This is a genomic window from Exiguobacterium sp. s48, assembly GCF_018617395.1.
Classification (GTDB): Bacteria; Bacillota; Bacilli; order Exiguobacteriales; family Exiguobacteriaceae; genus Exiguobacterium.
Genome location: NZ_JACSKC010000003.1, coordinates 57,672 through 172,644 on the forward strand (window position 1 = coordinate 57,672; position 114,973 = coordinate 172,644).

General features: G+C 46.6%; 120 protein-coding genes, 3 tRNA genes and 1 other annotated feature (2 of these 124 only partly in view). Of the genes, 73 read left to right on the forward strand and 50 right to left on the reverse strand.

Annotated elements, in window-relative coordinates; translation table 11 throughout:
• Positions 1 to 75, forward strand: partial view of a Na+/H+ antiporter NhaC family protein gene (locus KNO66_RS12325; RefSeq protein ID WP_214742756.1) — the 3' portion only. The gene continues 1,518 nt to the left of window position 1, outside the view; the window shows 75 of its 1,593 coding nt (coding positions 1,519-1,593); its start codon lies off the left edge, out of view; the stop codon is at positions 73 to 75.
• Between the two features lie 34 nt (positions 76 to 109).
• On the opposite strand, the gene KNO66_RS12330 is transcribed toward KNO66_RS12325, so the two are convergent.
• The gene (locus KNO66_RS12330) at positions 110 to 376 is read right to left on the reverse strand and encodes a hypothetical protein (protein ID WP_214742757.1); all 267 of its coding nucleotides are present in this window, start codon (positions 374 to 376) and stop codon (positions 110 to 112) included.
• A gap of 73 nt (positions 377 to 449) precedes the next feature.
• The gene (locus KNO66_RS12335; protein WP_214742758.1) at positions 450 to 2,075 is read right to left on the reverse strand and encodes a peptide ABC transporter substrate-binding protein; all 1,626 of its coding nucleotides are present in this window, start codon (positions 2,073 to 2,075) and stop codon (positions 450 to 452) included.
• 222 nt (positions 2,076 to 2,297) lie between these two features.
• Here KNO66_RS12335 and KNO66_RS12340 point away from each other — a divergent pair, with 222 nt between their 5' ends.
• Complete coding sequence (locus KNO66_RS12340; RefSeq protein WP_214742759.1) at positions 2,298 to 3,701, forward strand: basic amino acid/polyamine antiporter; 1,404 nt, start codon at positions 2,298 to 2,300, stop codon at positions 3,699 to 3,701.
• A 16-nt stretch (positions 3,702 to 3,717) separates the two neighbouring features.
• Here KNO66_RS12340 and KNO66_RS12345 read toward each other — a convergent pair whose 3' ends face one another.
• On the reverse strand, positions 3,718 to 5,772 hold the full coding sequence (locus KNO66_RS12345; RefSeq protein WP_214742760.1) for a sensor domain-containing protein: 2,055 nt from the start codon (positions 5,770 to 5,772) through the stop codon (positions 3,718 to 3,720).
• A gap of 155 nt (positions 5,773 to 5,927) precedes the next feature.
• Here KNO66_RS12345 and KNO66_RS12350 point away from each other — a divergent pair, with 155 nt between their 5' ends.
• The 3 genes from KNO66_RS12350 to KNO66_RS12360 all read left to right on the forward strand — a co-directional run bounded on the left by KNO66_RS12350 (position 5,928) and on the right by KNO66_RS12360 (position 7,939).
• Entirely contained in the window at positions 5,928 to 7,130 is a 1,203-nt protein-coding gene (locus KNO66_RS12350) for an ornithine--oxo-acid transaminase (RefSeq protein WP_214742761.1), read from the forward strand.
• A 79-nt stretch (positions 7,131 to 7,209) separates the two neighbouring features.
• Positions 7,210 to 7,596, forward strand: coding sequence for a fluoride efflux transporter CrcB (gene crcB, locus KNO66_RS12355; protein ID WP_214742762.1), 387 nt, complete (start codon positions 7,210 to 7,212; stop codon positions 7,594 to 7,596).
• A gap of 1 nt (position 7,597) precedes the next feature.
• Complete coding sequence (locus KNO66_RS12360; protein WP_251128143.1) at positions 7,598 to 7,939, forward strand: fluoride efflux transporter FluC; 342 nt, start codon at positions 7,598 to 7,600, stop codon at positions 7,937 to 7,939.
• Positions 7,940 to 7,973: 34 nt separating this feature from the next.
• Here the strand turns inward: KNO66_RS12360 and yhfH are convergent, their stop codons facing one another.
• Positions 7,974 to 8,132, reverse strand: coding sequence for a protein YhfH (yhfH, locus tag KNO66_RS12365; RefSeq protein ID WP_214742763.1), 159 nt, complete (start codon positions 8,130 to 8,132; stop codon positions 7,974 to 7,976).
• Positions 8,133 to 8,281: 149 nt separating this feature from the next.
• On the opposite strand from yhfH, the gene KNO66_RS12370 reads away from it, so the two are divergent.
• On the forward strand, positions 8,282 to 8,644 hold the full coding sequence (locus KNO66_RS12370) for an ArsR/SmtB family transcription factor (RefSeq protein ID WP_214742764.1): 363 nt from the start codon (positions 8,282 to 8,284) through the stop codon (positions 8,642 to 8,644).
• Between the two features lie 107 nt (positions 8,645 to 8,751).
• Positions 8,752 to 10,794: a heavy metal translocating P-type ATPase gene (locus KNO66_RS12375; RefSeq protein ID WP_214742765.1), complete on the forward strand. Its 2,043-nt coding sequence runs from the start codon at positions 8,752 to 8,754 to the stop codon at positions 10,792 to 10,794.
• Between the two features lie 38 nt (positions 10,795 to 10,832).
• On the opposite strand, the gene KNO66_RS12380 is transcribed toward KNO66_RS12375, so the two are convergent.
• A complete protein-coding gene (locus KNO66_RS12380) occupies positions 10,833 to 11,456 on the reverse strand; it encodes a hypothetical protein (protein ID WP_214742766.1) in 624 nt (207 codons plus the stop codon).
• A 151-nt stretch (positions 11,457 to 11,607) separates the two neighbouring features.
• Between KNO66_RS12380 and KNO66_RS12385 the strand changes: the two genes are divergently transcribed.
• Positions 11,608 to 13,677, forward strand: a complete 2,070-nt coding sequence (locus KNO66_RS12385) for an alpha-amylase family protein (RefSeq protein ID WP_214742767.1) — start codon at positions 11,608 to 11,610, stop codon at positions 13,675 to 13,677.
• 26 nt (positions 13,678 to 13,703) lie between these two features.
• On the opposite strand, the gene KNO66_RS12390 is transcribed toward KNO66_RS12385, so the two are convergent.
• The 3 genes from KNO66_RS12390 to KNO66_RS12400 form a co-directional block, all read right to left on the reverse strand.
• Positions 13,704 to 16,310, reverse strand: coding sequence for a putative bifunctional diguanylate cyclase/phosphodiesterase (locus KNO66_RS12390; protein ID WP_214742768.1), 2,607 nt, complete (start codon positions 16,308 to 16,310; stop codon positions 13,704 to 13,706).
• A gap of 113 nt (positions 16,311 to 16,423) precedes the next feature.
• Positions 16,424 to 17,290, reverse strand: a complete 867-nt coding sequence (locus KNO66_RS12395) for a YitT family protein (RefSeq protein ID WP_214742769.1) — start codon at positions 17,288 to 17,290, stop codon at positions 16,424 to 16,426.
• Between the two features lie 75 nt (positions 17,291 to 17,365).
• On the reverse strand, positions 17,366 to 17,773 hold the full coding sequence (locus KNO66_RS12400; RefSeq protein WP_214742770.1) for a YkvA family protein: 408 nt from the start codon (positions 17,771 to 17,773) through the stop codon (positions 17,366 to 17,368).
• 112 nt (positions 17,774 to 17,885) lie between these two features.
• Between KNO66_RS12400 and KNO66_RS12405 the strand changes: the two genes are divergently transcribed.
• Positions 17,886 to 19,124: an aminopeptidase gene (locus KNO66_RS12405; RefSeq protein WP_214742771.1), complete on the forward strand. Its 1,239-nt coding sequence runs from the start codon at positions 17,886 to 17,888 to the stop codon at positions 19,122 to 19,124.
• Positions 19,125 to 19,164: 40 nt separating this feature from the next.
• Here KNO66_RS12405 and KNO66_RS12410 read toward each other — a convergent pair whose 3' ends face one another.
• Complete coding sequence (locus KNO66_RS12410; protein ID WP_214742772.1) at positions 19,165 to 19,947, reverse strand: alpha/beta hydrolase; 783 nt, start codon at positions 19,945 to 19,947, stop codon at positions 19,165 to 19,167.
• Positions 19,948 to 20,061: 114 nt separating this feature from the next.
• Here KNO66_RS12410 and KNO66_RS12415 point away from each other — a divergent pair, with 114 nt between their 5' ends.
• From KNO66_RS12415 to KNO66_RS12440, 6 genes are all read left to right on the forward strand, one after another.
• The gene (locus KNO66_RS12415) at positions 20,062 to 20,643 is read left to right on the forward strand and encodes a TetR/AcrR family transcriptional regulator (RefSeq protein WP_214742773.1); all 582 of its coding nucleotides are present in this window, start codon (positions 20,062 to 20,064) and stop codon (positions 20,641 to 20,643) included.
• Positions 20,636 to 20,980, forward strand: coding sequence for a DMT family transporter (locus KNO66_RS12420; RefSeq protein ID WP_214742774.1), 345 nt, complete (start codon positions 20,636 to 20,638; stop codon positions 20,978 to 20,980). The genes KNO66_RS12415 and KNO66_RS12420 overlap by 8 nt, the downstream gene beginning before the upstream one ends.
• Entirely contained in the window at positions 20,977 to 21,291 is a 315-nt protein-coding gene (locus tag KNO66_RS12425) for a DMT family transporter (RefSeq protein WP_214742775.1), read from the forward strand. The genes KNO66_RS12420 and KNO66_RS12425 overlap by 4 nt, the downstream gene beginning before the upstream one ends.
• Before the next feature lie 75 nt (positions 21,292 to 21,366).
• A complete protein-coding gene (locus KNO66_RS12430) occupies positions 21,367 to 21,924 on the forward strand; it encodes a GNAT family N-acetyltransferase (protein WP_214742776.1) in 558 nt (185 codons plus the stop codon).
• A gap of 87 nt (positions 21,925 to 22,011) precedes the next feature.
• A tRNA-Val gene (locus tag KNO66_RS12435) sits at positions 22,012 to 22,084 on the forward strand.
• 149 nt (positions 22,085 to 22,233) lie between these two features.
• Positions 22,234 to 22,929: a DUF554 domain-containing protein gene (locus KNO66_RS12440; protein ID WP_214742777.1), complete on the forward strand. Its 696-nt coding sequence runs from the start codon at positions 22,234 to 22,236 to the stop codon at positions 22,927 to 22,929.
• 21 nt (positions 22,930 to 22,950) lie between these two features.
• On the opposite strand, the gene KNO66_RS12445 is transcribed toward KNO66_RS12440, so the two are convergent.
• The 4 genes from KNO66_RS12445 to KNO66_RS12460 form a co-directional block, all read right to left on the reverse strand.
• Positions 22,951 to 23,169, reverse strand: a complete 219-nt coding sequence (locus KNO66_RS12445; protein WP_214742778.1) for a FeoB-associated Cys-rich membrane protein — start codon at positions 23,167 to 23,169, stop codon at positions 22,951 to 22,953.
• An 11-nt stretch (positions 23,170 to 23,180) separates the two neighbouring features.
• Positions 23,181 to 25,157 (reverse strand): ferrous iron transport protein B, encoded by a 1,977-nt coding sequence (gene feoB, locus KNO66_RS12450; RefSeq protein ID WP_214742779.1) that lies wholly within the window; start codon positions 25,155 to 25,157, stop codon positions 23,181 to 23,183.
• Entirely contained in the window at positions 25,154 to 25,390 is a 237-nt protein-coding gene (locus KNO66_RS12455; RefSeq protein ID WP_214742780.1) for a FeoA family protein, read from the reverse strand. The genes feoB and KNO66_RS12455 overlap by 4 nt, the downstream gene beginning before the upstream one ends.
• Positions 25,391 to 25,533: 143 nt before the next feature.
• Complete coding sequence (locus KNO66_RS12460; protein ID WP_251128144.1) at positions 25,534 to 26,322, reverse strand: pyrroline-5-carboxylate reductase family protein; 789 nt, start codon at positions 26,320 to 26,322, stop codon at positions 25,534 to 25,536.
• 192 nt (positions 26,323 to 26,514) lie between these two features.
• Between KNO66_RS12460 and yidD the strand changes: the two genes are divergently transcribed.
• The gene (yidD, locus tag KNO66_RS12465; RefSeq protein WP_214742782.1) at positions 26,515 to 26,784 is read left to right on the forward strand and encodes a membrane protein insertion efficiency factor YidD; all 270 of its coding nucleotides are present in this window, start codon (positions 26,515 to 26,517) and stop codon (positions 26,782 to 26,784) included.
• Between the two features lie 128 nt (positions 26,785 to 26,912).
• Positions 26,913 to 28,265 (forward strand): alanine/glycine:cation symporter family protein, encoded by a 1,353-nt coding sequence (locus tag KNO66_RS12470; protein WP_214742783.1) that lies wholly within the window; start codon positions 26,913 to 26,915, stop codon positions 28,263 to 28,265.
• A gap of 17 nt (positions 28,266 to 28,282) precedes the next feature.
• Here the strand turns inward: KNO66_RS12470 and KNO66_RS12475 are convergent, their stop codons facing one another.
• On the reverse strand, positions 28,283 to 28,648 hold the full coding sequence (locus KNO66_RS12475; RefSeq protein WP_214742784.1) for a potassium channel family protein: 366 nt from the start codon (positions 28,646 to 28,648) through the stop codon (positions 28,283 to 28,285).
• Between the two features lie 87 nt (positions 28,649 to 28,735).
• On the opposite strand from KNO66_RS12475, the gene KNO66_RS12480 reads away from it, so the two are divergent.
• Entirely contained in the window at positions 28,736 to 29,968 is a 1,233-nt protein-coding gene (locus tag KNO66_RS12480; protein WP_214742785.1) for a cytochrome P450, read from the forward strand.
• Positions 29,969 to 30,024: 56 nt separating this feature from the next.
• Here KNO66_RS12480 and KNO66_RS12485 read toward each other — a convergent pair whose 3' ends face one another.
• Positions 30,025 to 30,774, reverse strand: coding sequence for a sugar nucleotide-binding protein (locus tag KNO66_RS12485; protein ID WP_214742786.1), 750 nt, complete (start codon positions 30,772 to 30,774; stop codon positions 30,025 to 30,027).
• Between the two features lie 100 nt (positions 30,775 to 30,874).
• Here KNO66_RS12485 and KNO66_RS12490 point away from each other — a divergent pair, with 100 nt between their 5' ends.
• The gene (locus KNO66_RS12490; RefSeq protein WP_214742787.1) at positions 30,875 to 31,450 is read left to right on the forward strand and encodes a GNAT family N-acetyltransferase; all 576 of its coding nucleotides are present in this window, start codon (positions 30,875 to 30,877) and stop codon (positions 31,448 to 31,450) included.
• Positions 31,451 to 31,523: 73 nt separating this feature from the next.
• Entirely contained in the window at positions 31,524 to 32,333 is an 810-nt protein-coding gene (locus tag KNO66_RS12495; RefSeq protein ID WP_214742788.1) for a DUF368 domain-containing protein, read from the forward strand.
• Positions 32,334 to 32,369: 36 nt separating this feature from the next.
• Here KNO66_RS12495 and KNO66_RS12500 read toward each other — a convergent pair whose 3' ends face one another.
• A complete protein-coding gene (locus KNO66_RS12500; RefSeq protein ID WP_214742789.1) occupies positions 32,370 to 32,924 on the reverse strand; it encodes a methyltransferase family protein in 555 nt (184 codons plus the stop codon).
• A gap of 167 nt (positions 32,925 to 33,091) precedes the next feature.
• Here KNO66_RS12500 and KNO66_RS12505 point away from each other — a divergent pair, with 167 nt between their 5' ends.
• The gene (locus KNO66_RS12505; protein ID WP_214742790.1) at positions 33,092 to 34,138 is read left to right on the forward strand and encodes an NAD(P)/FAD-dependent oxidoreductase; all 1,047 of its coding nucleotides are present in this window, start codon (positions 33,092 to 33,094) and stop codon (positions 34,136 to 34,138) included.
• Between the two features lie 11 nt (positions 34,139 to 34,149).
• Here KNO66_RS12505 and mce read toward each other — a convergent pair whose 3' ends face one another.
• Entirely contained in the window at positions 34,150 to 34,563 is a 414-nt protein-coding gene (mce, locus tag KNO66_RS12510) for a methylmalonyl-CoA epimerase (protein ID WP_214742791.1), read from the reverse strand.
• A 102-nt stretch (positions 34,564 to 34,665) separates the two neighbouring features.
• On the opposite strand from mce, the gene KNO66_RS12515 reads away from it, so the two are divergent.
• Positions 34,666 to 35,037 (forward strand): hypothetical protein, encoded by a 372-nt coding sequence (locus tag KNO66_RS12515; protein ID WP_214742792.1) that lies wholly within the window; start codon positions 34,666 to 34,668, stop codon positions 35,035 to 35,037.
• Between the two features lie 64 nt (positions 35,038 to 35,101).
• Here KNO66_RS12515 and KNO66_RS12520 read toward each other — a convergent pair whose 3' ends face one another.
• Positions 35,102 to 35,974 carry a carotenoid oxygenase family protein gene (locus KNO66_RS12520; RefSeq protein ID WP_214742793.1) on the reverse strand — a complete coding sequence of 291 codons (873 nt, stop codon included), beginning with the start codon at positions 35,972 to 35,974 and terminating at the stop codon, positions 35,102 to 35,104.
• A gap of 271 nt (positions 35,975 to 36,245) precedes the next feature.
• Here KNO66_RS12520 and KNO66_RS12525 point away from each other — a divergent pair, with 271 nt between their 5' ends.
• Positions 36,246 to 36,473, forward strand: a complete 228-nt coding sequence (locus KNO66_RS12525) for a hypothetical protein (RefSeq protein ID WP_214742794.1) — start codon at positions 36,246 to 36,248, stop codon at positions 36,471 to 36,473.
• 178 nt (positions 36,474 to 36,651) lie between these two features.
• Here the strand turns inward: KNO66_RS12525 and KNO66_RS12530 are convergent, their stop codons facing one another.
• Complete coding sequence (locus tag KNO66_RS12530; RefSeq protein ID WP_214742795.1) at positions 36,652 to 37,566, reverse strand: hypothetical protein; 915 nt, start codon at positions 37,564 to 37,566, stop codon at positions 36,652 to 36,654.
• A 195-nt stretch (positions 37,567 to 37,761) separates the two neighbouring features.
• Here KNO66_RS12530 and KNO66_RS12535 point away from each other — a divergent pair, with 195 nt between their 5' ends.
• The 3 genes from KNO66_RS12535 (at position 37,762) to KNO66_RS12545 (ending at position 39,975) form a co-directional block, all read left to right on the forward strand.
• Positions 37,762 to 38,949 (forward strand): LCP family protein, encoded by a 1,188-nt coding sequence (locus KNO66_RS12535; protein WP_251128145.1) that lies wholly within the window; start codon positions 37,762 to 37,764, stop codon positions 38,947 to 38,949.
• A gap of 79 nt (positions 38,950 to 39,028) precedes the next feature.
• Positions 39,029 to 39,736 (forward strand): SDR family oxidoreductase, encoded by a 708-nt coding sequence (locus tag KNO66_RS12540; RefSeq protein WP_214742797.1) that lies wholly within the window; start codon positions 39,029 to 39,031, stop codon positions 39,734 to 39,736.
• Between the two features lie 20 nt (positions 39,737 to 39,756).
• Positions 39,757 to 39,975 (forward strand): PspC domain-containing protein, encoded by a 219-nt coding sequence (locus KNO66_RS12545; protein ID WP_214742798.1) that lies wholly within the window; start codon positions 39,757 to 39,759, stop codon positions 39,973 to 39,975.
• A 36-nt stretch (positions 39,976 to 40,011) separates the two neighbouring features.
• On the opposite strand, the gene KNO66_RS12550 is transcribed toward KNO66_RS12545, so the two are convergent.
• Positions 40,012 to 40,866, reverse strand: a complete 855-nt coding sequence (locus KNO66_RS12550) for an aldose 1-epimerase family protein (RefSeq protein WP_214742799.1) — start codon at positions 40,864 to 40,866, stop codon at positions 40,012 to 40,014.
• Between the two features lie 74 nt (positions 40,867 to 40,940).
• On the opposite strand from KNO66_RS12550, the gene KNO66_RS12555 reads away from it, so the two are divergent.
• The gene (locus KNO66_RS12555; RefSeq protein WP_251128146.1) at positions 40,941 to 41,504 is read left to right on the forward strand and encodes a TlpA family protein disulfide reductase; all 564 of its coding nucleotides are present in this window, start codon (positions 40,941 to 40,943) and stop codon (positions 41,502 to 41,504) included.
• 48 nt (positions 41,505 to 41,552) lie between these two features.
• Here KNO66_RS12555 and KNO66_RS12560 read toward each other — a convergent pair whose 3' ends face one another.
• The 4 genes from KNO66_RS12560 to KNO66_RS12575 form a co-directional block, all read right to left on the reverse strand.
• Positions 41,553 to 41,759 carry a DUF3006 domain-containing protein gene (locus tag KNO66_RS12560; protein ID WP_015880796.1) on the reverse strand — a complete coding sequence of 69 codons (207 nt, stop codon included), beginning with the start codon at positions 41,757 to 41,759 and terminating at the stop codon, positions 41,553 to 41,555.
• Positions 41,760 to 42,171: 412 nt separating this feature from the next.
• Positions 42,172 to 42,972 (reverse strand): MBL fold metallo-hydrolase, encoded by an 801-nt coding sequence (locus KNO66_RS12565; protein ID WP_214742800.1) that lies wholly within the window; start codon positions 42,970 to 42,972, stop codon positions 42,172 to 42,174.
• A 156-nt stretch (positions 42,973 to 43,128) separates the two neighbouring features.
• Positions 43,129 to 43,202: transfer RNA gene (locus KNO66_RS12570), tRNA-Gly, on the reverse strand.
• Between the two features lie 17 nt (positions 43,203 to 43,219).
• A tRNA-Gly gene (locus tag KNO66_RS12575) sits at positions 43,220 to 43,293 on the reverse strand.
• A gap of 136 nt (positions 43,294 to 43,429) precedes the next feature.
• Between KNO66_RS12575 and KNO66_RS12580 the strand changes: the two genes are divergently transcribed.
• Genes KNO66_RS12580 through KNO66_RS12590 form a run of 3 tightly spaced genes read left to right on the forward strand, consistent with a single transcriptional unit; the run spans position 43,430 to position 44,756 of the window.
• The gene (locus tag KNO66_RS12580; protein ID WP_214742801.1) at positions 43,430 to 43,789 is read left to right on the forward strand and encodes a hypothetical protein; all 360 of its coding nucleotides are present in this window, start codon (positions 43,430 to 43,432) and stop codon (positions 43,787 to 43,789) included.
• Between the two features lie 2 nt (positions 43,790 to 43,791).
• Positions 43,792 to 44,346, forward strand: a complete 555-nt coding sequence (locus tag KNO66_RS12585) for a hypothetical protein (RefSeq protein ID WP_353048572.1) — start codon at positions 43,792 to 43,794, stop codon at positions 44,344 to 44,346.
• Complete coding sequence (locus KNO66_RS12590; RefSeq protein WP_214742802.1) at positions 44,343 to 44,756, forward strand: hypothetical protein; 414 nt, start codon at positions 44,343 to 44,345, stop codon at positions 44,754 to 44,756. Before KNO66_RS12585 ends, KNO66_RS12590 begins: the two co-directional genes overlap by 4 nt.
• Before the next feature lie 39 nt (positions 44,757 to 44,795).
• Here KNO66_RS12590 and KNO66_RS12595 read toward each other — a convergent pair whose 3' ends face one another.
• The 3 genes from KNO66_RS12595 to KNO66_RS12605 all read right to left on the reverse strand — a co-directional run bounded on the left by KNO66_RS12595 (position 44,796) and on the right by KNO66_RS12605 (position 50,553).
• Positions 44,796 to 47,774, reverse strand: coding sequence for an SH3 domain-containing protein (locus KNO66_RS12595; RefSeq protein ID WP_214742803.1), 2,979 nt, complete (start codon positions 47,772 to 47,774; stop codon positions 44,796 to 44,798).
• A 169-nt stretch (positions 47,775 to 47,943) separates the two neighbouring features.
• Positions 47,944 to 48,852: an alpha/beta fold hydrolase gene (locus tag KNO66_RS12600; protein WP_214742804.1), complete on the reverse strand. Its 909-nt coding sequence runs from the start codon at positions 48,850 to 48,852 to the stop codon at positions 47,944 to 47,946.
• Positions 48,853 to 48,867: 15 nt separating this feature from the next.
• Entirely contained in the window at positions 48,868 to 50,553 is a 1,686-nt protein-coding gene (locus tag KNO66_RS12605) for a formate--tetrahydrofolate ligase (protein ID WP_214742805.1), read from the reverse strand.
• Between the two features lie 243 nt (positions 50,554 to 50,796).
• Here KNO66_RS12605 and KNO66_RS12610 point away from each other — a divergent pair, with 243 nt between their 5' ends.
• From KNO66_RS12610 to KNO66_RS12730, 25 genes are all read left to right on the forward strand, one after another.
• Positions 50,797 to 51,702, forward strand: a complete 906-nt coding sequence (locus KNO66_RS12610; RefSeq protein WP_214742806.1) for a carbohydrate ABC transporter permease — start codon at positions 50,797 to 50,799, stop codon at positions 51,700 to 51,702.
• Positions 51,699 to 52,601 (forward strand): carbohydrate ABC transporter permease, encoded by a 903-nt coding sequence (locus tag KNO66_RS12615; protein ID WP_251125924.1) that lies wholly within the window; start codon positions 51,699 to 51,701, stop codon positions 52,599 to 52,601. Before KNO66_RS12610 ends, KNO66_RS12615 begins: the two co-directional genes overlap by 4 nt.
• 104 nt (positions 52,602 to 52,705) lie before the next feature.
• Positions 52,706 to 52,946: a binding site (T-box leader), on the forward strand.
• A 69-nt stretch (positions 52,947 to 53,015) separates the two neighbouring features.
• Positions 53,016 to 53,996, forward strand: coding sequence for an aspartate--ammonia ligase (asnA, locus tag KNO66_RS12620; protein ID WP_214742807.1), 981 nt, complete (start codon positions 53,016 to 53,018; stop codon positions 53,994 to 53,996).
• A 161-nt stretch (positions 53,997 to 54,157) separates the two neighbouring features.
• A complete protein-coding gene (locus tag KNO66_RS12625) occupies positions 54,158 to 55,450 on the forward strand; it encodes an ABC transporter substrate-binding protein (protein WP_214742808.1) in 1,293 nt (430 codons plus the stop codon).
• Between the two features lie 146 nt (positions 55,451 to 55,596).
• A complete protein-coding gene (locus KNO66_RS12630) occupies positions 55,597 to 56,781 on the forward strand; it encodes a NosD domain-containing protein (protein WP_214742809.1) in 1,185 nt (394 codons plus the stop codon).
• Positions 56,768 to 57,328 (forward strand): nitrous oxide reductase accessory protein NosL, encoded by a 561-nt coding sequence (locus KNO66_RS12635; RefSeq protein WP_214742810.1) that lies wholly within the window; start codon positions 56,768 to 56,770, stop codon positions 57,326 to 57,328. Before KNO66_RS12630 ends, KNO66_RS12635 begins: the two co-directional genes overlap by 14 nt.
• A 3-nt stretch (positions 57,329 to 57,331) precedes the next feature.
• Positions 57,332 to 58,129, forward strand: a complete 798-nt coding sequence (locus KNO66_RS12640) for an ABC transporter permease subunit (RefSeq protein ID WP_214742811.1) — start codon at positions 57,332 to 57,334, stop codon at positions 58,127 to 58,129.
• Positions 58,122 to 58,907: an ABC transporter ATP-binding protein gene (locus KNO66_RS12645; RefSeq protein WP_251128147.1), complete on the forward strand. Its 786-nt coding sequence runs from the start codon at positions 58,122 to 58,124 to the stop codon at positions 58,905 to 58,907. The genes KNO66_RS12640 and KNO66_RS12645 overlap by 8 nt, the downstream gene beginning before the upstream one ends.
• Positions 58,904 to 60,364 carry an MDR family MFS transporter gene (locus KNO66_RS12650; RefSeq protein WP_214742812.1) on the forward strand — a complete coding sequence of 487 codons (1,461 nt, stop codon included), beginning with the start codon at positions 58,904 to 58,906 and terminating at the stop codon, positions 60,362 to 60,364. The genes KNO66_RS12645 and KNO66_RS12650 overlap by 4 nt, the downstream gene beginning before the upstream one ends.
• Positions 60,365 to 60,401: 37 nt before the next feature.
• Positions 60,402 to 61,502, forward strand: coding sequence for a PQQ-dependent sugar dehydrogenase (locus tag KNO66_RS12655; RefSeq protein ID WP_214742813.1), 1,101 nt, complete (start codon positions 60,402 to 60,404; stop codon positions 61,500 to 61,502).
• Between the two features lie 97 nt (positions 61,503 to 61,599).
• A complete protein-coding gene (locus tag KNO66_RS12660; protein WP_214742814.1) occupies positions 61,600 to 62,817 on the forward strand; it encodes a M48 family metallopeptidase in 1,218 nt (405 codons plus the stop codon).
• 98 nt (positions 62,818 to 62,915) lie between these two features.
• Positions 62,916 to 64,667 carry a sensor histidine kinase gene (locus KNO66_RS12665; RefSeq protein WP_214742815.1) on the forward strand — a complete coding sequence of 584 codons (1,752 nt, stop codon included), beginning with the start codon at positions 62,916 to 62,918 and terminating at the stop codon, positions 64,665 to 64,667.
• Positions 64,664 to 65,374 carry a response regulator transcription factor gene (locus tag KNO66_RS12670; RefSeq protein WP_214742816.1) on the forward strand — a complete coding sequence of 237 codons (711 nt, stop codon included), beginning with the start codon at positions 64,664 to 64,666 and terminating at the stop codon, positions 65,372 to 65,374. Before KNO66_RS12665 ends, KNO66_RS12670 begins: the two co-directional genes overlap by 4 nt.
• A 15-nt stretch (positions 65,375 to 65,389) precedes the next feature.
• Positions 65,390 to 66,103, forward strand: coding sequence for a purine-nucleoside phosphorylase (deoD, locus tag KNO66_RS12675; protein WP_015880817.1), 714 nt, complete (start codon positions 65,390 to 65,392; stop codon positions 66,101 to 66,103).
• A 121-nt stretch (positions 66,104 to 66,224) separates the two neighbouring features.
• Positions 66,225 to 67,370, forward strand: coding sequence for an MFS transporter (locus KNO66_RS12680; protein ID WP_214742817.1), 1,146 nt, complete (start codon positions 66,225 to 66,227; stop codon positions 67,368 to 67,370).
• A gap of 151 nt (positions 67,371 to 67,521) precedes the next feature.
• Positions 67,522 to 68,907: an aldehyde dehydrogenase gene (locus KNO66_RS12685; RefSeq protein WP_214742818.1), complete on the forward strand. Its 1,386-nt coding sequence runs from the start codon at positions 67,522 to 67,524 to the stop codon at positions 68,905 to 68,907.
• A 153-nt stretch (positions 68,908 to 69,060) separates the two neighbouring features.
• Entirely contained in the window at positions 69,061 to 69,771 is a 711-nt protein-coding gene (locus tag KNO66_RS12690) for a Crp/Fnr family transcriptional regulator (protein WP_214742819.1), read from the forward strand.
• Between the two features lie 177 nt (positions 69,772 to 69,948).
• Entirely contained in the window at positions 69,949 to 70,068 is a 120-nt protein-coding gene (locus KNO66_RS12695; protein ID WP_224863290.1) for a cytochrome c oxidase subunit 2A, read from the forward strand.
• 23 nt (positions 70,069 to 70,091) lie between these two features.
• Positions 70,092 to 70,562, forward strand: a complete 471-nt coding sequence (locus tag KNO66_RS12700; RefSeq protein WP_214742820.1) for a cytochrome c oxidase subunit II — start codon at positions 70,092 to 70,094, stop codon at positions 70,560 to 70,562.
• Positions 70,563 to 72,248: a b(o/a)3-type cytochrome-c oxidase subunit 1 gene (locus KNO66_RS12705; RefSeq protein WP_214742821.1), complete on the forward strand. Its 1,686-nt coding sequence runs from the start codon at positions 70,563 to 70,565 to the stop codon at positions 72,246 to 72,248.
• Between the two features lie 52 nt (positions 72,249 to 72,300).
• A complete protein-coding gene (locus KNO66_RS12710; RefSeq protein WP_214742822.1) occupies positions 72,301 to 72,891 on the forward strand; it encodes a kinase in 591 nt (196 codons plus the stop codon).
• A 140-nt stretch (positions 72,892 to 73,031) separates the two neighbouring features.
• The gene (locus KNO66_RS12715; RefSeq protein ID WP_211781661.1) at positions 73,032 to 73,424 is read left to right on the forward strand and encodes a GntR family transcriptional regulator; all 393 of its coding nucleotides are present in this window, start codon (positions 73,032 to 73,034) and stop codon (positions 73,422 to 73,424) included.
• Positions 73,402 to 74,082 carry an ATP-binding cassette domain-containing protein gene (locus tag KNO66_RS12720; protein ID WP_015880825.1) on the forward strand — a complete coding sequence of 227 codons (681 nt, stop codon included), beginning with the start codon at positions 73,402 to 73,404 and terminating at the stop codon, positions 74,080 to 74,082. Before KNO66_RS12715 ends, KNO66_RS12720 begins: the two co-directional genes overlap by 23 nt.
• A complete protein-coding gene (locus KNO66_RS12725; RefSeq protein WP_214742823.1) occupies positions 74,079 to 74,885 on the forward strand; it encodes a hypothetical protein in 807 nt (268 codons plus the stop codon). Before KNO66_RS12720 ends, KNO66_RS12725 begins: the two co-directional genes overlap by 4 nt.
• A gap of 9 nt (positions 74,886 to 74,894) precedes the next feature.
• Positions 74,895 to 75,995 (forward strand): hypothetical protein, encoded by a 1,101-nt coding sequence (locus KNO66_RS12730; protein WP_214742824.1) that lies wholly within the window; start codon positions 74,895 to 74,897, stop codon positions 75,993 to 75,995.
• A gap of 29 nt (positions 75,996 to 76,024) precedes the next feature.
• Here the strand turns inward: KNO66_RS12730 and KNO66_RS12735 are convergent, their stop codons facing one another.
• From KNO66_RS12735 to KNO66_RS12745, 3 genes are read right to left on the reverse strand one after another with little or no spacing between them, the layout of a single operon-like run.
• Positions 76,025 to 76,669, reverse strand: coding sequence for a hypothetical protein (locus tag KNO66_RS12735; RefSeq protein ID WP_214742825.1), 645 nt, complete (start codon positions 76,667 to 76,669; stop codon positions 76,025 to 76,027).
• Positions 76,666 to 77,832, reverse strand: coding sequence for a DEAD/DEAH box helicase (locus KNO66_RS12740; RefSeq protein WP_214742826.1), 1,167 nt, complete (start codon positions 77,830 to 77,832; stop codon positions 76,666 to 76,668). Before KNO66_RS12740 ends, KNO66_RS12735 begins: the two co-directional genes overlap by 4 nt.
• A 53-nt stretch (positions 77,833 to 77,885) precedes the next feature.
• Complete coding sequence (locus tag KNO66_RS12745; RefSeq protein WP_214742827.1) at positions 77,886 to 78,308, reverse strand: hypothetical protein; 423 nt, start codon at positions 78,306 to 78,308, stop codon at positions 77,886 to 77,888.
• A 361-nt stretch (positions 78,309 to 78,669) separates the two neighbouring features.
• Here KNO66_RS12745 and pflB point away from each other — a divergent pair, with 361 nt between their 5' ends.
• Positions 78,670 to 80,916, forward strand: coding sequence for a formate C-acetyltransferase (gene pflB, locus KNO66_RS12750; RefSeq protein ID WP_214742828.1), 2,247 nt, complete (start codon positions 78,670 to 78,672; stop codon positions 80,914 to 80,916).
• A 56-nt stretch (positions 80,917 to 80,972) separates the two neighbouring features.
• The gene (gene pflA, locus KNO66_RS12755) at positions 80,973 to 81,689 is read left to right on the forward strand and encodes a pyruvate formate-lyase-activating protein (protein WP_214742829.1); all 717 of its coding nucleotides are present in this window, start codon (positions 80,973 to 80,975) and stop codon (positions 81,687 to 81,689) included.
• Between the two features lie 40 nt (positions 81,690 to 81,729).
• Here the strand turns inward: pflA and KNO66_RS12760 are convergent, their stop codons facing one another.
• Both KNO66_RS12760 and rsgA read right to left on the reverse strand, forming a co-directional pair.
• Positions 81,730 to 82,983, reverse strand: a complete 1,254-nt coding sequence (locus KNO66_RS12760) for an Nramp family divalent metal transporter (protein ID WP_078146347.1) — start codon at positions 82,981 to 82,983, stop codon at positions 81,730 to 81,732.
• Between the two features lie 145 nt (positions 82,984 to 83,128).
• Entirely contained in the window at positions 83,129 to 84,094 is a 966-nt protein-coding gene (gene rsgA, locus KNO66_RS12765) for a ribosome small subunit-dependent GTPase A (RefSeq protein ID WP_214742830.1), read from the reverse strand.
• 245 nt (positions 84,095 to 84,339) lie between these two features.
• Between rsgA and KNO66_RS12770 the strand changes: the two genes are divergently transcribed.
• The 7 genes from KNO66_RS12770 (at position 84,340) to KNO66_RS12800 (ending at position 89,384) form a co-directional block, all read left to right on the forward strand.
• Positions 84,340 to 84,729, forward strand: coding sequence for a lmo0954 family membrane protein (locus KNO66_RS12770; RefSeq protein WP_214742831.1), 390 nt, complete (start codon positions 84,340 to 84,342; stop codon positions 84,727 to 84,729).
• A gap of 22 nt (positions 84,730 to 84,751) precedes the next feature.
• Positions 84,752 to 85,396 (forward strand): PspA/IM30 family protein, encoded by a 645-nt coding sequence (locus KNO66_RS12775; protein WP_214742832.1) that lies wholly within the window; start codon positions 84,752 to 84,754, stop codon positions 85,394 to 85,396.
• 80 nt (positions 85,397 to 85,476) lie between these two features.
• On the forward strand, positions 85,477 to 86,166 hold the full coding sequence (gene liaF, locus KNO66_RS12780) for a cell wall-active antibiotics response protein LiaF (protein ID WP_214742833.1): 690 nt from the start codon (positions 85,477 to 85,479) through the stop codon (positions 86,164 to 86,166).
• A complete protein-coding gene (locus tag KNO66_RS12785) occupies positions 86,163 to 87,185 on the forward strand; it encodes a sensor histidine kinase (protein ID WP_214742834.1) in 1,023 nt (340 codons plus the stop codon). Before liaF ends, KNO66_RS12785 begins: the two co-directional genes overlap by 4 nt.
• A gap of 2 nt (positions 87,186 to 87,187) precedes the next feature.
• Positions 87,188 to 87,823, forward strand: coding sequence for a response regulator (locus tag KNO66_RS12790; protein WP_015880838.1), 636 nt, complete (start codon positions 87,188 to 87,190; stop codon positions 87,821 to 87,823).
• Positions 87,820 to 88,353: a GNAT family N-acetyltransferase gene (locus KNO66_RS12795; RefSeq protein ID WP_214742835.1), complete on the forward strand. Its 534-nt coding sequence runs from the start codon at positions 87,820 to 87,822 to the stop codon at positions 88,351 to 88,353. The genes KNO66_RS12790 and KNO66_RS12795 overlap by 4 nt, the downstream gene beginning before the upstream one ends.
• A 101-nt stretch (positions 88,354 to 88,454) precedes the next feature.
• Complete coding sequence (locus KNO66_RS12800; RefSeq protein ID WP_214742836.1) at positions 88,455 to 89,384, forward strand: NADP-dependent oxidoreductase; 930 nt, start codon at positions 88,455 to 88,457, stop codon at positions 89,382 to 89,384.
• 84 nt (positions 89,385 to 89,468) lie between these two features.
• Here KNO66_RS12800 and KNO66_RS12805 read toward each other — a convergent pair whose 3' ends face one another.
• The 5 genes from KNO66_RS12805 to KNO66_RS12825 all read right to left on the reverse strand — a co-directional run bounded on the left by KNO66_RS12805 (position 89,469) and on the right by KNO66_RS12825 (position 93,015).
• Complete coding sequence (locus KNO66_RS12805; RefSeq protein ID WP_214742837.1) at positions 89,469 to 91,367, reverse strand: ABC-F family ATP-binding cassette domain-containing protein; 1,899 nt, start codon at positions 91,365 to 91,367, stop codon at positions 89,469 to 89,471.
• Entirely contained in the window at positions 91,364 to 92,065 is a 702-nt protein-coding gene (locus tag KNO66_RS12810; protein WP_214742838.1) for a lysophospholipid acyltransferase family protein, read from the reverse strand. The genes KNO66_RS12805 and KNO66_RS12810 overlap by 4 nt, the downstream gene beginning before the upstream one ends.
• 78 nt (positions 92,066 to 92,143) lie before the next feature.
• Positions 92,144 to 92,404 carry a hypothetical protein gene (locus tag KNO66_RS12815; protein ID WP_026826759.1) on the reverse strand — a complete coding sequence of 87 codons (261 nt, stop codon included), beginning with the start codon at positions 92,402 to 92,404 and terminating at the stop codon, positions 92,144 to 92,146.
• A gap of 87 nt (positions 92,405 to 92,491) precedes the next feature.
• On the reverse strand, positions 92,492 to 92,734 hold the full coding sequence (locus tag KNO66_RS12820; RefSeq protein WP_214742839.1) for a hypothetical protein: 243 nt from the start codon (positions 92,732 to 92,734) through the stop codon (positions 92,492 to 92,494).
• Positions 92,735 to 92,862: 128 nt separating this feature from the next.
• A complete protein-coding gene (locus KNO66_RS12825; protein ID WP_214742840.1) occupies positions 92,863 to 93,015 on the reverse strand; it encodes a hypothetical protein in 153 nt (50 codons plus the stop codon).
• A 289-nt stretch (positions 93,016 to 93,304) separates the two neighbouring features.
• Here KNO66_RS12825 and KNO66_RS12830 point away from each other — a divergent pair, with 289 nt between their 5' ends.
• From KNO66_RS12830 to map, 5 genes are all read left to right on the forward strand, one after another.
• On the forward strand, positions 93,305 to 94,156 hold the full coding sequence (locus KNO66_RS12830; RefSeq protein WP_214742841.1) for a CvfB family protein: 852 nt from the start codon (positions 93,305 to 93,307) through the stop codon (positions 94,154 to 94,156).
• 170 nt (positions 94,157 to 94,326) lie between these two features.
• A complete protein-coding gene (gene cshA, locus KNO66_RS12835) occupies positions 94,327 to 95,856 on the forward strand; it encodes a degradosome RNA helicase CshA (RefSeq protein WP_214742842.1) in 1,530 nt (509 codons plus the stop codon).
• Between the two features lie 202 nt (positions 95,857 to 96,058).
• Complete coding sequence (locus KNO66_RS14900; RefSeq protein WP_251125926.1) at positions 96,059 to 96,208, forward strand: hypothetical protein; 150 nt, start codon at positions 96,059 to 96,061, stop codon at positions 96,206 to 96,208.
• Between the two features lie 40 nt (positions 96,209 to 96,248).
• Positions 96,249 to 97,433: an EAL-associated domain-containing protein gene (locus KNO66_RS12845; protein ID WP_214742844.1), complete on the forward strand. Its 1,185-nt coding sequence runs from the start codon at positions 96,249 to 96,251 to the stop codon at positions 97,431 to 97,433.
• 14 nt (positions 97,434 to 97,447) lie between these two features.
• Positions 97,448 to 98,197: a type I methionyl aminopeptidase gene (gene map, locus KNO66_RS12850; protein WP_015880849.1), complete on the forward strand. Its 750-nt coding sequence runs from the start codon at positions 97,448 to 97,450 to the stop codon at positions 98,195 to 98,197.
• Positions 98,198 to 98,235: 38 nt separating this feature from the next.
• Here map and menC read toward each other — a convergent pair whose 3' ends face one another.
• The 6 genes from menC to KNO66_RS12880 are packed head-to-tail and all read right to left on the reverse strand — an operon-like array spanning position 98,236 to position 105,345.
• Positions 98,236 to 99,306: an o-succinylbenzoate synthase gene (gene menC, locus KNO66_RS12855; protein WP_214742845.1), complete on the reverse strand. Its 1,071-nt coding sequence runs from the start codon at positions 99,304 to 99,306 to the stop codon at positions 98,236 to 98,238.
• Positions 99,303 to 100,661, reverse strand: coding sequence for an o-succinylbenzoate--CoA ligase (gene menE, locus KNO66_RS12860; RefSeq protein ID WP_214742846.1), 1,359 nt, complete (start codon positions 100,659 to 100,661; stop codon positions 99,303 to 99,305). Before menE ends, menC begins: the two co-directional genes overlap by 4 nt.
• Positions 100,662 to 100,712: 51 nt before the next feature.
• Positions 100,713 to 101,537, reverse strand: a complete 825-nt coding sequence (gene menB / locus KNO66_RS12865) for a 1,4-dihydroxy-2-naphthoyl-CoA synthase (RefSeq protein WP_214696369.1) — start codon at positions 101,535 to 101,537, stop codon at positions 100,713 to 100,715.
• 1 nt (position 101,538) lies between these two features.
• On the reverse strand, positions 101,539 to 102,318 hold the full coding sequence (locus tag KNO66_RS12870; RefSeq protein ID WP_214742847.1) for an alpha/beta fold hydrolase: 780 nt from the start codon (positions 102,316 to 102,318) through the stop codon (positions 101,539 to 101,541).
• Positions 102,315 to 103,964, reverse strand: a complete 1,650-nt coding sequence (gene menD, locus KNO66_RS12875) for a 2-succinyl-5-enolpyruvyl-6-hydroxy-3-cyclohexene-1-carboxylic-acid synthase (RefSeq protein ID WP_214742848.1) — start codon at positions 103,962 to 103,964, stop codon at positions 102,315 to 102,317. The genes KNO66_RS12870 and menD overlap by 4 nt, the downstream gene beginning before the upstream one ends.
• A complete protein-coding gene (locus KNO66_RS12880) occupies positions 103,957 to 105,345 on the reverse strand; it encodes an isochorismate synthase (protein ID WP_214742849.1) in 1,389 nt (462 codons plus the stop codon). The genes menD and KNO66_RS12880 overlap by 8 nt, the downstream gene beginning before the upstream one ends.
• Positions 105,346 to 105,513: 168 nt before the next feature.
• On the opposite strand from KNO66_RS12880, the gene KNO66_RS12885 reads away from it, so the two are divergent.
• Together KNO66_RS12885 and KNO66_RS12890 are read left to right on the forward strand one after the other, a co-directional pair.
• On the forward strand, positions 105,514 to 106,413 hold the full coding sequence (locus KNO66_RS12885) for a 1,4-dihydroxy-2-naphthoate polyprenyltransferase (RefSeq protein WP_214742850.1): 900 nt from the start codon (positions 105,514 to 105,516) through the stop codon (positions 106,411 to 106,413).
• A 35-nt stretch (positions 106,414 to 106,448) separates the two neighbouring features.
• Positions 106,449 to 106,982 carry a beta-class carbonic anhydrase gene (locus tag KNO66_RS12890; protein WP_251127479.1) on the forward strand — a complete coding sequence of 178 codons (534 nt, stop codon included), beginning with the start codon at positions 106,449 to 106,451 and terminating at the stop codon, positions 106,980 to 106,982.
• A gap of 36 nt (positions 106,983 to 107,018) precedes the next feature.
• Here the strand turns inward: KNO66_RS12890 and KNO66_RS12895 are convergent, their stop codons facing one another.
• The 4 genes from KNO66_RS12895 to KNO66_RS12910 all read right to left on the reverse strand — a co-directional run bounded on the left by KNO66_RS12895 (position 107,019) and on the right by KNO66_RS12910 (position 111,486).
• A complete protein-coding gene (locus KNO66_RS12895) occupies positions 107,019 to 107,972 on the reverse strand; it encodes a YihY/virulence factor BrkB family protein (RefSeq protein ID WP_214742852.1) in 954 nt (317 codons plus the stop codon).
• Between the two features lie 64 nt (positions 107,973 to 108,036).
• Positions 108,037 to 108,510 carry an NUDIX domain-containing protein gene (locus KNO66_RS12900; protein ID WP_251127468.1) on the reverse strand — a complete coding sequence of 158 codons (474 nt, stop codon included), beginning with the start codon at positions 108,508 to 108,510 and terminating at the stop codon, positions 108,037 to 108,039.
• Between the two features lie 31 nt (positions 108,511 to 108,541).
• Positions 108,542 to 109,468 (reverse strand): carbohydrate kinase family protein, encoded by a 927-nt coding sequence (locus tag KNO66_RS12905; RefSeq protein WP_214742853.1) that lies wholly within the window; start codon positions 109,466 to 109,468, stop codon positions 108,542 to 108,544.
• 110 nt (positions 109,469 to 109,578) lie between these two features.
• Positions 109,579 to 111,486: a heavy metal translocating P-type ATPase gene (locus tag KNO66_RS12910; RefSeq protein ID WP_214742854.1), complete on the reverse strand. Its 1,908-nt coding sequence runs from the start codon at positions 111,484 to 111,486 to the stop codon at positions 109,579 to 109,581.
• A gap of 199 nt (positions 111,487 to 111,685) precedes the next feature.
• Between KNO66_RS12910 and KNO66_RS12915 the strand changes: the two genes are divergently transcribed.
• Positions 111,686 to 112,630: a DMT family transporter gene (locus KNO66_RS12915; protein WP_214742855.1), complete on the forward strand. Its 945-nt coding sequence runs from the start codon at positions 111,686 to 111,688 to the stop codon at positions 112,628 to 112,630.
• Between the two features lie 132 nt (positions 112,631 to 112,762).
• Positions 112,763 to 113,065, forward strand: a complete 303-nt coding sequence (locus KNO66_RS12920) for a hypothetical protein (protein WP_214742856.1) — start codon at positions 112,763 to 112,765, stop codon at positions 113,063 to 113,065.
• A gap of 38 nt (positions 113,066 to 113,103) precedes the next feature.
• Here KNO66_RS12920 and KNO66_RS12925 read toward each other — a convergent pair whose 3' ends face one another.
• The 3 genes in view from KNO66_RS12925 to yfkAB are tightly spaced (at most 53 nt apart) and all read right to left on the reverse strand, a layout consistent with a single transcriptional unit that may run on beyond the window.
• Positions 113,104 to 114,246: an MFS transporter gene (locus tag KNO66_RS12925; RefSeq protein WP_214742857.1), complete on the reverse strand. Its 1,143-nt coding sequence runs from the start codon at positions 114,244 to 114,246 to the stop codon at positions 113,104 to 113,106.
• Between the two features lie 42 nt (positions 114,247 to 114,288).
• Positions 114,289 to 114,483 carry a hypothetical protein gene (locus tag KNO66_RS12930; RefSeq protein ID WP_214696348.1) on the reverse strand — a complete coding sequence of 65 codons (195 nt, stop codon included), beginning with the start codon at positions 114,481 to 114,483 and terminating at the stop codon, positions 114,289 to 114,291.
• Between the two features lie 53 nt (positions 114,484 to 114,536).
• A protein-coding gene (gene yfkAB, locus KNO66_RS12935; protein ID WP_214742858.1) for a radical SAM/CxCxxxxC motif protein YfkAB crosses the window boundary here: on the reverse strand, positions 114,537 to 114,973 show its final stretch. The gene runs 670 nt beyond the window's last position; 437 of the gene's 1,107 nt are visible here — the last part of the coding sequence; its start codon lies beyond the right edge, outside the window; the stop codon is at positions 114,537 to 114,539.

Genomic DNA, 114,973 nt, shown 5'->3' on the forward strand with positions numbered 1-114,973 from the left:
TTTGTTGGCATTGCACAAGTGATTTCAAAACGTGGGAAAGTACCTGCTGAACTTCGCGCGAAGCGTGAGGCGTGATAGATGAAAATGACTTCCATCGATTTGATGGAAGTCATTTTTTGTATATGGCTTTCTGTGAACGTACAAGATAATCGAGTAGCATCCCAAATATGAACCAGAAAGCGATTGTCAGGGCATAAAGCGTCCATTTCGGTAGTACGGTCGGATGAATGACGTGCGAAGAAAACCAAGGTGTCTCGAGCAACCAAAATGGAGGTGAAGTCAAAAACAATAAGATGTTCTTGTCATCGAATCTGGAAACATTCATGATACAGATGGTGACAGCTAATAGGGTGAACCACAGTGTCCAACTCTTCATTAGATAGAAGCTCCTTTCACTACAGAGAAACCTCCTTGATCCATGGTGGAATCAAGGAGGTTGGTTACACACATTATTTCACGTCAAGCCACTTGAAGCTTGCATCGGCACCGAACGGGTGACGGTACATGTTTTCGATATTCGAACGCTCTAAGTATGCTTCACCTTTTTGGTAAATCGGAGCAATCGCGAAGTCTTCTTCGAGAAGGATGCGTTCAGCTTCTTGCATGGATTCCCAACGCTTCATCTGATCTGCTTCTTTCTTCGCTGATTGAATCAACTGATCATACTCGTCATTTGAGTAAGCCATACGGTTAAATGGTCCGTCTGTGATCCACATGTCGAGGTATGTCATTGGATCTTGGTAGTCAGGGCCCCAACCGGCTGCAGAAACATCGTATTCACCTTTACTTTCAAGGTCAAGGAAGTTTTTGAACGGTTGTTGCTTAATGTTGAGTGTCAAACCAGGTAAGTTCTTCTCAAGTTCGCCTTTGATGAACTCGTTTACTTTCTTGAACGCTTCCTCATCACGTGAGAGGAACTCAAGTTCGACCGTCTCAACGCCAAGTTCTTGAAGTCCTTTTTCCCAAGCGGCTTTTGCTTCATCTACGTTGTAGCTGAGGAGATCCGGGTATTTCTCGCGGAAGTCAGCCCCGTCTTCTGTGAATGTGAAATCTTTCGCTACGATAAAGTTCGCTGGTTCTGAACCGTCCGTTAGAATGATGTCTGTCACACTCTGCTTATCAAAGCCTTTTGCAAGTGCTTCACGGATATTGACGTTTTGAAGAGCTTCATTCTTTTGGTTGAAACGAAGGAAGTTGATTCGAGCGTCGGCACGTGTTTTGAACTCATCGCTGTCTTCAAATTGTGGAACGAACTCAGATGAAAGGAGTGTGTAATCCGCTTCTCCTGATTCGAACAAGTTGACTCCCGTCGAGACGTCTTTTACGACTTTGACGTTGATCGTGTCCATCTTGACGTTTTCAGCGTCCCAATACTCAGGGTTTTTCTTATAAACCCAACCAGCGTTGTCTTGCCACTCACTCAAGACGTAAGGACCATTATAGAGTGTTTTGTCGACTGTCGTCGCGAACTCTTCGCCCTGTTCTTCAACGAACTCTTGTTTTTGTGGCATATACGTTGGGAAACCAGTCAATCCTAAGAAGTATGGCGCTGGCGCTTCCAATTGAACTTCAAGTGTCTTCTCATCGACTGCTTTCGCACCGAGATCGTCGAGTGACATTTCGCCTGCAAGGATTTTATTCGCATTTTTCAAATCTTGGAGAATATACGCATACTCGGCACCCGTTTCAGGGTTAAGTGCACGTTTCCAAGAATACACAAAGTCCTCAGCTGTGATTGGTGAACCATCTGACCAGTTTGCGTCACGTAATTTGAACGTGTATGTAAGACCGTCTTCAGACACTTCGACATCTTCGGCAATCCCCGGTGTCGGTTGGTTATTTTCGTCTAAACGATATAACCCTTCGAACACGTTGTTCGTGACGATAATAGATGTCGAGTCCGTTGTGAGTGTTGGATCAAGCTGAGGTAAGTCCGTCGCTGATACCATCGTGATTTCTTTTTTTGCATCGCTCGAAGATGAGCCGTCCGAGCTAGATGAGTCATCCCCTGTACTACAAGCTGCCGTCGCCAATAATGCGACCCCCGATAAAGCTAGCCATTTTTTGTTACGCATCATACAACCTCCCGAAAATTCTGATAATTTAGAATATGTTGTAATTAAACTACATCTGACATGAATATGCAATGGAATTTTTCAAATTATTCGAAAATATAAACTTATTTAGAATGACTATTCATCAATCCTTTCAGGAAGTAGAATAGAAAAATCAACGAATGATTATACAATATCTTTGTATAGTTATTCGGAAAGATTGAGTATGGTGGAGGCGTTAATTTGAAACAACATTCAGCCGGAATCGGCTTTTTCGGTCTTGCGGCGATGGTCGTCGGGACAATGATTGGTGGAGGGGCCTTTAATCTACCCGGTGCGATGGCGCAGGGAGCAGGGGTTGGTCCTGTTTTAATTGGATGGGGGATTACGGGTGTCGGCATGATCATGCTTGCCTTTGTCTTTCAATTTTTAGCGAACACGCGCCCGGAGCTAGAGGGTGGAATTTATGCCTATGCCCGGGAAGGGTTCGGGAAGTTTGTCGGATTCAACAGCGGATGGGGATACTGGATGTCAGCTTGGATTGGCACAGTGGCGAACATCACGTTGATTTTTAGCACATTGGCATATTTTTTCCCTGTTTTTTCTGCGGAACATCGACTGTTCCGTTTGCTCATGAGTGTCGTCCTGATTTGGGGCTTGTTTTGGCTCATCTCACGTGGGATGCGTGAGGCGGCACTTTTAAATATCGTCACAACGATTGCGAAACTCGTTCCGATTTTCTTGTTCATCGTGTTTATTTTATTCGCGTTTCAAATCGATACGTTCCAAGTCGACTTTTGGGGTGAAACAGGATTTGTCTGGGCGAATGTGTTTCCACAAGTGAAGTCGACGATGCTCGTCACACTCTGGGCGTTCGTCGGGATTGAAGGCGCGGTCGTCTTATCCTCGCGCGCACGTCATAAAAAAGATGTCGGTCGAGCGACGGTGATTGGTCTGATCGGTACGTTATTGATTTACATGATGATTTCTATCTTCTCGTTTGGTGTCATGACTCAGGAGCAACTCGCGGCGTTACCTGAACCGTCGATGGCGTATGTGTTAGAAGCGGTTGTCGGTCCGTTTGGGGCAACGTTGATTAACATCGGACTACTTGTCTCGTTGACAGGTGCATTACTCGGATGGACGATTTTAGCGACTGAAATTTCTTATGTGGCGAGTCGAGACGGGGTGTTTCCGAAAGTGTTCAATCGTTTGAATACAAACAGTACACCAGTGAACGCCTTGTTCATTACTCAAGGGTTCACTCAAGTCGTCACGGCTATTGCATTGTTTTCGGAACAAACATATCTCGTCCTTTCAAGCATTGCAGGGATCGCGGCGCTCGTCCCTTATTTATTCTCGGCACTCTACGGTTGGATGGAGGCGAAACGGAAGACGTCGTTACAGATGATGACCGTTTCCGGCATTGCGTCGTTATACGCCGCCTGGTTACTTTATGCTTCTGGGTTAGAGTACGTCTTGATTGCGATGATTCTATACGCACCGGGCATCTTTGTCTTTCTTTTGGCAGAACGGGAACAAGGACGACCATTCTTGACCCGTACCCAGTCGATGATTGCTTTGATTATTTTATTGTGTGCGACCTATGGTATTTATGGGCTTTGGACCGCTACGATCGCCCTATAAAAAACTCACCGACGCCTCAAGCGTTCGGTGAGTTTTTTGATGACCGGAGTAATTGTTCGATCGCACTTGGCGAGGCAGGTCTTGCATAAAGATAGCCCTGGAAGGAATCGCAATCCGTCGACTTTAAGTGTGCCAACATTTCTTCATCTTCGACTCCCTCCGCGACGACGTGGAGATTTAAGCTCTTCCCGAGATGCACGATGACATCGAGGAGATGCGATTTGGACGTCATCCAATCGTCGAGAAAGACTTTATCGATTTTAAGCTCGTCGACAGGGAAGGACTTCAAATACTGTAAGGACGAGAAGCCAGTTCCGAAATCATCAATCGACAGTCGATAGTTCAAGCGCTTGATTTGTTCCATACGTTCGATAATCTCATCGGTCTGTTGCATGACGAGACTCTCTGTAATCTCTAAAATGACGTCGGACGGGTCAAGTTGAAGTTGCTGTTTGATGTTTCGCAACGTATTCAAGAAACTGTCGCTTCGGAACTGGTTTGGTGAAATGTTGATTGCCATGGAGAGAGGTTGGTCGAATTCGGCTTTCCAAGCTTTCAGCTGTTTCGTCGCTTCTAAGATGACCCAGTTGTTTATCGGAACAATCAGCGCCATCTCTTCAGCGAGCGGGATGAACTCAGAGGGCGGGATTTGTCCGAGTTCTTCATGATGCCAACGAAGAAGTGCCTCAAACCCGATGAGGCGATCGGTGGCGAGTTCGTATTTTGGCTGATACTCAAGATAAAAATGCTTTTCTTCAAGGGCTCGGTACATCGCCTTTTCAATATGGATTTGTCTCGAGAAGGCGGCATCCATATCCTTTGTCACGAACTGAATCGTTCCAACCCCAATCTGTTTTCCTTTGAAAAGGGCACTTTCAGCACGCGTGTACAGTTCCTCGAGCGAACTTGTGGAGGACGGATAAAATACGCATCCGACGGAAATCGATACCATAATCGAATGGTGGTAAATTCGAAACGGTCGCTGCAGCTCGTGTTGCAAATGACGTAGCACTTGAAACACTTCTTCTTTTGATTGCTCGAAGAACATGACTCCGAACAGTCCGCCCATTGGATGGAACAAGAGAGAAGATTCTGGAATGAGATGCAGGGCGCGTTCTTTGATTTGAATGAGGAGTTCGTTCCCGACACGAGATCCGAACGACTCGTTGATGATTTTGAAACGGTCGATATCAAACAAGGCGATATGAAGGAGACCTTCTCGCTCATCGATTTGTTGAAGAATCGAGTCATAGCGACGTAAAAAACCTTTTTTATTGTAAAGTCCGGTCAATTCATTTTGGTAGGCGAGAAGCTCAACTTCTTTTTCAAGACGCTTCTTTTCAGATACATCAAAACCAAATGCCGTATACTGAATGACTTCATTTTTTTCACTGACAATCGGTACGACGGTCAAGTTGAGCCAACACGCATCTTGCTCATGCTGTTTACAGGAAATCGGCATCTCACCATTCCAAATTCGATTGGTCGCCAATGATTTTAAGACGTTACGCGAAATGCCGTCTTGGTCGCTTGGATCATGGATGAGCTCGAACCATTCACGTCCAATCAGCTGTTGTTCGGTTATATCAAGCAATCGGCACAACGATGGATTGATATCGACGATCTCCCCTTTTGCATTCGTCGCTAAGTAATGTGTGGACTGTTTAATCATTTCTTGAAAATGATGCAATAAGTTGAATTGCTCTGTACTAATGAGGGGACCAAATCCTTTCGGAAGAAAGGCTAAGAAATAGCCGTACACGTCTTCGAGCGAAAAGGACTGCAAGTATGCGGTCGCATAGATGACGGAGCCGTCCTTATGTTGGAACGGCGTCATTGCCGTTGTTGAAAATGGATATTGCAAGAGGAGTGGTGTCCACGTCTCAAGTGCTTGATCAAGCTGCTGGACGACCGGCAACGGTTGATGGAGGACTTCTTGACGTTCCCAGCCGAACAACACTTCGGCATGACTATTCCACAATAGGACCGTACCATCTTGAGAAATATAACAACATGGAACAGATAAAGCATCGATGAACTGATCTACCGACAAATCACGCAATGAAGCCACATCATTTCCTCCAATCTGTCATGCTAAATGCATATTCTAATGTCAGTGTACCTGATTTTGCCAATTCAAGGAATGCTTAAGTTCGTCATTGTCAAAAGAAAGAGGGACATCATATACTGAAAGGGTAAGATAGTTTTGAATAAGGGGGAAGTAATATGTCAAAAACACATGATGTTATTGAGATGACAGAGAAGTTCGGGGCACACAACTATCATCCACTACCGATTGTCATTTCGGAAGCGAAAGGGATTTGGGTAACGGATCCTGAGGGGAATCGCTACATGGATATGTTGAGTGCATACTCTGCTGTCAACCAGGGACACTGCCATCCGAAAATCATCCAAGCATTGAAAGATCAGGCGGATAAGATCACGTTGACGTCACGCGCCTTTTACAACGATCAACTCGGACGTTTTTACGACAAAGTGGTAACGCTTACAAAAAAAGAGATGGTGTTACCGATGAACACTGGTGCGGAAGCAGTCGAGACGGCTGTGAAAACGGCACGTCGGTGGGCATACGATGTGAAAGGTATTCCGGGGGAAGCTGAAATTATCGTCTGTACGGGGAACTTCCACGGACGCACGATGGCCGCTGTGTCGATGTCGACAGAAGCGGAATATCAGCGTGGATTCGGGCCGCTCTTACCAGGCTTCAAAGTCGTCCCGTATGGTGACATCGATGCGTTCGAAGCGGCAATCACAGAGAATACGGCAGCGTTTATCGTAGAGCCGATTCAAGGTGAGGCAGGAATCATCATTCCACCGGCTGGCTATTTGAAGCGCGCATCTGAACTCTGTAAAGAGCATAACGTCCTCTTCGTCGCAGATGAGATTCAATCGGGACTTGGACGTTCTGGTAAATGGTTTGCCATCGATTGGGAAGAGGTCACACCGGATATGTATATCCTCGGAAAAGCACTCGGAGGCGGTGTCTTCCCGATTTCGTGTGTTGCGGCTGATAAGGAGATTCTCTCGGTCTTTAACCCGGGATCACACGGTTCAACGTTTGGTGGAAACCCACTCGCTTCCGCTGTTTCTGTCGCGGCACTTGAAGTATTGGAAGAAGAGAATCTTCCAGAGCGTTCGCTTGAACTCGGGACGTACTTCATGGATCGCTTGAAATCGATTGATAATCCAATGATTCGAGACGTTCGCGGACGTGGATTATTTATTGGCATCGAATTGACAGAGTCAGCACGTCCTTACTGCGAAGCACTTAAAGAGCGGGGCCTTCTCTGTAAAGAAACACATGAAACCGTGATTCGATTGGCACCACCTCTCGTCATCACAAAAGAAGAATTAGATCAAGCGTTTGAAGCGATTGAAGCCGTTTTGGCTCCTGCAGCTATTTCGTAAATGAAGACAGCTTGATATAATCGTCTTAGCTCAATCGACACCTGCGTTGCAGGTGTCTTTTTCGTGGAGGAGGAATTCAATGCTGTACGTATACGTCGGACTAGCAGGGGCGATTGGTGCGACGGCGCGCTATGGACTTGGTTTGATGGTTGGTTCATTTGGATCGAGCATGTTTCCCATCGCAACGTTTCTGACCAATCTCATCGGTAGTTTTCTATTGGGATGGTTGACGCACACATTTCTTCAAAAAGGCAATGCCTCACCTCAACTCGTTACAATCATCGGCACCGGTATGATCGGCTCCTTTACCACGTTCTCGACGTTTAGTGTCGAAACGATACGACTGCTAGAAGAAGGTCATGTATGGATTGCCATGACGTACGTCTTCTTGAGTATCATACTCGGCCTATGGAGCTCATGGCTCGGTTACCGCGTTGGTTCGAGACGGAAAGAAGGGGTGAACTAATATGACATTCATATGGATTGTGGCTGGCGCTTTCTTAGGTGCGATTACGCGTTTTGCCATTGGACAATTCATGAAACGGTGGTCGGATTCATCATTCCCGTGGGCGACTCTGTTCGTCAATGTTTCAGGTTCGTTTGGTCTCGGTTATTTATATGCCCATACCCATCATCCGTCGCTTATTCTTTTTTTAGGAGTCGGATTCTTCGGTTCGTTCACAACATTCTCGACGCTAAAACTTGAACTGATGCGTTTTGCGACGAAAGATTGGATTCGATTTGGCCTCTATCTGCTTGCGACTTATATGTTCGGATTAGTGGCTGCATATGTCGGATGGTCACTCTAAAACAACACCCCTTCGATTGAGAAGGGGTGTTGTTTTATTCTGCGAGTTGAAGTTTTTCAGTGCATGAAGCGCAAGTCGTTTCGTATGACTCACACTGTTCGTCCATATGCTGTCCGCATTCCTGACATGTTTTGTCCGGTAATTTTTGATAAAACTCGACAGATGATTCGAGACGGCTTGCCCATTCGTTCATAATAAAATGTCCTCCTTTAGAGAGTTTCACAGTATTGGTTGTTGAGTTGATTGTATTATAACAGTGTGTAATTAGTCAACCATAATATATAACAGATATATTCAGTATTTTTTGTTACACTATACACATCAAAAGACGAGGTGAAGAAAATGAAAGTGCCACAGTGTGAAACAATCGGGATTCAATCTGAGGACGTCCCTACGCTACAATCGGCCTTGGCGCAACTAGACGCACCGCGTGTCAGTCGATTGTTTAAGGCATTCGCTGACCCGACCCGTCTAAAGGTGCTATACGTCTTGACGCTTGAACATGAACTGTGTGTTTGTGATGTGGCAGCCATCATTGGTCATTCGAATGCGACTGCATCCCATCATTTGCGGACGTTACTTGAACAAGGGCTAGTGAAATACCGTAAACAAGGAAAAGTCGTCTATTATTCATTAGACGATGACCATGTCAGACAGCTTGTTGAAATTGCCTTGGCACATAGTGAAGAACAAAAAGACGTTTGAGTCTAATGACCGATCCTTTTAAGGGTCGGTCATTTTTGCCTATTGTCACGTCTGTCGTTTCGCGATACGATATATTCAAATGAACGTTTGAATGTCAGGGGGATATGATGAAAAATCGAGAGGTACTACCTGTATCCGGGATCACTTGTACAAACTGTGCGGCTAAAATTGAACGTGATGTAGCAAAACGTGAAGAAGTCGCCTCTTGCCAAATTGATTTTGCGACAAGTCGAATGGTGATTGAATGGATTGACGCTTCAGAGCGAGATCGGATGCTCAAATCAATCGAACAGACGATGATGCGGATTGAGCCGGGGGCGAAGTTTGTCAAACAAGAAGACGATCAAACCGAAGGACGAGATTGGACGCTTTGGAGGTTTATCGCGGCCGCCATTATTTTTTCGATTGCCGCTTGGACAGATTCGATTCCAGGATTTATTGTAGCTTACGGACTTGCCGGCTACGATGTCGTATATGGCGCAATTCGAAACGTATGGCATCGGGAATGGTTCGATGAGAAATTCTTGATGACCATTGCGACCGTTGGGGCCTTTGCGATTTCAGAATATCCGGAAGCTGTAGCGGTTATGTTGTTTTATCAGCTTGGAGAATACGTGCAAGGACGTGCGGTACGAGCTTCCCGGAAATCCATTCAGTCCTTGTTAAGTATGAAGCCGACACGAGCACGTGTACTTGAGGCGGACCGGGAAATTGAACAATCGCCAGAAGACGTTTCAATCGGGTCGCATCTCGTTATTCGTTCAGGAGAATTGGTTCCGATGGACGGATTTGTCGTGAGTGGGGCGAGCTCTCTTGATACGGCATCATTGACAGGTGAATCGGTTCCACGACAAGTGAGTGTGGGAGAGGAAGTCTTGGCAGGAATGGTCAATATAGAAGGACGACTCATCGTAGAAACGACAAAGATCGCGTCTGAGTCGAGTCTTCAAAAAATGATTGCGCTCGTCGAAGAGGCGAATGGAAAGAAAGCCAAAACGGAGCAGATGATCACGCGTCTGGCAAAGATTTATACGCCTTTCGTCGTGGTCATGGCCGCACTTGTCGCATTTATTCCTCCGCTATTTGTAGGGAATTTAGACGAATGGATTTATCGCGCCTTGATTTTCCTTGTCATTAGTTGCCCATGTGCACTAGTGATTTCGATTCCGTTAGGCTATTTCGGTGGAATCGGTTCGGGTTCGAAACAAGGAATTCTTGTGAAAGGTGGAGAGTACCTCGATACATTGACCGAAGTGGATACCGTCGTCTTCGACAAGACAGGGACGTTGACGACAGGACGATTTGAGGTGACGGACGTTGTGACGGCAGCAGGTGTCGACGTTGATGAGCTGTTACATCTTGCTGCCCGTGTCGAACGAGCGTCTAATCATCCGCTTGCGCAAGCGATCGTCCAACGCGCTGGAGAGGTTCAAGCGTTTGAATCGATTCAAGAGGAACCTGGATACGGACTCTATGCGCGTGACGGTGAGAATCATGTGTACGTCGGAAGTGCTCGTTACATGGAACGACTGGGTCAGACGATTGACGATTCATCCTATGGTACGAGTGTTCACGTGATGAAGAATAATCGGTGGTTGGGCCGGATTGAGTTGATGGATACGGTGAAATCAGATGCGTTCAGTACCATTGAAAACCTGAAGAAAGCAGGACTCCGGACGGTCATGTTATCTGGAGATCGCCGCGATGTTGCGACAAGGATCGGTGAACAGCTTGGGATGACTGAAGTGCGAGGTGAATTGCTTCCACATGAAAAAGTAGAAGCGATTGAGCAATTGACCCTCTCCCACAAGGTCGCGTTCGTCGGGGATGGAATGAATGATGCGGCTGCTTTGGCCCGGGCAGATGTCGGGCTCGTCATGGGTGGGGTCGGAAGTGATACCGCGGTCACAGCGGCAGACGTCGTCTTGATGCATGATGCGCCGACGGATGTCATTCGAGCCATCGAACTAGGGAAGCGAACGAAACGAGTCGTCTGGCAAAATATCTTCTTTGCTTTCGGAGTAAAGGCACTTGTTATGCTGTTCGGACTATTCGGAATCGCTACAATGTGGGAAGCCGTGTTCGCAGATGTCGGAGTGGCGTTATTAGCCATTGCGAATGCGACACGATTACTTCGCACGACTACATGAAAGAAGTGTCTCAAGTGGAATCTTGAGACACTTCTTTTTTATTCGATCGTTTCATGTTGCGGTTTGATTCGCAACAATAAAAACGTGAGGATGACAACGACAGTAAAGAGTAAAAAAATGATGGTAAAGAGTATTTGTGTTAAGAAGGATACTTGATTCTCTGCCGCAATCAATTCTTTATGGACGTCTTTGTATTGCATTTGTTTGAGGGATCGTAAGTCTTCTAAAATCGTTTGACGTTGCTCCGTCATCGTTTCCGCAACAGCCGTTGCTTTTACTAAGTCGCCTTCTTCATAGATGACGAGCACGCGATCGGCTTCTTTTTCCCAAATGGCATCTCGATCAAGCAAATCGAGAACCGAACTCGGGGTATCCGGATCAGTGATGACAGACTGTTTTAATTCTCGGGCTTGTTGAGACATGCTGTAGTACATCTCTAAAAAGTGGCGGTCTTCATAAGCAAGTAGACCACGGATGGCATTGGCGCGCTCGACATTATAATACATAATATCTTCAATCGCTTCATAAGAGTCGAGTTGTTCACCTTGTATGATTTCTAAGCGTTCGTTTGTTTCTTTCAATTGAAAAATGAATATCCCGATAATTGAAATCGATAAAATGGACAGACTGATCCAAAGTAAAATCCACTTTCGTTGCGACATCATATCCCTCCTTCCTTCTACATCGTACATGATTTTGTGTGAAACAGCAGAAAATATTTTTTTGAAAAAGGAAAAATCGGGGAAATGTATAATCAAGTAATGTAGTGTCTCTTTACCGAAGGGAACAATTAGATGCATAAGGAGAGTCAATATGTCAGAGAACTCATCGTTACACAAGCTGTATCAGGTGTTAGAAGACAAGCGTACAGATCTTACTTATGAGATTCCAAGCCTTTGGAATCGCATGCGTTTCACTTCCGAACCGGTCCGTAACGGGGTCGAACGAGTCAATCCGTATGACTTTTTAAAAGAAACGATTGAAAAAACGATTTTCCCGTATGCGACAGAGAATCGGGATTATCGTACGTCCATCGCGCTTGCGGATAGGCATTTACAAACTGGTGGCGATTGGATTAAACGAGCTTCAGTCTATTCCATGCAAGTACGGACCTCGACTTCTTGGGATCATGACGGATCGGGTTACGTGGAGATGGAGAACACGTTTGGAATGAAAGACACAGGTACTTTTGTGAAAACGCTTGCGCTCATTCCGCATCTTCTCTACATGGGAATCGACACCTTATTCCTTTTACCCATTTCGCAACATAGTCATAAAAATAAGAAAGGAGAATTTGGCTCTCCTTATGCCGTTCAAGATTTCTTTGCCATCGATGAAGAGTTGAAAGAGACGTTGACGGGTGACGCGATGACTGTCGAAGAAGAGTTTGCCGCCTTCGTGGAAGCTTGCCATATGGTAGGGATTCGTGTCGTCATCGATGTCATTCCTCGAACATGTGCCCGTGATAACCGATTGATCCTTGAAAATCCAGAATGGTTTTATTGGATTCCATTGACGGAGGTCGATTATTATCATCCGCCATACGTGCCTGGTATCGGAGAAAATGTAAAGCCGGAATTTGCTTTCTTGCCGATGGTGTATAACTCGGAGGACGTTTGGCAGCATTTACGTCGATTCTCCATGGCGCCGAACTTGGTTGACGGTGAAAAGTGGAATCGGGTCCGGGAGTTTTTACTTGAACATCCAGAAGAGAACGTATTGGCGATGATTGAGCAGGAGTTCGGGCTGACGACAGCGCCGGCTTTCTCAGATTGTATCAACGACCCACAACCCCCGTGGTCAGACGTGACGTATTTCCGTCTCTTCCTTGACCATCCACTTGCATCAGCACCATATGTCAATGATGCAGGAGTGGCGCCGTATATTCTATTTGATTCAATCAAGTCCAATCAATTCCGGGGAAATGAAGTGAACGAGCCGCTCTGGGAGATGCTTGCTGACATCATCCCACACTACCAGCGGGAATATGGGATCGACGGAGCTCGAATCGATATGGGACATGCCCTTCCAGTCGATTTAGCGCAACGGATTTTAGAACAACCTCGTGCCATTGATTCCAATTTCAGCTTTATTGCGGAAGAGTTGATTGAGTCTGGGGCTTGGGCGGCTAAGGACGCAGGCTATAATATGATCATCGGATATGGATTCTATAAAGAACCACGATTCCAAACGCATGAAACCCATCAATTTTTATATGATTCACGTTTTTTGCCTCTTCCAGTGTTCGCCTCAGGTGAAACAGCTGATACAAGGCGTCTTGCTACACGCGATGGAGGTCGACAGGCGAGCCGATTGTTGACGGTATTGAACGGATTTATGCCAAACGGGGTTCCGATGACGAACTCTGGGCTAGAGTTATATGAGACGCAACCGATGAACACCGGGCTAGACTGTCGTCCTGAAGAAGCCTATCAGCTCTTCCCGACGGACCCTTATTTCGGCAAACTTGCATTTTTTGATGCGTATCAATTCCATTGGGATCATCCGGAACGGGATGAGATGATTGAAGTGATGCATCAAGTGGCTGAAATTCGTCGTCGATGGTTAGACGTACTCGTTGACCCGAATCACTTTGAGCCGCTGATCTTAAACGAGCCGTTCGCACCGTTCATTGGATTCGCTTGGTTACGTCCAGAGACGAATGATACGCTACTTGTCGTGGCGAATACGAACATGGTTGACTCGTTGCGAGGAGTCGTCGCGCTTGATGGGGTACGACGTCGAAATTGGAATGCGAGTCGTTTTGCGGAAATGATTTATTCACCATATACATGGCCATATGCCGAGCATTCGTTTGATGAAAATTGGAATCTCCTCGTCGATTTGAAGCCGGGAGAAGTGAAAGTGTATGAGATGAGATGAAAAAACGCCTTGGACCGAAATGCGGTTCAAGGCGTTGTATTTTTCATGTAGTAAATAATAAACTCGTCAAGCGGCATCGGTTTCGCATAACGATAACCTTGCATCGAATCGCATCCGATTTTACGGAGGAAGTTTTCCTGATATTCGGTTTCGACACCTTCGGCAACGAGCGCCATTCCGAGTTGTCGTGCCATGGCGACGATGGTCGTCGTGACCATTTGATATTCACGGTTCTCTTCGAGTTGCATCGTGAACTCTCGAGGAATTTTCAATTCATCGATCGGATATCGTACGAGATAAGCGAGCGAACTGTAACCTGTCCCGAAATCATCAATGGAAAGCTTAATACCGAGTGCTTTTAACTCTAAGATGCGATTTAATACGCGATCCGAGTGATGTGCGGCAACAGTTTCCGTCAATTCAAAATTGAGTCGTGACGGCTCAATCGGGAACCTTTCGAATAGCGTTTTTAGATAGTCAATCAAGTGTTCGTCAAACAGCTGTCGGACGGATAAATTGACCGAAAGTTTCGGTAAGTGAATGTCCCCTTGTTCAAATATGTGGATTAACTGGAATGTCTCATGAATCATCCAGCGGCCTAAATCCTGAATGTGACCCGTTTCTTCGGCAATCGGGATAAATTGGCTAGGTGGTATGAACGTTCCGTTATGTTGCCAACGCATCAATGCTTCCGCACCGATGACGGCTTTCGTCGAGGCGTCGACTTGAGGTTGAAGAAAAAGGGAGATCTCTCCTTTTTCAAGAGCGGTTTCAAGACCTTCCATCAATACTTTCCGTTCCTCTTTGTCCTCGCGTAACTCCGGTTCAAACATGACCGTTTCGTCACGTCCTTTATCCTTCGCACGGTACATGGCCAAGTCGGCATTGGATAGTAAATGTTTTAATTTCTTCCCGTGCTCCGGAAAACGTACGATTCCGATCGAAGCGTGCACTTCGACGAGCGTCCCCGCCATGTAGTATGGTGGGCGATAGACGAGCCGTCGCAATCGTTCCGTCAACATTTCGTCGTCTCCATGTTCCGCGACGACGATAAATTCATCACCACCGAGTCGTCCTGCATATTCGTTCGGTAAGAGTGCGGTACGGAGTCGTTTTCCGATGTGTTGAAGAAGTTCGTCTCCCATATGATGTCCGAATTGGTCGTTAATCTCTTTGAATCCGTCCAAATCGGAGAACATGAGCGTGAACGTACGACCTTCTTCCATTAATCGCTCGATCTGTTCTTGAAGTGCATAGCGATTATGAAGACCGGTCAGACTGTCGAATTTTGCTTGATACAGGATTTGCTCTTGTTGCTCAATCATCTGAGTGATGTCTTTCGCAATCGCATAAATACCCTCAACTTCTCCATCGATAATCATTGGTACGTTGACGAGTTGCCAGACACGTGTCTCGCCTTCGTCCGTCATCACGCGTACGTCGATCGTTCGCGGTCGACCGTTCGTCAATTCTTGAAGAATGATGGTGTAAGGAGCACGGTCTTTCGTTTCGATGATATCGAGAATGTTTGAGCCGAGTAATGTCTCTGTCGTCAGTCCTAGAATCGAACTGCCAGCCTCATTGACCGATAATACTTCACCGTGTAAATCGAATAAGAAAATCGGCTCTGAGTGGTAGGCGAACAGCGAGCGATACTGTTGCTCACGAATCTCCAGTTCATGAGCTTTCGTTGACACGGCAACCTCTAAATCTGTATTCACCGTATGAAGACGATGGCTGATGAGTGCATTCTGCTTCGACACGACAAACTGACGAATGAGTAACAACAGTACGGCATTCGCAATCATCGAGTCGAGCACGGATGAACCGAGCAAGCGATCAGAGGCCAGAATGAACATCATCACGACCACGCTATACAAGACATAATCCATGATCGAATCGTAGGCGAGTGCGTCTTCTGACAAATCATCGACCCAGTAGCTGATGGAGATCGTTAAAATACTACTGATTTGGACGATGTGTATCAAGTCGTGGGTAATGCCCGAAAATACAAATAATGTGTTGGTAATCGAAGCGACTGTGAAACCGAGTATACCGACGAGTAACAAAATCCGGAATTGTTGACCGGTCGAGACGACCCGATTTAAATAAAGGAATCCAAGCATCATGTACAGACTGATGAGTAGCATTTGTTCTTCAAACCCACTCAAATGGGAAACAAGGGTAACGTCTTGCGTGGTATAAAACCAAATATGTAGACCACCAATCACAATAAAACTAAACAAGGCGAACAAATCAAACGTGCGTAGTTTTAATGTACGAATCTCAATCGATTGCGTGATCACAATAAGAGCCATGATTAAATAAAAGAAATTTTGTAGGAAAAGTAACGATTGCGTATAATCATCATTCGTATGATAATGCATCAGCAAATAGAGCGTGAAACATACGTTTCCTAAACTGATCAACGTGTGGATGAAACGCCGCATTCCTTTATATTTAAAGATTGCTGATCCACTAAACAAAATTGCCGTACTTGAGATGACGAGGTAATAAATAAGTAACGTCATATTTCGTAAATCATGTGGAGTTAAAAATAAAAATAAAAGTCCGGTAGAAAAAGTTCCGATCAAAATTGCCGGAACGTATTGGCGCAACGAGTAAACAGACAACTCATGCACCTCCTTCTGTATATGTATGGGGCTCTTATTTATTATCGGAACAGGTGAGCGAAGATTACACAAAAAATCGACAACAATCTATATTGTTGTCGAAAATTTTAGATTTACAGTGTATACGAGTGTTCTTTAAAGTTCCCGACGACCGAATCGATTTCAGATACAGTGACAAATGCCTCAGAATCAATGTCAGATACGATTTGTCGAAGTTTAGGAATTTCATTGTTTTGAACAACAACGTACAGCATTTTTTTCGAGTCGTTCGAATATCCGCCTGTCGCATCCATGATGGTGACACCACGTTTTAAGTTCTGCTTGATGACCAAATTGATTTCATCTGCTTTTTTGCAAATGATGAAACATTGCTTTTGAGCGGAGAAGAACTTATGAATTGTGAGCAACGTGCGTGACCGGACAAAACTTAACACAAGAGCATACATAACGGCTTTAATATCAAAGACGATGAACACCAACACATAGACAATGATGTCCTGTGTCAAAAATATTTTTGGTAACGATAAGTTTCGATTATTCATATAGATCACTTTTCCTAAAATATCGAGTCCGCCAGTAGAGGCTCCTGCGAATAGGAGAAGGGCGAGTCCAAGTCCTGAAACAATCCCGCTAAATACCGAAGCGACAAGCGGATCGTCGAGTGGGGTCGGTGGAATCAGGATGGGCAAGCTATCAATGAGAATCGAGGACAGCACGACGACAATCCCCGTCATCATAATGAAGCGGCGCCCTAAATATTTTAACCCTAAGATGAAAAGCGGGATGTTGAGGACGAGTTGGGTCATCCCGATCGGTGTACCGAAGAGTTCATTCGAAATCAAGGTGATCCCGACAATTCCACCTGAGCCGATTTCATTAGGTTTTAGCAGTAAGCTGACAAAGACAGACTGAAGGATTGTCCCGGCAATGATGAATAGTACCGTTTCGAGGGCAACCCGTTTTCGAGTTTTTGCATACATAGGTAATGGCTAGGCCTTACGCCTCCTTTAAGAAAGTCTTCTGCTAGCGTACTGCTACTCGTGAATCATTTCAAGTCATAATTCGTTATGAAAGCGGTCGATGTCACTTGCTAATTGCTCATGTACATAATCGATGACTTGGGCATCGTCAAATAGACCAAGTGGGACATCGTCAGGAATCGCATCGAACGGTGAAACAAAATACAAAATCGCTGCCACAAGTTCTTCTTGCTTGTCGGGTTGCATGTCGAATTGGTTGTTATATAATGCGCGCAACATGTTCAACATTTGTTTCATCTGAAAGTAGAGAGTAAGTTCTTCCTCACGTTCGATATTGCTGATTTCGTTGGACGCCACATCCACCGTGACTTTTGCGAGCGCACGCTCACCTTGAACGAGCAAGTCACCGAGTTGTTCACGGTCGTGGACGTCTTCTTTCGCCTGTTTTAAAAAATGTGTGTATGTTGTTTTCCAATCTGCCATGTGTATTCCTCCTTCATTCTTCAATTACTAATATGCCCGTTTTTGCGCATTGGTTGCAACTTTTCCTGAAATTTAAGAAAATAAAGATAACTGAAAAGGAGGAACGATACATATGTCTATGATTTCTATGCCGACAGAGGCAGATTTTGCACGCTATGCAGAACTAGCGGTGAAAAAAGGGGTAAACATTCAACCGGGTCAACAGTTAGAAGTACGTGCTGATATCAGTCAGGCGCCACTTGTCCGTCACGTGGTGAAAGCTGCGTATGCGGCAGGAGCGAAACAAGTATTCGTCAACTGGAGTGATGAAGAAACGTCAAAAATTCGCTTTTTCGATGCGCCGGCAGATTCGTTTAAAGAGTTCCCGGATTGGCTCAAGGCACGCTTTGAGCAATTGGCTGAAGAAAAAACAGCATTTTTGTCTATCGTGAGTGATGACCCGGATGCCTTGAATGGTGTCGAGTCGTCACGAATCTCAGATGCGAACCGTTCTGCAGGACAAGCGCTTGCGAAATGGCGTCAATACGTGATGAGTGACAATGTCAGTTGGTCAATCGTTGCAGGCGCTTCAGATGCATGGGCACAAAAAGTATTTCCAGATCGGGAAGATGCGGTTGCAGCGCTTTGGCAGGCCATCTTTGCGGCAACGCGTATGGATCAAGAAGATGTCGTCGCGGCATGGGACGAACACGATCATTCACTCCGTAGTCGCGCGAAACTGTTAACAGAGAAAAAGTATGCGAAATTACATTACAGCGCGCCAGGAACAGAGCTCACAATCGGCCTTCCGAAAAAGCATGTATTCCTCGGTGGTGGCGGTCCGAACGCGGACGGAATCGACTTCATTGCAAACATGCCGACTGAAGAAGTGTTCACACTTGCAGATAAAGATTCTGTCGAGGGGCACGTGTCGAGCACAAAACCACTCAGCTATAGCGGAAACTTGATTGATGAGTTTACCCTTTGGTTTGAGGGCGGCAAAGTCGTCAAAGCAGAAGCGAAAAAAGGGCAAGCGGCTCTTGATGAATTGTTGAACATGGATGAAGGGGCACGCCGCATCGGTGAAGTGGCACTCGTTCCAGATGATTCTCCAATCTCGAATTCAGGTCTTCTCTTCTACAACACATTGTTTGACGAAAATGCATCATGCCATTTGGCATTAGGTCGTGCTTACTCGACATGTCTTGAAGGTGGCCCTTCGATGTCACAAGAGGAACTTGCGGCAAATGGGGCGAACGACTCAATGACGCACGTTGACTTTATGATCGGGTCAGCCGAAATGAATATCGATGGGGAACGGGAAGACGGCACGCGCGAAGCGATCATGCGTGACGGAAACTGGGTTATCTAAACGAAAGAGCGAATTCCGATTTCTTCGGAATTCGCTCTTTTCATGTGATGTCGTATAAATAGCGAAGAGCGTGAGGCAAGCGGCGACGCCATGCTGATTCGTGATGAATCGCATCCGGTTCCACTTCATATCGGAAGGCGACGCCTTTTTTTGCGATTGCTTCAATCAGTTTTGCATTCGTGAACAAGTAATCGCTCGCTGTGATTGGTCCGCTCTCTTCGTTTGTGCCGATATCCATATACAGTTTTCCTCTAAGTTCCCCTTGTTGCAACGCTTGGATTAACGGCTCAAGGTTCGCCCAAGCTGCGGTGGAAAGAGCACCAATCTTTTTGACGGAAGGATAAGTCGCCATCATATATAAAGCGATGACGCCACCCATCGAACTCCCCATGACACCGACATCCTCTGGGTATGTCGCATACTCTTTGTCGATTCGTGGTTTCAACTCTTGCATGATCCAGTCCGTGTATATGCGTCCTCGACCACCCAGTGTCGGACGTGTTTTCGCAAGATCGGGTCCGATACGACGATATAACATCTCATCTTCTTCATATGAATATTCGTCATATCGGTCGAGCCAGTTCGATGCGCTCGCGATGGCGACGACCATGAGGGGGAGTCGGAGTGTATCGATGCAACGGTCGATTTCCCATCCTTCTCCATATGTAGCCGTGCTTCCTGAGAATACATTTTGCCCATCATGCATATAAAGGACGGGTAAACGGGTGTCGACATCGACCCAGTCGGGCCGAAACACGCGGACAATCCGTTTTTGACCACGCACCTTCTCCGTCGGAATCGTCACGTTCAATTGTTCAATCATCTTTTTTCACCTCTTTCACCTTGTATTGTGGAGAATCATCATTCAAAATACAACTAGATTCCTTGACTACCTACCGTTCGTTAGGTAAAGTGTGAGGCAAGGAGAGTGAATGACGTGAATACAAAAGAAAAAATCATGCAATCTGCACGCACTCGATTCGCACGTGAAGGATATGAAGGAGTATCACTCGCAGCCGTTGCGGAGGATGTCGGAATCCGTAAGGCCTCTTTATATGCCCATATCGATGGGAAAGAGCAATTGTTTAAGCAAGTTGTGACGGATATGGCGAATCGTTACGAAGAAGCATGGCGGGAAACATGTGAGGGTACCGAAGACCGACCACCTTTAGAACGGATCGAGTCGATCGTTCGTACACTCACGTCATTTTTTAGTGATCATGAGACGTGGATGTTGACGAAGCGAATGCTACTCGTGCCACCACCGGAATTTCGAGAGTATATTGAGGAAGTGATTGGAGAAGTAGAGGCGGAATTAAAACAGTTTGAACAAGAACAGTTTCGTCTCGCGATGGAGCGTGGAGATTTGCCATTGCAACCACTCGACGAACTCTATGCGGCGTACTATTGCTTTTTAGATGGGGCTCTTTTGTCTCTATTCACATTTGAAGATGATCGGGAGATGCGACAACTCGCAGCGTTCCGCGTTTTTAAGAAAGGGGTGGGCTGGCGTGAGTAAAGAAAAAGGTGCATGGGTCTCCCTCCTGTTTGCAGGACTACTCGAAATCGTGTGGGCGACGACGATGAAGTTGTCAGAAGGATTCACGGTTCTCGGTCCGACATTGTGGACGATTGGCCTCTTAATCATTAGTTTTGGATTATTGGCGAAGGCATTTCGCGTTTTACCGGCAGGGACGGGGTATGCCGTGTTCACGGGAATTGGAGCAGTCGGGACGGTGATTGTCGGAGCCTTCTTATTTGATGAAGGGATCAGCGGTTGGAAATTTTTACTTGTGACGACGTTGATCATCGGAATCATCGGATTGAAACAAGTGACAGGAGGCGAAGAAGCATGAGTTGGGTTTACTTGATTGGCGCCGGAATCGCTGAAATGACAGCCGTATTTTTTATGGGGAAATCAAAAGGATATCAAATCATAAGATGGTCGATTGCATCCGTCCTATCCTTTTCGCTCAGCTTTTATTGGTTATCAAAGTCGCTTGAAGGTATCCCACTCAGTCTAGCTTATTCCATTTGGGTCGGGATTGGAGCGGCAGGCGGTGTCATATTAGGCATGCTTTATTTGAACGAATCGAAAAGTCGCTGGCGGATCTTTTATTTAATCTTGATTATCGGAAGTGTGATCGGATTAAAAGTTGTAGCGTGAAGGGTTGAAACAATCTGAAAAAGGGAATTAATTAGTTCAGATTACGAGATGGATGAATGAAAGGGGCGGAAAACGATGCATCTTGTCGAGTTGCAATCCGAACGTTTGCGGTTTGAACCGTATACGATTTCTGATTTCTATTTTGTTAAATCGCTTCTCCAAGATCCTCGGGTGATGCGTTTCATCAGTCCGGACGGGAGACCATATACGGATGAACAGACAATCGAATGGTTCGAACGGCAATTAGCACGTTACGAGACTGGGCGTCAAACGGGGCTATTGAAACTGATGACGTTTGACAGTGATGAACCGATTGGTCATGCCGGTACACTGTTGCATGAATTGGACGGGAAAATTGAATTAGAAGTGGGATATTGGTTGACACCGAAGCATTGGCATATGGGATATGGACGAGAAGCTGCCGCACGATTGATGCAGCATGCTTTTACCGAGGGAGAGAAGGAAATTATCTCGCTCATTCATCCGGAAAACGTTCCGTCTCAGCGTGTCGCCAAAGCGAACGGTCTTCATTGGGACCGCGACACGTTATATCAAAACATGCTCGTATCCGTTTATGCTGGTGATCTGGAACGATTATGCCGACATATCGATCGCCAACAAATGACGCGATAAAATAGTTTTAAAAAAGATGAAAAAAATTGTTGCCAACTCAATAGTTTCTTGATATATTAATAGTGTCCTTAAGAGAGGACACGACCTGATTCTGTAGCTCAGCTGGGAGAGCGCTACCTTGACAGGGTAGAGGTCGCTGGTTCGAGCCCAGTCAGAATCACTTGGGTGCCAAACCCTCGAGAAACCCACCGGAACATGGGTTTCCGCGAAGCCACTTCTTGCGAGAAGTGGCTCTTTTTTTGTATGTTGACATCAAACGAAAGCAATTGGTATATTCCTTAACATACATAACGAAACGGGGAATGTTGCATGGTGCTAACGGGAACGCTCGTCAATGCCGGATTAATCGTCATCGGGGCATTGTTAGGTCTTTTATTTCATCGTATTCCAGAGCGGATGAAAGAGACGGTGACAGCCGCAATCGGACTTGCAGTTATCTTGCTTGGCATTCAGATGGGAATGAAAAGTGAAAACTTCTTGATTGTCATCGGAAGTCTTGTCGTCGGGTCTGCGCTCGGGGAGTGGTGGAAGTTAGATGAATTGTTGAATGAAGTTGGTTATCGCCTGGAGCGGCGTCTTGGGAGTCAATCGAGTGTAGCGGAAGGGTTTGTGACGGCCACGCTCATCTTTGTGATTGGAGCGATGGCGATTATTGGCGCACTTGACAGTGGGTTACGGGGCGACCACGATGTATTGTATACAAAAGGCTTGATTGATGGTTTTACAGCCCTCGTGTTAAGTTCGACACTTGGAATCGGTGTGATGTTTTCAGCTGTACCTGTACTCATCTATCAAGGCGGAATCGCACTACTTGCCATTCAAATCATGAAATTCATTCCAGAGTCGCTTATGGACAGCTTTATTTTAGAGATGACCGCGACCGGTGGGGTAATGATTGTGGCGATTGGCTTGAACTTGGTTGGTATTACAAAAATACGAGTGGCTAACTTATTGCCTGGCATTCTTGTGGTCGCGATGATTGTCACGACGATCCATATGCTATAAAGAAAAAAGACTGAATTCGATTCAGTCTTTTTTCGTGGTTGAATGCAAAGTTGAAGGTTCTTTTTGTAGAGCTTCCGCAATGATTTTATCCCAATCGGCTGCGTCGCATGCCGTTGTACAGGTCGGTTCAATTTCACATGTTGCACATTTCCCGCCTTTTGCTTTACGTGTGTAGCGGTAAAGTGAAAATGCGGCATATCCAAATACAATGAATCCGATGAGTAAGTCAAAGAATGACATGATCTTCCTCCTTACGCAAATCCGAATAAGCGACCAACTTGATAAATGATCAGCGACACGACATAGGCAACGCCAAGACCATATAAACTGGCGAACCACGTCAACTTGGCACTACCAACTTCTCGCCGGATGACAGCGACTGTCGCCAGACAAGGGACATACAGCAAAACGAATGCCATGAAGCTATAGGCGCTGAGCGGGGTAAAGATGGGCAATAGCGACTCCGATAAATCTGATTCGCCGACCGCATAGATGATTGCCATCGTAGACACGACAACTTCTTTTGCCAAGAATCCGGTAATGAGCGAGGCGCCTGCTTGCCAAGTCCCAAATCCGAGAGGGATGAGTACTGTCGCAATCAATCCACCGATCAGGGCCAAGAAGCTCTCGTTCATCGGTACATCAAAGCCATTTGGACCTGAATAGGCAAGTAGCCAGATGAACACAGAACCACCAAAAATAAATGTACCCGCTTTTCGAACGAAACCTTTGGCTTTTTGCCAAGTGCTACGCCACAACGTTAGTCCTTGAGGGACACGATATGGGGGTTGTTCGACGATGAATAAGCTTGTCTGATCTTCAGCGGCTAGTGCCTTCGTAAAGATTTTAGCGGCAATCAAGGCAAGAAGAATTCCGAGCATGTAAAGCGAGAGAACGACGAGCGCTTGATGAGTGGCAAAGAAACTTGCCGCAAACACAGCGTAAATCGGAAGTCGGGCCGAACAAGACATGAACGGTGAGATGAAGATGGTAACAAGACGTTCTCGTTCCTCTTCCACCGTTCGGGCAGCCATGATTCCAGGGACGTTACATCCGAACCCGATAATCATCGGGATGAAGCTTTTTCCGTTCAGCCCTACGAGTTGCATGAAACGGTCCATCACGATGGCGACCCGAGCCATATATCCCGAGTCTTCCAAAAATGAAATGAAGAAAAAGAGTACAAAGATTTGCGGGACGAAAACCAATACGCCCCCGACACCTGCAATGACGCCGTCTACGAGAAGGGCTTGAATGAATGGAGAAGCGCCTACAGCCTCTAACATCCAAACCGTTCCTGATGTGATCGGACCAGACAAAAGTCCATCTAACGCATCGGAGAGCGGTGCACCAACCCAGTTGAATGTCACATGAAACAGTGCATACAGGACCCCGAAGAAGATGGGCAAACCTAAAATGGGATGTGTCACGATGGCATCAATACGATCGGTCATCGTCACGTGCTGTGCATTTTGATTTTCAATGACTTGGTGTCGAATCTGTTTCGCCCAATCGCGACGACGCTCAGTGATATGTGCGTGTGCAAAGCGTCCGAGAGTGGCTTCGAGATGCTTACGAACGGTGACGACATCCGGGAAGGACGTCTCTAAATGGTTAACGATGATTCGATTCCCAGCCAAGTATTGAATCGCAATCCAACGATCTGTTCTCGAAAGGCCGGTTAAACGAAGGATCTGTGTAATCGCTTCTTCTGTTTCAAGACCATAGTTCAACTCGAACGGTTGACGTTTTTCCATTTGGATCGATGAGAGCAAGACATCACATCCATCTCCCGTTCGTGCCGTAATAGGGAAGACATCTACTTGAAGGAGTGTTTTTAATTTGTCGAGATCAACATGCATCCCACGGTTTTCTGCTACGTCAACCATGTTCAAGCCGATTTGAAGCGGACGCCCCATCTCTAAAAGTTGCAGGGTGAGTTGTAAGTTCCGTTCTAGCTGCGAGGCATCGACGATGTTAATCATCCCGTCAAACGGTTCGTGAAGTAGGAAGCGAGAAACAATAGCCTCATCTGCTGAGAGCGGGTCTAGGTCGTATACACCGGGCAAATCGATGAGCTGTCCAACTTTCCCGTGCAACTGACCAACTTTTTGTTCGATTGTGACGCCTGCCCAGTTCCCAACGTGGGCGAACGAGCCTGTCAATCGATTAAATAATGAGGTTTTTCCTGTATTTGGGTTGCCAATCAATGCGATTCGTTGATTCATGGCACAATCACTCCGATTTTTTCGGCATCTGATCTTCGGATGGCGATAATTTGTTGATGATCTACTTGTTCAATTGTGAGCGGTCCTGAAAAAATAGCTTTTCGTTTTACTCGTACCGAACACCCCTCATAAAACCCAAGTGAAATCATTCGGCGACGCAAGCGATCATCAACTTTAGTCAAATCAGATAGAATGACGGTTTGATTCAACGTGATATGACGTAATCGATTCATAATACCCTTCCTATCTTTTGATAACGATTCTCATTCGCTATCGTATCACGTTCACTGAAAAAGTGAAATATTGTTCATGTAAAAAGTTATATTTGATAATGAATAAGGTCGAGTGAACATAAAAAAGCGTAAACGAATATCGTTTACGCCTCTTCGATCGTTTCATGCTCTTCTTTAGCGCTCTCACGTAAGGCTGAAGCCATCACGTCGGCAAGGTTACGTTCACGCAGTACGCCGACGCCTCGGTCTGTCGGTCCACCTGGAGCAGCCACGTCAGCAATCAGGTCCTTCGTTGCGCGTGTCTCGTGTGAAAGTAACTCAGCTGAGCCTTTCATCGCTTGAGCGACAATTTGACGAGCCGTCGCCTCATCATATCCCACATCGGTCAAGACCGGTGTCATCGCACCGACAATCTCATAAAAGAAGGCCGGGCTACAACCTGCTGCTGCCATGAAGGCAGACATCGTTTTCGCATCGGTGACGGCCGTTCGACCAACTCGTTCAAAGAGAGCAGTCGCTTTCTCTCGATCCGCCTCGTCCGTCTCGGGTCCAAACCATAATCCTGTCATTCCGCTACGATAGGCGACAGGAGTATTCGGCATCGCACATACGGCAGGGAGACCAGAAATTTCTTCTAACTGACTTGGTTCGATGTGGGCCGCAACAGACAGGAGTAATGGGGTCGTCCATTCTTTCGATTCCACGTACGGAATGACGCCATCCGGTTGCATGGCAAGTACAACGATGTCATAGTCGTTGACGTCTTCTTCTTCGACGATTTGAACACCGAGTTCACTTTGCAATGCGAGTAACCGTTCCCGGTCACTACGGTTCGTCATTGTGATCTGTGTTGGTTCGATTCCAGAGTCGATCCACCCTCGAACGAGTGCCTCACTCATCGATCCTGCACCGACCATTAATAATTGATTCATCATTCGTCACCTCTTCTTTTCGATTCGGTCAATAGTTATGTTGACTATCATAACAAACCTGCTCTCGAATATCGCCCATCTTGCTCATATGTAAGGAGATGGAAAAGGATTTGTCACATGAATCGATGAACATGACAAACATTTCAAATCGCGTTATGATGGCTCTAATTCAAAAGAGTGAGGCGAATTTGAGTGAAACGTGTACTCGTAAAAGGAATTCAAGGTTATCAACGTTTTATTTCACCGTTAAAACCACCAACATGCCGATTTTATCCGAGCTGTTCACATTACGGGATTGAAGCGATTGAAAAGCATGGAGCCATCAAAGGGAGCTATTTAACCGCACGTCGGCTTATTCGGTGTCAACCGTTCCATCCAGGTGGCCTAGATTATGTACCGGATACATTCGATTGGAAAGCGCCTTTGCAACGAGAAAAACCAGAGTCGCAGCGAGACGATTAAGTTCGTCTCGCTGTTTTTATACAGAAGATTTATTTGATTATTGTTTTAGTACAATACTTTTGCATTGTTCTAAGTATTCTGAAAAAATAGAAGCGTACACTATTCTTCGGGGAAGGGGATACTTTATTATGGGGCAATCATTTAGTGAATGGGTGAGTACGGCATCCAACTTTGTATGGGGACCACCGCTCTTGATTTTGCTTGTGGGGACAGGCATTTACTTGACGGTGCGTCTAGGTGGGATTCAAGTTACTAAATTACCGTATGCGTTGAAATTGGCGTTCTCAAAAAACCAAGATCAATCTTCGAGAGGGGACATCAGTCACTTCCAAGCCCTCATGACCGCCCTTGCGGCAACCGTCGGTACGGGGAACATCGTCGGGGTGTCGACAGCGGTTGTATTAGGAGGTCCGGGTGCGATCGTCTGGATGTGGGTCTCTGGATTCTTTGGGATGGCGACAAAGTATGCGGAAGCGGTCCTTGCCGTCAAATATCGGGTGACCGATGAACGAGGTCAGATGGCCGGTGGGCCGATGTACTATCTAGAACGAGGATTGAATCAGCGCTGGTTAGCGGTCGCTTTTGCGGCATTCGCATCCATTGCGGCGTTTGGTATCGGAAACGGGGTTCAGACAAACTCCGTCGCATTGGCGCTTAAAACGACATTCGACGTACCATTATACATATCAGGGATCCTCATTATGATTTTTACGGGTGCCGTCATCTTAGGAGGCGTTCGATCTATAGGGAAAGTGGTCAGTTACTTTGTACCTGTTATGATCGCCTTCTACTTAGGTAGCGGTTTAGTCATCATGATTATGAACTACTCATTGATTCCGGATGCGTTCTCACTCATCTTTAGCAGTACGTTCAGTGCAGAGGCTATCGGTGGGGGGGCAATTGGGGCTGCAATCCGTTATGGCGTCGCACGCGGTGTCTTTTCGAACGAAGCGGGTCTCGGCTCTGCCCCAATCGCTGCAGCAGCAGCGAAAACGGACATGCCAGGTCGTCAGGCACTCGTCTCGATGACACAAGTCTTCTTAGATACGCTTGTCGTCTGTTCGGTGACAGGATTGACACTCGTCATGGGTGGCCAAATCGGTACGGGATTAGAAGGGGTTGAATTGACTTCGGCTACATTCGAATTATTCCTCGGTCCTGCGGGGGGATATATTGTCACCATTGGCCTTGTTTTATTCGCCTATTCGACAGTGCTCGGTTGGTCTTATTACGGGGAACGCTCGATTCATTACTTATTTGGGCAGAAGTCAATCATTCCATATCGGATTGCCTTTGTCCTTGTGGCGGGGCTAGGTGCCATGACGACCAATCTGAACTTAGTTTGGGCACTGTCCGATGTCTTTAACGGTCTGATGGCCATCCCGAACTTGATTGGTCTTCTCTTCTTGTCGGGTGTCGTCATCGCGGAAACGAAACGCTTCAACCAACAGCTTGAAATTGAAAATCGGAAAGTTTCCTAAACGGAAGGACGCCATCCTCATGAATCAGAGGGTGGCGTCTTTTGTTTTGCTTCTAATTCATCGAGCCGTGCTTTTTGTAAGTGGTCGAATACCTTTGTGATAAAGCCGACCATGATACCGACACCTGTGATGACATAGCCGATTGTGAAGATTTTCCCGATGTCGGTCTGCGGTGCAAAATCACCATACCCGATCGTCGTTAACGTGATGACACTAAAATAAAGTGCATCTAACCATCGCATCGCCTCGAATCGTGTATAAAAAAGTGTACCGGACAGAATGGTGAGAAAGGCGAGGCTGAATAACACTTGGAACTCAGGGTCACGCAGTCCGCGCCAAATACCTCGTACGATTCGACGTAAAGTTAGTAAGAACGGTAGCATATCACTCGCTCCTTTCGATATTAGGTTTGTTCGCTAACAACAGGGGAACATCCTTTGTAGTTCGAAAAAAGAGAAAGGGTGAGGTAGATGGCAAAAGTCATACCGAAGCAAGAAGGACTCGACCATAGTGTCGATTTTTTACGAGAGGGATATTTATTCGTCGCCAATCGACGGAAGAGTTTTCAATCCGACATCTTTGAGACGCGCCTGCTTGGGGAGCGTGTGATTTGTCTTGGAGGAGAGGAGGCAGCTGCCTTGTTTTATGATGCGGACAAATTTACACGTCAGGATGCCGCGCCGAAACGTCTTCTCAAAACACTATTCGGGGAAGATGGGGTGCAAACATTGAATGGGGCGGCACATACGCTCAGGAAACGTATGTTCATGTCCTTGATGACAAAAGAGAACATCGATCGTCTGCTTCGGCTGACGGACCGTGAATGGAGACGAATCCGACATGCTGAAGAAGAAATCGTTTTGTATGACGAGGCGCAACAGGTATTGATGAAAGCTGTCTGTGAGTGGGCTGGAGTTCCACTTGAGCGAGACGAAGTAGCGAAGCGGACCGATGAAATGAGATTGTTATTTGAATCGGGTACCTCTCTAGGTCCGACGTATGTGCAAGGTCGGAAAGCACGAAGTTCCGCTGAAGCGTGGATTCGACAAATGGTCAAAGAAGTACGGTCAAATCGATTGTTACCGAATAAACAGACGGCACTTTATGAATTTTCGTGGCATCGTGATGAATCTGGTGAGCTGTTGCCTGAAGAAGTAGTGGCTGTTGAAGTGTTAAACATTTTGCGACCGACTGTTGCCATCTCGGTCTATGTCCTCTTTACGGTCCTAGCGCTTCATCAATTCCCTAAAGAAAGAGAACAAGTAAAGCAAGGGCAGGTTTCGAAAACGGCCTTTGTCCAAGAAGTGAGACGTTTCTATCCATTCTTTCCAGTTGCGGCAGCTCGGGTCGACACCGATTTTGAATGGGACGGATACGCGTTTACTGAAGGAACGCTGACGCTCCTTGATCTCTATGGAACAAACCACGACTCCTCGATTTGGACAGAACCCGATCAATTTGATCCTGCTCGTTTTATGGACTGGAAGGAGAGTCCGTTCAATTTTATCCCGCAAGGAGGGGGAGATGTAGATTTTGGACATCGTTGTGCAGGGGAGCACGTGACGATTGCAATCCTCGAACAAGTCATTGAATTGTTTACCGAAGAGTTCTCGTATACTGTTCCTCCTCAAGACTTGAGTTATAGCTTCGTTGATATGCCGAGTCTACCAAAAAGTAAACTGCGATTGACTGATGTAAAATAATTCGAATATGCAAACGCCTACTCTTGATTGAGTAGGCGTTTTGTATGGGGTACGGTTTATTTCGTTTGCAAATTTAGACGCTTTGATATCGGACGGATGGGGACGGATGGGTCAATCATTCGGTTATCCCGTTTCGGTTCATCCGTGCATTCAATCTGCCAATCGGCGTCATGAAGCTCTTTTAGCCCGACAGCAATGTCGTATAACGAATAGTTGGCATTTCCGTTTAGCTGATAGATGCCGGGCCCGCGTTTCGTCAAGATTTCGAATAGAGCTTCTGCTGTATCCGGTAAAAATGAGCAAGATGGATACCAATGCTCACTCGCTTGAATGACACCTCGTTGTTTCATCTCGTTTGTAAAATAGTCCATCATATTGTTCGATCCGGCTTCATCCCCAATTTGCCACCCGAGACGAACAATCTGAGCACCCGGGTTGACGCGAACGATGGCTCGTTCGCAGTCACGTTTATATTTTCCATAGTCATCTTCAGCATCTGGTGCCGTGTCCGATGAGATGGGTCCGGTCACATCATCTGAAAAAATCGACACTGTACTCGTGAACAAGAACGGAATCTTCATCTCCCCGCATAAACGAGCGAGCGTCTCAGCCCATTCAACCGGTCCCATACCGATATGTAAAAAATAATCCGGACGGACGCTTTCAATGAATTGTCGCATCTCCTGTTCGTCTGTCGTAGACACTTGCTCACGATTCCATGCAATCCCTTCAATGCCATGGCGCTGTAAAGTTTCGGCAACAACCGGTGCTACCGTGCCGTTCATTCCAGTAATAATTGCTCTCATTTCGTTTCGCCCCTTTCTCTTTATATGATGCCACAAAACGAGTGCAGACAAACTACCGTTGTGGGCAGCTATGCTAGACTAAATGATGGAGGGATCAATCATGAAGATACGACAAGCGACAAAACAAGATAGTAAACAAATTGCACCCCTCATGTATCAGGCGATACATGAGATTGCGTACACGTTGACGGGATCGACGTATACCGATGAAGTATTAGAGCGATTGGCGATGTGGGTGGAGAAACCGAAGAATCGTTTAAGCCACGAAAACATATGGGTCGCCGATATAGAAGGGGAAGTAGCTGGCATGATCATTTCGTATCGAGGGGACGAGGCGGAAGCATTAGATCGTCCGATTCGGGAATGGTTGACGGCACATGGGAGCGCGACGGAATTAGATGTCGAGACGGAAGGGTTCGTTCAATATATCGATTCGCTGGCTGTCGCGGAGGCATTCGGAGGTCGTGGAATCGGAACGAAGTTAATCGAACATATTGTGACGGTCGCAAAGGAACGGGGTGTACCCGTCGTCACATTGAATGTAGACCAAGAAAATCCTGCGGCGCATCGCTTATATACTCGTCTCGGATTTCAAAAGGAAAAGGAAATCGACATTTCGGGAGCGCGATTTGACTATATGAAAAAAGAAGTCGATTCGACTCCATTCTCGGTCTAAAAGCGGATGCGCAAATAATTGTTCTCGACTATACTAAATGCTTGAAGAAAGATACACGCAAAGGAGAAATGTTATGGAGTGGAAGAATATTTGGCGAGGGATGGCCATGGGAACGAGTGACTTGATTCCCGGTGTGAGTGGCGGGACAATCGCTGTCATCTTAGGAATCTATGATCAACTCATCGAAGCGATTAGCGGCGTGTTTAGCCGATATTGGAAGAAATATATTGGCTTTTTAATTCCGCTAGCAGTCGGGATGGGAACCGCGATCATCGCATTAAGTCACCTCATTGAATACTTATTGCTGGAATATCATGAACCGACACAATTTTTCTTCATCGGGTTGATCTTAGGAATCATTCCTTTATTGTTCGTGGAATTCCAATCTCGGACGTCGATTCGCCCGATTCATGTCATCGCGATGATTGTCGCAACTTTACTCATCGCAAGCATGGCATTTTTGAATCCTGTTGACTCATCTATCATTACAGACGTGACGTTTGGAACCGCGCTCTTGTTGTTCTTTTCGGGATGGCTTGGTAGTATGGCGATGTTACTCCCTGGAATCAGCGGGTCGTTCGTCTTACTATTGATTGGCGTTTATCCAACGGTCATCAGTGCGATTTCCAATTTCAACCTGATGATTATCGGGATTGTCGGTGCGGGTGTTGCGGTCGGATTTATTGTGAGCAGTAAAGTCATTCGCTACTTATTGGCGAATTTCCCGGGAATGACGTTCTCCGTCATTATCGGATTAGTCATTGGTTCGCTCGCTGTCGTGTTTCCTGGCCTCCCGAATTCAGGAATCATGTGGGTACTCAGTATCTTCGCATTCATCGCAGGAGCCGTCGTCGTCCGATTACTCAGTAAATATGCTGTCTAAACAACGAAGGAGTCTGGCGATGAGCCGGACTCCTTTTTAATAGATAAAGGGAAAAAGACGTTTGCGCGTTTTCGACCAAGATTGGTAAGACTGACCGAAATGACGGACAAGCATGCCTTCTTCGATTCGAATTCGATACAATAACGCGAGTGAGGTAAGACCTGCACCGATAAAGGCAATGCCCCAATGAATAAAATATAGCGAAAACCCGAACGAGATCAATAATAACCCCGTGTATAGGGGATGACGTAAAAAACGGTAAGGGCCTGAACTGACAAGCTTGTCTTCCGGTCGAACAACGACGTGTCGTGTAAATTGATGACGCAAATGAAAAATTCCCCAATAGCGTAACGACACACCGGCTATGTAAAAAGTAAGTCCAATCATGCGCTGAAGCGTTGAGGGTTGTGATTCGAAAATGATAGAGGAGACAATCGACAAGGTGAACACACCAATCATCGCCGCTGCTACGAAGTAGAAGCTCTTTCGCTCGACATTATCATCTGTTGCCTCGTTCCGGTTACGAAATCGCCACGTCTCAATTAGCCAAAAAAATGACACGACAATTAATAGGAGATTCATCCAATCCATCACATACATCCTCCCTTTTGATTCATGTTTCATTACCCGACCTTCGCCTAGGAAAAACCAAATGCACAACGACTATCTTCGAAAAAAAATTGTCAAAGCGATTGAAACAGGTTATCATCTAATGAGAATGATTATCATTTTTATATACAGAGAGGAAGGGTGCGACGATGAACGAGGAAGTATTCGACGTGACGATTATCGGTGGGGGACCTGCTGGATTGTATGCCGCTTTTTACAGCGGTTTACGAGGCATGAAGACAAAAATAATCGAATTTCAACCTTTTTTAGGTGGGAAAGTACACGTCTATCCAGAGAAAATGGTCTGGGATGTAGGTGGACTCCTTCCAACGACTGGGGCGAAACTGATTGACCAACTCGTCGAGCAGGGTCTCACCTTCTCTCCGACGGTCCTTCTTGGCGAGAAGGTAGAGTCGATTTCCAAACGCTCAGACGATTTATTCGGAATTGACACGACGAACGGTCATCACATTTCCAAAACTGTCATCGTTGCGACCGGGAGCGGAATCCTCAAACCTCATAAGGTTGAAGTGAGCGGAGCGGAGCGGTTCGAATTGTCGAACCTCCATTACACGGTTAAATCACTTGAACGCTTTAAAGGCAAGCGTGTCTTGATATCGGGTGGCGGCAATAGTGCTGTGGATTGGGCCAATGCGCTCGAGCCCATTGCAGAGCAGGTCGTGTTGACGTATCGAAAAGAAGAACTCAGTGGACATGAGGCGCAAGTGGAAAAAATTAAAGAGAGTAGAGTCGACTGTTGCCCTCAATCTACAGTAACAGATTTGATTTCTCACGATGGGAAATCGATTCAACAAGTTCTTTTGACTCATGTCGAATCAGGAGAGACGAACGTAATCGACGTCGATGAAGTGGTCATCAATCACGGATATGAGCAAGACGCGGAGTTGCTTCGGAACAGCGAACTACAGGTCGACATGAAGGATGGGTTTTATGTGAAAGGGAATTCAGGTAGCGAGTCATCCGTACCGGGATTGTATGCTGCCGGTGATATCCTCACGCATGAAGGGAAAGTACATCTGATCGCGGGAGCGTTCCAAGATGCGGCGAATGCGGTGAATCGGGCCAAAACCTACATTGATCCAAATGCGACCGCTACCGCAATGGTGTCCTCGCACAACGAACGGTTGAAAGAGAAAAATCGTCAAATGATAGAAGGAACCATGTTAAAGCAGTGAGAGAGATCCTCTCACTGCTTTTCTTTAGGATAATCACAAAGTTCAGTAATTACACCGCCTGAATGACGGGGATCCATATAAATCAGTCGTCTTCCTTTTGCCGTGGTACGCAGTGTGTCTTCTAAAAAGGTGATGCCATTCTGTTTATGGGTGGCGATTGCTTCGTCTAAGTCGTCTACACGATATGCGATATGGTGAACCCCTTTTCCTCGAGCTTTCATGAATCGAGCGATCGGGCTCGTCTTGCTTGTCGGGAGTAATAATTCGATGACGTCCTCTCCGATGTGGATGACGGCAAGCTCGGTCTCAACCCCAATTGCCGTGTTCGTATAGCGATCCACGAGTTTTCCTCCTAAGACGGTCGTATAGAATTCAATCGCCTCGTCTAAATCTCGGACGGCGATTCCAGTATGATCAATATGCATAAACATCCCTCCTCACTTCACAGTGTGCCTAAAGTTGAACAAAATGTCACTTCACAACGTTTCAAGCGTATCCGATATAATAGAAGAGGGAGGGACCGCGAAATGAACGGAAAAATCACGATGGGTTTGGTGGGCGCATTCGCCCTAGTATCATTTGTGTTTGGACTCTCGCTTGCGACATTTGTCGATTATCGCATCAACGAAGAACAGGTCGTACTTGAAAAGTTGACCACCCATAAACAGATTGGTCCGACGGAGTTGCTGTCTACCGAGGTCGATTTTCATTTGAATGGATCGAATTATGCGATTCGTTTCAAGGATGAACCGAACATCACGTATTGGTTTAATGTCGTCGATCGCAAAATCAAATTTGATCGAATTGAATCGCTCGATTTGAGAGACACGGGACTCCGGACAGAACTGTTTAAGGAAATGCCGCCTTTGGCGATGGATGCGACAACTGCTGCAGAATAAAAGACGTCGAATGAACCACTTTTTCCAATGAGAAAGAGTTGGCTGACTCGACGTCTTTTGTCATTTATGAATAAATCGGAGTCGGTGGAACTTCCTGAGTGAAGACATAGCTACTGGCGTTTGAGACTTGAGCGCCATGTTGTCGAAGGGCGTACGTCAAATCAGGTTGCAGACTTGTTGCGGAGATTTGAGCTTCATCGATGTAGCGAAACCCATAGAAAAATTTATGTTGAAGGAAAGAGATGGCTTCTCGTATCTGTGGAGCCTCGCACTCTAGATGCATCTCTTGTATAGAGAGATGATACATATGTAATCGTACTTTCATGAAGCCGATTGGTTGTTGACACCACTTTAATGTGTAGAAAAGCGTTTGTTGGCGAGATTCTTGTGCGAATCGTTCATCAGTCATCGGAACGGCTTCCGGAAGAGTATGACTGTAGGTATTTCGAGATACGAGCCATTCCGCTCTTTTTGCGTAATTCATCAACTCGAGTGTCCAGTATTTATGGGTATTCTTCTCGCATGGAATGAGAGGCAGTCGATAGGTATTCGTTTGATGGAAGTATTGAAAACCGGCCGCTTCATAAACTCGAAATTTATCTTGATTCTGTGTATCGTGCTCTTGAAGATAGTAGGTGATTGGATGTTTTGTTTCTCGACTTCGCTCATAGGTGATTCGATTGAGAAGTCCGCGAAAGACATGGCGATCGTTATATGTCGCTTGAGAGAGTTGAATCGAGTGAAACGCTTCAAGTTGTTCATCGTTCGCGACGATGGATGCTAGCGGAGTCTTCTTGTTTAATGCAACGTATACATGATGATGATGAGGAGGCGAAAGGAGAATGGGGGATTTGGTAAAAGAGTATAACGTTTGAATGGAAATACGTTCTTGTAATGGTAATTGCCTGCATTCTACAAAACGTAGTGCTCGTTTCACAGAGAATCCTTCTTTCTTCATTGGATGATGAATCTATATAGATTGTAAGCGTTATCTAGTCGATTCGTGTATGGCGTTATTATGACACCTGATTAAAGAAAAAGTAATGAACTCCATGAAAAGAAAATAGAAAAATAGATTGTAATCATTGAATATAGGAAAACCGATCCATCTCGATTCTTGAAGTGTGAGTTTCATCAAATGTCGCGGCATCGGATGACACAGACGTGCTATACTTATTCACAATGAAACCAAAGAGTAGGAGTTTATCATGAAATATATCTATCAGTTGATATTGGCCACTGTATGTTGGATGACCGTGATCCCGTCTACTGTGATAGCCGAGACAGAACCGGTGGTCATCCATGAGAATATCATTGTAGAAGAAGACGTTGAGATCCAGGAAGGGTTTCAATCGCCGAATGAGATGGTTTATGTATTCGTATTAATCGTCCTGTTATCTGTTATCGGGTTGGGAATCATGAATACGATTGAATAACGTGAAATCGTTCACAAAAATGCAATAAGTGATTTGGTAACGGTTACAATTGTTCATTTATACTACTAGATGTAGGGAGAAAGTTCTGCACCAACTTTCTGTCCTCCTTTTCAAATGAACACCCCTCGTTCATATCATGTATTGGAGTCAATCGATCCCATCGATTGACTCCCTTTTTTTAAAAGCGAATTCGTTTTTCTTTGGCAATGCGCTTTAAACGTTTCGTTTCATTGGTGTGTCCGTGGCTCTCTAAAAAGTCGACATAGACCCGAAATGGTTCGGAGCGATGGGAAAAGAATGGTATATATTCGGAGAACAGTTTTTGTTCCGCCTCTTTTAAGTTGCCTTCCGCCACAAGCAGGCGAAGTTCTAGCATTTTCAGTGCTTGATAATTTTCGAGCGCTGTATCTTCTGTTTGAGATTTTTCTAACATGCGATCGCAAAGCTTTAAAAGTCGGGAGTGAAGAATTTTTCTTGTGTTGGCAGGACTGTGTTCGATGGGTAACGTTGAGAGTAATTCGATTCGTGTAGAATCAACATCTTTTGGCACGTGGAGTGCGGTGTATAAAGCGCGGTCAATCCAAACGGTATCAATCGGGGCGTCAAGCTGATAAAAGTGGATCAGTTTTTGGAGCATGGTGACTTGTGAAATTTTTAAGAGTCGGAACGGATCACTCGTTGAAAAGAGAGGTTCTTCTCCGGCCGATGTAGATAACAAGTAAAATATTTCTTCATACATCGTTCGCGCTTCTGCGTGTTCTTCTGCATAATGACCGAGGTCACGGATAATTTTTTTAGCATGAATGTACCAATTTTTTTGGTCGCGTTCAGACATGACCTGATTTTGGCGAATGTATAAATGTTCGTACGCGGAATCGACGAATCGTTCAGCCAATGTAAGAGTTTGTGAGAGCGAATGTCGCTCTTCAGAATGTTTTTTTTCTTTATAACGCGTGAACTGACTAATCATAAAGTCGAACTCTTGGTCGTCAATCACATCTTTAGGAGTATGACGGTACATTTCAACAAGTAAATCGCGTAATGTGGCCTCACCGTATTGTTCTAACAACACGCGTAATTTCCCGATGCGCATCAGCTCTCCTCCTTTCGTATATATGTGAGAATCGTACATTCGATTTGGGCAGACACCAATTATTATTCCTTTCCCGGTTTTCATCTGAAACAATCCTTTCCTCTCATGCTTAAGACGGATTTTAACAAGAACCGTTGTCAGACGAAGGTGGGTTCGGGATAATAGAGAAAAATTGATAAAGTTGAGGACTAAATGATGAAAGATGATAAACGTTTATCACGAGTAGAACGCAGAAAGCGTGAACTCGAACAACAAGAGCAAGAAAAGTCGATTCAACCGGACGAGCAGTGGATGGGCGAACCGTCGCAACAGGAACATCGGGAGCAGATGTCTGATCAGTCCGAACATCCATTTTTAAATGAATCGTCTCGAGAACCAGCACAATCGGGGAGCAAGAAATCGAAAGCGCGCCGAAAACAGATGCCACGAATCCCGTCGCTTTCGAAACGAAAGACGACTCGACGAAAATCGAACCAAGCGACGCAACCATCCAAACCCTCGAATCCACAAAAGCGAGAAGTGGATTCAGCGTCAAAATCACCAAGCAAACGAAAGCGAAAGTGGAAAGGGAAAGTCGCTCTACTTCTCCTAATCGCCTTGCTTGTCGCCGGATACGTGGCGACCTCCCCGTTCACGTTCCTGATCATGGGAAGTGATGCACGTGTAGGGGAATCGCTGTCGGGATCTCGTACAGACTCCTTGCAGTTGATGGAGTTCGTCCCCCGATCACGTACGGTTCAAAATGTATCGATTCCACGGGATACGTATACGCCCATCCCGTGTGAACCTGACCGAGAAGGAGATAAAATTACGCACGCCTTTGCCTATGGCGGAGCGGAATGTACAATCGGTGCTGTCGAAGAATTGACGGATGCCTCGGTCGATGGACAAGTCGTCATCACATTCGAATCGTTTATGGAATTGATTGATTTGATTGGCGGAGTCAACGTCACGGCGACGCATTCGTTCAGTGAGAAAGGGTTTAACCAGACGTATGAATATACGGAAGGTGTTTCTTATGCGATGGATGGAGACATGGCGCTTGCCTATGCGAGACACCGTAAAACGGATACGGACGGTGCCCGCTCTAATCGTCAGACAGAAGTCATGACGGCTGTTGCAGAAAAATTGGCAAGTCCATCAGGATGGACAAAAATTCCGGAGACATATCGCTTCATGAAAGAAGAGATGGGGTTAGAGATGAACGTCTTACAAATGGCCTCTGTCGGATTGACGATGATCTCGAATCCTGAGGTGAACAAGATGCAAGTCGAGGGTCAAGATGCCTACATCAATGACATCTATTATTATGAGCCGCTAGAAGAAAGTGTGCAGGCGATTCGTGATGCCCTTGATTTATCCATTTGGGGCACTGTCAGATAATTTAAAGAAAAGGGTTTGATTCTGACTTGAAAGAGGAATTTTAAACAAATGAACTACTCTTTTGAGGAGGGAAATTTGAATGAAAGTTTTAGTCATTGGAGCAACAGGAAAGATCGGGAAACGTGTACTGAAGAGTCTGGCGAAAACCCATCAAGTGACCGCTTTAATTCGTTATCCTGAACTACAAGCAGAGTATGAAAAAATGGGTGCGCATGTATTGACGGTTGACGTCGAGAACGAACTTGAGAAGAAAGTTCATGAGGCGACGAGTGGACAAGACGCTGTGATTATCGCAGCAACTGCCGGTGCGGACGGTTCGAGCGCTGAAATCGAACTGCTTGACCGAAACGTCGCGATGAATGCCATCGATGCTGCGAAGAAAGAGCGGGTGCGTCATGTCGTCTTGCTGAGTGCATACGGCGCAGACCAACCGAACGCAGCTCCAAAAGAGCTCTTTAACTTTTTGTCAGCTAACAATGCCGCCGATGAATATATTGAACACAGCGGTTTGAATTATACGATCATTTGCCCAGTGGCGATTGTCGATGAACCGAGTAAAGGTTCAATCGAAGCATCTGAAGACTTGAGTGATGCGGATGGAGCGACGATTTCTGAAACGGATGTCGCAACGGTCATCGCAGCATCTCTCGACAACCGAGGTTTGTATGGTCGTCGAATTGAAATCAAATCTGGCAGTACGCCGATTAACGAAGCGCTTGATTTTGAAGGACGTGGAGAAGTGGCGAACGGAGGAAGAACGACGTTACGTCGCCCACAACGATCATAACGAACTGAGGAGAAGATGACATGGAACGAAAGTTATATAAAGACCCGAGTAATCAAATGATTGCGGGAGTGTGTTCCGGACTCGGAAACTATTTAAAAGTTGATGTCACCATCATGCGCGTTCTGTTCGTAGCGATGGCACTTCTAGGAGGTCCGGGACTCCTCATCTATATCATTCTAGCAATCATTATGAAAAAACCACCATCAGAATATGAAGTGGAACAGGAAGATCGTTTCTAACAAAAAAGCAAACCGACGTCTCGTCGGATTGCTTTTTTATTTCTCTACATATAAGGTGTAACTCGCTTCAAACGTCTCGTTTGGCGAAAGGAGTTGAATTCCTTCTTTGTGAAGGAAGTCTTTTCGGTGCCCTTTATAATCTGCATGTCCGAACCAAGGTTCTAAACAGACGAAAGGAGCTTCTTTATGCGGTGGGGACCAAATACCAAAATGAGTGAAGGACGGGCTTTCCATCACAATAGCCGTTCCTGTTGGTTGATGTCGGAGTGCGGCATACTCGATCTTCTCAAAGATCAGCGCATCGTCATCGAACAATGATCGGGTGAGGGGAATGTACTGACGCTCTCCGAGTGGTTGATACGCGCCTGTCAAATAAGGACCTTCTAACAGATAGCGATCGAGTGAGCGGACTTCCCCGAAATCAATCGTATAGTCCTCGAATGTCCCGCCATTGAACGGGACATTAAACGCAGGATGACCGCCAAGGCTAAACGGTAACACCATATCGCCTGGGTTATGCACACGATACGTCACGAGCACTTCTTCACCGACTAGTTGATACGAGACGGTTAATGTAAATGGGAATGGATAGTGTTGACGCGATTCCGATGTATCATTCAAAGTGAATCGAACCGACGTGGCAGATGATGATTCGATGTCAAACGTGGCGTCGCGGGCGAAACCGTGTTGGCTCATCGTATAGGTGTTTCCGTCGTATACATACTGATCATCAAGCAACCGACCGACAATTGGAAAGAGAATTGGAGCTTGTCTCCCCCAATAGGTCGGATCACCTTGCCATAAATATTCATGTCCGGATACTTTCCAACTCGTCATCTCAGCACCTTGTGCCTTTAGGGTAATCTGTATTTTTTCGTTTTGAAGTTGCACGATCTACACGCTCCTTTACGGTTTATGATAAGTTAAGTGTAGAAATCTTACGTAAAACAAACAAGGGGTAAATCATGCGCTTACAAAGAATTGTAGTGGGAACGCTAATCCTTCTATTGATTGCAGGACTTGCTTATAAGGGATATGACGAATATATGACGTCGTTAGAGAAAGACCAGACAGCCCCCATCGTCCAAGATGAATCGGTGTTAGGGGGGCTTGAAGTGGGACAACAAGCGCCTAACTTCACACTGAAAACATTGGAAGGGGAGCCACTTACCCTCTCTCAATATCAAGGGAAGCCGGTCGTGATTAATTTCTGGGCATCTTGGTGTCCGCCTTGTAGAGATGAATTTCCGGAGCTTGTATCTTTTGAAGAGACCACAGCGATTCCCGTTCTCGGAATAAATGTGACGAAGAATGAACGTCGTGGAAAAAAAGACGTTGAAGCCTTCTTAGAAGAGTACCCGGTTAAGTTTCCCATTTTGTTAGATGAAGAAGCAACTGTCGAACAGCAATATCGTGTCGTAGCATTACCGACAACGTACGTGCTCGATGAAAATGGTATCATCGTCGCGAAGAAAACAGGTCCTGTCGACGAGGCATGGCTTCGAGAACAAATTGATGCAGAAAGGTAATCTCTAAAAAAAGCTGAACGATTTGCCCGATAGATTTGGGCAAATCGTTCAGCTTTTATAATGTTGCTTGATCAATGCATCAAAGTTGGGAGTCATATCTTCTTCTAGATAGTAATGATGATTGTCTCGGATGATTGTATCACCAACACGTGCTTCGGACGGTAGGAATCGTCTAGGGATGAAACTTGAGCCGTTATTCCATCTCAATACGGCATATTTTCCCTCGATTCGTACCAATGTACCGTACTTAATCATACCTCTTCCTCCTCGACGAGCAGCTTCTGTCTCTTTTTTATCCTTACACCTCTATTCCCAAATTACACAAAAGCTACACATCTTTACAAACGTCTGTACAGTCAGAGTAGATGTATTGTGGTAAATAACGGAAAGGATACGTTATGGTAAATGTGAAAGAAGTTTGAAGAAAACGCTTTCTTTTTTGGGTTCTGTCTTCTATAATAAAACCACGGGGTGATTATGACGAAACTGTGAACAATGGGGGGATGGTCATGTTTTCTTCTGCAATGATTGGGTTACTTGCTTTGACGGGAGTAACTGTCTATGGGGTTGACCGTATGTTCACGGTCCGCTCAGAACGCGTCACAAAGAAATAAATAGGTCTACATAGGGGGAAATCGCAACGTCTTGGGGAGACGTTGCGATTTTTTTAATAGTCTTGCTGACGAGACCGGCGATCGGTCTCTTTTTGTTCTACCATTTTTCGATTCCGTTCATGAACACGGTCGAAAAAAGAATGTTCTGGCCATGAAGAGGACCAATGGCGGTCTTCAGGAAGTGCTAATATATACTCTTCGGCCGCACTCAATCGTTCAATCATCTGACTTCGATTATCGCACAGGTCGCCGTGACCGGGTACGAACCAACGAATCTCATGTTCGTAGATGAGTGATTGTAGCGTCTGTAACGTATCGAGGTATGCCGTGGAATCGTGCTCGATAAAAGGGGGTTCGATGTTTGAACCATAATCCCCACAGACGAGTAGATTCATAGACTCGATGAGAACGGACATATGTGTCGCATCATGACCAGGTGTAGAAAGGAATGTAACCGGTACAGAACCGATTAACAAAGTCTGATCAGGTTCAACGACGAAATCAATATCGGGTTTTTTGATGGGACGATCGATGTAATGCTGCTCATAAAACTTCCTAATCTCATCAAGTTGATCGGACGAGTCTGCCTCAACAAAAGCTTGTGAGGCAATTGTGGTTGCATCCGTAAACCCATAAGCGCCGATGATATGATCGAAATGATGATGCGTAAAGATCACATAGAGCGGACGGTTGCGACGCTGTAACTCGATGTCACGGCGAATCGTCGCAATTTCTTCAGGAAGCCACGTCGGATCAATCAATAAAATGGCATCGGGAGTATCAATGAGGGTTGATGTTGTTCGCATCAACGCACTTTCGTATACGGTGAAAGATTGCAGCTTTGCTTGAATCAATGGGGTTCCTCCTCATTTGATTAGAGTCACTCATTCTTTTCCCAAATTATTTAGAAGAACAACAAAAAAAGCAGAAAGTCTGATGACTTTCTGCTTTTGCAAGGTCTCAACCGTGCAGTGTATGTGTGCGAGAAGTTCTCGCGTATATGTCGATATTGGAGCGGGTGAAGAGAATCGAACTCTCGTCATCAGCTTGGAAGGCTGAGGTTTTACCATTAAACTACACCCGCATTCAAAGAGAAAAATATGGAGCGGGTGAAGGGAATCGAACCCTCGTCATCAGCTTGGAAGGCTGAGGTTTTACCATTAAACTACACCCGCAAAACGTATTTGCTCTTAACGTTACTTTGATATAATAGCATATCGAATTGAATTTGCAAACCCTTTTTTAAAAAACTTTTTAGGTTGCAGAATCCTGTCCACAACGAAGATAATAGAAAAAAGGGGAGAAACAGATATGAGTGAGCGAAAATCCTATTTACGACTGATGGGTGAAGGATTTCGGATGTTGAAGCAATCAAAACAGACGGACACATCGGTGTCTCTCCGTAGCTGGACGTTTTCAATCCATCGCGATCAAGAATGGCACGTTGTGTTGCGCTCGAATCGAATCAAATGGATAGGACTACCGAGTAGAACGTTTGATATCCGTCCGGATGCCATACGCATAGGAGATCTTCAAATCATCCGTCATCATGAATCGAACGAAGTACGTTTGACAATCAATGAAGAATGGGGATTGGAAAATAAGGTTGTTTGTGACAACCTGGAATGGGAAACGTTCGTCGATGCGCTCAAACAAGTGAAGGGGGAGTAAGTGTGAAGGGAGAGAGGTTGTATCGGATGGAAGCCGAGGCTCGAGGGAGTGCTTGGCGTGCCCGAGTTTTAACAGGGATTCAGCGATTTCGATTTTATAAAGGGGAATTACTCGCGCCGACAAACCGACCGTACGTGGTGTTGAGTATCTCGCAAGACGAAGGAGCCTTGCCTGATTTGATTGAAACCGATATGGGCATCCTCTTGATTCATGAGCGAGTGGGACCGATCTTTATGAATGTCTGTCCGTATGACGTTCAGCTCGTTCGGGTCGAGCTTCATACGAGTACTGGGAAAACCGACCGTTACTGCGCGCTCAACATCCTCCGCCGCTTTGAAATCGAATACTTGGAACATTCGAACGAATATCGTCCGCTAAGTGCGGACCGACTCTATTTCCTATCCAATCAAACTGTCCGTATGAACTTATTTGGACATATGATTGCCCAAGACGTAAATAGCCAACGTCTTTATGTGACAGAACGATTGAAGTTTGCACTTCAAACGAAAATGGTCACTGGGCTGGCATTTAAGCAAGTAAAGGAGAAAACAGCATGAAAGAGTACGAAATTGATGGGTGGTTCCGCCTGACATATCCGGAACATTATGAATACAGCGAAGAAGAAGATTACGTGAGTTTCTATTCGACAGAGGCGGATGCGCAAGGGACGCTTCAAATCTCAATCTATGAATCAGAAGATTCGCAAGAGCCAACGCAATCTGCCTTGAGCGAGTTAAATACGTTCTTAGGGGAGTTTCCGATTGATGTGAAAGTCGCACCGAGTGTGACTGGTGAGACGTCGAATATGACGACGGCCTACGCGAGTGGGATTGAAGACGGCATGCATTTAGACGTCTGGTCCTTGACCGATGGGAAGCGGCTCTTATTTTTAACTTACGTAGCCGATCAAGTGACCGATGAAAAAATGGAAATCGAGTCCATCATCGATTCAATCGAGTGGACATAAAAGGAGACACGACGCCAACGAGGCGTGTGTCTCTTTTTGTTACTGATATTTTGGTACATCGAAATTGAGTGTGTAAGCATCAAGTGATTGATAGATATTATAGATGCTTGTCGTTTGTTTCGCAGCCCAACCGATATCGGTTGCGTACTGATGTGTTCCTGGTGAAGAAGGATTGAAGCGCATCTTGTACAATGTATTTTGTTTATACGTCGGATGATTGATATAGCTAGCTCCGATCCAGTAAGCCCCACCGATAATCGCTTCCTCCGGAGAGAACCATTTTTGTTCGAAGGCGTATTTAGCACCGTTTCCGAGTGGATTGCTATCGGTTGCTTGAATACCGTACATATTATAGACGGTTGCCGCAACAGGACGTTCTGGATAAATCCGAGTACCACTCGAGTTGATCAATGCATTACCATCTTTATCGACAGGAACTCCTTTTGCGAGAAGGGAAGTGCCATGGCCTGTTTCAAGAAGGGCATGCGAGAGAAGATATACTTCGTTCACGCCGTACATACTAGCCGCATCCACGAATGCTTGACCTTGTCCGCTGAGCGTTCCTTTTGATGTGAGGACTTTGTTCAGTGTAGTAGCAGTTGTCCCGGCGCTCTTCGACAAATCTAAGAATTGATAGAATGATCGAGAGTTCGCATCAATCTGACTAGGGTCGACATATGGGAGAAGATCGTCAACTGATGCGCGACGCCATGTATTATCAAACACTCGGATGTTGTGTCCAGCCGGTCGTTTATATGAAATCATGTAGTATGTGCCAGATTGCCCTGTAATCGTAACGGTTTCGCCTGTATTGATTTGACCGTACGCATGAGATGTTAAAATTGGACGGCTCAAAATGTTGGCGGTTCCGACGACTGAACTCGGTGTTACATATCCGGTCATCGTGCCGTATTTTACTTTATACCAAACAGTTGAACCGGAAGTATAACGGTCAACATATTGAATGGACGCACCATATGGGATAGTGATGAGTGAGGACGAGCTTGAAGAAGCCGTCATCTTTAAAGCAGTACCTAAGCCTGAAATGACAGTCATCTCAGATTTCACAATCTTTCCTGTCGAACCGTTGACACTCACCCAAGCGCGAGGTAAGTATGCTTCATCGTATCGATGTGCATCCGTTTGGGCGAATTGAGCTACTTGACGGTCTGCCATCTGTCGAACTGTCATCGGATAACTCGTATACGAGACTTTCTTCGTGATGCCTGTCGCAGGCGGGGTCGTTGTGACAGGGACGACGTAATCCGTATGAATATAGTTGCCGCTATACGTCCCGCTCGTAAGGAGTGCCCATTTCGAACCGACAATCGGTTTAATGTTGACGAGTGTTCCCGTACTTAGCGTTCCGACTTTGTTTGCTGACGTTACTTCAGGTGTAGACCGAACGTTGAGTGGCTCGTTCCCATCTACATAGATACGAACTTGACGTTCTTCTTCGTATTGTTCGTCTGACGGTGGTGTTTTCGAGAAATAGTCCGCCGTCGCATAACCTGTGATTGGACCGTATTCGATTTTAAAGAATCGTTCCGTGAGACCAGATTCCGACACTTGTTGAACTTTCGTACCGAACGGGATGATTGCAATCTTCACTTTTTCCGCATCCGAACGGTTATATAAGACGACATCACGCGTTGTGTAATAATCTGTTTTCACAATGACCTCTGGATTTTTCAATGAGAAGTGACTAGAACCTGCATAACCGGTTTTTCCGTCGTAGCGAATCTTGAACCAAGAGCTAGAGAGGCCGCTTTGCGAGAGTTGCTCCACTTGTGCACCAAACGGAATCGTCGCAATCTTCGTCGCACCGGCTGCAGACGAGCTATACATCGCTACATTTCGAATGGCGAAGTATGGTGTGATTGTCACTTCTTCAGGTGCCTTCGTTGAAAAATGGCGAGCGGCAGCGAAGCCGGTGACTCCATCATATTCAATTTTGAACCAAGAGTCCGATAAGTTGGCGTCCGACACTTGGACGACTTTTGTTCCTTCTTGGATCGTGCGAAGACGGGCCGCTCCGGAAGCAGATGATTCGTATAATACGAGGTCTCGCACCGCATAATAGGTTGTTTTGACAACGGCTTCAGGTTTTGATGTCGAGAAGTTACGTGCGGCCGCATAGCCGACCGTGTCCCCGTACTGAACCTTATACCAAGATGAACTCAAACCGTTTACGTATACACGCTTCACTTCTGCTCCGAGTGGAATGGTCGCAATTTTTGATGCGCCTGTTCCTGATCCGTTGTAAAGCGCAACGTTTTTCACAGCGTAATATGTCGTGACCGCATCGGCTGTGAGTGGTGTTGCTGTAAAATTGCGTGCCGGTGCATAACCGACGAGTGAACCATATTCGATTTTGTACCAAGACCCCGTCGCCCCTAAAGAGTCCAAGTATGTGACTTTTGCGCCTTCTGGAATCGTCGCAATTTTTGATGCGCCAGTGCCGGTCTTATCATACAGAACGGCTGTCGTGGACGCGTAAAATGTAGGGCTCGTTTCGCTAAAGTATCGTGCCGCCACATATCCTGTATATGTACCGAATTGTACTTTATACCAAGATCCTGTAGCACCATGCGTCGAGAGATGCGTCACGAGCGATCCTTTTGGGATGACCGTTTCGATGGAAGCAGACGTCGACATCGAAGAACGAAGATTAACGTTCATTTCAGCGATATATAATGAAGCGGATGTAGCAGACGTGGTAGACGTTTTTGCGAGGGATGATCCCATCGTCAAATATGTAGATGAGACGTATCGTTTTTGACCCTCAAAGTTGATTTGTGCCCATTCATCGTTAACGGCATACACATCTACCGTTGTTCCTTCCGTTAACTTGCCGACGATTGAAGATGTCGTCGACGAATCAGACCGAACATTTAAGATGGGTGTGTTGACTGTTCCTTCAGATGTTGCTGCGTATGATTGGAGTGGTGCGAGAGTGCTCAAAATCGTTCCTGAGACAATCGTAGCTACTCCTAATCGTGAGAGTGTCGATTTCAATATGTTACCCCTTTCGAATGAGAGAGCATGATTTAAATGATTGCGGTCTAAGTATAACGCACTTAAAAAATGGAAAGAAGAAGCAGAATTACAAAAAAGGTAAATGATTAAAATTTCATTTCTAAAATAAGGTAAATAAAAAATCCCCTGATAAAGGGGATTAAGTAAATTAATGGGTCTTACTTTGCTTCATCCATGTGAGGATATCGGACCACACCTGTTCACGATGGATTTCACGGAGGATTTCATGACGGGCGTGATCGTACGTGGCCACAGCGAGATCGATATCTGCATCGCGATACTTTCGAATTATGCCGGTTAACCCTTCACCGTCATGCGTGACGGGATCATCCATTCCAGCTACGAATAGCACAGGTAGTGACTTCGGGTGCTCATGTATACGTGCAGACGTCGTGACATCTAATGAGGCACGTGTCACTTCGTGTAAAAATCCGAGAGAAGGTAGTCCGCCACAATTCGGATCGGCGAGATAGGAATCGACTTCGTCAGGAACGCTTGAGAGCCAGTCGCTATCTGTTCTTGCAGGTAAAAACTTTAAGTTGTAGCGGCCGAACAATAGTCGTTCAAAAAATCTAGACTGGTGTGTTTCATCTTTCCGTTTCATCGCAGTGGCGATGAAACGATGCCCGAGTTCCCCTGCAACTCCGGGATGGGGTGGCGGAGCGACGGCGACAATACCGGCGAGGGCGTGTCCCATGACTTGTCCGAGTCGTCTGACGAGAAGGGACCCAAAACTATGGCCTAGCAAATATGTCGGGCGCTCGTCCTCATATTGATTGATGAGGTATTGGGCATCATCGACGAGTTGTTGAAATCCCGTTCCTGGCTTGAGATGACCGTAAGTTCGTTGGTCATGAGCGCTCGTACCCGCACCACGCAGGTCGCATACATAGACGTCGTATCCATTGTTTGCCATAAAGTGTGCAAACTCAATATATCTTTCGTGATGTTCGAGCATCCCATGAAACATGAATATTTTTCCAATTGCTTGTTCTGCTCGAACATGCATCACTTCCGTTTGATACCCGTCAGAATACGTCAACTCTGATACCATCATGTGCCTTCCTCCTATTTAGAAAAGTCCAATCGCTTTTCCAGATTCGTCAATTCCCATATTGAGAGCTGCCGGATGTTTTGGTAAACCTGGCATCGTCAGCACGTTGCCTGTCAAGGCGACGAGGAATCCAGCTCCCACTGATGGTTTCAATTCGCGAACGGTGATCGTGAATCCTTGTTGATAGCCGAATTTCGAAGGGTCGTCTGAGAGAGAGAATGGTGTCTTCGCCATACAAATCGGAAGATTTGCCCAGCCATTCGCCTGAACTTCTTTCATTTGTTTTTGGGCTTTGGCTGTAAACATGACGTCTGCAGCACCATATACTTCTCGGGCAATGGTTTTGATCTTTTGTTCAATCGAATCGTTCAATTCATACAATGGCGTCAGCTTACTTTCGTTCGACTCGACGGCTTCAATGACCGCTTCGGCCAACTGTCGACCACCAACCCCGCCGTTGGCCCACACTTCGCTGAGGGAAGCACGAATGCCGTGCGCCGCACACCAGTCAAGAACGGTTGCTAGTTCCTCTTCCGTATCTGAATTGAAACGATTCAATGCGACGACCGTCGGCAGTCCGAGTTTTTTCATCGTATCGATGTGTTTCGCAAGCAATTTCAATCCTTCTCCGACTGCACCGACATTCTCGATGTGAAGTTGATCTTTCGGAACGCCGCCGTGCATCTTTAAGGCGCGAACGGTTGCAACGAGGACGACCGCATCCGGATTCAACTCACCGACTCGAGATTTGATATGACAGAACTTTTCGGCCCCGAGGTCGGCCCCGAATCCAGCCTCTGTCACGACATATTCACCGAGTTTTAATGCAGTCTTCGTTGCAATCAATGAGTTGCATCCATGTGCGATATTTGCGAACGGACCTCCGTGGACGAGTGCAGGTGTTTGTTCGAGCGTTTGGACGAGGTTCGGTTTAAAGGCTTCCTTCAACAATAACGTCGCAGCACCGGCAGCACCGATTTGTTCAGCGGTAATGGGTTCTTTTTGATGGTCATAGGCGACGACGATTCGTTTAATACGTTCCTCAAGGTCGCTCAAGGAGTCTGCCAGACAGAGAATCGCCATGATTTCCGAAGCGACGGTAATATCAAATCCATCCTCACGAGGAACTCCATGAGCCGGACCGCCAAGGCCGACCGTGACATGACGAAGGGCGCGGTCGTTCAAATCGAGGACGCGCTTCCAGACGATATGTCGGACATCGATGCCGAGGTCGTTTCCTTGATGCAGGTGATTGTCGATCATGGCACTGATCGTATTGTGGGCAGATGTGATGGCATGCATGTCCCCGGTGAAATGGAGGTTGATGTCTTCCATCGGGAGAACTTGACTAAAGCCACCACCTGCGGCGCCACCTTTTAAGCCCATCGTCGGGCCGAGCGAAGGTTCACGGAGACAAACGATCGCTTGTTTATCTAATTGGTTTAATGCTTGTCCTAATCCGACCGTCACCGTTGACTTCCCTTCACCAGCTGGTGTCGGATTGATCGCTGTGACGAGAACGAGTTTTCCATCTTCTTGTGTTTTTACACGTTCGAGGACATCGTAAGATAGTTTGGCTTTATATTTTCCGTAGAGATCCAGGTCATCTTCGTGTAATCCGAGTTTTGCTGCGATGTCTTTAATCGGCAAGGTTTTGGCTTGTTGGGCAATTGTAAGGTCAGATAGTGGTTTCGTCGTTGTCATTCAAAAAGTCCCTCCATTTATCGAACAATATATCTTTTTATATAAAAAACATTCGGTATTACTGGGTTAAAAAGTGAATTGAGACAGTATAAATTCAACCCGTTCGTATTATCATTGATTTTATCATAACTCATGATGGGTTCAAATTCATTCATTTCGTTCAATATTTTCCACCCTTTCTGTCAAATGTATCCGTTTTCATAAAAGGGTAGGCACGATACAGTGATAGTGGAGGCGATACACATGACTGAGCGTGCAAAACGAACGAAACGAAGACGAAATTGGAAAAAACCTGCGAGCTTTTTAGCATTTGTCGGACCTGCTTTTCTGGCATTTGTCGCCATCGTGCTCATCCCGTTTTTCAATGGAATTTACTACAGTTTCACAGATTGGAACGGTGTGACAGGAGAATTAAATTTTGTAGGATTGGAAAACTATCACCGCTTGTTCTTCGAAGATGAACAGTTTCGGGCATCTTTTTGGATCACGACGAAATATACGATCGTATCCGTCTTATTGACAAACATCGTCGGTTTTTCGTTGGCACTTCTGTTGACGATGAACATTAAGACACGGAACTTTTTACGCACGATTTTCTTCATGCCGAACTTGATTGGTGGATTGATTCTCGGATTCATCTGGCAGTTCATTTATGTAAAAGGATTTGCCTCGATCGGTGCGTTGACGGGGTGGAGTCTATTCGAATTACCGTGGCTCGGAGATGCGCAAACAGCCTTTTGGGGCATCGTGATTGTTGCCATCTGGCAAGGCGGTGGATATGTCATGGTCATCTATATCGCGGCGTTACAAAACGTGCCGACTGATTTGATGGAGGCGGCACGAATTGATGGGGCGAACCGTTTCAAGATGCTTCGACATATCACGTTGCCGATGATCATGCCATCGATCACCATCTGTTTGTTCTTGACCATCTCTTGGTCGTTCAAAGTGTTCGATACGAACTTGTCGCTCACGAATGGGGGGCCGTTTAAATCGACCGAGATGTTAGCCTTAAATATTTACACGGAATCTTTTGTGAATAACAACTATGGTCTCGGGTCGGCCAAGGCGGTCATCTTCTTCTTGGTCGTGGCTGCGATTACGGTGACACAAGTGTATGTGACGAAAAAACGGGAGGTGGAAGCATGACGACGGAAAAACTAGATCAAGTCGAGAATCAACCGACTTTGAAATCACAACGTATTCCGCAGCGACCGCTTCGTCCAGGAACCTACTCTTGGAATCTTGGAGTCATTGAACTCGTTGCCATTCTACTCGGATTGCTTTATTTGGTACCGTTCTATTATGTTGTCGCCAACTCGTTCAAATCGATGGCTGAAATCTTTACGAACACGTCTGCTTTACCGAACGAATGGTTGACGTCGAACTATACAGAAGCGTGGGAAGCGATGAATTATGGACGTGTCTTTTTGAACTCGCTCCTCATCACGGTTGGGGCGAATGCGGTCATTGTCATCTTCACCTCGATGGCGGCGTGGAAACTCGTTCGGACGAAACATTGGATTTCCACAATGATCTTCTTCTTGTTCGTGGCTGCGATGGTCATTCCGTTCCAGTCCATCATGATTCCGCTCGTGAAGGTGTCTAGTATCCTCGGTCTGTTGAATAGTCATTGGGGACTGATCGTCATGTATCTAGGTTTTGGGTCTGGTATCTCGGTGTTCCTTTATCACGGATTCATGAAGTCGATTCCTGAGGAAATTGAAGAAGCCGCCATCATCGACGGTTGTTCGACGTGGGGTGTCTTCTGGCGCATCGTCTTTCCACTTCTCAAGCCCATCACGGTGACAATCGTCATCTTGAACAGCCTATGGATTTGGAATGACTTCTTATTGCCATCACTTGTTCTCCGTGATGTCGAGTTACGGACCATCCCGCTCGCGACATTCTATTTCTTTGGACAGTACACGAAACAATGGGATTTGGCGTTAGCTGGTTTAGTGTTAGGAATCGTTCCCCTTCTGGTCTTTTTCTTCGGCATGCAAAAGCATATCATCAAAGGGATCACAAGCGGTTCGATTAAATAACCCTCCCAAGGGAATCCTCCGTTCGCTACACGGAGGATTATTTTTTTTGAAAAAAACCGTTGACATTAGTCAGAATATTTATAATAATGAACTCAATTCAATTGTGAACGACGTCGAAAGGACGAGTACACGAAGGTAGTGAGTCAAGCGATCCGGGGGTGGTGTGAGCCCGGTCTTAACCCTTCGTCGAAAAACTTCCTGGAGTCGCTACCCGAACGCTTTGCCAGTAGACGTAGCCGGACCGCTCCCCGTTATCGGAGTTACGAGATGATTGTCTCGAAAAAGTGAGTAGATTCGTCTACTAATTTGGGTGGCACCGCGGAACCGAAGTCTTCCGTCCCATGTTCGATGGGAATGGAGGGCTTTTTTTCATGGCTTCATTTTCAAATATTCCACAATTGGAGGAAACGGAAAATGACAACAGCAACAAGCACGATGAAGGAAAGACAGCAGACGATCGCAGCAGTAAAGGCACTCTTTGAGGAGAAAGTCTCACGTGAACTCGGACTGATTCAAGTACAGGCTCCGTTATTCGTCGAATCAGCGAGTGGGGTAAACGATCACTTGAACGGCGTGGAGCGTATCATTCAGTTTGATACGATGTATCCGGGACATGAACTTGAAATCGTTCAGTCACTTGCGAAATGGAAACGCGAAGCGCTCGGTCGTTACGGATTCGGTGTCGGTGAAGGGTTATATACTCAGATGCGCGCCATTCGACGCGACGAAGAACTAGACGCCACACATTCTCTGTTCGTCGATCAATGGGACTGGGAACGAGTGATTGCTCGAGAAGAACGGACGATGGAATATTTGAAAGCGACGGTTGAGTCAATTTACGCAGCGCTCCGCGAAACAGAAGCGGAAGTAGAGAAAGCGTACGGCATTGAAGCGATTCTTCCGGAGATGATTCATTTCATCACGAGTCAGGAGTTGGAGGATGCGTATCCGACGATGACGCCAAAAGAACGTGAAACGGCAATCTGTAAAGAGTACGGTGCCGTCTTCATTTCACAAATCGGAGATCTTCTCGCTTCAGGCATGAAACATGATGGGCGAGCGGCGGACTATGATGATTGGTCACTCAACGGAGACATTCTCGTATGGCATCCTGAACTCGAATCAGCTTTTGAACTGTCGTCGATGGGTATTCGTGTCGACGAAGTGGCACTCGATGCGCAACTGAAGAAAGCGGATGCGGAAGAGAAACGTGCGTACCCGTTCCATCAAGGGGTACTTGAAGGAACGCTCCCACTCACAATCGGAGGTGGAATCGGGCAATCGCGTATTGCGATGTATCTCTTACGCGCTCGTCATATCGGCGAAGTGCAAACATCGGTCTGGCCTCAAGAAGTCATTCAGTCGTGCAAAGAAGCCGGCATCAGCTTGTTGTAATATAATAAGAAGAAACACGGAACAGGACTCGGTAAAAGAGTCCTGTTTTTTCTGTGCAACATTTTCCACCCTATTCGTCAATTTTGACACCTACATAGTGGAAGCGTTTTCATTTAAAGTTGAATTTGTAAAGAATGGATGAGATTAAGGGAGGAAATGAGATGAAACGGAAGTGGAAATTGTCGACAGCGGTCATGACGGCAGGGATGGTCTTATCACTCGCGGCTTGTGGTGGCGGATCGCTCACGGATGAGGGTTCTTCTGAAGGAAATAACGACAGCGGTGACAAAAAAGACGTCACGTTAAACGTTTTCCAATTCAAAGCGGAGATCGCGAAAGACCTCGAAGCGATGGCGAAAGAGTACGAAGAAGAAACAGGTGTGAAAGTCACGGTTCAAACGGTCGGCGGCGGTGCAGACTATGGGGCAGCCCTCAAATCACAGTTTGCTTCAGGCAACGAACCGGATATCTTCAACAATGGTGGATTCACAGAAGCACAGACATGGAAAGACAAATTGGAGGACCTATCAAGTGAGAAGTGGGTCGGAGATTTGACAGAAGTCGCCAAAGAACCGATGACGATGGACGGTAAACTTTACGGTATGCCGATGAACCTAGAAGGATACGGATTCATTTATAATAAAGAACTATTTGAAAAAGCGGGAATCAAAGAGTTACCTAAAACACTTTCTGAATTGACTGCTGCCGCTGAAAAGTTAGATCAAGCAGGAATCACACCATTCTCTGTCGGTTATGCAGAGTTTTGGATTTTAGGCATTCATTTATTAAACATTCCAATGGCACAACAGGATGACCCGGATGCGTTCATTCAAGCATTGAACGAGAATAAAGCGAAGTTTGAAGACAATGAACAGTTCCAAGAGTTTTTAAAACTGTTTGATTTGACGATTAAATACGGAAACAAAAACCCGTTGACGACGGACTATAATACACAAGTCACACAGTTCGCCCAAGGAGAGACAGCGATGCTCCAACAAGGGAACTGGGCGCAACAGATGATCCTTGATGTGAATCCGGACATGGAAATGGGCTTCGTTCCGATCCCGATCAATGACGATGCAGAGAAGATGGATCGACTTCCGGTCGGTGTCCCGAACAACTGGGTTGTCAATAAAAACTCGAAGTATAAAGAAGAAGCGAAAGACTTCTTAGAGTGGATGGCGACGTCGGATACTGGAAAAGACTACATGGTCAATAAATTCAAGTTCATCCCGGCCTTCAAATCGATTGAAGCCAATGATCTTGGACCACTCGCTGATGACATTTTGGCGTATTCGAATGAAGGGAAGACCATCTCTTGGAACTGGTTCAAGTATCCGGATGGAGCTGTAAACGAATATGGTGCCCTCATGCAGGCATATGTCGGTGGACAAAAAACAGGTGAAGAAATGCTTCAGGACTTCACGAAAGTATGGCAAGACAAAGTGAAATAAGGATGGCGCAGACGGTGAAATGACCCCTTCATCGTCTGTGTTTTTTTTATGAAGAAATTGTCACAGTAATCCCATACAAACCACACACATACCTGTGGGGGTTTCAGTAGAATGATTGTTGTAAGCGCTTTTGAGAAGGAGGGGACATGAAACGATTACTGATTTGTATCCTATTTTTGTGTTGGGCACCACATGTTGACGCGAAAGAACATTCAATTTCGTTGACTGAACCCATCATCATCGAGTCGAATGAACATTTTGATGGAAATGGGAAAGTCTATACGAGTTGTGGACAACCTGCGTTTATCATTCGTGGAACGGGAGCGATGCTCGAACGTGTATCAATTCATCAGTGTGAGGAAGATGGGGTGCCGGCCATCCAAGTATCTGGCCTCGGACATCAACTTCTCGATGTCTCCATTGAATCTTCTGGAACTGGACTATGGATTGAGGATAGTTACGGAGTTCGTGTCACTCGAACCGTTGTGGTTGGGAATGGAAAGTCAGATGGGCTCGTTCTTATGAATAGTGAAGCGGCTGAATTAAATGGAGTTGTCGTGAAGACGGTACGAGATGGGATATACATAGAGAACGGGTCCAATCACACGATTGTCCGACCCACAGTCTCGCATTCGCGCTACGGCATTCATTTGATGTTTCCGACAGATGTTGTGATTTCGGTACCCGAACTTCATCATAATTTGACCGGTGCGATGATTATGGGAACGAATCGAGTCGTTTTAAAAAACGGGAACGTGCATGACCAATTCGGAGGAACGGCAACGGGACTGATGTTATATGAGGCCGTTGACACAACGATTGAGATGACAAATATTTTTGGGAATCATATTGGCTTACTCGCAGAGCAGTCGGCAGGAACGACACTTGAGCGGAATGCAATCAATGGGAACGATATTGGGTTCCAATTAAAACAAGCAACAGGGATGATGGTTCTTCAGAACAATCTGTTGGGGAATCGTGAAACCGTGACGACGGTCGACTCACATGACAACGTCGTACAAGGAAATGTCTGGGGTGGTGCGACACTAGACCTGACTCATGACGGGTATAGCGAGATTCCATATCGAACCGATCCGTATTTGTTCTTACTGACGGAATCCTATGAAGCGTTCGAACTGTTGTATGGGTCGCCAGGTCTTCTTATGCTAGAAAACATATTAAGAAGTCCAGAAGAAGAATCTTTAACCGATCTATCGCCGAAAACCTATTCGGCGACATGGAAGTGGAATGGCTCGATTTGGAGCTTGAGCAGTATTGGATTGATTATCATGATTTGGATATTTGGGAGGAAACGACATGAAATCGTATAAACAAGTAGCGGGACTTTTATCTGTTGCAGGACTATCTTTGGCACTCGGAGCATGTTCAAGTGCATCGGCAGAACCGTTTGACATCAAATGGGGTGAAACCGAGTGCGAAGTATGTAAAATGAAAATTATGGATCAGCAGTTCGCAGCGGAAGCCATCATGGAAAATGAAAAGGGATATGCGTTCGATGACATCGGTTGTCTCATGCGTGATTGGTATCCTGAACAAAAAGAAGAAGATATTGCTGCGATGTACGTAAAAGACTTCAATACAAAAGATTGGGTCGAGTTAGATGAAGCGATGTTTGTTTACGACAAAGAGTCGAAAACACCGATGGCGTATAACATACTCTCGTTTGCGAAAGAGGCAGATGCTGAAGCATATGTCGATGAAAATGGCGGCGAGATGATGGACTTTGATCAATTAAAAGATCATACATGGGAACGTGGCGAGATGAATATGAAGATGGACGACGATGGTTCAATGGACGGAATGAATCAAGATGGTGAGATGGACATGGAGATGGACTCAGAAGAAGAAGGACAGTAAATCATGTCTCTATGGAAGATGGAGTGGGCACGTAGTCTACGTCAACGAGAGAATTATGCTTTTCTCCTGACTTGGGTCCTCACGCTCGTCCTTCTCGGTGGACTTGGCCAAGCATTACCTGTAGCCGCAGAGTATACGAATGTCAGTGCAACGCTCATCACGGTGCTTGGTCTATTGCTTCCTTTATTGATTTTGCTGACGACAGCACTTCATTGGGGGCAGGAAGGGGAGTCGAAAAGACTGACCCTTCTTTCAACATTTACTTATCCGAAGTGGAAATTGATCTTCATCCGATTCAGCTCGTTTTTCGTTACACAAGTCCTGATTTTGTTATTAGCTTTCTTCATTGCCTCACTCGTGGTCGCACAGTCGTTTGCAACATGGATGATTCTGTTGTTTTATGCGATTGGATTGACGATGTATGCGACAGCGCTTGGGACCTTGCTCGGACTACTCGCGCGCAAACGGATTCGAGCAATACTACTGGCCTTTCTCATATGGGTTGTCTTCATTTTACTTTGGCCGACGATTCTTGTGACCATCATTTCTGAACTTCCTTATGGGATGCAAGTGAACGGGATGACAGTGGCACTATTTCTAAACGGATTTGACTTGATGCGAGTGTGGGCAAGTACGAGCGTGTCATCAACCGACGTGTTCGGGGATGTCTATCTCGATTTGTTGCATTGGATGAATCAACCGATCGGGCATGTCGTAGTCTGGTCTAGCTTGCTCATGACAAGTAGTTTCATGCTATGGCTAGCCTCGACAGCCATGTACGGAGGGAAGAAACATGATTAACTGTATGGACGTTGGGAAAAAATATGGCGATTCATGGTCACTCCATCCCGTTCGTGAAGAAATCGCCCCAGGTAAAATCGTTGCACTTACCGGAAGCAACGGTGCGGGGAAGTCGACACTTTTGAATCTAATGAACGGTACGATCAAACCGAGCACCGGAACCATACAGTTGAATGGTTACACGATGAAACAGCGGATGAAATACAATGATAGTTTTGGTTATATGCCAGATGACTTCTCATTTGATGAAGCATGGACCGTCGAAGAGACCTATGCCTACTATGCTCTTTTACAAGGAGCACGTCCGAATTCTGAAGTACTAAGACGAGTCGGTTTGTATGAACATAAACGGAAGCGCGTTGCCGAACTTTCAAAAGGGATGCGACAACGCCTCTTGTTATCTCAGGCTCTGGTGAGCAAACCCGACATCTTGTTGTTGGATGAGCCGACGAACGGACTCGATCCGCTGTGGATGCAGATGCTTCAAAACTTACTACGCGAAGAGGCGGAGCGAGGAGCAGTCATCGTATTTTCAACACATCAACTAGATGTCGCGGCAATGTTGTCAGATGAAGTCTGGATGATGAAGGCTGGTGCTATTTGTGGGAAGGTACATGTCCACGATGAACGAGCGGCATACGAACGCCTAAAAGAATTCTATTTGAATCGAGAGATGACACTTGTCAAATCGACGCGGCTCGCACAAAATAATAGACAGTTGAAGTGGTGTTCGGAACCTTCCGACGCCACTATTTTTTTGGGGAGATGGAATGAATGAGAAAAAACGTAACCGTTGCCCTCTTACTGGCAACTTTTTTAGCGGCGATTGAAGGGACGGTCGTGTCGGTTGCGACGCCTGTCATCGCCAGTGAGTTGAACGGGGCAACACTTGTCAGCTGGGTGTTTGCCGCCTTCTTACTTTTTACGGCGGTCTCAACACCGATTTACGGGAAAGTGGCAGACTTGTTCGGGCGTAAGCGCGTCTTGTTGTTTGGAATCGGATTGTTCACGGTGTCGTCCTTGTTATGTGGGTTAGCGACATCCATGGAACAACTCATCGTCTTTCGGGCGTTGCAAGGTCTAGGGGCTGGTGCCGTCCTCCCGATTTCGATGACGATTATTGGAGATTTGTATAAATATGAAGAGCGTGGAAAAATTCAAGGGATCTTAAGTGCCGTGTGGGGTGTATCAGGTGTGCTCGGTCCTGTCATCGGTGGATTTTTGGTCGAAACGTTGTCTTGGCGTTACGTATTCTTATTAAACGTGCCATTTGCGTTACTCTCGTTCATCATGATTATTCTTTTTTATAAAGAAACCGTCGCTGAAACGAGCGAGCGGATTGATTTGAAAGGTGCTCTCTTGTTCGCTGGGGGAACGACCGCGTTTTTATACGCTCTGATCACGTTCAGTGAAACGAATGAATGGACGACGACCATCGTCGGGAGCGGTGTACTAAGTCTCGCATTGTTAGGTGGATTTTTCTTGTCAGAACGAAGAGCAAAATCACCGTTATTGCCGTTTGATTTGCTCAAGCAACCGACGATTGCGGCCATTAACGGTTCTGTCTTTTTCGCGGCCTGGGTGCTCGTTTCCATGTCTGCCTACATCCCGATTTGGGCGCAAGCCGTATTAGGAAAGACAGCGACCGAGGCTGGATTCATGTTGATGCCGTTGTCTGTTGCATGGACATTCACTTCGATTATCGGGGGACGGACACTCGGTGTGGCCTCTCCAAGACGCCGCGCGTTAGTTGGGATGGGGCTACTCGTCATCGGAACGTTCACGTTGACACTCTTATCTCAATCAAGCTCAGATTTGTGGGTATATGGTGCGGTGGCACTGATTGGGGTAGGATTCGGATTGTCGCAACCGATGTTCATCGTCGTGTTGCAAACCGTCGTTTCCTATCATCAGCGGGGAACGGCAACCGCGACCAATTCCTTCTTAAGTACGGTCGGTCAAACACTCGGTGTCGCCGTGTTTGGAGCTGTCTTTAACTTTGTCGTGCTCAACGACTTTAAAGAAAGCATTGCGTTATCCCAAGTATCTTTAGAAGACTTCTTCAATCAAAGTATCACGAAAACGCTGGATGCTTCTGTCCGTCTGCAAGGTGAACAGATTATTGCGACCGGACTAAACAGTATCTTCATCGGGGCGATGATTGCAGCCGTGATTGCCTTCATCATCGCAACCCGTTTGCCAGCCCGCCCACCGGAACCTTCACAGCGCCCGTAAAACAAGGGTATGATGAGGAAAAGGGAGGCGAGCCAACATGAAACGTCAAATCGGGATTGTGACACTATTGTTTCTTATGGGATGTGCGCCAGAATCGACGAACGAAGGTACGGAATCACCACCTGCGGAAGAACCACCACGTGAGGAGACGACCACCACGCAGGAATCAAACACTGGTGAAGAGACGGAGCTAAACGTTGGAGATGTGACCGCCATCGCTGAAAATTTGGAGATTCCGTGGTCACTCGCTCGAACTTCGGACGGATGGCTCGTATCGGAACGTGGTGGCACTATCACGGTAATCGATGATTCGGGTCGCGCGACACAACAGGAAGTGACCTTGAACGAGGACGTGTTCGAAATTGGTGAGGGCGGGTTGCTTGGGATCGCGCTAAGCGAAGATTTTGAGTCGAGCGGAATCCTTTATGCGTACCACACGTATGGCTCGTCCGGAAGGAATATTCAGAATCGGGTAGTCGAATTGACGTGGGACGGGGAACGATTTGAAGAGACCGGGGTTCTGCTAGACCAAATTCCGGGGGCGCGCTTCCATAACGGGGGACGTCTGCTAATCGATGGAGCATACCTTTGGGTGACGACAGGTGATGCACTTGTGCCTGAACTCGCTCAAGACGAATCGTCTCTAGCAGGGAAGATTTTACGAATTCCATTGTCGGGTGACGGCGAACCGACCGACTGGATCTACTCATTGGGTCATCGGAATCCACAAGGACTGAGTCGGATTGACGACGTTCTCTATGCGAGCGAACATGGGGCGAGCGGACATGACGAGGTCAACGTGATTGAAGAAGGGAACAATTATGGATGGCCACTCATTGAGGCAAACGAGGAACGAGACGGTCTCGTCACGCCATGGTTTGAAGTCGGGGACACGTCTTGGGCGCCATCCGGGATTGCGACCGATGCGCAGTATGTCTATATGGCGACACTACGGAACGAACGACTTGTCGCCATCGACCGGGAAACGAAGCAAGTCACGACGATTGTCGAAGGCGTAGGGCGAATTCGTGACGTGTGGTTGGATGACGATACGTTATATTTTATTTCGAACAATACGGACGGACGTGGCAATCCACAATCGCAAGACGACAAACTCTATCAAATGACCATCCGCTAGAAACTGACACATCCGTCAGTTTCTATTTTTTTCGTTGTTTCTTCTGGAAGGAACGGTATAATTAAACATGTATTTTGGAAAAAGAAGGAGAAAATAGATGGAACATTCAAACTTGGTACATAAACGAGAAAAGTTATACTTCTCATTATTAGTCGCTGCAAGCGTACTCGTCTTGATTTTAGGAATCGCTCTGACAATCGTATCATTCGGACTTTTCTTATGGATTATCGGGACAATTGTAGCACTCTCGCTGTTTACGCACTGGATTCAAATCGGATATATTCGAACGAATGGTGTCAAGGTGACGCCTCGTCAGTTCACAGAGCTTCATGAGTTGGTTCAACGCGTGGGGACTGAGATGGGCATTCGATTGTTGCCGGATGTCTATATCTTACAAGCGGGCGGCCTGTTAAATGCTTTCGCCACACGATTCTTTCAAAAGAATATGGTCATCTTATATTCTGACGTCGTGGAATTGACACGGACTGGTCAGACAAAAGAAGTCGAGTTTGTCATCGCGCACGAATTGGCACATATTCGTCGCAACCATGTTCAAAAGCAATGGGTCGTCTTGCTTGGTAGTATCATCCCGTTTTTAGGGTCCGCTTATTCCCGTGCTTGTGAATATACGTGTGACCGGATGGCTGCGCATTACCTTCAAGATTTCGGAGCGGCGAAACGAGCGTTAACTGTCCTAGCCATCGGTGGACCACTTGCCAAAGAAGTGAATGAATTTGACTATCTGTATGAAGCGAGTCGGGAGAACGGATTCATTGCGAAGTTTAGTGAATTATTGTCAACACATCCAACGTTACCGAAACGCATCGCGGCGATTGCGACACATGCCGGGGAAGAAAATGTTCCGGTCTTTAAAACAGCAGAATATGTAAGAGCCTCTGTCATTTCAATGATTCTATTGACGGTCATCGGATACGGGGCGATCATCACTTATTTCGTCATGAATGATGATTTATCTGACATCATTGCATCGGCAATGAGCGAGGATTTCGAAGAGGATTGGGAAACGGAATTAGGTGAACCGATTCAAGAGCTGACGTACATGAATGCGAACTACGAAGATATTGAAGCGGAACTGGCAAACGGCGCAGATGTGAACATACAAGACGAATATGGGGAAACACCACTTCATAACTTGTTCTATAATGACGACATCGATCCTGAAACGGTACGCCTCTTACTTGATAACGGTGCGGACGTCACGATTGAAAATGAAGAAGGCATGACACCGATTGATTTAGCGCGAGACATGGGACAAGGTCCGGCAATCATTGAATTAATGAAATCATATGAGTAACAGATTGAATCTCGTTTCGAAAGGAACGGGATTTTTTTAGAATTCTTTGCAAACGTTTGCATAACGCGTGATATACTCGTGAGGTAGGGGGGATATCGGTGAATAGCATTCGGACAAAGTTAACGGGAATGATTGCATTGACCATCATCGTGCCGGTCATAATCGCGACAATCATTTCGTTTTGGTATGTACAAGACCGTGAACGTGAACGCGGACTCGAAATGACCGAATGGTCGCTCGAACGGGGAACGCGTCAGATGGAACGTTATATCTCTGACTTGAGTCGACTGCCGACAAGTCTATACGCTGATCGTGACGTATTGGACATATTGGAGTATGGACCGGGGTTGTCATTAAGAGAGACGGAGATTGAAGTAAGACGTGCGCTCCTCGCGATGTATTTGTCCCGGGAAGATGTAGCGCAAATTCAACTGTTGATGCTTGAAGATATGGACTCATTTGCTGCTTATAAAATGAAGGTGTCACCACGTTCGAAGCGAGAACCGAGTGCTGTCCAACAACAGTTGTTGAACAATCCGAAAAGTCGCGTCCTGCTTGAAGCGTCACATCCGCTCATCCCGTATCATGATTTTGGACCGATTGTGACACAAGAAGATGTCGTCACCCTTCATTTCAGACTCGATAAAATTGAAACGGATGAACCGTTAGCCATTCTATCACTCGATATCCCAGAAGATTTATTCATCGGACAGTTGGCTTCTCTTCAAAATAGTCCGGATGAAAGTCTATGGTTCGTCGGTGAGGACAATCGTGTGTTCGCCCATCTTGGGGATGGCGAGATTCCTTCTTCGATTCAACCGAGATCGCTTTCGACTGATGGGAAACACCATCAAATCACAAAAACATTTGAGTTTGATCATCAACAATTCTACGTTGGAAAGTCAATCCCAGATCAGCTCTTGACGGAACCAGCCTCACGAACATCGTTCATTATTTTATTAGTTGGAATCATCTCTCTCATATTGGCACTGATCGGCGCGACCTATGCCTCGATGAAACTGACGACTCCCATCAAGACATTGACTTCAAATATATGGCGAATCGAGCAAGGGGATATGACCGTGTCGTTCGATTCCCTCGGAAATGATGAGTTCGGTGTGCTCGGGAGACAGTTCAAGCGAATGATTGAACGGATTGATGATTTAATTCAACGGGAGTATAAACTGGCATTAGAAAATCGGACAAACGAACTTCGGGCGTTGCAGGCGCAAACGAATCCGCATTTCTTATTCAATGCGTTACAGTCGATTGGCACATTGGCATTGAAGGGAGACGGCAAGACGGTCTATCGATTGATCACACAACTCTCTTCGATGATGCGATATACGATGCATCCAGAAGAGTCGATGGTGACGCTGAAACGAGAGATTGAACATTTGAACTCATACATTCGGCTGCAAGACGTGCGTTTTCCGAATCAGTTTCAAGTGAGCGTCTCAGTCCCTGAAGACCTTCAAGAACGGATTGTTCCCAAAATGATTTTACAGCCGCTCGCAGAGAACTTTTTCAAACATGGGTTCGAGCGGGATGGATCAGCTTTAGCAAATCGATTTGATGTGAAGGTATGGAATGAGGGGGCAACACTCGTAATTCGTTGCGAGAATAGCGGTCGTTCTTTGACGACGGGAGAGTGGGAACGAGTCATGTCACGAATCGAACAAAATGATTCGACATTTTATGACACAGAGGGCACAGGATTACGAAACATTCGTGATCGACTCATGTTAAACTATAATCGGGAGGCAGAATTTATGTTGGCTACACCTGAAACAGGCGGTTTTCGAATCATGATGCGTTTCCCGGCAACGGATAAAGAGGTGGCATCATGACGAAAGTGTTGATTGTAGATGATGAATCTCCAGTAAGGGAAGCGGTAAAATTACTCGGCGAATGGGAACGGTTCGGTGTGAAGGCCGTACTCGAGGCAAAGAACGGACTTGAGGCGAAGGCGCTCATCGAGCAGGAACGACCGGCTTTAATTCTATCCGATATTCAAATGCCCCATTGTGATGGCATCGAGCTGATGGAGTGGGTACACGACCACGCTTCATATTCTAAGCTCGTTGTGTTGACAGGATACGATGAATATTCGTACATGCGGCGTGCCATTCAATACGGGAGCTTTGATTATTTGTTGAAGCCGATCGACCCGGATGTATTAAACGATACGTTGGCACGTGCGTTGGCGGACGTAGTACATGAATCGAGTGAAGATCCGATTGCCCAGATTGGAACTTATATTGAACAACACTTTGCGGAAGAACTGAGTTTGCAAGGAATGAGTGAACGGTTTTACTTAAGTCGGGAGTATATCTCACGACGATTTAAACAACAATATGGCGTGAATTTATCTGAGTACGTATTGACGATTCGGATGAACGAAGCAAAGCGCCTGTTAGAAACGAGTAGACAGCGTATCTATGAAGTCGCCCAAGCAGTCGGCTTTTCGGACGACAAATATTTCCGAAAAGTCTTTAAAAAACAAGTCGGTGTTACTCCGAACGAATTTCGGGAACAAGTTCAACGACAAGCTTAAAGGAGGAATTCAAACATGAGTGTACACATTGGAGCTCAAGAAGGACAAATTGCAGAAACGGTATTACTTCCAGGGGATCCGCTTCGCGCCAAATACATCGCGGAAACGTTTTTAGAAGACGTCGAATTATATAACGAAGTTCGTGGCATGTACGGCTTCACAGGAACATACAAAGGCAAACGGATCTCGGTTCAAGGTACAGGGATGGGTGTCCCATCGATGTCGATTTATGTGAACGAACTCATCATGTCGTACGGTGCTAAAAACTTGATTCGTGTCGGAACAGCGGGCGGCATTCAAGAAGACGTCAAAGTACGTGACGTCGTCATTGCGATGAGCGCATCAAGTGAAATGGGACAAAACCGTGTTCGTTTCAACGGAATGGACTATGCGCCAACAGCGACGTTCGACCTCCTACATCGTGCGTATATGAACGCAGAGAAAGCAGGGATTCCGGTCAAAGTCGGACAAATCTTCACGGCTGACCAATTCTATCAAGATGATTTCCATCACTTCAAGAAATGGGCGGACTTCGGTTGCCTCGCGATCGAGATGGAAGCAGCAGGTCTTTACACGCTTGCAGCAAAACACAAAGTGAATGCGTTGACGATCCTCACGATCTCTGACCACTTGTTGACTGGTGAAGAGACGACTTCAGAAGAGCGTCAGTCGACGTTTGATGAAATGATTCGTGTCGCTCTCGACACAGCCGTCGAAGTGACAAACTAAGCGACTTTCCCTATAGCCTCTGGCTGTAGGGATTTTTTGTGTCTAAACCCATTCATCCCTATGAAACGATTGGAGCTCCAGCTAGACTAAGAATAAGATCACGGGAAAGAGGAATAGTCCGATGAAAACGCCATCACGTTTTATATTATATACAATCGTATTTTTTGCCTTTTTTGATTTATTCGTCCAACTTCCAATCATGAGTACGTTTGCGGTATCCGTTGGGGCATCTTCGTTTCTCGCTGGCTTTTCCATTGCAATCTATTCGTTGACGAACACGTTTGGAAATGTGCTTTCCGGTATATGGACCGACAAAAGTGGCCCATATCGTGTGTTGATTCTCGGTTTATTTTTGACGAGCCTCAGTTTATTGGCCTATCAATTCGTCGAGTCGCCATTCATGTTACTGCTTGTCCGATGTGTCCACGGCTTTATGGCAGGACTCATCGTGCCGGCTGCCTTTACGCTGTCTGCGAACATCACCTCGATGAACCGTCAAGGAAAGAAAGTTGCCATCACCGGTAGCTTTGTCGGATTGGCGGCCATCATCGGTCCTGCGTTCAGTGGAATTGTCGCCAGTGTCACATCACCACCGACCGTTTTTTTATTCGTCTCTTTATTCGGTTGGGTGATTCTCGTCGTGACGATTGTGACGATGCGACGAAGTCAAACGGGCGAGACAATAAGAGAAAAAGAGAAGACACGGGAAAAGCCGGATCCGAAAGTGATTCGGGCCTATTGGGGTGCGTTCTTCCTCATGTTTTCCCAAGGGGCACTCGCCTTTTTATTACCGCTCCATGTACAGGAACTTGGATATGATTCAAGGTTGAGCGGGACGCTACTTAGTCTGTTCGGCGTGGTCGCCGTTTCATTCTTTTTATTACCGACGAATCGATTGTTCGATCGGTTCTCGCCGACCAAATTGACCGCGCTTGGGGTGGCAATCATTGGGGCAAGCCAGGTGTTCATTGGACAATCGAGTGTACAAATGAGCCTATATGGGGTACTTGCCTTATATGGTGTCGGGTTTGCCATTTTATTCCCGGCCATCAATACGTTGTTGATTCAAGCAACTTCTCCACAAAATCGAGGGAGGGCATACGGTGCGTTCTATGCCTTTTTCTCTCTTGGAACGGTAGTGGGGTCATCGTTCTTAAGTGTTCTTCCGCTCTCAATCGCCCAGCAATTCACACTGACCGGCTTGATTTTAGGGAGCGCGAGCCTCATCTTTCTTGTCAGTGCACGAAAGAAGGGACAGATGTTTTGACACGACCGAGGCAATCGATTACTCTATGATTAAACGTTTAAACATTTAAACGCTTTGTGTGCGTTAAATCGATGAAAGCGTTTTTTTTCGATTCGCTTTTCACACGATGTTACAATGAAATCAATGTGATGAATCATAAGGAGGAAATTTCATGCTGGCACCGATTGAACAGTTGACGATTGACGAACTAGTCCAGAAACAGCGCCGCTTCTTTAAAACCCAGGCGACAAAATCAATGGCATTTCGTTTGAGCATGCTGACGTTTTTAAAGGAGTCCATTAAGCATCACGAGGCGGATTTGTTAGAGGCCCTTCGCGAAGATTTGAACAAGTCCGAAATGGATGCATACACGACGGAAATCGGATTTATTTACGACGAGATTTCACGAACGACGCGTGAATTGAAAAGATGGATGCGTCCGAAGCGTGTCCGAGGAACGGCCATCCATCTTGGGATGAAGAGTGAGGTTCAGTACGAGCCATATGGTACGGTATTGATTATCGCTCCATGGAATTATCCATTCCAATTGGCTGTTGCGCCGCTCATCGGTGCGATTGCCGCAGGGAACACGGCCGTCGTCAAACCTTCAGAATTAACGCCGAATGTGGCGCGCGTCCTGACGCAAGTGTTAGAGCGTGCCTTCACTGACCGATATGTGGCGAGTGTCGAAGGAGATAAAGACACAGCGCAAGAGCTGTTGGACCAAAAATGGGATTATATTTTCTTCACGGGATCGACGCAAGTTGGCCGAATCGTCAACCAGGCGGCAGCGAAACACCTGACGCCAGTCACGCTCGAACTTGGTGGAAAATCACCTGTGATCGTTCACGGAGATGCGAACGTCTCCATTGCGGCAAAACGTATCGCGTGGGGAAAATGGATGAACGCCGGGCAAACGTGTGTCGCACCAGACTATGTGCTCGTTCATGAATCACAACAAGAAGCATTATTAGAAGCGATCAAACAAGAGGCGTTTGCGATGTTTGGGAACGGTGTCGGTACGAAACGATACACGCGCATCGTCAATGGATCACACTTCGACCGTTTGTCTCACTATTTGACAGAAGGTGATCTTGTGTTCGGTGGAGAGACGGATCGGGATGAACTGAAAATCGCACCGACCGTCATGACGAACCTCCATGAAGATGCTGACGTGATGAAAGATGAGATTTTCGGTCCGATTTTACCGGTCATTCCATATCGTCAACTAGATGAAGTGATCGAGTTCATCTCGGACCGACCTCACCCATTGGCGCTCTATCTCTTTACCGAGTCGAAGGATGTGGAAAGAACCGTCATGAAGCACCTTTCCTTTGGTGGCGGATGTGTGAATGATGTTATCATGCACTTGACCAACCCGAATCTACCGTTTGGTGGAGTGGGTGAGAGCGGAATGGGAGCCTATCATGGACGTACGAGTTTTGAGACGTTCAGTCATGCGAAGTCCATTTTGAAAAATACGACGAAATTTGATTTACCGGTCCGATATCCGAACTTCAAACCGGCCGAACAATTGATTCGTTTTATTCAACGATAAGGGAATAAAGAGATTCGGGTGCTATACCGAATCTTTTTATTTTGAAAAGATTGTTTGAAATGTCACATACTTTTCTGATACTCGCTGTCACACTCCTGTATAATAAAGTCATAAATGGAACGGACGAATGAAACATGGAGGGAGCACCGAGCTATGTCAATGCAATGTGGAACGACCCAACCGAACAGTTTTGTATTCTCAGATGAAACGAAGCAATTGTTACTCGAAATGATGACGATCCAACATCATCCGAAAGCGAGTATCGTATGTTGGGAAGGCGAGAAGTGTGAAAAGTTCTTTTACTTAAAGAGTGGTTCTGTCAAATTCACAAAAATCACGAAAAAGGGAAATCCGCTTGTCATGTTCATGTATGGGGCAGATGATTTCTTTGGTGAATTCGATATTGTGGAGACTTTCCCTAGTTCATATAGCATCGAGACGACCGAAGAGAGTACAATCGGGACGATTTCAAAACGTGAATTGGAATCGCTCATGCAACGTGATATTCGATTTGCTGGAGAAATCTTACGATGGACCTCGATGATGCGTAAACATTCCGAGATGAAAGTACGTGACTTATTGCTATACGGTAAACCAGGGGCGTTAGCCTCGACGTTGCTTCGGATGGCTGCGATGCAAGGTGTGGAGGAAGAAGGTACAATCGTGATTCCTCGTCATCCTTCCGATGGTGAGCTCGGACAATTGATCGGAGCCCCGCGAGAGACGGTGAACCGCTTGATTAGTCAGTGGCGAAAGGATGGGGTCATCAGCACGACCGGTAAATCGATCGTCATCCACGATGTCGATTTTTTAAAGGAACTATGCCATTGCGAGGGTTGTCCAGCAGGAATATGTCGTTTGTAAACCGCCTCTACATCAGGCGGTTTTTTTGTGGACTGTTTTGAATAAATGTGAACTTTATGTGTTGAAACTACGCAAAATTGATGTGATTGTCACTTTTGAAGTGATAAATATCACATATTAACGCCTTGGCGATTGCATACAATAAAGGTGGAAAAACAACCGAAAGGGGTCTTACACGTGGAACATAAAGATGGGCAAGAGCCGAACTTAAAGGGAACGTTTACATCGGTCATGATCGTGGCGGGTGTCATCATCGCCATGTGGTCATCAGTCTTTTACTTATTCGTCACACGATAAACATGTAGGGAGGAGGTCTCGTCGTGCATATTCATAAACTAGAAAAATATTGGCTAACATTTGGTATCATTCTTCTCGCAGTCTTCTTGACTGTTCTTGGGGTATCCGCATTCGCGGCAGGCAATCAACCCGCATCGGATGCGGATTTGATTGACCCGGCAAAAGTAAATCAGACAGCTCCATTTGACAAACCAGGACTTCATCAAATTGGTGAAAATGAATACGAACTGGTCATGATCGCACAAGCGTTTACGTTCACACCAGGAAATGTTGAAATTCCAAAAGGGGCAAAAGTGACATTCCTCGTCACGTCACCTGACGTCGTTCATGGATTTCAGTTGACGGGTACACCGGTCAACATGATGGTCGTCCCTGGACATATCAACTCATTGACGTATACGTTCGAAGATGCGGGTGAGTTCTTAATTCTTTGTAACGAATATTGCGGATCAGGACATCACATGATGTCGACTAAAATCAAGGTGGTGGAGTAAATGAATGACGTATCATCTAAACTAAAGCAATGGGAGATGGAACGTGGGGTCCCGGTTCCGAGCATCGGAGCGAAGGAAGCACGCCTAGCTTATGGTCACGTTTTTGTATCGGTACTCGCCATCTTGATTGGGGCGCTAGCCGGATTGACTCAAACGTTGATTCGGACGGGTGTCATTCCTGAAATCTTTGGATATTATCAATTGCTAACGGCTCACGGTATTATGCTCGGGATTGTTTTCACGACCATGTTCATCATCGGTCTCTTATATGCACTCCTTGCGAAATCGTTCGGACGCTTTGAATCATTCCCGACACGCGTCGCGTGGCTCGGTTTTTGGACGATGATCATCGGTGCTGTCATGGTAACCGTCATGATTTTGGCCAATAAAGGGACGGTCTTATATACATTTTATGCACCGCTTATGGCAGACCCGCTCTTCTATGTCGGGCTCGTCTTATTCGTAGTCGGGACATGGATGGCATCGTTTGCGATGTTCCGCATGTATGCGGACTACAAACGTGACAATCCTGGGATTCATCCACCACTCCCTGCATATATGAGTATTATGACGATGCTTCTTTGGGACATTGCTACACTCGGTGTCGCAGCAACGATTCTTTTCCAACTCCTTCCGCTCTCGTTAGGATGGACAGATACAGTCGGAATCGAGTTGTCTCGTACATTGTTCTGGTACTTCGGACACCCACTCGTTTATTTCTGGCTCATGCCGGCATATATTGTATGGTATACGGTCGTGCCGAAAGTCATCGGTGGAAAAATCTTCTCGGATGCGTTGGCACGGATGGCGTTCCTGTTGTTCTTGCTCTTCTCGTTCCCGGTCGGTTTCCACCATCAGTTGACAGAACCAGGGATCGAACCGTTTTGGAAGTTCGTTCAAGTCATCTTGACGTTCTTGGTCGTTATCCCATCGTTTATGACAGCATTCTCGCTCTTTGCGACGTTTGAACTTCGTGGACGCGCGCTCGGCGCGAAAGGGTTGTTCGGTTGGGTGAAGAAAATGCCGTATGGCGACGTTCGTTTCCTCGCACCATTCATCGGGATGTTATTCTTCATCCCAGCTGGTGCAGGTGGGATCATCAACGCTTCGCACCAATTGAATGCGATGGTCCACAATACACTTTGGGTCACGGGTCACTTCCATATCACAGTCGGAACTGCCGTTGCCTTAACCTTCTTCGGAACGGCATACTGGCTTGTCCCAGTCCTTCGTGGTCGTACGTTGACGAAGGCGATGAACAAATTTGGATTGATTCAAGCAGGGACGTGGGCAGTCGGTATGAGCATCATGTCGTATGCGATGCATATTTCAGGATTAAACGGGAACCCACGTCGTACGGGTCCGGCAACTTATTTCTCGGATGCGTTGACGCGTGAGTGGATCCCATATCACGTCATGATGGCAATCGGGGGAACGATTTTGTTCATCTCTGTTCTCATCTTCGTCTACTCGATGTTCAACTTGTCATTCCTCGCTCCTAAAGGAGAAGAAGAATTCCCGCTCGCTGAGACAGAAGAGGCGGCGATGGATACACCTCGTTATTTCGAGAACTGGAAACTATGGATCACGGTGACATTCGTCTTGATCGCCTTTGCATACACGGTTCCAATCTGGCACTTGATTGAGAGTGCACCTCCTGGAGCACGAGGTTGGGTACTCTGGTAAACTAAAGTCAGCTCATTCGTGAGCTGACTTCTTTTGTGTGAGGAGGAACGACATGAACGTATCGGACGTCATTCGTGCAGCGCATTCGATGCACTCAGGGAATCGACCGTTTGTCGTAGCGATTGATGGATTGAGTGGAGCGGGCAAGACGACACTCGTCTCGCATTTGAGCAATGAACCGAATGTTTACGTTCTTCACATCGATGACTATATCGTCGAACGTGACAGACGCTATCAGACCGGAAAGCCTGAACCGACCGAGTATTACGCACTTCAATGGGACGTGTCGCGCTTAGAACGTGAACTGTTTCGTCCATTGAGGAATGGGAAGACGGAATTGACGTTACCTCGTTACGTGTATGAACGAGATGTCATCGCAGAGGAGGTCGTGGACGTATCATCTGCGCATACAGTCGTCGTCGAAGGAATTTTTCTACAACGACCGGAATGGCGACCTTATTATGATTATGTGATTTATCTCGATTGTCCCCGAAAAGTTCGGTACGAGCGGGTATTAAACCGGGATACATACCTCGGTGATCCGATAGCACGGCTTGAGAAATACAAGCGCAGGTACTGGCCAGGGGAAGAATTCTATCTACAACATGTCGACCCGAAAAGAGGAGCAGACATCGTGCTCTGACTGAACGTTTCAACATCTGACGTACGTGTCAGATGTTTTTTGTTTGGAGAAAATTTGAAAAAAATGATTGACGTCAAAGTGTATTACGCTAATAATACAGTTAGAAAGTGTATTAACCATGTCATACACTTAGAAAGGTGATGAACATGCAATTCAATACGAGGGCACCGGTTTACCTGCAAGTCGTCGACTACTTCAAGAAGAAGATGGCGCTCGGTGAACTGAGAGCCGGGGATGAGATGCCATCCCGACGAGAACTAGCAAACGATTTAAAAATTAATCCGAACACCGTTCAAAAAGCGTTCAAGGAAATGGAGGACCAACAATTGATTACGACCGAACGAAATCGACCGAGTCGCGTGACGACAGATGACGTCATCCTCAAACACATTCGCTCTGAGATTGTAGATGATGCGGTCGCGGTATTTGTGGAAGCGATTCAAGAACTCGACGTCTCGGTGGACGAGCTGGTCGAGAAAATCAAACGACAGTACAAGGAGGGGATGTACGATGATCGAAGTGTTGGGAGTTAAGAAACGCTATCGCCGGAAACAAGTCATTGAAGACGTTTCGTTCACAGCAAACAAAGGGGAGATCACGTGCCTCATCGGACTAAACGGAACGGGGAAATCGACGTTATTGAAAGGCATCATGGGATTGACACCTTTCGATAAAGGTTCGGTATTGATTGATGGAAAACCAATTGATTTGAATCGTGTCGCCTTTGTCGCCGACCATGCGATGTTCCCAATTCATTTCACGATTGAACAATGTGAGGCGTTTATGAAAGATTTTTATCCGACATTTGATTCGGCATTATTTGCTCGTCTCGTCGAAGATTTTAAATTGTTCCCGGAGGACAAGTTGAGCGAGTTATCGAAAGGGACGCTCGCCAAAGCGAACCTTGCGCTCGGGATTGCCCAAGATCCGGATTATCTATTGCTCGATGAGCCGTTCTCAGGAATCGATGTCTTTTCGAAAGAACAGATTGTTGAACTGTTCTCTAGTGAAATCATGGAGAACCGGGGCGTCCTCATCACGACACATGAAATTGAGGATATCGAGTACTTGATCGACAAGGCGGTCATGTTGAATAACGGACGCATTGTTCGTGAGTTTGATGTCGAGGATGTCCGTTTCATTCACGGGAAATCCATCGTCGATGTGATGAGAGAGGAGTACGGGGCATGAATTTATTGAAACTATTGAGTTGGGAAGTCGAGCGTGTCACGAAACCGTTCTTAATATTCGTCGCAGGTCTCCTCGTCGTCCAGTTTGGATGGCTCGGTTACTTTTTATGGAATGAGACGGATAAGTATGAACAGTTGCGACGAGAGGGAGCAGCTGACTACAAATTAATGTTTGTCAGTTACTTAAACGGGACTCCATATCTTTTATCCCTCGGGATTGCCGTCGCTACCGTGTTACTATACAGCATATGGATTTGGTATCGCGATTTTCAAGGACGAGGGACGTTCATGCTACGACTTCTGACGATGCCACAAAAACGGATGACAATCTTTTCCGCCAAACTTGCTACGATTTTGATGATGACTTTAGGATTGTTCGCCGTCGAATGGATTGCCCTCAAGTTACAATACATAGCATTTATAAGTTGGTTCGAGGACAAGATGATTCCGACTCAAGGATCATTTGAACAAGCACTATCGTACCAACCAATGCTATCTATGATGTATCCTTCTTCGCTCATCAACTTTGTCATTCATCAATTGATGATCACGATTGTTGTGCTCTTCATCTTCACATTCGTATTGATTGAACGAAGTTTCTGGCAACGGACGATGTGGTCACCGGTACTTAGCTTGTCGATCCTAGTTGTCATCTTTACTATTCCCATTTTAGGCTACGCGTTCTTGTCGAATCGACTAATTTATGACGAGACGATCGTGTATGTCGGTGTGGTGTTGATGGTATGGGTGAGTGTGACGATTTGGCTAGGCAGACACTTTTTACAGACGAAATTGAATGTGTGAGGTGAAAAGATGAAACGAATGTGGAATGTGGCCGCGCTCGGTGCGGTCATCGTGATTGGACTTGGGACGTTTGCTGTAGATGCGACAGAACCGAAAGCAGAATGGGCGTTAGACATCAGTTCGAATCCATCTGTGTGGGAAGATGCAGTGGTAGAGGTCAGTTATAGCACAGAGAACGATATTGAACAGCGGTTTGAAGTGACGACTGAAAAGAGTCACATCACGTCAAATTTGAACTATATAGCTGAGGGAATGCGGTATCGTGAACGTTTGAATGGAGATGCGCGTTCCATCCATAGAATCATGAATGGATGGACGTATGCCCAATCGATTCGAACGGAAGACGGATATATTGGGGTTGGTCAGGATGGGATGAAAGAGCTCATCGTGTTTACACAAGAAGATGGAGAAAAGTTATCGACATTTTCATTCGATGCCAATGATTCAAAAATATACGACATCGTGAACGGGGTGTGGGCAGGCGCATTTCTAAATGATGGCCAGTTAAACTTAATCTATCGAGATGGATATGACGAAAACGTAAAAACAATGATTGCCACGTTCAATGAAGTGATGAATGAGGTGACGGTCAAAGAGTTGAGTATGGACAAAGGATTTATCACCCATGTCATCAATACGAATCGACTTTACAATACCGATGTATCCTCTCAAATGACAGAAACACGATACATCCCAGTCGGCGTCAGCTCGTACGAAGTGATCCGAGAAGGGGAAGAAGAAATCAATGTTGAGAATCCGAATCCAGGACTCTTCGCTTACGACACAAAAACGGGTAAAGTTGTTCAATTAGCAGAAGACCAAGGCTTTTGGGATTATACAGTGTCGAACCACAATCTTTTCGCATTAAATGAGGACGGCGAGGAAGTCGTCATTGATTTGAACACTGGGAAGCAGATGACTCGTAAAGTTCTCGATTCGGTGGATGATGCCTTCTATGCGAATGGTCGCCTGTACCAAACGCGCCAGGCGAAAGACGGTGTCGTCATCGATGTGTACGAGGATGGGAAACAAATCTCAAGTGCGGCGATCACGCCGGAAAATGAAGACGCACGTGATATGCTCAAAGAAATTAACGTATATGTCAGATAAAAAATAAGCAAAGGGCCGCGGCCCTTTGCTTATTTTGGTGGTTTCGGTATGATGACGCCATCTTCTAAATCCAGCAACAAGTCGATCAGTTCCGCGCAGAACTCTGGGAACTGCTCCAAAAAGGCACCGGGACCGACTTCATCTGTAAAGTCGATATATAAATCGGCAACATTCCCAGACATCTTCGCAGGTAAGGCGAGAAACGCCGAACCGAAACGCCAACTGCCTCGGATATCGAGTAACTTCCCGAGAACGAGGTCGCCGGTCTCACGTTCTTCTGGTAACTGAACAGCGTATGTCTCTTTGGACTCCCAGTCTTTCAACTGACCGTCTTCTGTGACTTCAAAAATGCTACAACGCGGGACAGCTAGTCCACGGAGTGCGTGATAAAGGGCAGGGGACATGTCGTTCTTATGGTCGGCCAAATAGCGACCATGTGGCGTCATTCCATCCTCATCCGTTTCAAAGAAGACGGCCCAATCGATAAAGAGGTCGCGGAAGAGTTCGGCATCTTTTAAATGCCATGTCCCTTCCGAGGCAATCTCTTGAATATAGTTCGTCCACTGTGTGCTTCGCGCTAGAGCCGCTTGCTCATACAACTTTTTCAGTTCGGCAAGCAATTCGGACTCTTCGACGAGCAAAGGGAAGGGAATTACTTTCCGGTCTTTTTTCATCGGCGCGGTCCTCGCTTGTTCGCAGGGCGTTTGACGACAGGAGGCTTCTCCTCAATCCGTTTCTCAATCACGTCACCGCGATAGATTTCGAGCTCTTTCAACTCGACACCGAGTTGACGCGCGAATGATTTTAAGTGTGGCAAATCGTCCGTCGTCACGAGAGAAAGGACGGTTCCGCCTGCATTCCCACGAGCGGTACGGCCAGAACGGTGGATGAAGTCATCGATTGATTCCGGTAAGTCGAAATGGACGACGTGCGTCACGTCTTCAATATCGAGACCGCGTGCAGCAAGTCCTGTCGTGATGAGGAGCGGATATTCGCCTTTTCGGAATTCGCGGAGCGTCTCGACGCGTTCACGTTTTCCTTTTAAGCTGTCGAGCATCCGATAGTCCACTTTCAACTTTTCTAGTTCTCCACGAAGTGGAGGCAAGAATGAGCGGTTATTGATGAAGGCGAGTGCCTTTACGCCATCGACGTGCGAAAGGCGACGAAGAAGTTCCGGTTTATAACGGCGCGTCGTCAACAAGTAACCGTATGTCACTTGATCGCTGACAGCACGTTCGATTTTGATATGAGCCGGTTCATTCATGAACGGTGCCGACCACTCTTTAAGTGAATCGGTAAGTGTTGCCGAGACGAGTGCAAGTTGACGTTCGTGCGCAGTATGCTTGATGATCCGTTCTGCGGCCTCTGTCAAACCGCTGTCGATGATTTGATCGGCTTCATCTAAGATGACGGTATGCGTTTCGTGAAGCTTCAGCTTTTTCTTGTCGATCAACTCGACGAGACGACCCGGTGTCCCAACGATCAACTGAGGTTTTTTCTTGATTCGGTCGATTTGGCGTTTCAATTCGACGCCGCCGATGAACGAGCCGATGCGGACATCTCCCTTTTCGGTGAAACGTTGTGCGACTTGTTGAATCTGCATAACAAGTTCACGAGTCGGAGCGACGATGACGACTTGGATACGGTCGTTCGATGGATCGATCTTTTCAATGGCTGGGAGCAGGTAGGCGAGTGTCTTACCCGTTCCGGTTGGTGCCTCGATTGTCACGTCTTTTCCATCTAATAGTAGGGGAAACGCTTCTTTTTGGACCGGCATCGGCTCACTGAAGCCCATCCGTTCCCACGTTTCGTTAATAAAAGGTTTTGTAAAATTCATATTCGGTCTCCTTATCTTTAGGCAAAAACAAAGGAAGCGAAAGCGCTCCCTCCTCAAATATAGCGAACATGCTCCTGACCATCTTCCATGGAAGAACGTAACGTCTGTGTGTACGTCTGACCGTCTTCAATGAGTTGGATGTGGGCGTCTGCACCTTCTGCTGTCAATTCAACTTTCTCGATTGTGAAGCCCTGATAGACGCGATACTGCAATTCGGCCGTCATTTGCTCGAACGGTTTCAGTTCCGGATGTGTCGTAATGACATGGATTGGACGCGACAAAAGGGCGGCGAGTAACTGGTCGCGATAGTCGATAAAATCTTCATTCTCGATGTCATCGTCAAAGCGGATCCAAAACCCTCCGTCTTCAAACTCTGTGATAAATCCGTCACGCTTTTCACCGGTCTCATCGACCTTCAATGAGATACGATCGCCAACTTGAAAGGCGTGATTTGCTGTTAATGGTTCATACGTCATGAGTAGAACCCCTTCCTCTTATACAATGTTCTGCCTTCATTGTGTCTGATACGACACAAAAATTCAAGTTCTAACCGAGTGATGTGAGATTAATCACCTTAAAAACTGTATAGTTCGTCACAGAACAATCAAAGTAGTACAGATAATCGATAAACCTGATTCAATTGGGATTCAGCTGTTTCATAGTATATATACTAACAGATATAACAGTTTATAAAACGCTTTCAAAAATGGCTATATCATCCCGTTCATAAGATTGTTACAAGTTTCACAAGAATGTAAAACATATTGTTCACGTTTTCACGTACACTCACAGTATAGATAACACGCAGTTACTTTCGAGAATGAGGAGTGAATCAACATGGCAACCGAAATCAAATCCGCATGGTCAGGTTTTGTTCCTGGTCAGTGGACGAATGAAGTGAATGTCAGTGAGTTTATCCGTTTGAACCGTCATGAATACACAGGAAACGATACGTTTTTAGCAGGTCCGACAGAAGCGACAAACGTTCTTTGGAATCGTGTGATGGAACTGACAAAAGAAGAGCGTGAACGTGGAGGCGTCTGGGACGTTGATCAACACACACCATCGACAATCGTGTCGCATGGACCAGGTTACTTAAACAAAGAGTTAGAGAAAGTCGTTGGCGTTCAGACGGATGAGCCGTTCAAACGTTCGATTCACCCGAATGGCGGGATTCGCATGGTGGATGCCGCACTCGAATCATATGGTTTCGAGCCAGACGAAGAAATCACAAAAATTTACTCGGAAATTCGTAAAACACATAACCAAGGTGTCTTCGACGCCTATACGCCTGAGATGCGTGCCGCGCGTAAATCAGGAATCATTACAGGACTTCCAGATGCATATGGTCGCGGACGCATCATCGGTGACTACCGTCGCGTCGCCCTCTACGGAATCGACTTCTTAATGGCAGAACGCAAAAAAGACTTGGCGAAACGTGGTGGATTCTTATCTGAATCGGATATCCGGGACCGGGAAGAACTATCGGAACAACTTCGTGCCCTCCAAGAATTGAAACAACTTGGGGCCGCTTATGGATTTGACCTCGGTCGTCCTGCAGAAAACACGCAAGAAGCGTATCAATGGGTCTACTTGGCGTATCTTGCTGCCATCAAAGAACAAAACGGTGCAGCGATGTCACTCGGTCGTGTCTCGACATTCCTCGATGTGTACGCTGAACGTGACCTTGAAGCGGGTCGTTTAACAGAATCGGATGTTCAGGAAATCGTCGATCACTTCATCATGAAGCTTCGAATCGTCAAATTCTTACGGACACCGGACTATAACGAATTATTCTCAGGTGACCCGACTTGGGTAACGGAGTCGATCGGTGGGATGAGTGAAGATGGTCGTTCGAACGTCACGAAGAGCTCGTTCCGGTTCTTGCATTCACTCACGAACCTCGGACCAGCGCCAGAACCAAACTTGACCGTTCTTTGGTCGACGAAACTTCCAGAAGGGTTCAAACAATACTGTGCGAAAATGTCGATTGAAACGTCAGCGATTCAATATGAGAACGATGACTTGATGATGCCACAATTCGGTGATGACTATGGGATCGCATGTTGTGTGTCACCGATGAAGATCGGGAAACAAATGCAGTTCTTCGGTGCGCGTGCCAACATGGCGAAAGCCCTTCTCTATAGCATGAACGGTGGACGCGATGAGAAGAGCGGAGCACAAATCGCTCCGGTTTGGGAAATGAACACAGAAGACGTGCTCACGTACGAAAAAGTGTATGCCGACTTTGACCGGACGCTCGACTGGTTGGCGGAATTATACGTCAACACGCTCAACGTCATTCACTTCATGCACGATAAATATGCGTACGAACGCATCGAAATGGCGCTTCATGACCCTGAAATCTTACGGACGATGGCTTGTGGAATCGCGGGTCTCTCGGTAACGGCGGATAGTCTCTCAGCAATCAAATACGCAAACGTCAAACCTGTCCGTAACGAAGAAGGAGTCATCGTCGACTTCGAAACAGAAGGAGACTTCCCGAAATTCGGAAACAATGACGACCGTGTCGATGCCATCGCGGTCGAACTCGTCGAATCATTCATGGAGAAAGTGCGGAAGCATAAAACATATCGGGATGCGCTTCATACGCAATCGGTCCTCACGATTACATCGAACGTCGTGTACGGTAAGAAAACAGGGAATACGCCAGACGGACGCCGTGCCGGTGAACCATTCGCTCCAGGAGCGAACCCGATGCATGGACGAGATACAAAAGGCGCGGCTGCCTCGCTCTCATCTGTTGCGAAACTTCCATTTGAACATGCACAAGATGGAATCTCATACACGTTCTCGATCGTACCGAAAGCACTCGGGAAAGAAGAGATCGCACGTGAACTCAACTTGGCGGCACTCCTTGATGGATACATGAGTGGAGAGCATAAAGGACATCACTTGAACGTCAACGTCTTCAACCGTGAGACACTCCTTGACGCAATGGAACATCCAGAAGAATATCCGCAACTCACGATTCGCGTATCAGGATATGCGGTCAACTTCATCAAGTTGACACGTGAGCAACAGATCGACGTCATCAACCGTACGTTCCACGGTTCGTTGTAAGTAAAGGCTTAGCGGCCTTCCACGGAGGACCGCTCATTCGTTAGGAGGTCATTTCGATGACAATGGGATATGTACATTCGGTCGAATCATTCGGAACAGTTGACGGCCCAGGGATTCGCTTCATCGTCTTTTTACAAGGTTGTGCCTTGCGTTGTTTATACTGCCATAATGCGGACACGTGGGATTTCAAAAAGAATAACCACCGCTCGGCTGAAGACGTCATTCAAGAGGCGCTCAGTTACCGTCCGTTCATGGAAGCATCGAAGGGGGGCATCACCATTTCTGGTGGTGACCCACTCGCGCAACCTGAATTTTTAGAGGCGCTGCTGCGTGAAGCGAAAAAGCATGGGCTTCATACGACACTTGATACGTCCGGTGCGCTCCGACCTCCTAATTTGGATGCGATTTTAGATCACACCGACCTTGTCTTGCTCGATATCAAGCATATCGACGACGACATGTGTAAGAAGTTGACGGGACGTAGCAATGCCAACACGCTCGCGCTTGCCGAACATCTTTCCGAGCGCGGAACGAAAATGTGGATTCGCCACGTCCTCGTCCCTGGATGGACGCTTGAGGAAGGTGCGCTTCGTCGCACCGCCGCGTTCATTCAAAAGTTAGACCATGTCGAGAAAGTCGAGATTTTGCCGTACCATGAGATGGGTGTCTACAAATGGGAGGCGCTCGGTCTCGATTATCCGCTCAAAGGTACGAAACCCCCGACGTCCGAGGAAGTCGAATGGGCGGAAGGGATTTTGCAGGGAACTGTATAAAACAAGCGCAGACCGGCTCGGTCTGCGCTTGTTTTTTAAATCAGAAAATAAAGGTTTGGATGATTAAGAAAAGATTTAATGCGATGACGATTGTCGTAATTCCCCAACCGATCCATGTCGTCATCCGATGATTCACGAGTTCGCCCATCAAGGATTTGTTGCTCGTGAAGAGAAGCAGAGGAACGAGGGCGAATGCGATACCGAACGACAGGATGACTTGGCTCCACACGAGAGCATTCGTCAAGTTCACACCGGAAAGGATGAGTAAGAGTGGCGGAGCCATCGTAATCACACGACGTACATAAATCGGGATATGTTTTTGAATATAACCTTGCATGACGACGTCTCCAGCCAAAGTCCCGACGGATGCGCTCGACAATCCGGCAACCATTAGTCCAATTCCAAACAGCATGGCGATCGGTGAACCTAAAAAGGAGTCAAATTGCTGGTGTGCAATCTCTAAGTCGCTCACGACGAATCCATTCTTATAGAAGACAGCGGCTGCGATTATTAGCATACTCGCATTGATTGCACCAGCGAGCACCATGGCAATCGTTACATCGATTCGTTCGAATTTCATGATACGTTTACGTGCGACGGCATCTTTACCCGTGATGCGTCGTTGTGTCAACGCAGAGTGTAAATAGATGGCATGAGGCATAACGGTAGCGCCTAATATTCCGGCAGCCAATAATATACTCTCCGTCCCATCGAACCGAGGAATGAGAAGACCGGATAAGAGTGGTTTTACTTCTGGTTGAGCACTGAACGTTTGAATGGCAAAAGCGAGCGCGACGACGAGTAGCATCCCGGTCACAATCGTTTCAAGTGGTCGATATCCCCGACGTTGTACTTCCAAAATAGCAAAAGAACCGACGGCGGCCAGAAGTGCCGCTTGAATGAGTGTTACATCAAACACGAGATAAATTCCGAGTGCCGCCCCTACAAACTCTGCTAAATCTGTCGCCATGATCATGAGTTCGGCTTGAATCCATAAAAAGATAGCAGTCTTCTTAGAAAAACGGTCACGACAAATCTCAGGCAAGTTTTTCCCGGTCGCGATTCCAATTTTAGCAGACAATGTTTGAATCAATCCGGCCATCAAGTTAGCCACTAAGATGACCCATAAAAGCAAGTAACCGAATTGAGATCCAGCGGCAATATTCGTTGCATAATTTCCGGGATCGATATAAGCGACCGAAGCGACGAACGCTGGTCCTAAAAAAGGAAGAAGTGTCTTTATTTTTTGAGACATTGATTTGTGAGTGAGAGCCGAATCCACTTCATTCAGCATGCCGAATCCTTCTTTCTTTTGCGTAATGGTTAATTTGTTTCCCTAGGTAAACTTTTTAAGTATACGGCAATTTTACGCCTGTGATGAGAACCTGTCAAATTTCAAATAAAAAACTGTGAGTCGTTTGACTCACAGTGCAACGGATCTAAGGTCGACGTTTTTTCTTTTCTAATACACGAGCGTGTTCCGCCTGTTTCTTTTCCATATAAAGAAGTTCACGTTCTAGCTTGACATAACTTGCATAGCGCTTCGCGTCTAGCGTGCCGTTCGTGAGCGCCTGTTGGACGGCACAACCCGGTTCTTTTTGATGAGAACAGTCGCGGAAACGACACGTCTCGGCAAGAGCTTCGATATCGCGGAACGTCTCATCGAGATGCTCGCTTCCTTCCCACAGACCGAACTCGCGCATTCCCGGTGTGTCGATGACGTATAAATCATCGATTCGGAACAGTTCGCGATGGGTCGTCGTATGCTTCCCACGCTCATCCTGCACTCGGACGGCTTGTGTAATGGCCACTGTTTCGTGGGCGAGAGCGTTCGTCAGCGTAGATTTTCCGACTCCGGATGAACCGACGAAGGCAATCGTACTTTCACTCGGTAACGCCTGACGAAGTTCAGCAACTCCTTCTCCCGTCACAGCACTGACAGGAAATACTTGAATTCCAGGTGCGTTTAGCTCAATGTCTTCGAGCAGTGTGTCGACGGATTCGACTTGATCGGTCTTCGTCAAGACGATGATGGGGATGGCCCCGGTGTCCCACGCAGCTAGCGTATAGCGCTCAAGGCGGCGGATGTTGAAGTCGTGTCCGCATGCCATCGTGATCAAGACGTAGTCGACGTTCGCGCAGATCAGTTGTTCACGCGTCTCGTTGCCGGCGGCCGCTCGTGAAAGAACGGTCCGACGCTCAAGGAGATGGTGAATCGTCCCTTGACCATGCTCGCGAACTTGAATCGTGACATAATCGCCGATGACCGGGTAATCCCGCTCGCTCGTCGCTTCATGTCGAAATTTTCCGGAGACCCCGCACGTATAAACGTTGTCTCCGACAGATACCGTATAAAGATGTTGGAACTGTGCCGTGACACGTCCCGTTTCAGTTTGTTGAAACAAAATAGAATCCTCCCTTTAATGATGGAGGACGACAGCCCTCCGATTCGCTGACATTTGGTGGCGTGCATGCATCATGTTGCTCATAAAACATCATCCTTTCATTGTTCGATAAATTGAGTGTACCACAGTTATTGGAAACGGTAACATCTCGGTCTAAAGACCGAGGCGAAACAAGCCTTCCGGTCGTCGACCGATTCAAAATAACGTATTATGATAAGAGTGTACTTAACAAGGAGGGATGACAGATGAATCACCAAGTGAAAAAGGTGTTGTTCATCGTAGCCGCAATCGCTCTAGTGCTTGTGTTGATCGGTTCTTTACCGAATATGATTTTATTCGGGTTAGGAGCGCTCTTGACGCTTTGGGCTGGAGTCCGTTTTAAGGCTGTGACACACATCGGTGCTAAAGTTGGTTTCGGGATCCTTGCCGTCATTGGGATTGGGACGATGCTCTCAAACATTTGGGCGCTCGTCGGAATCATCGTCGCGTGGTTGTTGTTTAAAGGGTATATGATGTATACAGGTGAAAAGCGCGACCCGGAAGTCGAGATTTTAAATGCAGATGGAACGCGTGCTAGCCGGAGCAGCTTCCAACAGTTCAATCAAGTGTGGCAAAAATTTGTTAATCGTCGTTGAGATTTCATAAGGAGGATTCACCATGAAGACACCGTTTGATCAGTTTCGTGAGTTAGCGAATGAATTGACGAAAGAGATTTCAAAAGAAGTGAAGAAGTATCAGGACAAAGAGATGCCACGTTCAAGCGGAGAAGCGGAATTGAACCGTCATATTCGTGGAGCGGAGAAGGAAGCGTTATCGGTTGAGCGCCTCGTCGAACGTCAACGTACATTGCTCGCAGAACTTGCCGAAAAACGTGATGATGCCAAAAAGATGGCGGATAAACGATATGAACAGACGGAACTGGCGAAACAAGCCGGGGAAGAGAAATTGGCAGAACGTGCAGCACTCGAATCCAAGCACTACGGGGAACAGTACCGTTACTTTGAAGGGTTGATTGATGAAGGTGAACGTGAGTTGGATACATTGGAGCGTCGTGCGCTCGAGATGAAACTCAAACTCGATGAAATGCAAAATAAACGTTATGAATTTGCGATGCGTGAAAACCTAGATCTGTTAAAAGGGGCACTCGACCAAATCTTTGGTCAAAACACGTCGCAGTCTCATCCGTTTACTGAAGAAGAAAAGAAAGAACAGCCTGCTGAAGAAAAGCAAGACACACAGGCAGACGAAGACGACTTTGAAGCAAAACTAAAAGAACTGGAGCGTCGCTTTAAACAAGAGTGAGGTGACGGTTCGGCGATGACCTAAATCAGGTCATCGCTTTCTTTGCTTCATACATATATGAAATGAAAGGGGGAATGGACATGGAACGTTGGAACACGCGTCAAATCATTGGATTCATGATTATTTTATTTTCGGTTGGACTCTTCATTGATATCGTGACGGGTGGAAATAGCGTCTTATTCAGCATGATCCTCCCATTGCTGCTCCTCTACATCGGGCGACGGTTCAGTCGACGAGGAAAGCAGTCAACCAGCTACATTTTTTACGCCATCGGGGGTATTTTGTTAATCGGCTTGATCTTCTCGTCAGCCGCCTTCGGATTTGTACTCTCCGGACTTCTGCTATTATTCGGCTATCGACTTTATAAGAATCGACCGGTCGAATCGAAAATCCGGACACCTCTTCGTCAGGAACAGGCCTTCTCGTTTGGAATGAAAGAATCGGGACACTACGTGTTACGTGATACAAATGAGTTCTTTTTACTACGGGATGTCGAGATGGATTTGTCACAAGCCATCATTCCGGAAGGAGAGACGTTCCTACTCCTCAATGGGCTTGCCGGAGACATTCGGATTCTCATTCCTGCGGGGTATGACTATTCAATCGATGCATCGATTGGATTTGGAAAAGTGCAAGTCGATGACTCGAATTATTCACCGGTGTTCAACCGCCGTTTCTATACGGCGTCAGACGATTATGTTCAAGCGACACGGAAAGTTCGAATCCACATCGTGCTTATGAGCGGAAGTGTGGAGGTGATGACGGTTTGAAAAAAGACTCCTATCCCCGTACGGTCGTCTGGCATCAATTATTCAGTAGCCTGTTAACGGCTTTCTTGATTACAGTGGCGTTTCTCATAGGTGACTCGATTTCACTGAGCGATTTATTTTCACGTGAAGAAGGGTTGCCTTTCGGTGTGTCTATTTTAGTAATCGCCGTTTTGGTCGGGAGTATCTTTGGTGTCGGATCGTATTTTTATTTGCGCCGAGACTTCCGTGAGGTTGCGAATGCCCTTTGGAAACTAGAAAATCAAAAAGAGATTACCTTCCGTCCATTGTCTCCTTACCGAGATACGCTCGAACGAATTGTTCGTGTGTCAAAACAACGCCAAGAAATGATTGAGATGGCGAAACGAGTTGGCGAACGTCCTGTCAGTGTCGAAGAAGCAAGGAGTGAAGCCGTCGTCGAAGAAAGACGACGGGTCGCACGAGAACTTCATGACTCGGTGAGTCAGCAGCTTTACGCCATCTCGATGATGACGACAGCAATTAAACAAACGATGCAGACAAAACCGGAACTAGCAAATAAACAAATGGAACAAGTCGAGCTCATGGCTCAGACCGCACAGGCGGAGATGCGTTCGTTACTCCTACAACTTCGACCGGTAGAGTTAGAAGGTATGACGTTGAAGACCGGAATCGAACGTCTACTAGAAGAACTGTCTCGTAAACAATCGACAGAGCTTGTCTGGCGTTTAGAAGAAGTAAAATTATCTCGGCACACTGAGAATGAACTGTTCCGAATTGTTCAGGAAGCGATCAGTAACACGTTACGACATGCCAAAGCGACGCGTTTAGAAATCGAGATGCGGACCGTGCAACAGACGGTTATTTTAAAGATTAACGATGACGGAATCGGATTTAATGTGGACGATACACAAGTCGCCTCATATGGATTACAATCGATACGAGAGCGTACGGCGGAAGTCGGTGGAACGCTGCGATTGGTCAGTGTACCGAATGTCGGGACACAAATTGAAGTACGTGTGAAACAACAAGTGGAGGGGTAATGATGATTCGAGTTGTATTAATTGATGATCATGAAATGGTTCGGGCGGGCGTGTCTGCCTTTTTATCGACGCAACCGGACATCGAAGTCGTCGGTGAAGCATCCGACGGAGCAACGGGAGCGGAACTTGCGATTGCGGAGAAGCCGGACGTTGTCCTCATGGACTTAGTGATGGAGCCCGTTGATGGCGTCGAATCGACGAAACGAATTAAAGCAAGTTGGAAAGAAGCGAAGATTTTGGTCGTCACGAGTTTCTTAGATGATGAGAAAGTGTATCCGGTCATCGAGGCAGGTGCGATGAGTTATGTCCTAAAGACAGCGAATGCGAACGAGATTGCAGACGCGATTCGTCAAACCGCCGCCGGCAATCCCGTCATGGCCGCCCAAGTGACAGGAAAGATGCTCGAACGGCTGCGCCATCCAGAGATGACCCTCCACGAGAGTTTGACTGCCCGGGAACGTGAAATTTTGCAGCTTATGGCAGAAGGGAAGTCGAATCAAGTGATTGCGGATGAATTGTTCATCTCACTTAAAACGGTGAAGACACACGTGTCGAACATCTTGACGAAGCTTGATGTGTATGACCGGACACAGGCGGTCGTCTATGCGTTCCAACATAACTTGGTGAGTAAAGGATGACTCAACTTCCTGTGATTGAGACGGATCGTCTCCGATTACGTCCTCTTCAAATGGAGGACGGCCCACACGTATTCGCCATCTTTTCAAATGAACGAGTGTTACGTCACTACGGAATGGAGCCACATCAGACGTTAGAAGAAACGGAGCAGATGCTTACCCATATGCTCGCTCAAATCGAAACGGGAGCGATTATTCGTTTTGCCATCGAACTTCGTGAATCGAACACGTTAATCGGAACGATTGGGTTTCACAATCGTGCGCCATCACACCGCCGTGCCGAAATTGGGTATGAGCTCAGCCCGGAATACTGGCGTACGGGTTATGCGACTGAAGCGCTTCAGGCTGCCCTTCAGTTTGCCGCAACATGTGAAATTGAACGTGTCGGTGCCATCGTCTATATCGACAATATTGCTTCCCAACGTATGTTAGAAAAGAATGGATTCATTCAAGAAGGACGTCTACATAACTACATGCGTCAACATGGGCAATCGCATGACGTCTACCTATATAGTTGCATGACAAGAAGCTGACTGTTCAAAGCGCACCGCTCGCAAGGCGGTGTGCTTTTCGTTTGTCATAGAAATAAAATGGGAACGAAGTAAGGGTGAGCCAACAAAAGGAGGACGATGAGATGAAAGCAGCTTATATCGAACAGTACGGTGGGTCAGATGAATTCAAGGTAGGGGAGTTGGAGCAACCGACGATTGGTGCAGATGACGTATTGATTGAAGTGTATGCCGCGAGCGTCAACCCAGTTGATTGGAAGCTACGTGAAGGATACTTGAAAGAAATGCTCCATTACGAGATGCCGCTCGTCATCGGATGGGATGTATCGGGTGTCATCAAAGAAGTCGGGACGAATGTGACCGAGCTTGAGGTCGGAGATGAAGTGTTTAGCCGCCCTGATATTGCGCGGCAAGGCACATACGCCGAGTACGTCGCGGTCGATGCCCATCTCGTCGTCAAAAAACCAGCCTCGTTGAGTTTTGAGGAGGCCGCTTCACTGCCGCTCGTGGCCCATACGGCATGGCAAGTCATGTTCGAAGTGATGGATGCCAAACCGGGTGATCGCATCTTTATCGGTGCTGGTTCAGGTGGTGTCGGGACAGTAGCCATTCAACTCGCGAAAGCACACGGCTTGTATGTTGTCACGTCGACGAGTACGCCGAACGTGGACTGGGTCAAACAACTTGGAGCCGACGAGGTCATCGACTATAAACAACAAGACCCGGCAGAGGCCGTCCGTGATCTTGATTTTGTATTCGATACGATGGGGGGCGACGGGCAGAGCAAATTGTATCAAATGCTTAAAGAGAATGGGATACTCGTCTCCATCTCGACCCCACCGAATGAAGAGGAGGCAAAACAGGCAAAAGCTCGCGCCGAATATGTTTTTATGCAACCGACAGGGGAACGGTTGAAAAAAATTGCGGAAGCCGTCGAATCAGGTGAACTGAAACCAGTGATTGACCGAGTCTTTGATTTAGAAGAAACGAAACTCGCGCACGACTATGGTGAAGAAGGTCATGCGAAAGGAAAAATCGTCATCAAAGTAAAATGATGCAGAAAAAGAGGTGGATTCCCGGAGCATACGCCGGAGATCCACCTCTTTTTATTGAATATGATAGGCTACCTCAAGTGGAGGTCAGCCTTTTTTCTGTGCTTGCATTTGTTCATCGATTTCAGAAAGGTACGTCCAACGTTCCATCTTCGCATCGAGTGTTTCTTTCAGTTCGGCGATTGTTGCATACAATTCATTGACTTTACCAAGGTCGCTTCCCGCTGTCGCGAGTGTCGCTTCTTGCGCTTCAATCTGTTCTTCAAGCGCGGCGATGTCTTCTTCGATCGTGTCCCATTCCTTCTGTTCTTTGAAGGTGAATTTCACGACTTCCGACTTCACGCGTTCTTTTTTCTCTTTTGGTTCTTTTTCTTTCTTTACTTGACGGACCTCTTCTTGGCGCATGTCCAGATAATCGCTGTATTCTGCATGATATACCTGGATTGTCCCATCTTCAAAGGCAATCAACTGCCCAGCGACACGGTCTAAGAAATAGCGGTCGTGACTGACGGCGATGACTGTACCTGGGAACGATTCTAAATAGTCTTCTAAAACAGATAATGTTTCTGTGTCCAAATCGTTCGTCGGCTCGTCAAGGAATAAGACGTTCGGTTCATCCATGAGAATCCGAAGGAGGACAAGACGTCGTTTTTCACCACCCGATAACTTCGCAATCGGTTTGTATTGCGCGTCCGGTGAGAAAAGGAAACGTTCGAGCATTTGACCGGCCGTGATGACCTCGCCATCTGGCGTATGGATGACTTTGGCGATGCGTTCGATCTCATCGATGACACGTCTTGACTCGTCTTCAAATTCGACTTGTTGTCCGTAATAACCTAGGTGAACGGTCTCCCCATGCACGATCGTACCGCTTGTCGGTTCTAAGCGTTTTGCAAGTAAGTTCATCAGTGTCGATTTCCCACTCCCGTTTGGTCCGACGATCCCGTAGCGTTCACGACGACCAAAAATCCAATTAAATTGCTGAATCAGGAGAGAGTCGTCATAACCGAATGACAAATCTTCGACTTCGATGACCTTTTTACCGAGGCGACGTGAGCCGACCGAGACGTCGAGCGTCTCGTCTTCCGCTAAGCTCTCTTGATGCTTCAAGTCTTCAACACGTTGAATGCGTGCCTTTTGTTTCGTGGTCCGGGCTTTGGCGCCTCGACGTAACCAGGCGAGTTCGCGACGTAATATATTTTGTCGTTTCTGTTCCATCGATTGGGCCCGCGCTTTGCGCTCGGCACGCTTCTCGAGAAAGAGCTCATAGTTTCCGTTATAGAAGTAACTCGTTCCATCCGCAATCTCTAAAATGTGATTCGTGACACGATTCAGGAAGTAGCGGTCATGGGTGATGAGAAGGATTGCTCCACGATAATCGGCAAGCATCGTCTCGAGCCACGCAATCGTATCGGCATCGAGTTCGTTCGTCGGCTCGTCTAAAAGAAGTAAATCCGCTTCGTCAAGTAGCGCGGCGGCCAGTGCCACCCGTTTTTGCTGTCCTCCGGAAAGGGAGTTTACATCGACTGATACATCAGGAAGACCGAGACGGTTCAGAATCGATTTCAGTTTTGCTTCTGTTTCCCAAGCATCTGCGGCATCGACAGCCTGTTGAGCCTTCATGAAGCGTTCGAGTAAATTTTCACTCGTAGGCTCGGCTTCGAGAGCCTGACGGGCGCGTTCAAATTGTTTCAATGCTTGAACGGACGGAGTATCACTCGTGAACAACGCATCTAGAATCGTCTGTCCTTCATCGAATTGAACACTTTGCGTCAGATAACGAATCCGATAATCGTTCGGATGTTGCATGTTGCCTCGGTCTGCCGTCTCGGTACCGGCGATGATTTTCATGAACGTCGATTTCCCAGAACCATTCACCCCGATAATTCCGATACGGTCTCCAGGGTGGATGGTCATCGTCACATCATCAAATAAGACTTTGTCGGCAAACTCTTTATGAATGCCTTCAATCATTAATAAACTCATGCGTTCTCTCCTTCAAGCTGTTGACGAATGGCCGCTTCAACTGTCGCTGCAATTTCTTTGTTCGGCAAATCAGCCGGATCAATCGCAGGTAAGAAAGTGACATCGACCGTTGCTGGGGTGATTCGATTTTTGGCTTCTAATAATTTGTAGCTTCCTTGAATCGCGACCGGAACGATTTTTGCACCACTTGACGTAGCGAGCGTCAAACTTCCAGCTTTAAATTCTTTCATCGGTCCACCTTTTGAGCGTGTGCCTTCTGGGAAGACAATCATCGATTGACCGGATTGAATCGTTTCGACACCGGAACGGATGGCTTGAATCGATTGACGACGGTCACTACGGTCGATAAAGATACATCCCATCAATTCCATCCAACGTGGGATGATCGGGAATTTTTGAACTTCAATTTTTGAGATAAAGGCTTTCGGTCGTTTCGTAGCCGTCAACATGATCGGGACATCGAAGTTCCCTTGATGGTTCGACACGTAGACGACCGGTTCGTCGGGAATCTGTTCTTGTCCATGAACGCGAACATCGGCACCCGCGACTTTCAATAAGAATTTCGCCCATTTATAAGCGATGTCTTGTACATATCGATAACGTTTCGGTATCTCAATTTGTTTCGCTTTCTGTAAAAATGGGACAGTGATCGGTAGTACTGCAAAAAATGAGAAAAACCATACAACTGTTCGAATCATTCTTTTCTCTCCTCTCATGATGACAACAAGAAAGAGTCTTCTTCTCTAGACGAGAATCCGACCCTTCGGCATGAATCCTTATTCCCAAAAGCGAGAATCGCTCTCTTCTTCCTCTTCCTCTAGCTCGAACGTAATCCGTTTGTTCACAGGATCGACGACGAAATAAGCGCCATCTTGTTCAATACTTTTAATTTGCATAGCCTGGTCATTTCCGATTTCAAGGGTGAGACGGATGCGATTGTCATCATCGACAAGTAAGATTCCATCTTCCTTCAGCCAAAGCTCCATAACAGGTGAGTAACGAAGCAGCCATTCATTCGATAACGGAATTTCATTCATACGATTGTGTGCCTCCTGCGATTATAAATCCATTGTACGTTGTCTGTTCCTTCATAGGATACCAAATGTCGCGATGGAAGACGAGCGTTATGTAGAGCGTTTTCGTGTCGTGGAGTGCATCCTGTCTACCACTCGTTTGATTCGTTTCTGATTCCGTCTTTCTACAAAGAACTCGTTCGCCTGCATAAAGAGTTGTTTGAAAGAAGATAGACCCATTGCGATGAGGACGGCAAAGAGGAATGTTCCAATCGGATCTTTGTACATGTCAGTTTGAAACAGGAAAGCTAGTCCTACAGTAGATAAAATCGTCGTAAGAAAATAAAAAATCATAGCGGAGTCTCCTTTTCTTAGAAGGTAGGAAAGAAAAAGGCAAGGTCTTTTAATCGTATTCGACCTTTTGTAGGAAATTCCTGTTAGATCGTGCATAGAAAAAACGCCTTCAGCTGGCTGAATGGCGCTTAATCTTGAGTTACATAAGTTGAAGATGATGATACATTCGTATCCACGCCGCTTGAGAAAATAAAGCTAAGCGATGCGAGCAACGCGAAGAAGGCAACGAGTAAGCCTTTTGTAAATCGTTTTGCAAATGAACGAGACTGTATGTCAAACATTTAATATCCCCCGATCGATCTTAAATGAAACCTTATTTGTACTGGACACTTCCTATATAATAACGTTTTCAAAAAAAGGATACTAGCAGAAAAAAAGGCGTTCACAAAATTGTCACAAAATTTTAACAAATCGAATCCGTTTAATCAATAATCTTAGTGTTGACGGTTTTGAAATACGTTCACATTTTAGACACATCTATCCAAAATGTTGAAAGAGAACATGATATGATTAGGAACGTGTGTAGATAGGTATACTGACAGTAATAGCTTAGAAAAGGATGTGGATGTAATGGCATTGCGCGCAGGAGAAGTAGTAGATTTAGTCGCGGAACGTTCTGCTGATTTTGGAGTATTCATTAGTAACGGCCGCGAAGAGGTGCTCCTTCACCGTAAAGAACAAACGGAAGAAGTGACAATCGGTCAAACGGTTCGTGTCTTCCTGTACCATGATTCAGAAGGGCGTCTCGCTTCAACGATGACGATTCCGAACGTTTCATTTGATGAGTATGAATGGTTTGAGGTGACAGGAGTCCGGTACAACACTGGGGTCTTTGTGAATATCGGAATTCAAAAGGACGTTCTCGTTTCCATGGATGATTTACCGGAGAACCGGTCGTATTGGCCACAAACAGGCGATCAATTATGCATTCGATTAAAGTATGACCAAAAAGGTCGTTTACTCGGAGACCCTGCCCCATATGCATTTTTGAACTTGTTGGCACGTCCTTCGAAAGAAGAATGGAACAACCAGGATGTCCAGGCCATCGTCGTTAATAAACGCGAAGTGGGCGTCAACGTATGGGTTGAAGGAGAGTCACTCGGTTTCTTACATGAAGCAGAGATGACGCGTTGGCCACGTCTTGGAGAACAATTAACTGTTCGCGTGACGCAGGTCAAGCAAGATGGTACGGTACTCGTTTCCATGAAGCCACGAGCGTATGAGGCGATTGATGGTGATGCAGCGAGCGTCCTCTCTTATATTGAGGAACGTGGTGGCCAGATGCCGTACGGTGACAAGACAGCCCCTGACGTCATCGACCGTGAATTCGGGATGAGTAAAGCGGCGTTTAAACGGGCGCTCGGAAAACTGTTAAAAGAAAAGCAAGTTGAAAAACTCGACAACGGCTACAAATTGAAATAAGATAACTCATGTTCGGGTGACATGAAAAAGTTTGAAAATGTATTTCTTTCATTTTAGGAAGAAATACGTTATAGTTAATAAAGTTGACTATGAGGAAACATTGAGAAAACGTCTGTAGATCTGTCAAACTGAACTCAGACGTTTTTTGTATGAACAAAGGAGAATATAATTTGACAAAATTCCAAGATTTACAATTAAGTGAAGCGTTAGTAAAAGGTGTACACAAAATGGGCTTCGAGGAAGCTACACCGATCCAAGCTGAGACAATTCCTGTCGCACTCACGGGAGTGGACGTATTAGGACAAGCACAAACAGGTACAGGGAAAACAGCAGCTTTCGGTATTCCGACAATTGAGCGAATCGATTCAAAGGCGCGTCAAGTCCAAGCACTCGTTCTTGCACCGACACGTGAACTTGCGATTCAAGTTGCAGAAGAATTAAACAAAATCGGTGAAACGAAGCGCGTATACGCACTTCCAGTATACGGTGGTCAACAAATCGACCGTCAGATCCGTGGTTTGAAAAAGAACCCGCAAATTGTCGTAGCGACACCAGGACGTCTCATGGACCACATGAAGCGTAAGACAATCAAACTCGATGACATTCAAACAGTCATCTTGGATGAAGCGGATGAAATGCTCAACATGGGCTTCGTTGAAGATATCGAAACGATTTTGGCTGGCCTTCCTGAAGAGCGCCAAACGCTTCTCTTCTCGGCAACGATGCCACCACAAATCAAAAAGATTGCTGAGCGTTTCATGAAGTCGCCGACAATCATCAAAGTCAAAGCGAAAGAAATGACGGTTGAGAACATCAACCAGCAATTCCTCGAATTGCGTGAAGGTCAAAAATTCGATACACTTTGCCGTTTGATTGACATCGATTCACCAGAACTCAGCATCATCTTCGCTCGTACGAAGAAACGTGTAGATGAAGTGACAGAAGCACTCATCAAACGCGGATACACTGCAGACGGTCTTCACGGAGACTTGACGCAATCAAAACGTGACCAAGTTATTCGTCGTTTCAAAAATGGAACAATCGATATCTTAGTAGCGACCGACGTTGCGGCACGTGGACTTGATATTTCAGGTGTCACACACGTTTACAACTTCGATGTACCACAAGACCCAGAAAGCTACGTACACCGCATCGGTCGTACAGGTCGCGCTGGTAAGACAGGTACAGCCCTCACGTTCATCACGCCACGTGAATTTGGACAAGTGAAGGCAATCGAGCGTGTGACGAACAAGAAGATGAACCGTCGTCACGTACCGACAATCGCGGAAGTACTTGAAGGAAACCAAAAGCAAGCAGCTGAAGAGTTGATCGAACGCGTTCAAGCGGGCGACTTCAAAGCTTACACGCAACTTGCGACAGAACTTCTTGAAGAGTACGAAGCAGTCGAAATCCTCGCTGCTGCCCTTCGCGGATTGACAAAAGAGCCAGATTCAACACCTGTTGAAATCTCATACGCTGAACCAGTTCGTGTGAAACGCCAAGGTGGCCGTGGTGGCGATCGCGGTGGATACCGTGGCCGTAACGACCGTCGCGGTGGTGGCGGTGGCCGTGGTGGCGACCGTCGTGGTGGACGCGGTGGCGAACGTCGTGATGGACGTAGCGGAGACCGTAAAGGATCATACCGTGGTGACGATCGTCGTCGCTCGGATGACCGTGGTCCACGTCGTCCACGTGACTAATCATCATGAAATGCCGCATTTCCTTAAGTGGATTTGCGGCTTTTTTTATAGTGTCGTGCTACACTAGTTGAGTAGAGATGGAAGGATGAGGTGTCAACGGATGGTGGAATTAAGTTTCGGTCTCCTTGTGCTACTTGGTTGTGTAATCGCATTGAAACCAATTGTCTCAAGGACGGATCGTCCTAACTTTCGTTATATCCCCGTGGCAACATTGTTATTTGGAGCGATGATTTTCTTAGTGTTAGCCATTGGAGTAGGCGGAAAGATGGGCATTGCATATGGCGTGGTGAGTATCGCCTATTTTATTGCTTGTTTTGGTGCCTATATGTATGTACACACGCGAACGAGCTGATTGTAGCTCGTTTTCGCATTTAACGAAGAGGTGATGAATTGTGGATGCGGTAGAAGTGATGGTCCATCCTGAAGAAGTGATGGTGACGTATGAACCAATCCTTGGAGCGGCGACGTTTCAAGTGGAAGGATATATGGTACACGGACGCTTTCGTGGTGAATCGTTGACACCATTTTTTTATGATGATGACGTTCCCATCGAGTATCAATTAGACATCGCTCAGCGAATGGAACAGTTAGCGGCTGAACAACTTCGTGACGCTAAATCTTTTGTCACGTTTAGATGCCGGGCAGAGTGGATCCTTGAAGAAGGAGGAGAAGCGTTTTTAGCACCGCTTCGCGAACTCAATTTTCCGTTACATCGCATATACGTGACACTCCAAGGAACGGATTTAGTTGATGTCTCTCGTCTGTCGCGTGTCATTCAGTACTATCGGTCGTATGGATTGAAGATTGCGTTAGACTTTGCGGAATCGACGAGCATCGAAGACATCATGACACTTGCGCCAGAATTGTTACTCGTCGACCTTGGTACGATGATTGAGAAAAAGACGTTATCGGTCACCTATCCGAATATGCTTCAGACGATGGAATATATCGCTTCAAAGCTCGGTGCACCGCTTCTTTACAAATCCATCGACCATGTTGGACAGCTTCGATACGCGTGGCAGCACGGTGGTCGCTATTACATGGGGGGTCTACTTGGATTGGAAGATGCGCTTCCCCAACGAGAAATCAAAGGAATGGGTGTATTGGCACAAGAAGTCCCCTCCTTCTTTTTACATGATCAGAAACGATTGAATCGCTTGTATGAGCTTGAATTTGAGTTACACCGCCGAATCGGAGAACTCGTTCAATCTGGAAAATGGTCGAGAGACAAGAAAGATGAGTGGATTCAATTCATCGCCCCAAAACTGGAAGAGGTGTTTGTTCGTTATTATATAACGGATAAGACAGGTTTCCAGACGAGTGCGAACGTTTACTGCGTGAATGGAGAGTGGCGTGTCGATAATACGTATCGAGGCTATAACTGGAGTTTCCGACCGTATTTCATTCAGACGATGGCGGCGATGGATGTACGGGGGCGTGGCTATTTATCGGGAGACTATCGTGATTTCAGTTCGAACGAAGTGACGAGAACCTTCAGTTATCCGTTACCGGACGGCATGTTCTTATTCGCAGATATATCTGAAGAATACTTATATCAGAATCGATTATTAGATTGAAAGGGAGAATGATGATGTTAGATTATGATTACGATGCACTACGCGAAATCGGACGAATCGTCGCGCTTGCTCGTGATGAGATGGCGAAAGCTGTCAAACCGGGTATGACGACAAAAGAGTTGGATGCAATTGGACAACGCATTTTAGAAGAAGAAGGTGCGGCTTCTGCGCCGATCACGATGTACGAATTTCCGGGATATACGTGTATCTCACTGAATGACGTCGCTGCCCACGGTATTCCGGGAGATGAAGTCATTCAAGAAGGCGATATCGTCAACGTAGACGTCTCCGCTGTGAAGGATGGCTATTATGCCGATACAGGTCGTACCGTCATTGCAGGGGCGGCGAAGTCGCCTCAGCACGAGCGCTTAGTAGAGGTGTCCTTGACGTCACTCGAAGCAGGACTCAGCAAGGTCAAGGCGGGCGTGAAAGTCAATCAGATTGGGAAGGCGATTTACGCTGACGCGAGAAAGAATGGATTCACGGTCATCCGTAACTTGGCCGGACATGGTCTCGGTCGGACATTGCACGGGGAGCCGGAAACGATTTCGAACTATTATAGTCGCGAAGAAAATCAACTCTTAAAAGCTGGACAAGTGATTGCTGTCGAGACGTTCATCTCGACAAAGGATGAAATCGTCTATCAATCGGAAGAGGATGGTTGGACGCTTTTCACACCGAACAAGAGTCTTGTTTCGCAGTTCGAGCATACAGTCGTTGTCACAGAAGATGGGTATGAAGTATTAACGGGCTCATTCCGTTAACGTAAAGAAGGTGTGGTTCTTCTGAACCGCACCTTCTTTTATGTTTGTAATGTAATCATTTCTTCGCGTAGTTGTTCAATCAGATTCCAATCTGGTTGTACCGAATCTGGTAGCAACAATTTCCCGTTCTCGACTTCAAGCGGTGTATCGAGTAAATCTTGTTCAAAATAAGCGCTCGTCCCCGACATATCCGCAGGGAAATGTGCACCGCTTAGTGATGCGAATAAGAGCGTATGATATCTTCCGATGCCTGATTCATACATTCCGCCGACCCAGTAGGGAATTCCATATTCTCGAATATTTAACGCCTCACGCAATCCGCCGACACGTGCAGGTTTAATATTGACGATTTTGCCTGCACCTAGTTGCGTCATCGTTTCCACATCATCATAGGACGTGATCGACTCATCGAGACAAATTGGCGTATTCAGTTTTTGTTGGAGAGCCGCTGATTTGACGAATTGTCGGCTCGGGTATGGTTGTTCAATCATCAATAATTGATGGGCATCGATTTGCTGGAACCATTCAATCGGTTGCTCGGAGGCACTCCCATTCAAATCAATCATAAGTGGTGCGTCTGGGAAGACGGTACGAATTTCTCGGAGTGCAGGTAATAGTTCGTGGGGAAATGCCTTTAACTTGATTCGTTCAAATCCCTCTTCTATGGCCGACTCGATGGATTTCATCGTTTGATTTAGTAAACCAATCCCTATTGTTCTCCCGCAAGAAACTGAATCACCTGCCTTCAGATACGTCTTCAATGACTTGTTGGCACGTGCTGCCTCGATCTCCCATAAAGCACTTTCCCACATTGCTTTTGCCATCCGTTGACCGATGATGGAAGAGACGAGTTTTGGAAAGAGATCAGTCGTCACGGTCATTCCTTTTAATAGATTAAGAATCAGTTTAGATGTGTCAATCATGGATTGGGTCGTTTCTTCGGTATACCAAGGAGTCTCGAATGCGACACCTTCACCGTATCCAACTGCACCATCTACTGTCTCGAGACGGAGGATGATGGTACGTCTGACAGATAAGACGGCATGTGCTGTCACGATTGGGTGTTTGAATCTCAATGGGACAATAGAAAGTTCGGCACGTTTAATCATGACAATAGCTCCTTTAAGCGATGACGCATTAATTTTCCGTTCGCATTTCGTGGTAGGTTCGGTACACGGTGAATGGCAATCGGATGCTTGTATTTGGCCAACTGGGAGTTGAGCATTTCCTGCATCTCGGTCGGGTCATAAGTACCGACGACGAAAGCGACGGGCACTTCTCCCCAAGTCGGATGCGCTTGTTTCGTGACGCCGACATCTTGAACACCGGCACAACGTAACATGGCGGCTTCAATTTCAGCGGGGTATACATTTTCGCCACCTGAAATAATGAGATCACTTCGCCGGTCGTGTACATAGAGATAACCATCCTGCATCGTTCCGAGGTCACCCGTCTGCCAAAAACCATCGGGTGTCCAAGTGTCTGATTCAGGTTGTTCGAAGTACCCCTTCGTCACCGTCGGACCTTTCACTTCAATCTCACCGTCTTGATTGATGCGAATCACTGTCGGCGGAATGGGGCGACCACTCGAACCGATATGTGAGAGTGCTTCGCTCGGAAGTAGCGTGGCGACTTGAGAGCATGTTTCAGTCATACCGTATGTTTGCGCAACAGGTAACTGTCGTCGTTCCGCTTCTTCTAGTAACGGACGAGGGACGGGACCACCACCGACGAGCAATGTACGAAGATGATATCGCGCTAGTCCTGCATCGAGTAGTCGTTGCAGCATGATGGAGACGAGAGACAGTTGTGTGATTCCTTCCGTCCGAATCAAGTCAAGCGTCCGATTGACATCAAATCGTGGTTCTACGTAGAGTGTCGAACCGATGATGGCACTCCGATATACTTGTGACAGTCCACTCATGTGAAATAGGGGAGTCACCACTAACATACGGTCAGATGCGTGATAGTCTAGATGTGACTCGGCAGCGCGTGCGCTAGCAAGATGATTGCCATACGTCTGTTGCACCGCTTTGGCCCGCCCCGTCGTACCGGATGTGAACATGAGAGACATCGTGTCATTTTCTTTCCACTCATGTGTCACAGTGAAACCTGAACGCGCCCGACGTGTCACTAAAAGTTGTGTGAGCGGCAAATCAATCTCGTCATCGACGAGAAGCAAATCGACTCTTGCTGTATTTAACTGAGTGCGTACTTCCTCTAAGGTCAATCGTGTGTTCAGCGGCACGATGACTTTACCAAGCAGGTGCACGGCATGGACGGCGATGACGTAATCTTTGCTGTTTTGAGCGAAGATGCCGATTCTCTCGGAAGTGGGTACCTGTTCATGGATATATTGGGCAAGTTGCAAGCTCTCGGCACGTAATGTTCCCCATGTCAATCTTTCCTCGCTTGTTACGAGTGCAATCTGTGATGCCGGATGTTGATGAATCCATTCATACATATGTGTAACCTCCAAAAAAAGAGTAGCGGAATCGCTACTCTCTCAACAAAATTAAGGGAAACGTGGAAATTGACCGAAGTCAGGATCACGTTTTTCTTTGAACGCATCGCGTCCTTCTTTCGCTTCATCCGTTGTGTAGTAGAGAAGCGTTGCATCTCCAGCGAGTTGCTGAAGGCCAGCAAGACCGTCTGTGTCTGCGTTCATCGCTGCTTTCAAGAAGCGAAGTGCAGTCGGTGAGTGTTGTAAGATTTCTTGGCACCACTTGACTGTTTCTGCTTCGAGTTGATCGAGAGGGACGACGGTGTTGACGAGTCCCATTTCGAGTGCTTCTTGCGCATCGTACTGGCGACAGAGGTACCAGATTTCACGAGCTTTCTTATGACCGATGATGCGTGCTAAGTAACCAGAACCATATCCTGCATCGAACGAACCGACTTTAGGACCTGTTTGTCCGAAGCGAGCGTTGTCCGCTGCAATCGTTAAGTCACATACGACGTGAAGGACATGCCCTCCGCCGATTGCGAAACCTGCGACCATGGCGATGACCGGTTTTGGAATGACGCGAATGAGGCGTTGAAGGTCGAGGACATTCAAGCGCGGGATTTCATCTTCCCCGACGTATCCGCCATGCCCACGAACTTTTTGGTCTCCACCTGAACAGAATGCCTTTTCGCCTTCACCCGTCAAGATGATGACGCCGACTTCTTTGTCGTCACGTGCGCGTGCGAATGCGTCAATCAATTCATTGACCGTCAACGGACGGAACGCGTTGCGTACCTCAGGACGGTTGATGGTGATTTTAGCAATCCCATTCCATGTCTCATATTTAATGTCTTCATACGTACGGACCGATGTCCAGTTCGCTACTGATTCCATTTTAAATACCCCCTAAAATCAATTTCTTTATTATTGTACCAAACTCTGGTGCATTCTCGATATGAGGAGCATGCCCCGCATTTGAAATTTCATAAATTTTAAGATCAGACCGTTCTTCCTGCATCTGTCGCGCAATCGCGTTGAACTTATGATCTTCTGCTCCGACAATCAAATCGGTACGAGGAAGATGCTCTAGGGCGCCCCATAGCGATGGCATATGACCCGTTCCGATAGCTCGCAAACTGTTCGCAAGAGCAGTTGGGTCTTGTGCGAGACGGTCCTTTCGAAGTGCATGCTTCATTTCTTCTGTTTGTCGCCAAAGCGGAAGGTTCTCCCATCGCTTGACGAAAGCAACGAGTCCTTCGGTTTCGATGAAGCGAGCGAGTTCTTCGTCTTGACGTCGGCGAGCTGACCGTTCTTTTGAAGAACGGAGGCCGGGTGTCGTACTGATCCCGATGACATGTTCGACGCGCTTGTCGCATGCGGCGAGCGTTAATGCGATCCGACCACCGAGTGAATACCCGACGACCGTCCATGGACGGTCGTCTAAATCGAGTAGGCGTGAAAGGTCCTTCACTTGTTGACTCATTGTCGAACGGCAGACAGTAGGATGTTCCGTTGACCCATGTTGAAGGAGTGAAGGGGATACGGAGCGGATCGGCATCGCAGGCAGCCAATCAATCCAGTGACTAGTTCCCGTAAACCCGTGTAGGAACAGCACTGGTTTGCCTTCTCCTTGAACAGTTACCTCGTAGCGGACGCCTCTCAAGTCGATATTCATGCTTCATTTTCCGTGATGAGGCGAGCGCAAACGGATTGTGTCCATTCTCGATGTGTGATGACATTCTGCTCGCGATTCGATGGGAATTCAATCAAGTGAATGCCATCTTCAACTGCTGCTTGAATGTCATCGGGCCGTTCAATCAAACGATAGGTCAAACCGTACGTCTCCGCAAATCCACGAATATTTAAATCGAGTGGTGTCCCGAACAAATCTTCGAATAGCTGAGCGTCAACTGAAGCCTGCGGTAAAAAGGAGAAGATTCCTCCGCCATTGTTATTCGAAATGACGACAGAAAATTTTCCGGGGTGATGCTTCAATAGTTGGAGTGCATTGCTATCATGATAGAATGCCAAATCACCAATAAGTAGAGCGGCTTGGGTCGTGTCATAACAACTGCCGAGCGCGCTCGATATCACACCGTCAATCCCATTTGCGCCTCGATTGGCGAGGACATGAACTGGTTTTCCGGCTGATAATGTCGTATCGACATCGCGAATTGGCATACTGTTACTGACAAAAAGTCGTTCGATTGACGTATCAAGTAATCGTTTCGTCAATTCCGCTTCTCCTTGAAGGGAAGCTTTTGCTGACTCGGCGATACCTTCGAAGAGACGTAGTCGTTCGATATAATGTGGTTTATTGATTGATTCAATAAGTGGTAAAAAGTCGAGCGCGTCTCCATAACAGATGGTCGCGTGGCTACTCGGGTCACGGTAAGAACCGGGTTCTTCGACCACAAGTTGGTCAGCCGAAGACATCCATTGATTGAACCGCTTGGAAACGGGTGCGGCACCGAAGCGGATGAATACATCGGGTAACCAGTCGGCACGATGCTCACTTGCGAGCCACGTGTCATAGTTCGTCAAGACATCATCAAAACGCCGCATATCGCTAAGTGGATCGGCGAAAATCGGAATGTTATGTTCCGTCGCGAATTCATATATTCCTTCTTGCCATGTTGACGGTGTAGATGGCCCGACGACGAAAGCGAGTTGTTTTTGGTGTGTCCGTTCTGAAAAGAGATCACGGTCGGCACGTGTCGGACGAACGCGCTGCCTTTCTCGTGTAATTGGTTCACCTTTTAGAATTTGCTTTAAGTATTCAAGGTCTGGAAGCAATGGTTCTCGGAACGGGACATTTAAATGAACCGGTCCCATCGGAGCCTGCATGGCAACACTTGTGAACCGGGTGACCGTCTGTTGCATGAATGAGAGCGTCACTTCTTCCGGAACGGGGAGGTCGAGGCTCATTTTTACCTGTTCGCCGTATAACCTGACTTGATTGATTGTCTGGGGTGCCCCGACATTTCGGAGTTCATGCGGTCGGTCGGTCGTGAGAACGATGAGCGGTAGCTGAGAAATATACGCTTCCGTCACGGCCGAGTAATAATTCGTCGCGGCTGTACCGCTCGTGCAAATGAGTGCGACAGGACGGACAGTGTCCGTTGAACGTGTCAGACCGAGCGCGAAAAATGCGGCAGAACGCTCGTCAACGATGATGTGATGACGAAGATGAGGGTGTAGATAAGCTGCCACAGCGAGCGGGGTCGAACGAGAACCCGGGCTGATGACTACATCCTTCACACCGGATTCAACTAGTCGATTCACCATAGACGCCACCCATTCGGTCAACATCTTATTCATGTGGGCTGCCTCCTTGGTCGTGCGAATCAAACTGCAGTGCTTGTTTGATTGGACTCATTTTCATTTCTGTTTCTTCGAGCTCTTGTTCTAGGACAGAGTCTTTGACGATGCCGCCTCCTGCATAAAGCGCAACGAACTGATGTTGAACGAGCGCGGAGCGGATGGCGACGATAAATTCTCCATCCCCTTCATTGTCAATCCAACCAAAGGGAGAACCGTACCATCCGCGGTCGAAGCGCTCGACTTCACGAAGCAATCGGACCGATGTCCGCTTCGGTGACCCGCCGAGTGCAGGCGTCGGATGTAAGGCTTCCGCCAATGACAACAGCGAGGCGTTCGTTTCAAGTATCGCCTCAATTGGTGTGTGCAGATGGAACACAGAGCGATTCGCAAGGATTTGTGGGGTCTCGCTCGTTTGAATCGGTGCCGTGTACGGTGTCAATGCTTGTTTAATATCTTTCACGACAATCTGATGCTCTTCTCGGTTTTTGGCATCATTCAATAGGTACTCTTTCGCGAGGTCGGCTTCAATTTCGGTTTTTGGACGTTTGATTGTGCCGGCGATTGCTGCGGTGTGGAGGTGCAAACCTTCTTTTTGAATCAATCGCTCAGGTGTTGCTCCGAAGAACCCGATGTCCCGCTTCGGTTGATATAAGTAGATGTAACTCGACTCCTGGTGGTCTGCTAAGTGTTTTAAACTTTTAGCAAACGGAAAGGCACCTTCAGAGCGTTGATAAATTTCTTCTCGGGCAATGACTAGCTTTTCCACTCGCTCTTCTTCAATCAATTGTTTCGCTTGTTGAAAACTCGATTTATAATGATCGATTCCATCCTTTACTTTCGAATAAGATGGCGTGGATTCTTCAGATGGGCGAAGCAGATTAAATTGAGCCAATTGATCGGCCAATTGGATTAAATACTGTTCGACCGATTGTTTTGAAGAAACGAGGGTGGCGACGGTCATCGTGTGTCGATCTTTGTAACGACGGTATAGAAATTTTGGGACGACGAGTGATGCCTCCCCAAAGGCATCCCACATGCTCTTTTGTGGTCGCATAAACGTGTCGAATGAAAATCCGGCAAACGCATAGATTTTGGCATCGACGTCTCGTCGATGTAAACTCCAATCGTACTGAAGTCGCTGAAAGCGCTCAGGTCCAGAAGCGCTCAAGACGAGCGCATCCCCGCAACCAAGCATCTCAAGTGTGCGGTCCGGTGTCATGAAGTAATAGTGAGACGTATCGGTGTTCTGGATGATTTGGAAAGCATCGAACGCCGAAACCTCCCATGTGTAGGCTGCTAGGACAGGTCGCTGCCAAGCACGCGCCCGTTTATGGGCTTGTTCGATTCGTTGTTTTATATGTGTTTGAGTATCTGGCATAAAAGAAAAGCCTCCTCAATCCGATAGAATTCTCACTCTTTAGTGTATCACGAGTTCCCGACTCACCTGTCTATGAAATGCTCGAGAAATTGTAAGGAATGCGAGATGTCGGGCTGACGTTGACAGATTTTTTCATCGAGACGTAAACTAACGTAGGGAGGGAAAGAAATGAAACAGAAATCAAAGGGTGCATATTGGCGAATGATTCGCCCGCATACCCTGACAGCTAGCTTTATTCCGGTATTGCTCGGGACGTTCATCGTCCTCGATCAAACGGAACTGAAGTGGGGACTCTTTCTCGCCATGTTAGTGGCGTCTGTCCTCATTCAAATCGCGACGAACTTATTTAACGAGTATTATGATTATAAGCGCGGACTTGATCATGAAGGTTCTATCGGAATCGGTGGCTCTATCGTTCGGGATGGATTCACACCTCAACAAGTGTTGACAATTGCCCTTAGCATGTATGCCATCTCCGCATTACTCGGACTCTATATCGCAGCTTCTACGAGTTGGCATCTATTATGGGTCGGAGCGTTGTCGATGCTTGTCGGATACTTGTACACGGGTGGTCCGCTTCCGATTGCCTATACACCGTTTGGGGAACTGGTTGCTGGATTATTCATGGGTTATGTCATCATCGGGATTTCCGGCTATATTCAAATGAATACGGTGACAACAGAGTTGTTACTCGTGTCGTTCCCGATGGCATTGTTGATTGGTGCGATCTTACTTGCGAATAACATTCGTGATTTAGATAACGATAAAGAGAATGGTCGAAAAACGATTGCTTGTCTCGTCGGGCATCGGCGTGCGGTATATGTACTTGCCTTATTCTTTATCGCTGCACTAGTCGGAATCATCGTCGCCGTCGTGTATTATGGAGTCACACCTTGGGTTCTATTGTCACTCTTCACGGTTCCGGTCATGGTAAGAGCCATTCAACAGTTTTGGAAAAAGGCTGAACCGGCGGAATTGATGCCTGCTATGGCGATGACGGCGAAAGTGAACACGTTGTTCGGGGCGTGGATGGTCATTGGGTTAATCGTATCAAGATTTGTATTGTAAAAAGGGGAGGCGTTAACGTGTCAGTCGTAAAAGAAATGCTTGAATTCAATAAACGTTTCGTAGAGGAAAAACAGTACGAGCCGTTCGTATCTGATAAATTTCCGGATAAAAAAATTGTCATTTTAACGTGTATGGATACGCGTTTGACGGAACTGTTGCCTCAAGCGCTCGGACTCAAGAACGGGGACGCTAAAATCATCAAAAATGCGGGCGCTGTCTTGTCCCATCCATTCGGTTCGGCAATGCGCTCAATTTTAGTAGCGCTCTATGCACTAGGTGCAGAGGAAGTCGTCGTCGTCGGACATTATGACTGTGGGATGGCGGCAATCGAACCATCTGTAGTCATTGAAGAGATGGAGCGTCGAGGAATCGATTCACAAACATTGAAGACGTTGAAATCGTCAGGAATGGATTTAGAACAATGGTTACATGGGTTTGATTCAGTCGAAGAGAATGTCGTTCATTCCATCAACTTGATCAACAATCATCCGTTGCTTCCACCAGGGACAAACGTTCATGGATTTGTGATTGATCCAGCGACGGGTCGTCTCGATCCGGTAGAAGTATAAGAAAAGGGCGCGTTCAGCCGAACGCGCCCTTTTTTGTTACCCATACGTATTCGTCGGGATGTCATCGTAATTGTCTTCTGCTTTTTGTTCTTTCGCTTTCTTTTTGTTCTTTTTAAAGTCACGTTCGTATTCTTGCTCACTCGGTGTTTTGAAGAAACGCATCCACGTTGCATTGATCTCAGAACCGATGAGAATAATCATCCCGGTGAGTTGCAACCAGAGCAACGTGACGATGATTCCACCAAGGGACCCATACGTCGAATCATAGCTCCCGAAGTTTGAAACGTACAAACTAAATCCGAGGGAGACGAGTTGCCATCCGATGACGCCAAAAATGGCGCCAGGAATCGTACTTTTCCAAAAGACGTGTTGTTGTGGAGATACTTTATAAAAAATCGAAAGTGTCAAAATCAAGACGACGGTTGTCAGAACATATCGGAATACGTTAATCATCATTTCTTCGGCCCCGGTAATGTTGACGGGTAAGTATTCAGTGACGAACGAGATGATTTGAGATCCGAATACGTTTGAGAGAATGAGTAACAGCATCCCGATCCCTAATAAAATCGTCAATCCGAGGGCAAGTCCCTTCTTCACGAAAAAATTGCGTTCATTGTCTTCCCCGTAGGCGTGAAGTGAAGTGGTGATCAGGCGGTCAACCCCTTTTGAGGCGGACCAAATGGCCAAAATCGCACCGAGTGACAAGAGACCGCCACGTGGTTCGCCAATCGCTTCGAAAATACCGGTTAAAAATTCGGAAGCGGCTGAGCCTGGTGCTAAATCGTTTAATTGATTTTGAAAGGACTCTTGTGAGATTTCAAAAAAAGATAAGAGTGCCAAAATAAAAATGATTCCCGGGAAAATCGATAAAAACCAAAAGAATGCGAGAGTAGCCCCGTAGTCTTGTACATCATGCTCTTTAAAGCGTCGGAATAACTCCTTCGCGAAAGAGAGCCAATTCTTCTTTTCTTTTACTTCCGTCATTGCCATCATAAAACCCTCCTGACTCGGTCGTTAAAAAACGTTTCCCGAATTCGGGTGAGGATACACCTGATTAATCTTCAGACAACGTCAAATCGTAAAATCGTGTCTCGGATGAGGCGAGTTTTTCAGCGAGTGACGGTGGGCGAACCGGGAGGTGGGGAAGAGCCGACCGTTTAATCCACATCGGGGTGTAGGAACCGTTCGTTTGCTCTTCTTGGAATTCTTCGCCCGTACCTGTTCCGAATTCGCCACCGGTTATCTTCGCCCAATAGTAAGGATTTAATTCGTTGTTGAATGCGACGTAAGCAGCGACCCCTTCTAATTCCACATGAACACCAAGCTCTTCGAATGCTTCGCGAATCGCCGTTTCTTCTGTCGTATGTCCATATTCCACGCCACCACCCGGAAAGACGTAGTATAAGACGTTTTCTTTTTCACGCCGGATTAAAGCAACTTCATCCTGATCATTCGTTAAAATGACTGCACTTCTTAATTTCGTTCGAACCACTGAAATCGTTCCTTTCGTTCCTGTAAATTTGCACAAAACGCATCGACGATTCGCCGATGCGTTCAACTCATTTTTGCGTAGGTTGTTCCAAAGAATCATACATATCTTGCGTCAATCCATTTTCATGTGAGGCGATGACTTTTCCTGCGACGCGCATGCCGAGGCGAAGTGCCTCTTCGATTGAATGCTTTTTCATCAGTTCAGAGATGACAGCGGAGAAGAAAGAATCGCCAGCTCCAGTTGAATCAGCGACTTTCACTTTTGTTGTCGGAACATGACCCTGTTCGTTCGTTCGAAGGTCGACATATACGGCGCCGAGCTCGCTCATCGTGACGATCGTGAGGGGGGCGCCTTTCATAGCGAGTACTTCTGCGACACGTAACGCATCGTCAACTGTGACAATCGACATGTCGGATAAGATTTCCGCTTCTTCACGACTGCAGATAAATCCGGTGAAACCTTGAAGTAAATGACGGTTTCGTTCGATGACAGATAGGTGACCACAGACACCATAGAGCGGTAAATCCATTTCACGACATAACTCGATCGTCTCGTTCAAGACGTTGACCGATAAGTCTAAGTCGATCGCAACGGCATCGCTCTCTTCAAAGACCGTATCGATTTGACGTAAAATTGCTTCTTCCATTCGTGCTTCGTCCGGTTGCTTCGAAATAGACGTTTGAAGGTCGCCGTTGTTGTCCATGACAGCGAGCCACATCCCCATACCATTATCCTCGAGCATGTCGACGCCGTCGACGTTTACGTTCAAACAACGCAACTCTTCGAGGACACCGACACCGATCTGGTCATTCGTGACGGTTGAGACGAAGCGGACGTCGTTGCCGAGCACGCCTAAGTTCTGAGCAACGTTTCGACCTGTTCCACCATTGGAAAACGTGATGTCGCCGACATTCTTCGCATCTTTATGGAGCGGTGCGAAGGACGTTCCTTTAATATCGACAAACACCTTGCCGATGACTGCAATCGTATTCATATCTTGTACCACCTTTAGTCAGTCTTTCGTCTGTTTCAGTCTGTAGACACATTGTTTCAATTATAACGAAATCGACAAATTGTTTCAATCATCGATTCTATTTTGTCGAATTACTCCCAGGATGATGTGAGGAGACGGAGACCGTTTAAAATGACAAGGATGGTAGAACCTTCGTGACCGACAACGGCAAACGGCATGATGAGTAGTTCAAAAATGTTCGTCGCAATCAATACAAGGATGACAGCTAGGGCGAAGACAACGTTTTGCAGGACGATTCGATTCAACTTCCGCGATTGACGAATCGCGTCACTCAATCGAACGAGATCGTTTTTCATCAAGACGACATCTGCCGTTTCGAGAGCGGCGTCTGTTCCTTCGCCCATAGCAATCCCGACATCAGCGGTTGCGAGCGCAGGTGCATCATTGATTCCGTCGCCAATCATCCCGATTGCCCCATACTCTTCACGTAACGTCTTAATTTGCGAAACCTTCTCTTCTGGCAAACATTCAGCGATATAGCGTGTCAATCCGGCTTCGTTCGCGATGGCGCGAGCGGTCGCTTCATTGTCTCCAGTAATCATGATGGTTGCAATGCCGAGGTCATTCAATCGCTGAATCGCTACCGTTGCCTCGGGACGTAGTGTGTCACGCAAGGCGTACGCGCCGATTGTACGTGTTTCATCACTGATGAAGACGAGCGTATGACCCGCTTCTTTTAAACGCTCAACGTCCTCTTTATAGAAATCTCCGCTCCGGTCCGCAAATTTTTGTTTCCCAACGCGATACGTGACACCGTCAATCGTCGCTTCAATCCCAGAACCTGTGATGTCTTTAAAGTGTGTCATTTCCCCGGTATGTTTTCCGGTATACGATACGAGAGCTTCAGCAAGCGGATGCATCGAGTGTTCTTCAATCAAACTGACGATTCGGTTGACGTCGTTTTCATGCAAATCAGATGAAATAATCGCTTCTTGTACAATCGGTTTCCCGATTGTAAGTGTGCCGGTCTTGTCAAACGCAATGGCTTTTAGACGTCCCATATTCTCGATATGAGCGCCACCTTTAAAGAGAATGCCGTGTTTTGCTGAAGAGGCGATGGCGGCCAGGGCAGCTGGCGTGATGGCAGCGACGAGAGCACAAGGGGAAGCGACGACGAGAAGAATCATCCCCCGGTAAATGCTCGTTTCGAGAGACCATGATGTGAAAAATGGTCCGAGCAAGATGATGGCTGCGACAGAGAAGAGAACGATTTGAACATACCGTCCTTCATAGCGATCGATGAACTGGGCAGATGGCGACTTTTCTTCCTGTGCTTGTTGAACCATTTGAATGATTTTTTGGAACAGGGTCTCGGTTGCCAGTTTTGTCACTTCAATTGTCAAAACACCGTTTAAGTTGACGCTTGAACCGAACACGTCCTCACCGACTTGGCGGTCGACAGGAACGGACTCTCCCGTAATGGCTGCTTCTTCGACAGAAGCGCTTCCCTTTATGATTCGTCCATCGACAGGGATGCGTTCGCCCGGACGAACATAGATTCGATCACCGACTTTTAGGTCATTGATATGAACCACTTCAAGTTCATCAGAAGCAGTCAGACGAGTCGCTTGTTCAGGTTGTAATTCCATTAGCGATTCGAGAGCTCGTTCATTCTTATTCATCGTATACGTCTCAAGGGCACCGGATAGGGCGAAAATGAAGATGAGAATTGCTCCCTCCATCCAGTAACCGATGGATGCGGCACCGATGGCAGCGATAATCATGAGAAGTTCTACGTTAAGCGATTTCGTTTCGATGGTGTCCGTGATTCCTTCCTTCGCTTTGGCGTAGCCGCCGATGAAAAAGGCAGATAAGTAAAGCGTGACGTAAGTCCAAGAAGCTCCGCCTTGTGTTTCGGCGATATAAGCGAGTACAATCAATACACCGCTGATGAGCGCCATGATCAATTCGATATGTTCGTACCAGCTAGCCCGTTTGAAAACGTGGCTTTTTTCGTGTGTGACCGATTGGACGTTCATGAAATCCCTTCTTTCTAATTGATAATGAATCTCGATTAAATGATAATGAGTGATGATGATTATCATCTTCAATCGGCTTAAAATAAGGTTGATTGCGACGTTTGATGTGATTTTTTAATTTATAATAATTATTATCTAGATTTATTTTAACATGCTCAGCGGGTACTAACAAATATAAAGATTAAGGAGTTTTTGTGTCATGCAGAATATATTTCAACGCCCTTGGACAGTGGCGTTTTTAGCGATTTTTAATACATTGTTATGGGGGAGTGCCTTCCCATTCATTAAACTAAGCTATGAAAAACTGGATATTCAGTCGAATGAATATGGACAACAGTTGTTATTCGCAGGAGAGCGCTTTTTACTTGCCGGACTATTGCTACTTTTAATTAGTCAGACTGTGTTAAAACGGTCGGTCCGATTGACGCGTGAAAAGTTTAAAGCGTATGCGCATCTCGGTTCATTTTTGACGTTCCTACAATATTTGTTCTTCTATATCGGACTTTCTATTTCGACCGGCGTTCAAGGGTCAATCATTGCCGGTTCCACATCATTCTTTCAAATGGCTCTCGCTCATTTCCGGTATGAAGACGATAAGTTGAATCGTTTGAAAGGGTTTGCTCTGACGTTTGGGTTTTCTGGAATCGTGATCGCGAACTGGCCGGCGACCGGGTCGGAAGTCGGATTCGGCTTAGGTGAAATTTTACTCATCTTGGCAATGGTATCCGGGGCATTCGGGAACTTAATTGCGAAGGATTACTCAAGAATATATGATGTTGCTCCGATGACAGCTTGGGCAATGGTGATTGGTTCTGTCGGGCTACTGATCATCGGCTATCTATTAGATCCAAATGGCATCGACATGCCATATACCGGACAGACAATTGCATTTCTGTTTTACTTGGCGATGTTATCAGCGATTGGATTTACATTGTGGAACACGTTGATGAAATACAATCCGGTCAGTCGAATCTCACTCTATATCTTCTTAGTTCCCTTATTTGGGGTCATGTTGTCAGGGATTTTACTCGGTGAAACGATTCCGTGGAATGCGGTTGTCGGGCTTGGGTTCGTCATCGTCGGGATTTATTTATCGACGTATTTCCAAGGTCGCCGTACGAAAAAACAAATCGATCACATTTGAAACGAGACAGAGTTGACGGAATTGAAATCCCATGCCAAAATATATTAAAAATTCTGAATTTTAAAGTTCGAAAATCGGTCTTCGTTTGAAAAGACTTGCGTGCACAATCATTCAAAGAGAGGAGGAAAAACAATGACTAGAAATCGAATCGTCCGAAACATTCTCATCTCGCGTCAACCGAAAGATGAGTACGTGAAGTACGTGATGAAGTGCGTGAGTCAAAGTTTAAAAGAACGTCACGGTCCAGTGGCGACTCGCGCCACAAGACGGGGTGACGATATTCAGACGCGATGGCAGTTCGATGACCGTGTCGTAGAGGTGACGCTAAAATCTGATGTCCTCGCTTCACTAGACACGGAGCCATTCGCGCTAGACGAAGTGTTCATTCAAGCTTTACAGTTAAACGACGAAGAAATGGAACGCGTTGTAGAATAAACAGAGGCAGATGGTTCATGGGAACCATCTGCCTCTGTTTATATGTCGATCGGCTTGGTGGTCGACGTGAAAAGTCGAAGCGCCAGAATACCGAGAATGACGGCGTACATAAAGAAATAGACTTCTTTCGGTAAAGACAACCAAAAGGCGCCAATCATCGGACCTGAGATTGAGCCGATGCTAAACGAGATGCTGTACAGCATGTTTCCCGTTGGCAGTAACGAACGGGGGAGCACTTCTGTCATGTGGGCCAACCCAAGTGAATAGGTCGATCCTAGTCCGGCGCCGGCAAGCGCAAATAGAATGAGTAGGCCGACATAGTGGTCGACTACGAGATTGGCTAAGGCAAACACAAGTGTCCCGAACGTCAGCACGATTTGTAAGATCCGTTTCTTACCATACAAGTCTGCGAGACGACCAAGCGGAAGCTGAACGACAATCGACATGACGATGAACGTCGTGATGAGTGTACTCGTTTCTGTCAAACTCATCCCATTCCGAGACGTGAAAATAGGGAAATTGGCATTTAAACTCGCTTCAAGAAAACCGTATGTAAAGGCGGGGAGAAGCGTGTATCCAGCACCGATAAGAATCAGTCGAATTCGTCCCTTCGAGTCAGTCCTCACTTTTTCGACCTCCGGAAACTCATTCTCAACTTTAAAGACGAGCATCAACGAAGCGAGACAGAAGAAGACGATGACTAAGAAGGGTAGCCAAAACCATAGGTCGACGAGTGGGGCAATCAATGGACCGATGGCGAAACCGAGACTGAACGACATGCCATAATACGCCATCGCTCGACCGAGGCTGCGCTTATCGCTAGCGGACGTGACCCATACTTGCGAGCCGTAATGTAAGGCAGAATCGCCAAACCCGATGAAGAACCGCATCATCGCCCAAACGAGTAAGGACGGCCAAATTGGTAAGGCGAAGGTAGCAATACCCGTCAAGACGATACCAAGGACGATGGTCGGACGGAATCCGTATTTTCGGACGAAGCGCTCCAAGAGAGGCGCGGATACGATCACGCCGACGTAGAGCATCGTCGCGTTCAATCCGTTCACCCAGGCCGGAGCACCGTCCCGTTCAATCAGCGTGGAAAGGAGCGGAATCAGGGCACCTTGAATCAAACCGGAAATAAAGACGATCAATAATAAGATCATAAAACGAAAGCGGAGCATACATTCACCTCATGAAGTCAAAGTAAAAAGCCGAGAAGGTTCTCAGCTTTTCGTGTCGTCAATCGGTTGTGGAGAGTGGTTCAAATGTAGCAACTCATCATCCCAACTGCCTTGACTGAACATTTCATCATGCTCTACTTTGTCTGAAACGAATGCGGCTGTCAATAAGATGCTAAGCACACCACCAAAAATAATAATGGCCATGATTGTAATCATGAATACATAAATCGCTGTCATCTATACACACCTCGATTCAGTTAATATATAGAACATTTCCCGAAACGAAATAATTAAAACGAGGTAGCCTTACGAGATTGGAAATCCACTGTCGGATAATAGGCTTGCTTGACGAGCGCGTTCGGACCAAGACATTTCACGGCGGGACAGTGGCATGAAAGCGTGGCATTCAATTGACTGTTCGTCCACGTATCATATGCCTCCTGGAATGACGTGTCATAGACGGTCCCGAGTGTGCCGAGTTCATCACCAAAATCGGTCACGATGATTTGTCCGTCAAAGATATTCGTGTTGAGACGGGAGCGGCCATCCGGGTCGTTTCGAACGGTCACGTTTTTTGTTTCATGAAGTCGTTTCAACAGGGCACGATCTTCAGGTAGGTCAGAACATGCATAGAATGGTAACGTACCAAAGAGCATCCAAACATTCTCGTCACGGACGTCGAGCAAGTCATGGATGGCCTGTCGCGTATCAGCAAGGGAAGCTGATT

Coding starts and splice junctions, on each gene's coding strand:
- KNO66_RS12330 (WP_214742757.1), bottom strand. CDS start 376: ATGAAGAGTTGGACACTGTGGTTCACCCTATTAGCTGTCACCATCTGT.
- KNO66_RS12335 (WP_214742758.1), bottom strand. CDS start 2,075: ATGCGTAACAAAAAATGGCTAGCTTTATCGGGGGTCGCATTATTGGCG.
- KNO66_RS12350 (WP_214742761.1), top strand. CDS start 5,928: ATGTCAAAAACACATGATGTTATTGAGATGACAGAGAAGTTCGGGGCA.
- crcB (WP_214742762.1), top strand. CDS start 7,210: ATGCTGTACGTATACGTCGGACTAGCAGGGGCGATTGGTGCGACGGCG.
- KNO66_RS12360 (WP_251128143.1), top strand. CDS start 7,598: ATGACATTCATATGGATTGTGGCTGGCGCTTTCTTAGGTGCGATTACG.
- yhfH (WP_214742763.1), bottom strand. CDS start 8,132: ATGAACGAATGGGCAAGCCGTCTCGAATCATCTGTCGAGTTTTATCAA.
- KNO66_RS12370 (WP_214742764.1), top strand. CDS start 8,282: ATGAAAGTGCCACAGTGTGAAACAATCGGGATTCAATCTGAGGACGTC.
- KNO66_RS12375 (WP_214742765.1), top strand. CDS start 8,752: ATGAAAAATCGAGAGGTACTACCTGTATCCGGGATCACTTGTACAAAC.
- KNO66_RS12380 (WP_214742766.1), bottom strand. CDS start 11,456: ATGTCGCAACGAAAGTGGATTTTACTTTGGATCAGTCTGTCCATTTTA.
- KNO66_RS12385 (WP_214742767.1), top strand. CDS start 11,608: ATGTCAGAGAACTCATCGTTACACAAGCTGTATCAGGTGTTAGAAGAC.
- KNO66_RS12395 (WP_214742769.1), bottom strand. CDS start 17,290: ATGTATGCAAAAACTCGAAAACGGGTTGCCCTCGAAACGGTACTATTC.
- KNO66_RS12400 (WP_214742770.1), bottom strand. CDS start 17,773: ATGGCAGATTGGAAAACAACATACACACATTTTTTAAAACAGGCGAAA.
- KNO66_RS12405 (WP_214742771.1), top strand. CDS start 17,886: ATGTCTATGATTTCTATGCCGACAGAGGCAGATTTTGCACGCTATGCA.
- KNO66_RS12410 (WP_214742772.1), bottom strand. CDS start 19,947: ATGATTGAACAATTGAACGTGACGATTCCGACGGAGAAGGTGCGTGGT.
- KNO66_RS12425 (WP_214742775.1), top strand. CDS start 20,977: ATGAGTTGGGTTTACTTGATTGGCGCCGGAATCGCTGAAATGACAGCC.
- KNO66_RS12430 (WP_214742776.1), top strand. CDS start 21,367: ATGCATCTTGTCGAGTTGCAATCCGAACGTTTGCGGTTTGAACCGTAT.
- KNO66_RS12440 (WP_214742777.1), top strand. CDS start 22,234: ATGGTGCTAACGGGAACGCTCGTCAATGCCGGATTAATCGTCATCGGG.
- KNO66_RS12445 (WP_214742778.1), bottom strand. CDS start 23,169: ATGTCATTCTTTGACTTACTCATCGGATTCATTGTATTTGGATATGCC.
- feoB (WP_214742779.1), bottom strand. CDS start 25,157: ATGAATCAACGAATCGCATTGATTGGCAACCCAAATACAGGAAAAACC.
- KNO66_RS12455 (WP_214742780.1), bottom strand. CDS start 25,390: ATGAATCGATTACGTCATATCACGTTGAATCAAACCGTCATTCTATCT.
- KNO66_RS12460 (WP_251128144.1), bottom strand. CDS start 26,322: ATGAATCAATTATTAATGGTCGGTGCAGGATCGATGAGTGAGGCACTC.
- KNO66_RS12470 (WP_214742783.1), top strand. CDS start 26,913: ATGGGGCAATCATTTAGTGAATGGGTGAGTACGGCATCCAACTTTGTA.
- KNO66_RS12475 (WP_214742784.1), bottom strand. CDS start 28,648: ATGCTACCGTTCTTACTAACTTTACGTCGAATCGTACGAGGTATTTGG.
- KNO66_RS12480 (WP_214742785.1), top strand. CDS start 28,736: ATGGCAAAAGTCATACCGAAGCAAGAAGGACTCGACCATAGTGTCGAT.
- KNO66_RS12485 (WP_214742786.1), bottom strand. CDS start 30,774: ATGAGAGCAATTATTACTGGAATGAACGGCACGGTAGCACCGGTTGTT.
- KNO66_RS12490 (WP_214742787.1), top strand. CDS start 30,875: ATGAAGATACGACAAGCGACAAAACAAGATAGTAAACAAATTGCACCC.
- KNO66_RS12495 (WP_214742788.1), top strand. CDS start 31,524: ATGGAGTGGAAGAATATTTGGCGAGGGATGGCCATGGGAACGAGTGAC.
- KNO66_RS12500 (WP_214742789.1), bottom strand. CDS start 32,924: ATGGATTGGATGAATCTCCTATTAATTGTCGTGTCATTTTTTTGGCTA.
- KNO66_RS12505 (WP_214742790.1), top strand. CDS start 33,092: ATGAACGAGGAAGTATTCGACGTGACGATTATCGGTGGGGGACCTGCT.
- mce (WP_214742791.1), bottom strand. CDS start 34,563: ATGCATATTGATCATACTGGAATCGCCGTCCGAGATTTAGACGAGGCG.
- KNO66_RS12515 (WP_214742792.1), top strand. CDS start 34,666: ATGAACGGAAAAATCACGATGGGTTTGGTGGGCGCATTCGCCCTAGTA.
- KNO66_RS12525 (WP_214742794.1), top strand. CDS start 36,246: ATGAAATATATCTATCAGTTGATATTGGCCACTGTATGTTGGATGACC.
- KNO66_RS12530 (WP_214742795.1), bottom strand. CDS start 37,566: ATGCGCATCGGGAAATTACGCGTGTTGTTAGAACAATACGGTGAGGCC.
- KNO66_RS12535 (WP_251128145.1), top strand. CDS start 37,762: ATGAAAGATGATAAACGTTTATCACGAGTAGAACGCAGAAAGCGTGAA.
- KNO66_RS12540 (WP_214742797.1), top strand. CDS start 39,029: ATGAAAGTTTTAGTCATTGGAGCAACAGGAAAGATCGGGAAACGTGTA.
- KNO66_RS12545 (WP_214742798.1), top strand. CDS start 39,757: ATGGAACGAAAGTTATATAAAGACCCGAGTAATCAAATGATTGCGGGA.
- KNO66_RS12555 (WP_251128146.1), top strand. CDS start 40,941: ATGCGCTTACAAAGAATTGTAGTGGGAACGCTAATCCTTCTATTGATT.
- KNO66_RS12560 (WP_015880796.1), bottom strand. CDS start 41,759: ATGATTAAGTACGGTACATTGGTACGAATCGAGGGAAAATATGCCGTA.
- KNO66_RS12580 (WP_214742801.1), top strand. CDS start 43,430: ATGAGTGAGCGAAAATCCTATTTACGACTGATGGGTGAAGGATTTCGG.
- KNO66_RS12590 (WP_214742802.1), top strand. CDS start 44,343: ATGAAAGAGTACGAAATTGATGGGTGGTTCCGCCTGACATATCCGGAA.
- KNO66_RS12600 (WP_214742804.1), bottom strand. CDS start 48,852: ATGATGGTATCAGAGTTGACGTATTCTGACGGGTATCAAACGGAAGTG.
- KNO66_RS12605 (WP_214742805.1), bottom strand. CDS start 50,553: ATGACAACGACGAAACCACTATCTGACCTTACAATTGCCCAACAAGCC.
- KNO66_RS12610 (WP_214742806.1), top strand. CDS start 50,797: ATGACTGAGCGTGCAAAACGAACGAAACGAAGACGAAATTGGAAAAAA.
- KNO66_RS12615 (WP_251125924.1), top strand. CDS start 51,699: ATGACGACGGAAAAACTAGATCAAGTCGAGAATCAACCGACTTTGAAA.
- asnA (WP_214742807.1), top strand. CDS start 53,016: ATGACAACAGCAACAAGCACGATGAAGGAAAGACAGCAGACGATCGCA.
- KNO66_RS12625 (WP_214742808.1), top strand. CDS start 54,158: ATGAAACGGAAGTGGAAATTGTCGACAGCGGTCATGACGGCAGGGATG.
- KNO66_RS12630 (WP_214742809.1), top strand. CDS start 55,597: ATGAAACGATTACTGATTTGTATCCTATTTTTGTGTTGGGCACCACAT.
- KNO66_RS12635 (WP_214742810.1), top strand. CDS start 56,768: ATGAAATCGTATAAACAAGTAGCGGGACTTTTATCTGTTGCAGGACTA.
- KNO66_RS12640 (WP_214742811.1), top strand. CDS start 57,332: ATGTCTCTATGGAAGATGGAGTGGGCACGTAGTCTACGTCAACGAGAG.
- KNO66_RS12645 (WP_251128147.1), top strand. CDS start 58,122: ATGATTAACTGTATGGACGTTGGGAAAAAATATGGCGATTCATGGTCA.
- KNO66_RS12650 (WP_214742812.1), top strand. CDS start 58,904: ATGAGAAAAAACGTAACCGTTGCCCTCTTACTGGCAACTTTTTTAGCG.
- KNO66_RS12655 (WP_214742813.1), top strand. CDS start 60,402: ATGAAACGTCAAATCGGGATTGTGACACTATTGTTTCTTATGGGATGT.
- KNO66_RS12660 (WP_214742814.1), top strand. CDS start 61,600: ATGGAACATTCAAACTTGGTACATAAACGAGAAAAGTTATACTTCTCA.
- KNO66_RS12670 (WP_214742816.1), top strand. CDS start 64,664: ATGACGAAAGTGTTGATTGTAGATGATGAATCTCCAGTAAGGGAAGCG.
- deoD (WP_015880817.1), top strand. CDS start 65,390: ATGAGTGTACACATTGGAGCTCAAGAAGGACAAATTGCAGAAACGGTA.
- KNO66_RS12680 (WP_214742817.1), top strand. CDS start 66,225: ATGAAAACGCCATCACGTTTTATATTATATACAATCGTATTTTTTGCC.
- KNO66_RS12685 (WP_214742818.1), top strand. CDS start 67,522: ATGCTGGCACCGATTGAACAGTTGACGATTGACGAACTAGTCCAGAAA.
- KNO66_RS12690 (WP_214742819.1), top strand. CDS start 69,061: ATGTCAATGCAATGTGGAACGACCCAACCGAACAGTTTTGTATTCTCA.
- KNO66_RS12705 (WP_214742821.1), top strand. CDS start 70,563: ATGAATGACGTATCATCTAAACTAAAGCAATGGGAGATGGAACGTGGG.
- KNO66_RS12710 (WP_214742822.1), top strand. CDS start 72,301: ATGAACGTATCGGACGTCATTCGTGCAGCGCATTCGATGCACTCAGGG.
- KNO66_RS12715 (WP_211781661.1), top strand. CDS start 73,032: ATGAACATGCAATTCAATACGAGGGCACCGGTTTACCTGCAAGTCGTC.
- KNO66_RS12720 (WP_015880825.1), top strand. CDS start 73,402: ATGATCGAAGTGTTGGGAGTTAAGAAACGCTATCGCCGGAAACAAGTC.
- KNO66_RS12725 (WP_214742823.1), top strand. CDS start 74,079: ATGAATTTATTGAAACTATTGAGTTGGGAAGTCGAGCGTGTCACGAAA.
- KNO66_RS12730 (WP_214742824.1), top strand. CDS start 74,895: ATGAAACGAATGTGGAATGTGGCCGCGCTCGGTGCGGTCATCGTGATT.
- KNO66_RS12735 (WP_214742825.1), bottom strand. CDS start 76,669: ATGAAAAAAGACCGGAAAGTAATTCCCTTCCCTTTGCTCGTCGAAGAG.
- KNO66_RS12740 (WP_214742826.1), bottom strand. CDS start 77,832: ATGAATTTTACAAAACCTTTTATTAACGAAACGTGGGAACGGATGGGC.
- KNO66_RS12745 (WP_214742827.1), bottom strand. CDS start 78,308: ATGACGTATGAACCATTAACAGCAAATCACGCCTTTCAAGTTGGCGAT.
- pflB (WP_214742828.1), top strand. CDS start 78,670: ATGGCAACCGAAATCAAATCCGCATGGTCAGGTTTTGTTCCTGGTCAG.
- pflA (WP_214742829.1), top strand. CDS start 80,973: ATGACAATGGGATATGTACATTCGGTCGAATCATTCGGAACAGTTGAC.
- KNO66_RS12760 (WP_078146347.1), bottom strand. CDS start 82,983: ATGCTGAATGAAGTGGATTCGGCTCTCACTCACAAATCAATGTCTCAA.
- KNO66_RS12770 (WP_214742831.1), top strand. CDS start 84,340: ATGAATCACCAAGTGAAAAAGGTGTTGTTCATCGTAGCCGCAATCGCT.
- KNO66_RS12775 (WP_214742832.1), top strand. CDS start 84,752: ATGAAGACACCGTTTGATCAGTTTCGTGAGTTAGCGAATGAATTGACG.
- liaF (WP_214742833.1), top strand. CDS start 85,477: ATGGAACGTTGGAACACGCGTCAAATCATTGGATTCATGATTATTTTA.
- KNO66_RS12790 (WP_015880838.1), top strand. CDS start 87,188: ATGATTCGAGTTGTATTAATTGATGATCATGAAATGGTTCGGGCGGGC.
- KNO66_RS12795 (WP_214742835.1), top strand. CDS start 87,820: ATGACTCAACTTCCTGTGATTGAGACGGATCGTCTCCGATTACGTCCT.
- KNO66_RS12800 (WP_214742836.1), top strand. CDS start 88,455: ATGAAAGCAGCTTATATCGAACAGTACGGTGGGTCAGATGAATTCAAG.
- KNO66_RS12805 (WP_214742837.1), bottom strand. CDS start 91,367: ATGAGTTTATTAATGATTGAAGGCATTCATAAAGAGTTTGCCGACAAA.
- KNO66_RS12810 (WP_214742838.1), bottom strand. CDS start 92,065: ATGATTCGAACAGTTGTATGGTTTTTCTCATTTTTTGCAGTACTACCG.
- KNO66_RS12815 (WP_026826759.1), bottom strand. CDS start 92,404: ATGAATGAAATTCCGTTATCGAATGAATGGCTGCTTCGTTACTCACCT.
- KNO66_RS12820 (WP_214742839.1), bottom strand. CDS start 92,734: ATGATTTTTTATTTTCTTACGACGATTTTATCTACTGTAGGACTAGCT.
- KNO66_RS12825 (WP_214742840.1), bottom strand. CDS start 93,015: ATGTTTGACATACAGTCTCGTTCATTTGCAAAACGATTTACAAAAGGC.
- KNO66_RS12830 (WP_214742841.1), top strand. CDS start 93,305: ATGGCATTGCGCGCAGGAGAAGTAGTAGATTTAGTCGCGGAACGTTCT.
- map (WP_015880849.1), top strand. CDS start 97,448: ATGTTAGATTATGATTACGATGCACTACGCGAAATCGGACGAATCGTC.
- menC (WP_214742845.1), bottom strand. CDS start 99,306: ATGATTAAACGTGCCGAACTTTCTATTGTCCCATTGAGATTCAAACAC.
- menE (WP_214742846.1), bottom strand. CDS start 100,661: ATGTATGAATGGATTCATCAACATCCGGCATCACAGATTGCACTCGTA.
- menB (WP_214696369.1), bottom strand. CDS start 101,537: ATGGAATCAGTAGCGAACTGGACATCGGTCCGTACGTATGAAGACATT.
- KNO66_RS12870 (WP_214742847.1), bottom strand. CDS start 102,318: ATGAATATCGACTTGAGAGGCGTCCGCTACGAGGTAACTGTTCAAGGA.
- menD (WP_214742848.1), bottom strand. CDS start 103,964: ATGAATAAGATGTTGACCGAATGGGTGGCGTCTATGGTGAATCGACTA.
- KNO66_RS12880 (WP_214742849.1), bottom strand. CDS start 105,345: ATGCCAGATACTCAAACACATATAAAACAACGAATCGAACAAGCCCAT.
- KNO66_RS12885 (WP_214742850.1), top strand. CDS start 105,514: ATGAAACAGAAATCAAAGGGTGCATATTGGCGAATGATTCGCCCGCAT.
- KNO66_RS12890 (WP_251127479.1), top strand. CDS start 106,449: ATGCTTGAATTCAATAAACGTTTCGTAGAGGAAAAACAGTACGAGCCG.
- KNO66_RS12895 (WP_214742852.1), bottom strand. CDS start 107,972: ATGGCAATGACGGAAGTAAAAGAAAAGAAGAATTGGCTCTCTTTCGCG.
- KNO66_RS12905 (WP_214742853.1), bottom strand. CDS start 109,468: ATGAATACGATTGCAGTCATCGGCAAGGTGTTTGTCGATATTAAAGGA.
- KNO66_RS12910 (WP_214742854.1), bottom strand. CDS start 111,486: ATGAACGTCCAATCGGTCACACACGAAAAAAGCCACGTTTTCAAACGG.
- KNO66_RS12915 (WP_214742855.1), top strand. CDS start 111,686: ATGCAGAATATATTTCAACGCCCTTGGACAGTGGCGTTTTTAGCGATT.
- KNO66_RS12920 (WP_214742856.1), top strand. CDS start 112,763: ATGACTAGAAATCGAATCGTCCGAAACATTCTCATCTCGCGTCAACCG.
- KNO66_RS12925 (WP_214742857.1), bottom strand. CDS start 114,246: ATGCTCCGCTTTCGTTTTATGATCTTATTATTGATCGTCTTTATTTCC.
- KNO66_RS12930 (WP_214696348.1), bottom strand. CDS start 114,483: ATGACAGCGATTTATGTATTCATGATTACAATCATGGCCATTATTATT.